The organism is Micromonospora haikouensis (assembly GCF_900091595.1).
GTDB classification, from domain to species: Bacteria; Actinomycetota; Actinomycetes; order Mycobacteriales; family Micromonosporaceae; genus Micromonospora; species Micromonospora haikouensis.
In genome coordinates this window covers 1-114,601 of sequence record NZ_FMCW01000004.1, presented here as the reverse complement: position 1 = coordinate 114,601, position 114,601 = coordinate 1, and the positions used below count along the sequence as shown (strand labels likewise).

Genomic DNA, 114,601 nt, shown 5'->3' with positions numbered 1-114,601 from the left:
CGATGGCGCTGCTCCCGGACGGGGTCTGGGTGCTGACCGCGTTCGACGGCGGCCGGGGGCGCCTGGGCGATCTGGTCACCGCCCGCCAGCCCGCCGACTCGCCGGCGATCTGATCGCCGGGGCCCCTCCGGCCGGCGAGCAGGGGTGACCCCGGTCACTCCCGACTCGGGTCGGGGCGGGAAGTAATCCGGCCGGGTGACCTGACGGGTGGCCGGTTTGGCGGCGGCGTGCAGGCGGGCGTACACTTTCTGATCGGCGCACAGCGTCCACTCCGGCATGCCCACCCTGCGCTTCGGTGGGGCCGGAGCCGCGGCTGGCGCGGGCACCCGACAAGCGTCGGGGCCCGTGTAAGACGTTGTGGGCCGTCCGGAGTAACCGACGTCAGGACAGCGGAGGACATGCCGAAAAAAGACGGAGCCATCGAGATCGAGGGTCGGGTCATCGAGCCCCTGCCGAACGCCATGTTCCGGGTGGAGCTCGCGAACGGTCACAAGGTGCTGGCTCACATCAGTGGCAAGATGCGGCAGCACTACATCCGCATCCTGCCGGAGGACCGCGTCGTCGTCGAACTCTCGCCGTACGACCTGACCCGCGGGCGCATCGTCTACCGCTACAAGTAAGCGACCTGACGACGGCCGGGTAGTCCCCGTGTCCGTCCTCGACGTCCGGCGTCGCGCGTCGTCGCGCCTCCGGGCCAGATGGGAAGTAAGGCAACCGTGAAGGTCAAGCCGAGCGTCAAGAGGATCTGCAACAAGTGCCGGGTCATCCGCCGGCACGGCCGGGTCATGGTCATCTGCAGCGACCCGCGCCACAAGCAGCGCCAGGGCTGATCCAGCCCGACCGACCGTGAATCCACGGCCGGTCGGTCCGGTCCCGGCGTCGCAGATCCAGCCAACACATCATCAGCTCGTCCCAGCCGCGAGCGGTGCGCATCGCGTACCCCTGCGTGGTTGACCCCCGGTCGGAGGCCGGGGCCCGCTCGGGCAGCGGTCGTTCCTCCCGGCGCCACGGCGCCGGTCGGACGACCGGAGCGGGGTGGGGCGGGTGCAGACCTCCGCCAGGAAACCACAAGGAGTACGCCCGCACATGGCTCGTCTAGTCGGCGTGGACCTCCCCCGCGAGAAGCGGATGGAGATCGCGCTCACCTACATCTTCGGGGTCGGCCGCACCCGTGCCCTGGAGACGCTCGCCGCGACCGGTATCTCTCCGGACAAGCGCGCTCGGGACCTCACGGACGAGGAGCTGGTCCAGCTCCGCGACCACATCGAGGGCAACTACAAGGTTGAAGGCGACCTGCGCCGCGAGGTCGCCGCTGACATCCGCCGCAAGGTCGAGATCGGCTGCTACGCCGGTATCCGCCACCGCCGTGGTCTGCCGGTGCGTGGCCAGCGGACGCGGACCAACGCCCGCACCCGCAAGGGCCCGAAGCGGACCGTCGCCGGCAAGAAGAAGCCCGGCAAGAAGTAATTAGGAGCGCACAGACTTATGCCACCGAAGGCTCGTGCCGGAGCCGCCGTCAAGAAGGTCCGGCGCAAGGAACGCAAGAACGTCGCCCACGGGCAGGCGCACATCAAGAGCACCTTCAACAACACCATCGTGTCCATCACGGACCCGACCGGTGCGGTCATCTCCTGGGCCTCGGCCGGCCAGGTGGGCTTCAAGGGCTCCCGCAAGTCGACCCCGTTCGCCGCTCAGCTGGCCGCCGAGGCCGCCGCGCGTCGGGCGATGGAGCACGGCATGCGCAAGGTCGACGTGTTCGTCAAGGGCCCCGGCTCCGGCCGGGAGACCGCCATCCGTTCGCTGCAGGCCGTCGGGCTGGAGGTCGGTCAGATCTCCGACGTGACCCCGCAGCCGCACAACGGGTGCCGTCCGCCGAAGCGTCGCCGGGTCTGAGAGGTTAGAGAGAGATGGCTCGTTACACCGGTGCTGACTGCCGCCGTTGCCGGCGGGAGAAGATGAAGCTGTTCCTCAAGGGCAGCAAGTGCGATGGCCCGAAGTGCCCGTTCGAGTCCCGGCCGTTCCCGCCCGGGCAGCACGGCCGCGGCCGCACGAAGGAGACGGAGTACCTGCTCCAGCTCCGTGAGAAGCAGAAGGCCCGCCGCGTGTACGGCGTGCTGGAGAAGCAGTTCCGCGGTTACTACGAGGAGGCCGTGGCCAAGCAGGCCAAGACCGGTGAGGTCCTCCTGCAGATCCTCGAGTCGCGGCTGGACAACGTGGTCTACCGGGCCGGCTACGCCAAGTCCCGGGACATGGCCCGCCAGCTGGTCAAGCACGGTCACTTCACGGTGAACGGCAAGAAGGTCGACATCCCGTCGTACCGCGTCAAGGAGCACGACATCATCGAGGTCCGGGGCAAGAGCAAGGAGCTCACCCCGTTCATCGTGGCGCAGGCCGAGGCCGGCTCCAAGACGGTTCCGGCGTGGCTGGAGGCCATCCCGAGCCAGATGAAGGTGCTCGTGCACTCGCTCCCGGCCCGCCAGGTGATCGACACCCAGGTCCAGGAGCAGCTGATCGTCGAGCTCTACTCCAAGTAGTCGGGCTCGTTGCGGTGGTCCGCCCTGCGGGGCGGGCCACCGGAACGGTTTGTGTCGCGGACGTCAAATAGCGGGCGTCCCGGAAGAGAAGAGAAGACATGCTCATCAGCCAGCGACCGTCTCTGTCCGAAGAGTCGATCAACGAGACCCGCTCCCGGTTCACCATCGAGCCGCTGGAGCCGGGCTTCGGGTACACCCTGGGCAACTCGCTGCGGCGCACGCTGCTGTCGTCGATCCCGGGTGCGGCGGTCACCTCCATCAAGATCGACGGCGTGCTGCACGAGTTCACCACGATCCCCGGTGTCAAGGAGGACGTGGTCGAGCTCGTCATGAACATCAAGGAGCTGTGCGTCAGCTCCGAGCACGACGAGCCGGTCAGCATGTACCTGCGCAAGCAGGGCCCGGGCGACGTGACGGCGGGCGACATCCAGCCCCCGGCCGGCGTCTCGGTGCACAACCCGGACCTGAAGCTCGCCACCCTCAACGGCAAGGGCCGGCTCGACATGGAGCTGACCGTCGAGCGGGGTCGTGGCTACGTGACGGCGGCGCAGAACAAGCAGGCCGGCGCCGAGATCGGCCGGATCCCGGTCGACTCGATCTACTCGCCGGTGCTGAAGGTGACGTACCGCGTCGAGGCGACCCGGGTCGAGCAGCGGACCGACTTCGACCGGCTGATCATCGACGTCGAGACCAAGCCGTCGATGGGCCCGCGCACCGCGCTGGCCTCCGCCGGTTCGACGCTGGTGGAGCTCTTCGGGCTGGCCCGGGAGCTGGACGAGACCGCCGAGGGCATCGACATCGGGCCGTCCCCGCAGGACGCCCAGCTGGCGGCGGACCTGGCCCTGCCGATCGAGGAGCTGGACCTGACCGTCCGCTCCTACAACTGCCTCAAGCGCGAGGGCATCAACTCCGTCGGTGAGCTGATCGGGCGCACCGAGGCCGACCTCCTCGACATCCGCAACTTCGGCCAGAAGTCGATCGACGAGGTCAAGATGAAGCTGGCCGGGATGGGTCTGGGGCTGAAGGACTCGGCCCCGAACTTCGACCCGGCGCACGTCGTGGACGCCTTCGGTGAGGCCGACTACGACACCGACGACTACCGCGAGACCGAGCAGCTCTAGTCCCCGCTGCCGCCACACCTGAGGAGCACCAAGCATGCCCACGCCCACCAAGGGCCCCCGCCTCGGCGGCAGCCCCGCGCACGAGCGGCTGATGCTGGCCAACCTGGCCACCGCGCTGTTCCAGCACGGCAAGATCAAGACCACCGAGACGAAGGCCCGGCGGCTGCGTCCGCTGGCCGAGCAGCTCATCACCAAGGCCAAGCGGGGCGACCTCGCCTCCCGTCGGCGGGTGCTGGGCGTCGTCAAGGACAAGGACGTGGTCTACTCCCTGTTCGACCAGATCGCGCCCCGGTACGCGAACCGTCCGGGTGGCTACACCCGGATCGTGAAGACCGGTCCGCGCAAGGGCGACAACGCTCCGATGGCGATCATCGAGCTGGTCGAGGAGCTTCAGGTCGCCGAGCCGAAGGCGAACAAGAAGACCGCGACCCGCAAGGCCGCGCAGCAGGACAAGGTCGAGGCGCTCGCCCCGGCCGAGGAGACCCCCGCGTCGGCCGAGGCCGACCAGGACTCCGAGGCGCCGGTGTCGGCGTCCGGTGACACCGCCGCCGCCCGCGAGGACAGCGACGAGGCCGCCGAGGGCACCGAGAACAAGGCCTGAGCAACGGCAGCACCGTCGGGCCCGGCATCCCTTCCTGGGGTGCCGGGCCCGACCCGTGAGGAGGTACGAGGTGGACGATCGGGTCCGGCTGCGGCTGGCGGTCGCGTACGACGGGACCGGTTTCTCCGGTTGGGCGGCCCAGCCGACCCGGCGGACGGTGGCCGGCGTGCTCGCCGAGACCCTGGACCTGGTCCTCGGCGCGGGCGTGGCGACGGGGCTGACCGTGGCCGGGCGGACCGACGCCGGGGTGCACGCGACCGGCCAGGTCTGCCACCTCGACCTGCCGGCCGCCGTGTGGGCCGAGCACGAGGGGCGGCTGCTGCGCCGGCTGGCCCGGCTGCTCCCTACCGACGTGCGGGTGCGGGCGATGACCGAGGTGCCAGCGGACTTCGACGCCCGGTTCTCGGCGACCTTCCGGCGCTACGAGTACCGGGTGACCGACGCGCCCTTCGGCGCCGAGCCGCTGCGCCGGCACGAGGTGCTGGCCTGGCCGAGGCCGCTCGACCTCGACCTGCTCAACGCCGCGGCGGCGGGGCTGGTGGGGGAGCACGACTTCGCCGCGTACTGCCGGCGTAAGGAGCACGCCACCACCCTGCGCGAGGTGACCCGGCTGGACTGGCGGCGCGACCCCGACGGCCTGCTGGTCGCCACCGTCCAGGCCGACGCGTTCTGTCAGGCGATGGTGCGCAGCCTGGTCGGGGCGATGCTGGTGGCGGGGGACGGGCGGCGTCCGGTGCAGTGGCCGGGCGGCCTGTTGACCCGGCGGGAGCGGTCCAGCGAGGTGACGGTGGCCCCGGCGCACGGGCTCACGCTGGTCGCCGTCGGCTATCCCGACGACCCCGCCGAGTACGCCCGCCGCGCCGAGGCGACCCGCCGGCTCCGCGTGCCCACGGGCGGGCTCGCCGTCGAGGGCTGAGAGCCGCCCCGGCCGTTCCCGCCGTCGCCTCAGTCGTTCTCGCTGTCGCTGTCGCTGTCGCTGTCGCTGTCGCTGTCGTCCTCGTCGCTGCCGCTCGGGGTGGTCGTCGGCTGGCCGGCGCTGCCGCCGGTGGCCCGGCGCTCCAGCACCCCCTTGGTGAGGTGCGTCTCGATCAGGTCGAAGAGGATCTCGCGTACCGCCGGGTCGGCGGCCTTGACCGGTTCACCGTCGGCGCGGACCACGAGGCAGTACGCGAGGTAGTGGCCGCGTACCTGCCAGCCGACCCGGGCGGGGGCCTCGGTCAGCGCCTCGGTGTCGTCCCCGGCCGGCAGGCCGCGGAACCGGCCCTCCCGCTCGTCGAGCAGTTGCCGCAGCCGGTCCCGGACGCGCTGGGCGGTGGCCTTGTCGGTCAGGTTGAACAGCCCGGCGGTGAGCAGGTGGTCCCCGTCGGGGGAGCGCAGGCTCGCCCGGACCACCTGGTTGCAGCCGAGCGTGGCGAGCAGGTCCGCCACCTCGCCGCTGGCGGCGACCGCGCAGCTGCCGCTGGACTGGGTCTTGAGCACCTCGTACGGGTCCGCGCCGTCGCCGACCGTGACCTGCCGGCTGGGGAAGACCTCCTTGACCGTGAGGGGAGCGGAGTCGGTGTCCCGCGAGTCGATGTCCTGCCGTTCGGTCTGGGACGGCGACGGGGCGGCGGCGGCCGGCGGGCTCGGCGCGACCTGGGGGTCGGTGGCCCGGTTGGCCAGCAGCGCGGCGCCGCCGAGGCCGCAGAGGGCGAACAGCGCCAGAACCGCCGCCCCGCCGAACACCACCTGCCAGAGCCGGGCGCCGTGGCGGCCGGTGTCCCGGGCGCGCCGGGACCGGGGCAGGTGCAGCGGTTGCGTGGTGGCGTACCCGCCGGCCGGCGGGGCGGGGCGGGGCGCGGCCGGCGGCGGTGCGAAGGCCGACGCCGGGGGCGGGGCGGCCGCGGGCAGCGCGATCCGGCTGGTCCGGGGCAGTGACGGCGTCGGGAAGCGGGACGGCGCGGGCCCGGTACGGGCGGGCGGGCGGTTCCAGGCCACCGACAGGTCCGACCCCGGCCCGGGGTGCCCCTCGAAAGCGTCCTCATCGGACTCGTACCGATACACCATGCGACCCAGAGTAGGGGCTATTGTCCCTTTAGGGGGTAATACCCGGAAACTGCGGCGGGTCCGTCGGGCCGCCCCGGGGGCACGCGGCCGGGCCGCCGCCCCGGACCCCGCCCGGCGGGCGGCGACGCCAGTGCGAGAATGCCGGGCGTGACCGGCGACCACTACTTCTCCGCTGAACCCGGAACCGCCGCCCGCCCCCGGGAGGTCGAGTTCACCGTCGCCGGGCGCGACTACACGCTGACCTCGGCCGGCGGCGTCTTCTCCGCCGACCGCCTCGACGCCGGCACCGCCGTGCTGCTGCGCAAGGCCGACCTGCCGGCCCCCGACGCCGCCGGGAACCTGCTGGACCTGGGCTGCGGCTTCGGCCCGATCGCCTGCGTGCTGGCCGGCAGCGCCCCGGCCGCCACCGTCTGGGCCGTCGACGTCAACGAGCGGGCCCGGGCGCTCACCGCCGCCAACGCCGAGCGGGTCGGCGCGGCCGACCGGGTCCGGGTCGCCGCCCCCGACGCCGTGCCGGACGACGTGACGTTCGCCCAGCTCTGGTCCAACCCGCCCATCCGGATCGGCAAGGAGGGCCTGCACGAGCTGCTGCTGCGCTGGCTGCCCCGGCTCGCCCCCGACGGCGTGGCCTGGCTGGTGGTCGCCCGCCACCTCGGCGGCGACTCGCTGCACCGCTGGCTGACCGAGCAGGGCTGGCAGGTGGGCCGGCACGCCAGCCAGAAGGGCTACCGGGTGCTGCGGGTCACCCGCTGACCTGCGCACCGGTAATCGGCTGTCGCCGGGCCGGCCCGCTCAGGCAGGATGCCCGCGTGGGATACGTGGACGTGGCAGCCGTGGGGCACATCCTCCCCGACGGCCGGGAGCTCTTCACCGACGTGTCGTTCCGGGTCGGCGAGGGCGCCAAGGTGGCCCTGGTCGGGCCGAACGGCGCGGGCAAGACGACGCTGCTGCGGATGGTCGCCGGCGATCTGCCCGTGCGCAGCGGCGGGATCGCCCGCTCCGGCGGGCTCGGCGTGATGCGCCAGTTCATCGGCATGATCGGCGACGACTCCACCCTCGCCGACCTGGCCCTGTCGCTCGCCCCGCCGGCGTTGCGCGACGCCGGCCGCCGGCTCACCGAGACCGAGGCGGCCATGCGGGCGGCCGAGCTGCGCGGCAAGTTCGGCAACGCCGCCGCCAAGGCCCAGCTCGCGTACGCGGACGCGCTCGCCGCCTGGGGCGAGGCCGGCGGGTACGACGCCGAGGTCGTCTTCGACACCGTCGCGACGATCGTCCTCGACATGCCCTGGGACGCGGCCCGGGAGCGTCCGGTGCGTACCCTCTCCGGCGGCCAGCAGAAGCGGTTCGCCCTCGAACTGCTGCTGCGCGGCCCCGACGAGGTGCTGCTGCTCGACGAGCCGGACAACTTCCTCGACGTGCCCGGCAAGCGGTGGCTGGAGGACCGGCTGCGCGAGTCGGCCAAGTCGGTGCTCTACGTCTCGCACGACCGGGAGCTGCTGGCCCGCACCGCAGACCGGGTCGTCGCCGTCGAGGGCGGCAGCGCCTGGGTCCACCCGGGCGGCTTCGCGAGCTGGCACGAGGCGCGGGTGGCCCGGCACGCCCGCCTCGACGAGCTGCGCCGCCGCTGGGACGAGGAGCACCAGAAGCTGCGCGAGCTGATGCTGATGTACAAGCAGAAGGCCGCGTACAACGACGGGTTGGCGTCGCGGTACCAGGCCGCGCAGACCCGGCTGCGCAAGTTCGAGGAGGCCGGGCCGCCGCCCGTACCGCCGAAGGACCAGGACATCCGGATGCGCCTGACCGGCGGGCGGACCGGCAAGCGCGCGGTGATCGCCGAGCAGCTGGAGCTGGACGGCCTGACCTACCCGTTCGACCTGGAGATCTGGTTCGGCGACCGGGTCGCGGTGCTCGGGGCCAACGGCACCGGCAAGTCGCACTTCCTGCGGCTGCTGGCCCGGGGCGGCACCGACCCGGACCCGGCCAACGGCCCGGTCGACGGGGCCGCCGCGCTGGCCCCGGTGGTGCACGACGGGGTGGTCCGGCTCGGCGCGCGGGTCCGGCCCGGCCACTTCTCGCAGACCCACGACCGGCCCGAGCTGATGCAGAAGACCCTGGTCGAGGTGCTGTGGCGCGGCGACGACCACCGGGCCGGGATGGACCGGCACGCGGCGATGGCCGCGCTGAGCCGGTACGAGCTGGCCGGGCAGGGCGACCAACGCTTCGGCACCCTCTCCGGCGGCCAGCAGGCCCGGTTCCTGGTGCTGCTGCTTGAGCTGTCCGGGGCGACGCTGCTGCTGCTCGACGAGCCGACCGACAACCTGGACCTGGCCAGCGCGGAGGCGCTGGAGGCCGGCCTGGCGGCGTTCGCGGGCACGGTGATCGCGGTGACCCACGACCGCTGGTTCACCCGCTCCTTCGACCGCTTCGTGTTGTTCGGCAAGGACGGCGAGGTCACTGAGACCCCCGACCCGGTCTGGGACGTGTGAGGGGTAAGGAAGGGCCCCCTGTTAACGCACAACGGTGTAGAAGGGGCCCTTCCTTGCACCTGGCATAGGGTTGGGCGCGTGACTGAGATGACGTACCGCCGGCTGGGCGACTCCGGGCTCGTGGTGTCCGTGGTCGGCATCGGCTGCAACAACTTCGGCCGCAAACTCGACCTCGACGGCACCCGGGCGGTGGTCGACGCGGCGCTCGACGCCGGCATCACCCTGTTCGACACCGCCGACATCTACGGCGAGCCGCAGGGCGCCTCCGAGGAGCTGCTCGGTCAGGCGCTCAAGGGCCGCCGCGACGAGGTGGTGCTGGCCACCAAGTTCGGCATGGACATGCACGGGGCCAACGGGGCGGACTTCGGCGCCCGGGGCTCCCGGCGCTACATCGCCCGCGCGGTCGAGGCGTCGCTGCGGCGGCTCGGCACCGACCACATCGACCTGTACCAGATGCACGAGCCCGACCCGGGCACCCCGATCGACGAGACGCTTGCCGCCCTCGACGACCTGGTGCGCGCCGGCAAGGTGCGCTACCTGGGCAACTCCAACTTCGCCGGCTGGCAGATCGCCGACGCCGACTGGGTCGCCTCGTCCAACGGGCACACCCGGTTCGTCAGCGCGCAGAACCACTACTCGCTGCTGGAGCGGGGCGTCGAGGCCGAGGTCATCCCCGCCTGCGAGCGCTTCGGCCTCGGCATGCTGCCGTTCTTCCCGCTGGCGAACGGCCTGCTCACCGGCAAGTACCAGCGCGGGGAGGCCGCCCCGGCCGGCAGCCGGCTCTCCGGCGGCGGCCGGTACGCCGAGCGCCTCGCCGCGGCCCGCTGGGACACCATCGAGGCGATCGGGGCGTACGCCGCCGAGCGAGGGCTCACCATGCTGCAGGTGGCCATCGGCGGGCTGGCCGCCCGGCCCGCGGTGACCTCGGTCATCGCCGGGGCCACCACCCCGGAGCAGGTGCGCGCCAACGCCGGCGCCGGCGGGTGGCAGCCCGACGACGACGACCTGGCCGCGCTCGACGCCATCCTCTGAGCCGGTCGACGGGACGGGGCCGGCCGACGAGGGACAGGGCCGACCGGCAGGGCCGAAACGAAAGGGACGCCGGGGCGACTCGCCCCCGGCGTCCCTCGTCCGGCTTCCGGCCCGGTCAGGCAGCCGGCCCCCCGGGCCCGGCCGGCCGACGCCGCCGCACGAGCAGCAGCGGCACCGCCGCCAGCAGCGCGACGGCGACGAGCCCGCCGGCCGCGTACGTCCACCAGCCGCCCCCCGACCGGTCCCGCTCGTCGGGCCCGGCCTGCACGGCGACGGGCCGTGGCGCGGGCGCCGTCTGGGCGGGGCGGGCCTGCACCGTCGCGGTCGCCGACGTCTTGTACGGGGCCGGCGCGGTGACCGTCACCCGCCAGCGACCGGGGGAGAGCAGCGGGCCGCTGGAGTAGAAGCCCTGCCCCTCCCCGGACATTTCGAGCTGCACCGGACCTGCCGTCCGGTCGCCCTCGCCCTTGGCGGTGAGGGTCAACCGCACCGGCTGATCCAGTCGGTGGCCGTCGGAGTAGACGGCCAGCACGGTGACCCCGCCGGCCCCGTCGCCGCCCACCGACAGCTTGAGCTTTCCGCCGTGCGCCGCCGCCGGGCCCGCCGGCAGCGCCACCAGGCACGCCGCGACGAGCGCGGCGGCGAGGATCCTGAGGGTACGCATCACCCGTGCTCCACTCGTTCGGTTCGGGTGGGGCCGCCCCCGCCGTCGTGGTGCACGGCGGGAGCGGCCCCGTCTTCCGTTACAGCGAACCGCCCTCGGCGATCCGGGTGGGGTCGGCGCCGAGCCGGCCCGCCCCGTCGACCGACTTGTTGTCGTTCGCCTTGACGCCGGCCTTGGTGGCCGCGCCACCGAGCCGGACGATCATGGCGTCGGCGTCCCGGACCAGCACGTCCCGGACGTCCGTGTCGGTCACCAGGGCGGCATCGGTGGCCAACGCCTTGAAGGCGGTCAACTGCTGCACCGCCCGCTTGTCGTTGCCCTCCGCCTCGGAGGCCCGCACAGCGTCCAGCTTGTTGGACAGCTTGCGGTGCGCCACGTTGGAGAGTCGTCCGGTCGCCTTGAACCGGTCCAGCAGGTTCTGCATGTCCCGGAACGAGGTGGTGACGTAGAACCGGACCGTCGAGGAGGTGGAGTTACCCGCCTTGTCGGTCGCGGTCACGACCAGCTCGTGCAGGCCGAGCGGCAGCTCGTACATGGGCTGCAGGGTGCCGCTGGCGTACGTCTTGCCGTCCAACTTGCCGGACATCGTCTTGACGCCGGAGGTCGGGTCGACCGCCTGCCACGAGATTCGCACGTCCTGGCTGTCGCCGTAGAGCTGGCCGTCGGCGATGCCGGAGACCAGCAGCGTCGGCTTGTCACCGTCGATCTTCACGACGGCCGACTTCAGCGACTCGGCGTTGCCGGCGGTGTCGGTGGCCCGGTAGAGCAGCTCGTGCGAGCCGTTCCCGGTCACCTCGACCGGCGCGGTGTACGCCGTCCAGGCCCCGCCGTCGAGCGACCACTCCAGCTTCTTGACCCCGGAACCGGCGTCGGTGGAGGTGAGCACCACCGGAACCGTGCCGGCGTGCCAGCCGTCGTCGTTCGCCGGGGCGAACGCCGCCGAGCTGACCGGCGCGGTGGCGTCGATCTTCACGGCGACCTTCTTGGCCTCCTCCACGTTGCCGGCCTTGTCGGTCGACCGGAACCGCACCTCGTGCGCGCCGTCACCGGTGACCTGCACCGGCTCGGTGTACGCGGTCCACGTGGTGGCACCGTCGAGCTGGTACTCGGTGGCGGCCACCCCGCTGCCGCCGGCCTCGTCGGCCGCCGCGAGGGTGACCGTGACCGGCGCGGTGTGCCAGCCCTCGGTCGGGGTGCCGGAGACCGTGGCGGTGGTCACCGGCGCGGCCGTGTCGGCCACCTTGGTGGAGAGCCGGAAGTAGTCGAACGACGCGGTCTTCGACGTGGCCGCGTTGGCCCCGAGGGTGAACAGACCGATCTTCGGGGTGGCCCCGACGGCGGTGTTGCTCACCGTGCCGAGCGTCGTCCACTCCTGCCCGTCAGCCGAGTACGACCCGGTGAAGTCGTTCCCGGTGCGCGCCACCCGCAGGTACCACACGCCCGAGGTCAGGTTGGAGACCTGCGGCTGCGGGTTCTGCACGGTACCGCCGACCTCGCTGCGGAACTCGAGCCGCCGGGAGACCGTCTGACCGGCCTGGTTGTCCACGATGAAGTCGAACTTGACGTAGTTGTCGTCGTCGGCGTGGACGATCAGACCCGCCTGCTGGTACTGCTCGGCCAGCAGGCTGCCGTCGACCTTCGTCTCCAGGGTCCAGTCGCCCGAGGGCGCGGTCTGGAGGATGAAGTTCGTCGGCCCGGTGTTGCCGGTGCCGTAGATGTCACCCTTCGGCACGTCGATCTGCAGCGCGCCACCGGTCACCCGGTAGGTGGCCGCGTCCTCCCGCAGGATCGCGTTCCAGCGGCACTTGTCGAGCGCGGTGCCACCGAACTCGTCCGACGGGTCGACCGGGCCGGCCGGCTCGTCGGGCGTGACCTGGAAGAAGTCGAACTGTGCGTCCACCACCGGGGCGGTGGTGCCGCCGTTGAGGGCGAACAGTCCGATCCGGGGGTTGCTGATCCCGGCGAGCGCGGCGGACCGGCCGACCGGGGTGAACGTGATCCCGTCGCCGGACATCTCCGCCGTCAGGTTGGTGCCGTCGCTGGTCATCCGCAGCCAGATGGTGTCACCGGCCGGCGCGGCGGTGGCGTCCGCCCCCTCGTTGCGGGGCGACCCGGCCGTCTCCCGGATGAACTCCACCCGGCGGGAGCCGGAGTAGAGCAGGTCCAGCTTGGCGTAGTTGTCGTCGTCGCCGTAGATCAGCAGGCCGGCCTGCTGGTAGTTGGCGGTGACGGGCAGCGTGACCTTCGTGGTGGCCTGCCAGGACCCGCTGGGCGCGGGCTGGAGGACCAGGTTGGTGGCGCCGTTGGTCGTGCCGTACAGGTCACCGGAGGCGGTGGGCAGCCGCAGCGACCCGCCGGAGACCGAGTAGAGCTGGTTCTCCCGGACCACGGTCCAGCGGCTCTTGTCGAGGCTGGTGCCGAGGAAGTCGTCCGAACGCGCCCCGAAGCAGGACGTGTTGGCCGCCTCCACCTTCACCGGGACGGTCACGTACGCCTTCGCGCCCCGGGCGTCGGTCACCGTCAGGGTGGCGGTGAAGGTGCCCGGCACGGTGTACGTGTGGGTGGCGTCGAGGGTCGACGCCGTCTTGCCGTCGCCGAAGTCCCAGGCGTACGTCAGCGGGGTGTCGCCCTCGGCGTCGGTGGCCGTGCCGTCGAAGGCGACGGTGACCGGCGCGATGCCGGTGGTCGGCGTCGCCGTGGCGCTGACCTGCGGCGGCGCGTTCTCGGTGACGCCGCGGCCGATGAAGTCCATCCAGTTGACGTTGAACAGCGAACCGGTGCCGCCGGCCGGGTCCTTGGCGAGGAAGTACAGCGTGCCCTCAGCCGGGCCGGTGACCGGGGCGGTCACGTCGACGAACTGTTGCCAGCCGCCGGTGCCCGGCACGTTCGCGGACGCGACCAGCGGGCCGTCGACGGTGCCCGAACGGACCTCGATCCGCCCGCCCTGGACCGACGAGGCCGCCCGGAAGCGGATCGAGTCGATTCCGGTCAGGCTGGCCGGAGCGAGCGACCACCAGTCGCCGTCCTCGATGAAGCCGATGTTCTGGTTGCCGCCGGCGGTGTCGGTGGTGGTCTCCTTCTGCACGCCCGGGTCGCCGCCGCCGGTGCTGCCGGGGGCCCGGCCGGTGGCGGTGAAGTACTCGGCCTGCTTGCGCTTGGGCTGCAGCTGCTCGATCGCCCGGCCGGTCAGCTCGCCGGCGCCGCCGGCACCGCCCTTGTCGGTGTACGTCGCCTCGAAGACGCCGAAGACGTTCGCCTCCGCGCCGTGGCCGGAGGCCAGCGAGGTCTGCACGGTGCCGGTGCAGCCGGTGTGCTGCTCCAGCGGGTGGGCGTGCTCGTCGTGGCCGAGCAGCACCTGGAGCTGGACCCGGTCACAGTCGATGGTGCCGTCCTCCGGGTCGGTCACCTTGATCGTGTACTTGACCTGGTCGCCCCACTCGAAGAACCCGCCGTTCGGCGGGAACTCGATGGTCACCGTCGGGGCGGTGTTGCCGACCGTCACCGGCACGTTCGCCACGGCGGTACGACCCGACGGGTTGGTGACGGTGAGCTGGGCGGTGTAGTCGCCGGCGGTGGCGTAGGTGTGCGTCGGGTTCGCCTGCGTGGAGGTCTGCCCGTCGCCGAACGCCCACGAGTAGGTCAGCGTGCCGCCGTCGGGGTCGCGGGAACCGGCGCTGGAGAAGTTCACGGTCAGCGGCGCGGGCCCGGAGGTGGGGTCGGCGCTGGCCTGGGCGATCGGGGCCCGGGAACCGGCGGTGTAGTCGATCCGGTAGACCCCGGAGTTGTCGTTGTTGCCGCCGAAGCCGCTGCCCCACTCGATCAGGTAGAGCGCGCCGTCCGGCCCGAACTCGAAGTCCATCGGGCGGACCATGGTCATGCCGGTGAGCAGCTGGTTGATGTCGATCAGCGACTTGCCGTCCTGGCTGACCTGCATCGTGTACATCTTCGACTGGTTCCACTCGCCGAGGAGCGCCTTGCCGTCGTAGTACGCCGGCCACTTGCGGTCCGACGTGCTGTCGGCGTCGTACCGGTAGACCGGGCCGCCCATCGGGGCGCCGCCGCCGCCGATCTCGGGGAAGCGCGGGTCACCCGCGTAGCCGTAGTCCACGGTCGCCGGGATGGCCGGCGGCAGGTTGGTCAGGCCGGTGTTGTTCGGCGAGTCGTTCACCGGCGCGGCGCAGTTGAACTTCGCCCCGCTCGGCCCGTTCGGGAAGGTGTAGTCGTTGTACGCCTTGTTGTTGCCGGTGCAGTACGGCCAGCCGTAGTTGCCGGCGGTGGCGACGATGTTCCACTCCACCAGGCCCTCGGGGCCGCGGTCCGGGTTGGCCGAGTTGGCGTCCGGTCCGTAGTCGGCGACGTAGAGGGTGTCGGTCTTCTGGTCGACGCCGATCCGGAACGGGTTACGGAAGCCCATGCCGAAGATCTCGGGGCGGGTCTTCGCGGTGCCCGGCGCGAACAGGTTCCCCGTGGGGATCGTGTAGGTGCCGTCGTCCTCCGGGTGGATCCGGATCACCTTGCCGCGCAGGTCGTTGGTGTTGCCGGCGCTGCGCTGCGCGTCGTAGTCCTGCCGGCCGGCCCGCTCGTCGATCGGCGTGAACGCGTTCGACTCGAACGGGTTGGTGTTGTCGCCGGTGGCCAGGTACAGGTTGCCCTTCGAGTCGAAGGTCATGCTGCCGCCCGCGTGGCAGCAGGTGTTGCGCTGCGTGTCGACCTGGAGGACGACCTTCTCGGTGGCCTTGTCGATGGCGTCACCATTGACGGTGAACCGGGACAGGTAGTTGCGGGGGCCGCCACCGGCCGGCGCGTAGTAGAGGTAGATCCACTTGTTGGTGGCGAAGTCCGGGTCGAGGCGGAGGCCGAGCAGGCCGTCCTCGTTGCCGGTGAAGACGTCCAGCTTGGTCGCGGTGACCGTGTTGCTGGTGTCCGGCTTGATGATCTGCACCCGGCCGTCACGCTCGGCGTAGAACACCCGACCGTCCGGAGCGATGTCCAGCTCCATCGGGTTGTTGGTGTTGCTGTCCAGCGTCACCTTGTCGAAGTTCGAGGTCTTCGAGGCGCCGCAGTCGGCCTTCTCCACGCCCGCGGCGGTGCGGATGCCGCCGAGCAGGTGGGTGAGGAACTCGGGCTCGACGTACGACTGCTGGGTGTGACCGCCACCGGTGTACCAGGACCGGCCGCCGTCGTAGTCCTGGCACCAGGCGGTGGGGTGGTCGGCGCCCATCGCGCCGCTGCCCGGGGTGTAGGACTTCTCGTCCAGGCTCGCCAGGACGTGCACGTTGGCGCGCGGGTTGGTCCGGAAGTTGTACCACTCGTCGAACCGGGACCACTTGTCCGGCAGCGTGGCCGTGGACGGGTGGGCGTGGTCCTCGACCTTGACGGTGGCCTGCTGGTTGGCGGGGTGGTTGTTGAAGTACGCCCCGACCAGCTTGCCGTACCAGGGCCAGTCGTACTCGGTGTCCGAGGCCGCGTGGACGCCGGCGTAGCCGCCGCCGGCCTTGATGTAGCGCTCGAACGCGGCCTGCTGGTCGGCGTTGAGGACGTCACCGGTGGTCGACAGCCAGATCACGGCCTGGTACTTCGCGAGGTTGGCGTCGTTGAACGCGGCGCCGTCCTCGGTCGTGTCGACGGTGAAGCCGTTGTCGACGCCGAGCTTCTGGATCGCGGCGATGCCGGCCGGGATCGCGTCGTGCCGGAAGGCGGCGGTCTTGGAGAAGACGAGCACCGAGAACGGGTCGGTGGCGGCGGCCGCTACGGGGGCCGCCAGGGGCGCCGCCTGCGCGGCGGCCGGTGCGGCCTGCGCGGGGGTGCCGGCGACCAGGCCGGTGGCGACGAGGGACAGGCTGAGAAGTGAGGAACTCAGGATGCCGCGAGGTATGCGGCGGCGGCGGGATGGAGACACTCCATGCTCCTTTTGTCCGAGCTGGACAGTGGTGGGCTCGGGGAGGACTTCGCCGCAGACCGTCCCCGGTCGGTGCGGTGCCTGGGTCAGACCAGGGCCCAGGCACCTGTAACGTCGGTGCGGGCCACGCCGAGGCCACGCGCCGAAATATGTCGATCGGTTGAACAAATTAGCGCCGCTGGACTCGTTTCCGGCAAGGCGTCGGCGTGTAACGATTCGGTATCGGCGATCGACCTATCCGGCGCATGCGGAGGAATGGGGAGAAGCGGCTCGCCGGCCGGCTGACCGTGGTCTGGACCACCGGTCGGATCCCTTGGCGGATCAGCCGATTCGTCGTACGGTGACACGGACGTAACCCACGGGAGCCCGGTGTACCGGGCTGAGAGGGGGGCTGGAGCCCCCGACCGTCGAACCTGATCCGGGTAATGCCGGCGCAGGGAGGAGAGTTGCCGTGCCGTCCCTTGGGCGACTGCATCTGATCACCGACACCCGGCCGGGGCGGGACCCGCTCGCCGTGCTGCGCGCCGCCCTGCCGGTGGCCCGCGCCGAGCTGGTCGTCCAGGTCCGCGTCACCGACGACGCCACCGACCGCGAGGCGTACGACCTGGCCCGGCGGGCAGTCGCCCTGTGCGCCCCGTACGGGGCGATGTGCCTGGTCAACGACCGGCTGCACGTGGCGCTCGCGGTCGGCGCCGCAGGCGGCCACGTCGGCGCGGACGACCTGCCGGTCGCGGCGGCCCGCCGGGTCCTCGGCCCCACCGCCGTGCTCGGCGCGACCGCCCGCGCACCGGGGCCGGCTGCCGAGGCGGTGGCCGGCGGTGCCAGCTACCTCGGCGTCGGCCCCTGCCACGCCACCGACACCAAGGCGGGCCTGCCGGACCCGATCGGCCCCGAGGGGGTACGCGCCGTGACCGGGGCCGTGGCGGTGCCGGTGATCGCCATCGGCGGGGTGACCGCCGCGGCGGTGCCGGCGCTGCGCGCCGCCGGGGCGTACGGGGTGGCGGTGGTCGGGGCGCTCTCCGCCGCCGCCGATCCGGCGCGGGCCACCGCCGAGCTGCTCGGGGCGTTGACGTGCTAGCCGGCGCCGAGGTGCCAGTCCGCGCCGACGGGTTAGGAAGGGACCCTTCCTATGCAGAAAGCGTTAACAGGGGGCCCTTCCTTGCCGACGTGGCGGTGGTGGGGGGCGGGGCCGTCGGGCTGGCGGTGGCGTGGCGGTGCGCGGCGCGCGGGCTGCGCGTCACCGTGCACGACCCGGACCCCGGGTCGGGCGCGTCCCACGTCGCCGCCGGGATGCTGTCGCCGGTCGCCGAGGCCTACTTCGGCGAGCGGGAGCTGACCGGGCTGCTGGTCGCCTCGGCCGCCCGCTGGCCCGCGTTCGCCGCCGAGCTGACCGCCGCCAGCGGCGTCGACCTCGGATACCGCACCGAGGGCACCCTCGTCGTCGGGCTCACCGGCGACGACCTGGCCGAGGCACAGCGGCTCTGGTCGTACCAGCGGGACCTCGGGCTGCCCATCAGCCCACTGCGCCCGTCGGAGCTGCGCGACCGCGAACCGGCGCTCGCCACCCGGGTGCGCGGCGGCGCGGTCGCCCCCGGCGACCACCAGGTCGACCCCCGGCGGCTGGTCACGGCGCTGCGCACCGCCGCCGAGCGGGCCGGCGCGACCCTCGTCACCGGCGCGGTGCGGGCGCTGTCCGACCTGGACGCCGGGGTCACCGTCGTCGCCGCCGGCTGCGGGGCCGCCGCCCTCACCGGGCTGCCGGTCCGGCCCGTCAAGGGCCAGATCCTGCGGCTGCGCGCGCCCGATGGCGGCCCGCCGGGCTTCCGGCACGTCGTCCGGGGGTACGCCGACGGCGAATCCGTCTACCTGGTGCCCCGCGAGGACGGGGAGGTGGTGGTCGGCGCGACCGTCGAGGAACGCGCCGACACCGACGTCACCGCCGGGGCGGTGCTGCGGCTGCTCCGCGCCGCCGTGGATCTCGTCCCCGAGCTGGCCGAGTACGAGCTGGTCGAGGCGACCGCCGGGCTGCGCCCCGGCACCCCCGACAACGCCCCGATCATCGGGCCGCTGCCCGGCCGGCCCGGCGTGCTCGTCGCCACCGGCCACCACCGGCACGGCATCGTGCTCACCCCGGTCACCGCGGACCTCGTCACCGACCTGATCGTCACCGGGCCGACGGCCCGCACGACGGCGGACCCGCTGCTCGCCCCCTGCACCCCCGAGCGGTTCGCCGGCCAGCGCCGGCCCGGCTGACCGCCGTCGCCCCGACCGACCCGACCGATCCGCGACCGATCCGCGACCGATCCGCGTCACCGATCCGCGTCACCGGTCCGACCGGGCCGCCGCCGACCCGGCCGATCGGGTCCGGCCCGGCCCGGCGCATCGCGTCCCGGTGGCGGGCCGCAGGACGCATCCGAGGAGGAACAGGCACATGGAACTGACGGTGAACGGCACCGGGCGTACGCTGCCCGCCGGCGCGACCGTGGCCGACGCGGTCGGCCTGGTCACCGACCAGCGGCGCGGCCTCGCCGTCGCGGTCAACGGCGAGGTCGTGCCGCGCGGCGGCTGGCCGGCGACCCCGCTGCGCGACGGCGACCACGTCGAGGTGCTGAGCGCCGCCCAGGGCGGGTGACGACATGTCCCACGAGGGCTCCGCGTTCGAGCTGGGCGGCGTGACGTTCGGGTCCCGGCTCATCCTCGGCACCGGGGGCGCGGCCAGCCTGCACGCGCTGGAGCAGGCGATCCGGGCGTCCGGCACCGAGCTGGTGACGCTCGCGCTGCGCCGCGTCGACACCGCCCCCGGCATGGGCGGCGGGCTGCTCGACCTGCTGGACCGGTGCGGGGTGCGGCTGCTGCCGAACACGGCCGGCTGCTACACGGCCGGCGAGGCGGTGAAGGTGGCCCACCTGGCCCGCGAGGCGTTCGGCACGGACTGGGTGAAGCTGGAGGTGATCGGCGACGAGCGCACGCTGCTGCCCGACGGGGTGGAGCTGCTGCGCGCCGCCGAGACCCTGGTCGCGGACGGGTTCACCGTGCTGCCGTACACGTCGGACGACCCGATCCTGGCGCGGCGGCTCGCCGACGTCGGCTGCGCGGCGGTGATGCCGGCGGGCGCGCCGATCGGCTCCGGCCTGGGCGTGAACAACCCGCACCACATCCGCCTGATCCGGCAGAGCGTCGACGTGCCGGTGATCCTCGACGCGGGAATCGGCACGGCGTCCGACGCGGCGCTGGCCATGGAGCTGGGCTGCGACGCCGTGCTGCTGGCCAGCGCCGTCACCCGCGCCGCCGACCCGGTCGCCATGGCGAGCGCCATGCGGTACGCGGTCGAGGCGGGCCGCCTGGCGGCCGGGGCGGGCCGCATCCCGCGCCGCTTCCACGCGCTGGCCTCCACCCCCGACGAGGGAAGGCCCGCCCTGTGACCCCACCCCCCACCCAGCCCTCTGCCCCGCCTCCCGCCTCACCCCCCACCCCGCCCCTTGCGGATCTTGGAAGGAAACGGCCCCTCCAGGGGCCGGAATCTTCCAAGATCTTGCCACCGACGCCCTGCGGCGTCGTCCTGCTCGCCGATCGGGGAGGGGACGCCACGGGAGGGTGCGCGCCGGGGGCGCTCGTGCGGGTGGTGGCGGGTGCCGTGGCCGGGGGAGTGCGCTGGGTGGTGCTGCGGGAGAAGGACCTGCCCCGCGCCGAGCGGGCCGCGCTCGCCGCCGACCTGCGCCCGATCCTCGCCGAGGCCGGCGGCACCCTGATCGTGGCGGGCCCCGACCCGCTCGGCGGCGACGCCGTGCACCTCCCGGCCGCCGGCCCGTACCCGCCGCCGCGCCCCGACCACCCCGACCGCGCCCTCGCCGAACCGGTCCATCGCGCCGACCGTGCCGACCGCCCCGGCCCCGCCGGTCGCCCCGGCTATCCCGGCCCCGCTGATCGCCCCGGCCCCGCCGGTCGTCCCCGCCCGTGGCTCGTCGGCCGCTCCTGCCACGACGCGGCCGAGCTGGCGCGACTGACCACCGAGGACTACGCGACCCTCTCCCCGGTGTATCCGAGCAGGTCGAAGCCCGGCTACGGCCCACCCCTCGGGCCGCGGCGGCTCGGCGAGCTGATCCGGTTCAGCCCCGTGCCGGTCCTCGCCCTCGGTGGCATCGAGACCCCGGAGCAGGTGCGCGCCTGCCTGGCGGCAGGCGCGGCGGGGGTGGCGGTGCAGGGCGCGATCATGCGCGCCCCGGACCCGGCCGAGGCAGCCGCCACGCTGACGACCGTCTGGGCCGAGGCGCGAGCCGGCCAATCGTGCGCGGAGACCTCCCACGGTCGGCCCCAGCCCTCAACCGCGACCACCGCCGCAGCCCCGACCGCGACCCCGGTAGACCGAGCGAGCGAGGCGAACAAGTGACCCCGACGACCGTGCTCACCATCGCCGGCTCAGACTCCGGCGGGGGCGCCGGCATCCAGGCCGACCTCAAGGTCTTCGCGGCGCTCGGCGCGTACGGCACCAGCGTCCTCACGGCCGTCACCGCACAGAACACCCGGGGCGTGGACGCCGTCCTGCCGCTGCCGCCGCGCACGGTCACCGAGCAGCTCGACAGCGTGCTCGGCGACTTCCGGGTGCGGGCGGTGAAGAGCGGGATGCTCGGCAACCCGGCCGTCGCCGACGCGGTCGCCGACGCCGCGCGGGCGGGACGCCTGCCACACCTCGTCGTCGACCCGGTGCTCGTCGCCACCAGCGGGCACCGGCTCGGCGTGGTCGAGGCGGTCGAGCGGCTGCTGCCGTACGCCGAGGTGGCGACGCCGAACTGCGCGGAGGCCGCCGCCCTCACCGGACGCCCGGTGACCACGGTCGAGGAGATGGTGGCCGCCGCCGAGGCCCTCGCCGCCCGTGGCCCGGCGCACGTGGTGGTCACCGGCGGCGACCTGGACGCGGCCGGCGAGTCGGTGGACGTGCTGGTCGGCGGCGGGGCGACCACGCTGCTGCGCGCCCGGCGGGTGCGCACCCGGCACAGCCACGGCACCGGCTGCTCGTTCTCGGCGGCGATCGCCGTGCGGCTGGCGGCCGGGGACCCGGTGCCGGCGGCGGTCGCGGCCGCCAAGGAGTACGTCACCCGCGCGCTGACCGGCGCGCGGGACTGGGAACTGGGCGCGGGACGCGGCCCGCTGGACCACTTCGGCTGGTCCTGACCACCACCTGGGAGGCAGTCATGCAGGCACGACGCAAGGTCTACGTCGAGGGGGCCCGGCCGGACGTCCGGGTGCCGTTCGCCGAGGTCGACCTGACCGGCGACAACCCGCCGGTCCGGCTCTACGACACGTCCGGCCCCGGCTCCGACCCCGAGGTGGGGCTGCCGCCGCTGCGCGGGCCGTGGATCGCCGAGCGCGGCGACGTCGCACCGGTGCGGGGGGCGGGCACCCCGCTCGCGGGGGCGGACGGGAAGCGCCCGACGCAGCTCGCGTACGCGCGGGCCGGGGTCGTCACCCCGGAGATGGAGTTCGTGGCGATCCGGGAGGGGATGGCCCCCGAGTTCGTCCGGGACGAGATCGCCGCCGGCCGGGCGGTCCTGCCGCTCAACGTCAACCACCCGGAGTGCGAGCCGGCGATCATCGGCAAGGCGTTCCTGGTGAAGGTCAACGCCAACATCGGCACCTCGGCGGTCACCTCCTCGGTGGCCGAGGAGGTGGAGAAGCTGACCTGGGCCACCCGGTGGGGCGCGGACACCGTGATGGACCTGTCCACGGGCAAGCGGATCCACGAGACCCGCGAGGCGATCGTGCGCAACTCGCCGGTGCCGATCGGGACGGTGCCGATCTACCAGGCCCTGGAGAAGGTGGGCGGCGACCCGGTCAGGCTGAGCTGGGAGGTGTTCCGCGAGACGGTGATCGAGCAGGCCGAGCAGGGCGTCGACTACATGACGGTGCACGCCGGGGTGCTGCTGCCGTACGTGCCGCTGGCCGTGGACCGGGTGACCGGGATCGTCTCCCGGGGCGGGTCGATCATGGCGGCCTGGTGCCTGGCGCACCACGAGGAGAACTTCCTCTACACCAACTTCCGCGAGCTGTGCGCGATCCTCGCCCGCTACGACGTGACGTTCTCCCTCGGCGACGGGCTGCGCCCCGGCTCCATCGCCGACGCCAACGACGAGGCCCAGTTCGCCGAGCTGCGCACCCTCGGCGAGCTGACGAGGATCGCCTGGGAGTACGACGTGCAGGTGATGATCGAGGGCCCCGGCCACGTGCCGATGCACAAGATCAAGGAAAACGTGGACCTCCAGCAGGAGTGGTGCCACGAGGCCCCGTTCTACACCCTCGGCCCGCTGACCACCGACATCGCCCCCGCGTACGACCACATCACGTCGGCGATCGGCGCGGCGATGATCGGCATGTTCGGCACCGCGATGCTCTGCTACGTCACGCCCAAGGAGCACCTCGGCCTGCCCGACCGGGACGACGTGAAGGCCGGCGTGATCGCGTACAAGATCGCGGCGCATGCGGCGGACCTGGCCAAGGGCCACCCCGGCGCGCAGGCGTGGGACGACGCGCTGTCGAAGGCGCGGTTCGAGTTCCGCTGGTCCGACCAGTTCAACCTCTCGCTGGACCCGGAGACGGCGCGGTCGTACCACGACGCGACCCTGCCGGCCGAGCCGGCGAAGACCGCGCACTTCTGCTCGATGTGCGGCCCGAAGTTCTGCTCCATGAAGATCACCCAGGAGCTGAAGGAGTACGCGGCGCGCGGCATGCAGGACAAGTCGGCGGAGTTCGTCTCCTCCGGCGGCCGGGTGTACCTGCCGCTGGCCTGACCCCGGCCCGCCCGCGCCCCGCCGGGCTGGCTTTGCCGGCGCCCGGCGCCCGGCGCCCGTGGCGCCCGGAGCCCGGCGCCATGTCGGCGACGTGGGGGTGTCCCGCCGGGGCTGACCCCGCCACGTCGCCGACATGGCGGCGGGGTCAGTCCCGGTGGTGTCGGCCGGAGGGGCGCAGCGAGCGCCGGTCGGCGTCCGTCGACCCACCGTCCTCGCCCGACACGGGGCGGGCGAGGCCGGTGACCCAGTCGACGTACTCCTCGTCCTGCGCCGGCAGCGGTTCCGGGTCGTGGCGGTCGTCCCGCTCGGCGGCCGGGCCCACGTCGTCTCCCGCCCGCGTCCGGCCGCGCCGGAAGAGGGGCCGCAGGAGCCGGGACCGGCCGGCGGGCGCGTCGTCCGGAGACGTACCGGCATCTGCGGGGAGGGCGGCACCGGGCTCGCCGGCCGGGGCCGGTCCCGCCCCGTCGGCGGGGGCCGCGCCGGTCGTCCTCGCTGCGGCCTGCCAGAGGCCGCCCGGTTCACCCGGTTCGCCCGGTTCACCGCGTGGAAGCTGCGTATCGCCGACCACGTGGCGCTCGGACGCCGGCCTGGCGAACCGCCGGGCGGCGTTGCCGAACGCGTCCCAGCTCGCCGCCTGGTCGAGGTCGGGCAGGGGCAGCCGGGGGCGGGGCCGCAGGGCCGGCTCGGTGGCCTGGCCGGTCAGGGCCGGGTCGATCAGCTCGCCGGTCGGGACGGGGTCGCTCAGTCCGCCGGTAGGGACCGGGTCGCTCAGTCCGCCGGTCAGGGCCGGGCCGGCGGCCTCGCCGGTCCCGCTCACGCTGGTGGCCTCGCCCGCCGACTGGGCGGGGACCTGACCTGCGGCGGCGACCTCACCGGCCTGGGCGGGGCCGGCGGCCTCGCCGGCTTCGGCGAAGGTTGCGGGCCCACCGGCTTGGGTGAAGGTGGCGGGCCCACCGGCTTGGGTCAAGGTGACGGGCTCGCCGGCTTGGGCGGCGGCGGGCTCGCCAGCCGGGGTGGTGTCGACGACCCCGCCGCTCGGGGTCGGATCGGTCGCCCCGCCGGTCCCGGTCGCGTCGGTGGGCCCGGTCGCCTCGCCGGTCCCGGCCGCCTCGCCGGTCCCGTTCCTGGCGGCGTCGGTGGTCCTGGCCGCGTCGGTGGGCCGGGCGGCGGTCGTGCCGGAGGCCATCGGCCACTCCCAGTGGGCGGGGGGAGCGCCCGCCGGACCGTCGACCCCGACCCGGCCCTCGTCGCCCCGACTGCGGGGGCGTCCGCTGCGGGCGGCGTCGCCGGTGCGGTCGTCCGGCAGCGGGTCGCCGATGGTCGCCGGGACCCGGCGGGCCGTGGTCACGCCCGGCGGGGCGGCCAGGTCGGCCGGGCCGTCGGGCCCGTCGGCGTCGCCGGCCACCGGCGGGGTGGGCCCGGTCGGCAGCGGCCGGAGGATGTCCGTCGGCTCGATCGCGCCCTGCTGCCCGCCCGTGCGGGGCGAGCCGGGCAGGCCGACGCCGCGTCCCCTGGTCAGGCCGGCGGCGCGCATCCCGGACAGGGCCGCGCGGAGCGTCCCGGGCGGGCGGGAGCCGAGCGCTCCGGGCAGGGGCGCGCCCCCGGCCCGGGCCAGGTCGGCCGCCGGCACACCGGCTGCGGGATCGACGCCGGCCGGCCCGTCGGCCAGGGGGTCGGCGCTGGTGGAGCGGGCGAAGAGGGGCCAGCGGGCCAGGGCGGCGGCCGTGGCGCCGAGCAGGCCGGTGGCGACCGCGAGCAGGGCACCGTAGTAGGGCGCGAGCTGGTACCGGTCGGCCGAGTCGCCGGGGCCGGCGGTCAGGTAGGCGAAGGCGACCAGCACGGGGCCCGCCGCCCCGGTCGCGCCGGCGATCAGCGGCGGGTGCCCACGTCGGCGGGCCAACGCGCCGGAGGCCGCGCCCGCGAGCAGGGCCACCAACGGCAGGACGATGGTGGCCAGCCCCTGCGCCGCGTCGGCGGCGAGCCAGCCCGGCTCGAACACCCCCAGGCGTACGGTCGGCAGCGGGCCGGTGCCGGCGAGGGCCGGCAGGGCCGAGACCAGGGCGACGAACCAGACCGTGCCGGCGACCGCCGCGACGTTCCAGCCCAGCGGTGGGCGCAGCAGCACGGCGAGCGCCGCGCCGGCGCCGACCACCGCGCCGAGGGTCGCGCAGATGCCCATCGCCCAGACCGGGTCCACGCTGTTGAGCTGGGTGGCCCGGGCCGGCTGCATGCACAGCGGCGCGACGACGGTCGCGCCCAGGGCCGCCGCGCCGGCCAGGGCGAGCCGCCCGGTCGTGGTGCCGGTGACCGGGTCGGCGCTGACGAGCCGCTCGGTGACCACCGCGCCGACCACGGCGGCGAGCGCCGCACACCAGCCCACCCAGACGAGCTGGGCGGGCCACCGGTTGACGGTGGCGTCGGTGAAGTCGCCGGCGATCCGCACGATGCCGAAGCCGTACGCGACGCCGAGCTGGCCGGCCCCGGCCAGCATGCTCACCCCGAGCGCGGTGGACAGCGGCTTGCCCCACGTCCGAAAGGCCATGTCGGGCACGTTACGGCCCGGTGCGCCCGATCGCCACCTTGGCACCGCGCGGCGCGCCCGACGCGCCCGGCCTGGGACTACTTGAGCTCGACCAGCCGCGCCAGGTACGTCGTATCCCCGACATTGGTGAGCATGTGGACGGCACCCGGGTCGCGGTAGACGACGCCGCCGGTCGGCTCGTCCGCGTCGATGGTGGTGCCGTCGATCGTCTGCACCACGTTCTTCGCGCCCTGGACGGCGATCACCAGGTACGGGTGGTCGTGCCGGTGCAGCGGCTGCCGCTCGCCCGGCTCCAGCCGGATGTGCCACACCCGCACCCGGTCGTTCTCGTAGACGATCTCCTGGCCCACCGGGCCCAGCTCGGTCCCGTCGATCACGTCGGTCATGCGGTCAGCCTCCAGTGGCGGGAGCGTCGGCGTGCCCCAGGTGCGGGAGCACCTCGGCGGCGACGAGCTCCAGGTGGTCGAGGTCGGCGAGGTCGGTCAGCCGCAGGTGCACCCGGGTCGCCCCGACGGCGGCGAACTCGCCGATCCGGTCGACGAGCCGGGCGGGCGAGCCGACCACCGCATCCTCCGGCGGCAGGGCGCTCCTGGCGTGCAGCGGCGCGGCCCGCAGCCGCGCCTCGGCGTCGGTGCGCCCGATCGCCACCGCGATGGCGGCGGAGAGGACGAGCGGCCCCCGCCCCGACGTCGGGCGGCCGTGCCGGTCGCACGCCTCGACCACCCGCTCGTACGCGGCGGCGGTCTCGGCGACGCTCTTGAACGGCACGTTGAACTCGTCGGCGTACCGGGCGGCCAGCTCGGGGGTGCGCCTGGGGCCGCTCCCGCCGACGATCACCGGTGGGCCGGGCCGCTGGACCGGCTTGGGCAGGGCGGGCGCGTCGACCAGGCGGTAGTGCTCGCCGGTGAAGCTGTACGTCTCGCCGACGGGGGTGCGCCACAGGCCGGTGACCACTTCGAGCTGCTCGGCGAGCCGGTCGAAGCGCTCGCCGACGGCGGGGAACGGGATGCCGTACGAGGTGTGCTCCCGCTCGTACCAGCCGGCGCCGATGCCCAGCTCGACCCGGCCACCGCTCATCTGGTCGACCTGGGCGACCATGACGGCGAGCGGCCCGGGGAGCCGGAAGGTGGCCGAGGTGACGAGGGTGCCGAGGCGGATCCGGGTGGTCTCCCGGGCCAGCGCGGCGAGGGTGAGCCAGGCGTCGGTGGGGCCGGGCAGGCCGGGATCGTCGCCCAGGAACTGGTAGTGGTCGGCCCGCAGGAACCCCTCGAAGCCGCCCGCCTCGACGGCCCGGGCGAAGCGCAACTGGTCGTCGTAGGTGGCGCCCCGGTGCGGCTCGGTGAAGACGCTGACCCGCATGGTCACCGCCCCTCCGCGCCGGCCCCGGTGGCGGCGGGCGCGGAGGCGGCGGGCGCGGCGGGGGCGTCGCGCTCCATCAGCAGCTCGTGCAGCTCGGCGCTGACCCGGGCGACGTCGGCGAGGTGGGCGTTCCGGCCGAGGGTCCGGGGCCGGGGGATGTCGACCTCGACGATCGCGCGGATCCGGCCCGGCCGGGGGCTGAGCACGACCACCCGGTCGGCGAGCAGCACCGCCTCGTCGATGGAGTGGGTGACGAAGACGACGGTGGCCCTGCTGGTCATGTGCACCCGCTGGAGCTCACCGGAGAGCTCCTCGCGGGTGAGCGCGTCCAGGGCGGAGAACGGCTCGTCCATGAGCATCACCCGGGGGTCGCCGATCAGCGACCGGCACAGCGAGACGCGCTGCTGCATGCCGCCGGACAGCTCGTGCGGCAGCCGCTTCTCGAACCCGGCGAGCCCGGCCAGGTCGAGCAGCTCCCGGGCGCGCTCGCGGTGCCCGGCCCGCTTCCACCCGAAGATCTCCACGGGCAGCAGCACGTTGTCCAGCACCGACCGCCAGGGCAGCAGGGCGGGGCGCTGGAACAGCATGGCGATGTCGCGGCGGGGGCGGGTGATGGGCGTGCCGGCGACGGTGATCTCCCCGGCGGTGGCCGGCAGCAGGCCGGCGATCATCCGCAGCAGGGTGGACTTGCCGCAGCCCGAGCGCCCGAGCACGGCGACGAACTCGCCCTCGGCGACGTCGAGGTCGATGCCCCGCAGCGCCTCGACCCGGCCGGCCCGGCCGTCGAAGGTGCGGGACACGCCGGACAGTCGGATCATCGCCGGTGTCCTCCCTGAGTGGACCATCAGGATCGCAGCTAGAGTAGCCCGCCGCCGTCCGGAGGCAACGGTCCGGGGTGGAGATCAGTTCGTTTCCGTTCCGAAACACGCACTCCTCGCTACACCGGCAGGTCTCTTGCGTAGTCTGTGCCGGCGAAGAGTCCCCTCACGACGATGGCGTCGGCTCCCCCCTCTGTCGACGCCGTTGCTCTCGACGACCCGCCCGGAGGCGCATCGCCCCTGGTCGGAAAGGACATGGTGCACAGATGAACAGGCTGACCCGCACGGTCGCCGCGGCCCTCCTGGCCTCCGCCCTCACCCTGGTGTCCGCGTGCAGCAGCGACTCGGACGCGTCCGACGCCAAGGGCGGCGACGGCAAGTCACTGGAGAAAGTGACGTACCTCACTTCCTTTGGCAACTTCGGCCGGGACTCCTACGCCTGGGTGGCGAAGGAGAAGGGCTTCTTCAAGGAAGCCGGCTTCGACGTCGAGATCAAGCCCGGTCAGGGTACGGGCGCGGTGATCCAGACCATCGTCGGTGGTCAGGCCGACTTCGGCCCCATCGACCTCACCGGTGGTCTGCTCCAGCTCGGCAACGGCCAGGCCAAGGACTTCGTCGCCGTCGCGGCGATCCAGCAGCGCACCATGGCGGCCATCGTGACGGTCGAGGGCAAGAACATCGCCTCGCCGAAGGACCTGGAGGGCAAGAAGCTCGCCGACGCCCCGGCGTCCGTGGTCCGCAACCTCTTCCCGACGTACGCCCGGCTCGCCGGCGTGGACGTCAACAAGGTGACCTGGGTCAACGGCGAGCCGCAGACCCTGATGGGCACCCTCGCCTCCGGCTCCGTCGACGGCATCGGCCAGTTCGTCGTGGGCCAGCCGACGGTCGAGGCGGTCACCAAGAAGAAGGCCGTCCTGCTGCCCTACAGCAACGTGATGCAGGACCTCTACGGCAACGTGCTGATCACCTCCAGCAAGATCGCCAAGGAGAAGCCGGAGATGGTCAAGCGGTTCAGCGCCGCGCTGATCAAGGGCCTGGAGTACTCCCTGGCGAACCCCCAGGAGGCCGCCGAGCTGCTGAAGAAGAACGTCGACGCCACCAACCCGGCGGCGGCCGCCGCCGAGCTCCAGCTGATGGCCGGGTACGTCCGCTCCAACAACTCCGGCACCAAGATCGGCACGCTGGACAGCGGCCGGGTCGCCAAGAGCATCGCGATCCTCCAGGGCGCGGGCTCGCTCAAGCAGAACATCACCCCCGACCAGATCATCGACTTCAACCTCGTGCCGCAGTCCTGACCGGCCCGACAAGTCAGCAGGGGTACGTCCCGCCGGCCTCCGGCGGGACGTACCCCCGTTCCGTTCCCGGCCGCCGCGCCGGATGGATGAGGAGAAGAAGATGACCGATCTCCGGTCACCGGAACCGGCGCTCGCGGGCCCGCCCGCCGTCCAGCGCCGCACCGCCGTGGGGCGCGGCGCCCTCGGCACCGGCGCGCGGGCCGGCGCGAACGGCCTGCTGCTGCCCGGCGCGGGCCTGCTGGTCGCGTTCGCGGTGTGGTGGCTCACCGCCCGGCTGGAACTGGTGCACCCCGCCGCGCTGCCCACCCCCGGCTCGGTGCTGTCGGCGTTCACCGACAAGCCCGACCGGATGCTGGAGCACACGCTCGACACCATGCTGGAGATCCTGATCGGCTTCGCGCTCTCCGCCGTGGCCGGCGTCCTGCTCGGGCTGTCGCTGGCCGCCTCGCGCACCGTCGAGCGGATGTTCACCCCGCTGCTCGTCGCGGTCAACGCGGTCCCGAAGATCACCCTGGGGCCGCTGCTCGTGGTGGCGCTCGGCTGGGGTCAGAAGCCGATCCTGACCATGGTCTTCCTGCTCTGCTTCTTCCCGATCGTGCTCTCCACCGCGACCGGGCTGACCACCACGCCGTCCGACCTGGCCGAGCTGGTCCGCTCCCTGAACGCCTCCTGGTGGCAGGCGTTCCGCAAGGTGCGCTTCCCGGCCGCGCTGCCGCAGATCTTCGTCGGCCTGAAGGTGGCGATGCCGCTGGCCGCCATCGGCGCGGTGATCGGGGAGTTCCAGGCCGGCGAGAGCGGCCTCGGTTACGTCATCACCCAGTACGCCGGCATCGGCGACACCGCGACCGCCTGGGCGGCGATCATGCTGGTGGCGCTGGTCAGCATCCTGCTCTACTCGGCGCTGGTGTTCGTGGAGCGCCTGGCCCTGCCCTGGGTGCGGGCGACCACCTCGTCGAGGTGAGACGCCGATGGGCCCGCCGGTCGACCGGCGGGCCCATCGGCGTCGTGCGTGCCGTCAGCCGGCGAGCCGCCAGCGGCCGCCCCGGGCGACCAGCGTCGTGAGGGCCTGCGGCATCAGCCCCGAGTGGTTGTCCGGCGTCATCCGGATCGGGCCGGAGAGGCCGTCCATCTGGGACGTCTCCAACACGTTGCGCAGCCCGTCGCGGCCGGCCTTGCCGGGCGCGCCGCCGGCCCGCAGCTCGGCGTCGGCGATGAGCTGCACGGCGTCCGCGGCGAACGAGGAGAAGCCGTTGTAGCCGCCGAAGCGGGCCGTGTAGTCCTGGAACCACTGGCGGCGGGCCGCCTTGGCCGGGGTGGTGGCGATGACATCGTCGATGACCATCGTCTGGGTGAAGATCAGGGTGGCCCGCTCCGCCGACCGGGACGCCGCGCCCAGGAACAGCTCCCCGGCGGCCGAGGCGTCGAAGAACAGCGAGCCGGTGAACCCGGCCGTCTGGGCCGCGCCCGCGGCGAGCATCGCCTGCTCCGGCGGGGTCCAGACCACCATCGCCTCCGGCTCCCGCGCGGCCAGCGTGGCGACCTGCTGGCTGACGTCGGTGTCGGTGGTCTTCACCGACTGGTCGCTGAGCAGCTTGATGTTGGTCTTGTCGAACTCGCGGCGCAGCACGTCCAGCCCTTCCCGGCCGTAGCTGTCGTCGCTGTTGAGCACGGTCACCTTGCGGATCCCACGGCGGCGCAGCTCGGTGGTGAGGGCGGCGGCGCTGTCGGCCGCGTTCGGGGCCAGCTTGAACAGGTACCGCCGGTCGGCGACCGGGGTGGCCACGGCGCTGGACGAGGCGAGCGCGATCGTCGGGATCTTCTTCTCGTTGATCGTACGTGCCGCGCCGACGGCGCACTCGTTGCAGCCGCCCATGATGATCGCGCTCACCTGGGAGTCGTTGCTGAAGTCACCGATGTTGCGCAGCGATTCGCTCGCGTCCGACCGGTTGTCCTTCACCTTGAGCTCGATCCTGCGGGCGCCGAGCGCGCCCGAGGCGTTCATCTGGTCGACCTTCAGTTCCAGCGCGCGCTGGTAAGCCTTGCCCACCGGGGCCGCGGAGCCGGACAGCTCCAGGTCCACGGCGATCACGATCGGGCTCGTATCCTGCTCCGCCGCGCCGAACTGGCAGCCGGTGAGCGTGGTGGCCAGGACGGCCGAGGCGAGCGCCGCGATGGTCGCGGAGCGGATGGGAGTCAACTCTGTCCTCCAGGTGCGGCGCGGGCAGATGCCCGGTCACCGCCGCTTGTTCCGTCCTCAGTGGAGAAACGGGATTGGTCTGCCGTACGGTGTGCGCGAAGCCTGCAAAACCTTGCCAATGCCGGGCCCTGTGGTCAAGCGCGGATGCTCCGAAGCTTTTCGGGACGGGCGTCCCACATGTTGGGGTAACCCGATGTTTGCAAACGCTTACTTTGCATAAGCGCGCGACCACTCTGGAGTCACATCCCCTGATCAGGGGCTTGGGGAAATGAAGGTATTAGTTGACCGGATCACGCGATGAGTGCCGTGCGACCGTTTCCTACCTCACCGCGGCTTCCCAAACACGATCTTCTCTGATGAAATCGCGGCCGTGCCGCGCGCGGCGCTGTCCGCTGCACCGGGCACGGGTCGGCGGTTCAGGCGTGGAAGAAACGACGGAGGCGATGTCGTGAGCACCGGACCTACGACCCTGCCCGAGAGCGGCGAGTCGAACGAGCGGGGCCGGCGACGGCTGCCCCGCCTCCGGGATGCCCGGATCCGCTCGAAGCTGGCGCTGATTCTGGTGGTGCCCGTCGCGGCGGTGATCCTGCTCGCCACCATCCGACTCATCTCCACCGGTGAGGGCGCGCTGGAGGCGACCCAGCTGCGGTCGCTGACCGCCCTGTCGATCGACGTCTCGGCGCTGACCCAGGACCTGCACAAGGAGCGGATGGCCGCGGCCACCCTGCTGGCCCGTCCCGGGGAGAAGGGCCGGGTCGACGAGTTCAACCTGCGGGTCCGCAGCACCGACGCGCGCATCGAGGCGTACAACGCCGAGCGGGCCGGCATCGGCGAGGTCCCGGCCGACGTGCGGGACCGGCTCAAGGTCATCGACGACCACCTGAAGACGCTGAACAGCACCCGCCAGGAGGTGCTGGACCGCAAGCAGATGCCGGTGGCCGAGGCGTCGCTGCGCTATGGCGTCATCGTCACCGACCTGGTCTCCTACAACGACACGCTCGCCCAGCTGCCCGGCCAGGAGGCCCTGGCCGACAACCGCCGGGCGGTGGCCGCGTTCGCCCACGCCAAGGCCGCGGTCGCCGAGGAGCAGGCCGTCGCCTACACGGCGCTGTCCTCCGGCCGGCTCGACGAGGAGCAGTTCTCCTCCTTCGTGGCCACTCTCACCAGCCAGCAGGAGGCCCTGGTCTCCTTCTCGCTGTCGGCCGACCCGGCCCAGCGGGCCCTGGTCGACGGCACCGTCTCCGGCGACGCCGTCGTGCTCGCCGACCGGGTGGCCGCCGACCTGACCCGGTCGGTCGGGCAGACCCCGCTGGTCACCGCCGCCGACGTGTCCGCCTCCGTCGGCTCGGTCAACGACCTGATGCGGTGGGCGGAGATCCAGCTCCAGCGGCGGCTGCTCGACCAGACCGAGCAGGCCCGCGCGGACGTCATCCAGCAGGCCGTCATCGAGTCGGTGCTGGTGCTGCTGACCCTGATCATCGCCGTCACGCTGGCCGTGGTGCTGGCCCGCTCGCTCAACCACTCGCTGCGCCGGCTGCGCGAGGGCGCGCTGTCGGTGGCCAACCACGACCTGCCCGACGCGGTGCAGCGGCTGCAGTCCATCGGCAACGTCGGCGACGGCGGCGTGGAGGAGATCGTCCGGCAGGTCCGGGACCCGATCAAGCTCACCAACCGCGACGAGGTCGGCCAGGTGGCCCTGGCGTTCAACGTCGTCCACCGGGAGGCGGTCCGGGTCGCCGCCGAGCAGGCCGCGCTGCGCACCAGCGTCTCCGCGATGTTCCTCAACCTGGCCCGGCGCAGTCAGACGCTGGTCGACCGGATGATCGGCGAGCTGGACGCGATCGAGCGCGGCGAGGAGGACCCGAAGCGGCTCGCCCAGCTCTTCGAGCTGGACCACCTGGCCACCCGGATGCGCCGCAACGACGAGAACCTGCTGGTCCTCGCCGGTGCCGACTCCGCCGTGCCGCGCCGCGACGACGCCCTCCTGATCGACGTGCTGCGGGCGTCCCAGTCCGAGGTCGAGCAGTACAACCGCATCGAGTTCGGCACCGTAGACACCGACATCTCGGTCGCCGCGCACGCGGTGAACGACGTCGTCCGCCTGGTCGCCGAGCTGCTCGACAACGCCACCCGCTTCTCGCCGCCGAACACGGTGGTGGTCGCCGACGGCCGGCGGATCCGCGACTACGTGCTCATCCAGGTCGAGGACCGGGGCCTCGGCCTCACCGACGAGCAGCTCGACTCGCTCAACCGCCGGCTCTCCGCGCCGTCGACGGTGGACGTGGCCGCGTTCCGGCTGATGGGTCTGGCCGTGGTGAGCCGCCTCGCCTCCCGGTACAGCATCCGGGTGGAGTTGCGGCGCAACGTGGAGGGCGGCACCGTCGCCCAGGTGACCCTGCCCGCCTCGACCGTCGTGCTGCCGTCGCTGCGGGGACGCGAGCCGGCCCCGGCCCCGCTCACCCCGGCACGCCAGCCGGCCGCGGTGGAGCAGGCCCCGCCGAGCCCGGCCAGCTTCGGTGAGCCGGCGACCGCCGGCCGCACCGCCACCCTGACCGACCAGTGGCGCACCTCCGCGCCGACGCCGGCCCGGTGGCAGGTGCCCGGCGACGCCCGGGACGCGGCGCCGGCCGCGCCGTTCGGCAACCCGACCGTGTCCCAGCCGACGATCCCGACCGTGACACCCGTGTCGCAGCCGCCCGCCTCGCAGCCGGCCGGGCCGGCCCAGCCGGCGTACGCGCCCGGCGGTGGCGCGATCGGTAGCCCGACCGTGGCTTTCCCGGCGATCGATCCGCTGCCCCGACGGTCGCCGAACGGGGAGTCCGCCCAGCCGGCCACCCCGCTCGCCCCGGCCACCCCGACGGCGTCGTTCGCGCCGGCCGCTCCGCTCGCGCCGGCGACCCCGGCGTCGTTCGCGCCGGCGGCCCCGGCGCTGCCGGGTGGGCCGGTCGCCGGGATGGCACCCTCCGCCCCTTCCGCCCCGCCCGTGCCGGCAGCCCCGGCCACCCCGGTGGTCGCCCGTCCGGCCCAGCAGGCGGAGGCGCCGATCTTCCGCGAGATGGAGGCGGTATGGTTCCGCTCGCACGGTGATGACGTGACCGCGATCTTCCAGCGCCCCAACTTCGACGACGCGCCCGCCCCGGCACAGGCCACCGCCCTGCCGCAGGCCACCGCGCCGGCGCAGGCCACCGCCCCGCCGCGGGCTCCGCTGCCCACCCGTACCCCGGGGGCCACCGCCACGGACGGCCCGAGCGCGACGACCGCGCCGCCGGCCAGCACCATGCCGGTGGCACCGCCCCCGCAGCCGGCCGCCTCCGCGACCGGCGGGCCGGCGGCACCCACCCCGCCGCCGGCGGTGGACCCGGAGGCGTGGCGGACCGCTGCCGACGAGGGCTGGTCCCGGGCCAGCCGGGCAGCCGAACCGCCGGCCGCCGGCACCACCCGCTCCGGCCTGCCCAAGCGGGTGCCCCAGGCCCAGCTCGTCCCCGGGGGGATCGAACAGAAGAGCGGCCGGGACCGCAGCCGGCGCACCCCCGACGAGGTACGCGGCCTGCTGTCGGCCTATCACCGCGGTGTGCAGCGGGGGCGGACGGCCGGCGGGGCGGACCAGACCAGCAATTCGACCAAGGAGACGAGCCGATGAACAGGCCAGCGGCCATGCAGGACATGGGTTGGCTGCTCACCAACTTCGCCGACAGCGTGGCGGGCATCGCCCACGTGGTGGCGGTGTCCGCGGACGGGCTGCTGCTCGCCTCGTCCCGGGACCTCCCCGCGGACCGGGCCGACCAGCTCGCCGCCATCACCTCCGGCGTGGTGAGCCTGACCGAGGGCGCGGCCCGCATGTTCAGCGCCGGCGGGGTGCTCCAGACGGTCATCGAGATGGACAGCGGATACCTGTTCCTCATGTCGATCAGCGACGGCTCGTCGATGGCGGTGCTCGCCGCCCGCAGCTGCGACGTGGGGCAGGTCGGCTACGAGATGGCGCTGCTGGTCGAGCGGGTGGGCGCCGCGCTGGTGCCGCTGCCCCGCGACGCGGTGCGCGCGTAGCGCGGCCGGGCTGCACGGACAGATGACCAGACGTCGAGCGACGACGTCGACCGGGAGGAGGTGATCGCGGATGGACCAACGACGGGAGGACCCGCGCGGCGCGCTGGTGCGTCCGTACGCGGTCACCCGGGGCCGTACCGAGCCACGCCAGGACATCGCGCTGGAGGCAGTGCTGACGGCCAGCCCGACAGCCGTCGCCGAGTCCAGGTTCGCCGGTCACGACAAGCACCGGATCGCCACGATCTGCGAGGGTCGGCCCCAGTCGCTGGCCGAGGTTGCCGCGTACACCCGGATGCCCCTGGGTGTCGCCCGGGTCATCGTCGCCGACATGGTGGCCGAGGGCCTGCTGACCCTGCATACTGCCGCTCCCGCCGAGGGATACGAGGAGCGGATGGAAATTCTTGGAAGGGTGCTAAGTGGACTTCGCAGGCTATGACCCCGCCGGGGCGCGCCGCAACCGCGGGATCACCTCCGCGAAGATCGTGGTTGCGGGCGGCTTCGGCGTGGGCAAGACGACCCTGGTCGGCGCGGTCTCGGAGATCACTCCGCTGACCACCGAGGCGGTGATGACCTCGGCCGGCGTCGGCATCGACGACCCGTCGAAGGTGCCGGGGAAGCAGACGACGACGGTCGCCATGGACTTCGGCCGGATCACCATGGCCGAGGACCTGATCCTGTACCTCTTCGGCACGCCCGGCCAGACCCGGTTCTGGTTCATGTGGGACGAGATCATCAAGGGCGCGGTGGGCGCGGCGGTGCTGGTCGACACCCGCCGGATCACCGACGCGTTCGCCCCGCTGGACTACTTCGAGAACCGCCGCCTGCCGTACGTGGTGGCGCTCAACCGGTTCGACGGGGCCCCGCAGTACGAGCTGGAGGAGGTCCGCGAGGCCCTCGCCATCTCGCCCCAGGTGCCCCTGATCATGACCGACGCCCGGCATCGCGAGCCCGTCAAGCAGGTGCTGGTGACGGTCGTCGAGCACGCGATGATGCGTCTGCAGGCCGAGCACGGCCGGGGCTTCCCGACCCCGGTCGGCTGACGTCGGAAAGGCTGGCGGCGGTCCGGGTCGTCCGGACCGCCGCCAGCGCCGTCTGGCGGCCCCCTGCCTCGCAGGGCCGGTCGGGCGTGGCGCTGCCGCGCGGGTCCGGTTTGTCGTTACGGGCGCGACCCTCCGCGTTCACGTTCGCGGGCCCACGCGTGGGCCAGCGCGCCCCACACCGCCTTTGACCTGCGGCAACATACGCTTCTCCAAGATATTGACGCAGCGTGACCAGTGCGCCACGGCGCGCTCGACACAGGAGGAGCACATGCGCAGAGCCACAGTGGTGTCCGCCGTCGTGGCGGGCGCGGTGATCGGCCTCGCCGGCCCGGCCCAGGCCGCCGGCCTGGACCCGCAGACCCGCCGCAACGCCCTGACCGCGATGGAGGGCGAGGCGTACGCCCACGCCAGTTACCTCGCGTACGCGCAGGAGGCGGAGCGGACCGACCAGGAGGGCATCGCCAGCCTGTTCCGCGCCACGGCGGAGACCGAACGGTACGACCACTTCGCGGCCGAGGCCGAGCTGATCAACTTCGTGCACGGCAACGCCGACAACCTGCGCGAGTCGATCGCCGGGGAAGAGCGCGAGGCGACCGTCGTCTACCCGTCGTACGCCGAGCAGGCCCGCCTGGACGACTGCCCCGAGGCGGCCGACCTGTTCACCGAGCTGGCCGGCGACGAGGCCACGCACGCCGCCCGGTTCCGGGTCGCGCTCGAAGCGGTGCTGAACCCCGGGTCCGGCATCGTCGTCCCCGTCGGTGAGGTGGTGCCGCCGGTGCCGATCGTCCGCAGCACGCCGGCCTGCTCGGGGCGGACCCAGGACAACCTGGAGACCACGCTGCGCGGCGAGGCGTTCGCCAACGCCAAGTACACCCTGTACGCCGAGCACGCCCGCGCCACCGGGCAGCGCCGGCTGGCCCGGCTCTGGGACAACACCGCCGGGCAGGAACTCGGCGAGCACTTCGCCCAGACCGCCATCCTGGCCGGGCTGGTCGGCAGCGACGCCGACAACCTGCGCAAAGCGATCGCGGGCGAGGAGTACGAGGCGACCACCATGTACCCGACCTTCTCCCGGCAGGCGGCGGCGGCCGGCGACGACCGGGCGGCGGCGCTGTTCGCCGAGATCGCCCACGACGAGGCCGACCATGCGTCGGCGTTCCTGCGGGCCCTGGTCGACCTGTCGCTCGGCGGGTCGGGCGGCGAAGAGGCGAAGAAGGGCGGCCGGCAGCCGACGAGTCCCAAGGCCTGACCGGGCCGGGCGCGGCGCCCCCGAAGGCGGTGCGGGTCGCCTGGGTGCTGCGGGATGCACGATCGATGGCTGGTTGCGGTGGAATCGCGTCAGCGTGTCGTGTCCCGGAGGCAGCCACCGTTCCCGGCCCGTGGTCGGCGCACTTCGCCGCCGGCAGCCCCACCGGCCAGCCGGCCCCAGCGCAGGCCGGTCAGTCGATCCGGAGGCGGTAGCCGCGCTTCACCACCGTCTGCACCACCCGGGGGGCCTTCAGCCCGGCCCGCAGCCGGGCCACCGCCATCTCCACCGCGTGCTCGTCCGCGCCGCGCGGCAGCGTCCGCAGCAGGGCGGTGCGGGACAGCACCCGACCCGGTGAGGTGGCCAGGGCCCGCAGCACCGCCATCGGCGCCGGGGCCAGGGGGCGCAGCTCCCCGTCGACCACGGCCGCGTGCCCGCGCAGGGTCAGCAGGTGCCCGGCGGCCTTGATGCTGACCGTACGCCGGGGCAGCTCGTCCACGATGGTCCGGACCAGCGCGCCCAGCCGGGCCCGGCTCGGCGCGCTCACCGGCACCCCCCGCCGCACCAGCGGCTCGGCGGTGACCGCGCCCACGCAACTGGCCAGCACGTCGCCGCGCAGCGCCTCCAGCACCGTTTCGGTGCGGTCCCCGGCGGCGCGCAGCAGCGCCTCGGCCGCCGGGGCGGAGGTGAACGTGACCGCGTCCACCAGCCGACCCGCGACCAGGTCGATGAGCCGGTGCAGCGGCGCGGGGTCGGTCGGCGGGGCCCACCGGTACACCGGGACCTCGATCACGGTCGCCCCGGCGTCCTCCAGCGCGCTCGTGCACTCGGGCTGCCGGTCGCCGTGCAACTGCATGGCGATCACCTGCCCGGCCACCCCGCGCCGCACCAGGTGCTCGACGACCTCCTCGCAGCTCTCCGAGTCCGGCGACCACTGATCGTGCAGGCCGGCGGCGCGGATCGCCCCCCGCGCCTTGGGACCCCGGGCCACCACGTACGCCTGCGACAGCACGCCGCGCAGCGGCTCCGCCAGCCCCCAGCCCTCGGCCGCCTCCAGCCAGCCGCGCATCCCGATGCCGGTGTTGGCCATCAGCACGTCCGGCGGGCGGGCCAGGCACTCCCGGGTCGCCTCGCGCAGGTCCGTGTCGTCGGTCAGCGGCACGATCCGCAGGGCCGGCGCGATGACCACCCGCGCGCCGCGCCGTTGCAGCAGGGCGGCCAGCTCGTCGCGCCGGCGGTCAGCGGTGACCCCGATGGTGAAGCCGGCCAGCTCGTCGGCCATTCACCCCTCCCGTCTCAACCGCACCTCGACCAGGCCGTCCCGGCAGCGCACGTCGTGCCGAGGCACCGCCACGCCGGGCAGGTCCAGGCAGGCGCCGGTGCGCAGGTCGTACACCTGCTTGTGCAGCGGGGAGGCGACCGTCGGCGTGCCGCCCCGGCTGCCCACGATGCCCCGCGACAGCACGTACGCGCCGCCGACCGGGTCGAGGTTGTCCAGGGCGAACAGCTCGTCGCCGGCGCGGAACAGGGCGACCTGCGCCCCGTCGACCAGGGCCGCCACGCCCCGCTCCGGCTCCAGCTTCTCCAGCGGGCAGACCGGGCTCCAGCCCTGCGTGTCCGCCGCCGGGCGGCGCGTGTACGTGTCCGTCGCGATGCTCATCGCCGTACCTCCGGAAGGCCGAGGGTGACCGGTTGCCGGCGGCGGGCGGGCGCCTCGCCGTCGGGTGCCGCTGCCGCCGCGACCGGCCGGGCCCGGCCGGCGGGCACGGGCTGGCCGCGTTCGACGGCGAAGGTGATCGACGGGTCCGGCACGTCGGGCGCGTTGACGAACGACGAGAAGCGGCGCAGCCGCTCCGGGTCGTCGAGCACGTCGCGCCACTCGTCCGAGTACCCCGCCACGTGCCGGGCCATCTCCGCCTCCAGCTCGGCGCAGAGGCCCAGCGAGTCGTCCACGATGACCGCGCGCAGGTGGTCGAGCCCGCCCTCCATCGCCTCGATCCAGGCGGCGGTGCGCTGCAACCGATCCGCCGTGCGGATGTAGTACATGAGGAACCGGTCGATCAGCGGGATCAGCTCCGCCGTGGACAGGTCGGTGGCGAACAGGTCGGCGTGCCGGGGCCGGAAGCCGCCGTTGCCGCCGACGTAGAGGTTCCAGCCGGTGTCGGTGGCGATGATGCCGAAGTCCTTGCTGCGGGCCTCGGCGCACTCCCGGGCGCAGCCCGACACCGCCGACTTGAGCTTGTGCGGGGCGCGCAGCCCCCGGTAGCGCAGCTCCAGGGCCACGGCCAGCCCGACGGAGTCCTGCACCCCGTACCGGCACCAGGTCTCGCCGACGCACGACTTCACCGTGCGCAGCGCCTTGCCGTACGCGTGGCCGGACTCGAAGCCCGCGTCCACCAGCCGCCGCCAGATCTGCGGGAGCTGGTCGACCCGCGCCCCGAACAGGTCGATGCGCTGCCCGCCGGTGATCTTCGTGTAGAGCTTGAACTCCTGCGCCACCTGACCGATCACGATCAGCTTCTCCGGGGTGATCTCGCCGCCGGGGATCCGGGGCACCACCGAGTAGCTGCCGTCGCGTTGCAGGTTCGCCAGGTACGCGTCGTTGGTGTCCTGCAACGACGCCCGCTCGCCGTCGAGCACGTGCCCGGTGCCCAGCGACGCGAGGATCGAGGCGACCACCGGCTTGCAGATGTCGCAGCCCCGGCCCCGCCCGTGCTCGGCGACGAGCCGCGAGAAGGTGCGGATGCCGCGTACCCGCACCACGTCGAACAGCTCCTGCCGGCTCAGGTCGAAGTGCTCGCACAGCGCGGTGGACTGCTTCACCCCCGCCGCGTCGAGCAGCTGCTTGAGCATCGGCACGCACGACCCGCAGCTCGTGCCGGCCCGGGTGCACGCCTTCAGCGCCGGCACGTCCGCGCAGCCGCCGGCGATCGCCGCGTCGATGTCGTCGCGGGTCACCGCGTTGCACGAGCAGACCTGCGCGCTGCCGGGCAGCGCCCCGGCCCCGGCCGCCGCCCCGCCGGCCGGGGCCAGCAGCGCCAGCGGCGCGGCCGGCAGCGGCCCGCCGACGCTGGCCCGCAGCGTCGGGTAGGCGCTCGCGTCCCCGACCAGCACGCCGCCGAGCAGCGTCTTCGCGTCGTCGGAGAGGACCAGCTTCGCGTACGACCGGGTCGCCGGGTCGGTGAACGTCACGTCCAGGCTGCCCTCGGTGGTGCCGTGGGCGTCGCCGAACGACGCCACGTCCACCCCGAGCAGCTTCAGCTTCGTCGCGGTGTCCGCGCCGGGGAACGTCGCCGCGCCGCCCAGCAGCCGGTCGGCCACCACCTCCGCCGTGGCGTACCCGGGGGCGACCAGGCCGTGGCAGACCCCGTCGACGGCGGCGCACTCGCCGACCGCCCAGATCCGCTCGTCGCCGGTGCGGCACGTCGCGTCGACCAGCACCCCGCCGCGCGGGCCCAGCTCCAGGCCGGCCGCGCGGGCCAGGTCGTCGCGGGGCCGGATGCCGGCCGCCACCACCACCAGCTCGGCGTCGACCGTGCGGCCGTCGGACAGCTCCAGCGCGGTCACCGCCCCGTCCGCGCCGGGCCGCAGCGCGGTGGTCGCCACCCCAAGGTGGGTGGTGACCCCCAGCTCCTCGACGTAGCGGCGCAGCATCGCCCCGCCGGCCTCGTCGACCTGCACCGGCATCAGCCGGGGCGCGAACTCGATCACGTGGGTGGCCAGGCCGAGCAGGCGCAGCGCGTTCGCCGCCTCCAGGCCGAGCAGGCCGCCGCCGATCACCGCGCCGACGCGCCGGCCCCGGGCGTGCTCCCGGATCGCCTCCAGGTCGTCGAGCGTGCGGTAGACGAACACCCCGGGCAGGTCCCGGCCCGCCACCGGCGGCACGAACGGGTACGAGCCGGTCGCCAGCACCACCGCGTCGTACGGATGCTCGCCGGCCGCCGTGACCACCACCCGCCGCTCGCGGTCGATGGCGGTGGCCGGCTCGCCGAGGCGCAGCTCCACCCCGTCGTCGGGGGTGTGCAGGTTCAGCTCCTCGGCGGACACCCCGTCGAAGAACGCCGACAGCCGCACCCGGTCGTACGCGGGCCGGCGCTCCTCGGCGAGCACCGTGACCTGCCAGCGGCGGTCGGTGTCCCGGGCGCGCAGCGCCTCGGTGAACCGCTGCCCCACCATGCCGTTGCCGATGACGACCACCCTGCCGCCGGTGGCGGCGTCGCCTCCGGCGGTGCCCGGCCCTGTCGTGTCGCCGTTCATCACGCCACCTCCACGCGGTCGTGTCGCGCCCTCGGGCTGTCGTCGTCGGTCGGGTCCGCAGGTTCGTCGGCCGCCGGGTCGACCTCGGCGAGCCAGCCGACGATGCCGGCGAGGGCGTCGCGGCACCCGCCGCAGCCGGTGCCGGCCCGGGTCGCCACCGACATCGCCGCGACCGTCCGGGCCCCGGCCCGCCAGCAGGCCACCAGCGCGCCCTTGCTGACGTCGTTGCACTGGCACACGGTGGCCGCGTCCGGCATCAGCGCCGGTGACGCGGCCGGGGCGGCCGACGCGCCGCCGAGCGCCCGGCCCAGCAGCAGCGCCCGCCGGTCGGACGGCACCGGCGCGCCCCGGTCGAACAGCTGCACCACCGTGCCGACGGCCGGGTTGTCGCCGAGCAGGATCGCCCCGGTCAGCCGCTCGTCGCGGATGCGCAGCCGGGCGTACGTGCCCCGGGCCGGGTCGGCAAAGGTCAGCTCCTCGACCGGCCCGTCGCCGGCCCGGTCGCCCCCGGCGGCGGTGTCGCCCATCGCGGCGAGGTCGATCCCGGCCGCCTTGAGCCGGGTCACCGCCGGCCGGGGCCGGTACGCCGCGTGCGCGTCCGCGCCGCTGAGCAGCTGCGCCACCACCCGGGCCTGCGCCCAGGCCGGCGCGACCAGCCCGCTGGGCGTGCCGTCGTGCTGGGCGCAGTCGCCGATCGCCGAGACGTGCGGGTCGCTGGTGCGCAGCCGGTCGTCGACCACGACGCCCCGCTGCACCGCCAGCCCCGCCGCGGCGGCGAGGGCGGTGTCGGGGCGCACCCCGCAGGAGAGCACCAGCAGGTCGGCGGCGAGCGACGAGCCGTCGGACAGGTCGAGCCGGACGCCGTCGGCGTCGGCGGCGAGCCCCGTCGCGGACGCGCCGAGGTGGGCGCGCACGCCGAGGTCGGCGAGCGTGCCGGCGAGCACCGCGCCGGCCGTCGGATCGAGCTGCCGTTCCATCAGGTGCCCGTTCGGGTGGACCACCGTCACGTCCAGCCCCCGGGCGGCGAGCCCCCGGGCCGCCTCCAGCCCGAGCAGGCCGCCGCCGAGCACCAGCGCGCGGCGCGCGCCCCGGGACAGGGCGAGGATGCGTCGGCAGTCGTCGAGGGTGCGGAACACGGCCACCCGGTCCGGCAGGCGCGCCGGGTCCAGCCCCGGCAGCGGTGGCACCACGGCCCGGCTGCCGGTGGCGAGCACGAGGTGGTCGTACCCGATGCGCTCGCCGTCGCCGGTGCGCACCTCGCGGGCGGCCCGGTCGATCGCGGTCACCGCGACCCCGGTGCGCACGTCCACGCCGTGCCCGGCGGCCTCGGTCAGCTCCACGTCCGGCTCGTCGACCTTCCCGGCCAGCAGGGTGGAGAGCATGATCCGGTTGTACGCCCGGTGCGGCTCCGCGCCGAGCACGGTCACCTTGCGGTCCCCGGGGCGGGCGTGCAGCTCGGCGGCGAGCCGCGCGCCGGCCATCCCGTAGCCCACGATCACGACGGCGGTCATTGCTGAGCCCTCTCCACCCGGACGGCGCAGATCTTGAACTCCGGCATCCCGGAGACCGGGTCGACGGCGTCGTTGGTGACCGAGTTCGCCCGCGCCGCACCGCCCCAGTGGAACGGCGCGAAGACCGTGTCGGGGCGGATCGTCGGGGTGAGCCGGGCCGGGGCGCGCAGCTCGCCGCGCCGCGAGGTGACGCGTACGTCTTCGCCGTCGCCGACGCCGAGCCGGGCGGCCAGGTCCGGGTGCAGCTCGACGAACGCACCCGGCGCGGCCCGGCGCAGCGCCGCCACCCGGCGGGTCTGCGCGCCGGACTGGTACTGGGCGAGCACCCGGCCGGTGGTCAGCCGCAGCGGATACTCGGCGCACACCTCCTCGGCGGCCGGCCGGTGGTCGACGGCACGGAACCGGGCCCGCCCGTCGGGGGTGGGGAACGCGTCGGCGAACAGCCGCGGGGTGTCCGGCGCGTCCGCATCCGGGCAGGGCCAGAACACCCCGCCGGTGGCGTCGATCCGGTCGTAGCTGACCCCGGCGTAGTCGGCGACCCCGCCGGCCGAGGCCCGGCGCAGCTCGCCGAAGACCTCCGCCGGGTCGTCGCCGAAGCCCGCCTTCGCGCCGAGCCGGTCGGCCAGGTCGGCGATGATCGCCAGGTCGGTCCGTACGCCCGCCGGCGGCGTACGCACCGCGCGGCGGCGCAGCACCCGACCCTCCAGGTTGGTCATCGTGCCGTCCTCCTCGGCCCACTGGGCGGTGGGCAGCACCACGTCGGCCAGCTCGGCGGTCTCGGAGCGCACCAGGTCGGCGACGACCAGCAGGTCCAGGTCGCGCAGCCGGCCCTCGACCCGGGTCGCGCGGGGCGCGGACACCACCGGGTTGGAGCCGAACACCAGCAGCGCCTTCGGGCCCGCCGGGGTGCCGAGGGAATCCAGGAGCTGGTACGCGGGCACGCCCGGCCCGGGCAGCTCGTCGGCGTTCACCCCCCACACCCCGGCGACGTGCGCGCGGGCCGCCGGGTCGGTGATGCTGCGGTAGCCGGGAAGCTGGTCGGCCTTCTGGCCGTGCTCCCGCCCGCCCTGGCCGTTGCCCTGGCCGGTGAGGCAGCCGTAGCCGGAGCCGGGCCGGCCGGGCAGGCCCAGCGCGAGGGCCAGGTTGATGAACGCCGTGACCGTGTCGACGCCCTTGGCGTGCTGCTCGGCCCCCCGGGCGGTGAGGATGATCGCGCCGCCCGCCGTGGCCAGGGCCCGCGCGGTGGCCTCCAGGTCGGCCACCGGCACGCCGGTCAGCCGCTCCACCTCGGCCGGCCAGTAGCCGGCCACCGTCCGCCGCACCTCGTCGAAGCCGGTGGTGCGCTCGGCGACGTACGCCCGGTCGACGTAACCCTCGGTGAGCGCGATGTGCAGCAGCGCGTTGGCCAGCGCGAGGTCGGTGCCGGGCACCGGTTGCAGGTGCAGGTCGGCCTGCCGGGCGGTGGCGGTGGCCCGGGGGTCCACCACGATCAGCGTCCCGCCGGCGGCCTGCTGGTCGGCGACGTGGCGCATCAGCGGCGGCATCGTCTCGGCCGGGTTCGCGCCCACCATCAGCAGGGTCCGCGCCCGGCCCAGGTCGGCCAGCGGGAACGGCAGCCCCCGGTCGACGCCGAACGCGCGGTTGCCGGCCGCCGCCGCGGACGACATGCACCAGCGCCCGTTGTAGTCGACGTGCCGGGTCCGCAACGCCACCCGCGCGAACTTGCCCAGCGCGTACGCCTTCTCGTTGGTCAGCCCGCCGCCGCCGAAGACGGCGACCGCGTCGCGGCCGTGCCGGTCCTGGACGGCGCGCACGCCTCCCGCGACCCGCTCCATCGCCTCGGCCCAGGACGCCGGGCGCAGCTGCCCGGTGCCGACGTCGCGCACCAGCGGGGTGGTCAGGCGGTCGGGGTGGTCGAGCAGCTCGGCGGCCGTCCAGCCCTTCTGGCAGAGGCCGCCACGGTTGGTGGGGAAGTCCCGGGGAAGGACCTCGACCCGCCCGCCGGTCTCGCGCAGCGTCATGCCGCACTGGAGGGCGCAGTACGGGCAGTGCGTCGCCGCCTCCCGGGGGGAGCCCCCCGGGGCAGTCGCCGGTCGCGCACCGTCTGTCATGTCGGCAAAGCGTGCCGCCGGGCGGTTTCGGGTCAGCGTCCCGTTTGTTTCGGTCCTGTCAAGAGCACCTCACACCGCACAGGAGAAACCCGCCGGACCTCCTGCTGAGCGCAGGCTCGCTGGCGTAACGGTCGATGTCATCAGGTCGCCAGGCGCTCCAGCCGCTCCGCGAAGCGGGCGGCACCGGCCTTGCGCAGGAAGGCGACCAGTTCCGCCTCGTCCTAGTCACCGGTGCCCCGCGTGCGCCGGTAGTAGTCGAGCTGCCTCGCCAGGACCCGCCACACCAGGTCCATCGAGGCCTCCGCCACGTGGTCCAGGAACTCGTCCGCGGTCTGCACCTCAAGGTGATCACGCACGCACTCCGGGGGGAACGCCTCGCGTCCCTGCCGGTCGTTCGTCACCAGCACGTCGACGCCGCCGTGGAGCGCGGCGGCGAGCACGTGGCGGTCGTCAGGGTCGGGCGGGCAGGGCACCGACCCGGGGGAGCAGCCGGTGACCATGCCGTTGGGGAAAGCGGCGACGAACTTGCGCCGCTGCCCGCCGATCGCGTGCTCGGACAGCTCGGGCCGCTTGCGGCGCAGGCGGTACATCCACTCTGCCAGGACGTCCTCGCTGTAGCGCAGGTCGTAGGCGCTCTCCAGGGCCAGCAGGCAGATCCAGTCGCGGAGCGTCCGTGAATACAGGACGTTGGCATCCAGGAACACCAGGGGGAGCTGGGGATCACCGGGTCACCTTACCGAAGGTGACCGATCGAGCACGCCCTACTCGTCGTCGAGTCCGAGCGTGTCCGACTCCCGCATCAGCGCCTCGTACGACCGGCGGCGCTCCTCCAGTTGGCGCTGCCTGAAGTCCAGGACGTCGCGGAGGAACACCCGGCGGTGGCTGCCGACCCGGTGTGCCGGGATGGCGGCGTCGTCGAGCAGGCGGACGAGCGAGGGGCGGGAGATGCCCAGGAGCTTCGCCGCCTCGGTGGTCGACAGCTCCCGGGAGATGGCGTTGACGGCCACGCCGTCGCCGCGCGCGAGCATGGCGGCAATCTCGCGCAGCAGGTCGAACAGTTGGGCGGGAACCCGCACCTCCTCGCCGTCGGCCGAGACGAGTCGCGCCGGGCCGTCGCCGTGGTGGCGTGGGTGGCGGCGGAGGAAGTCGTCGATCTCGGCCACCCGCTGCCGCTCGGGGCCCTCGGTGGGCAGGACGGACGTCGTGGCGGTGACGCTCATGGCCGATCCCCCTGTTTCCTCGTGGGTTGGCCAGCGATGTGGACAACCCCCACCCGGAGTCATGGTCGCCCGTATCTGAAGCAACCGCAAGGGATTGCGAATATTGCATTTGGCCTCGAGCCCCCTTCGGTAGCGCGGGTGCAGGGGATGACCTGCGGTCATACCGGGAGTAGGCTGGGCGGCATGACTGCGAAGGTGACACTCTCGTTCTCCGACGACACGATCGAGGAGGCGCGCCGGTTCGCCAAGCGCGAGGGGCTGTCGCTCTCCGCCTGGATGGACCAGGCCGCCCGGGAGAAGGCGCTGCGCGAGGTCTTCACGGCGCACGCCGACGCCGTCAACCGGGCCGGGCTCGACCTGGAGACCGCCGCCGTCGCCGACGCACGCGAGGTGGCGATGGTCGACGACGTGCTCTTCGGCGGGCGGCCGCGTGCTGCGTAGGGGAGAGGTCTGGCGCATCTCCGGCGCCCGGGAGCGGCTCGGGCTGGTGATCAGCTCCGACGTCTACAACTCCACCGACGTGCCCATCGTGATGGTCGCCGAGGTGGTCGAGGCGGCGCTGCTGCGCGACTCGCCGCTGGCCGTGCCGATGGGCGGGCACGTGGTGATGCCCGACCGGCTCTCCTCGCCCATGAAGCAGTGGTTCACCGAGTGCGTGGACGTGGCCGACGCGGACACCATGCAGCGGGTCGCCCGCGCGTTGCGTATCCTGCAACAGCTCTGACCGCACCCCGCGCCGCTGGCCCCGCCCTGACCGGGATCTCACCATTGTCCCGACCCGCCCTGTGCGGCGGCTGTTGCGTCGGCGACTCCCGCGACGAATCTTCCGGTAATCCCGGCCTCCTAACTTGCTGGCGGAACCGCCCGTCGCCCGTCCCCTCGGCGTCGGGTGACGTGGACGCAGCGCCCGGCCGGGAGGAGACAGCGGATGACCAGCACGGTGGTCGAGACCGAACCCACAGGTGAGATCGACCTGCAACGCCGGCCGGGCCGGTGGATCGGGCACTGGGACCCCGAGGACCAGGGCTTCTGGCGGACCGTGGGCCGGTCGATCGCCCGCCGGAACCTCGTCTACTCGATCTTCGCCGAGCACATCGGCTTCTCGGTCTGGCTGCTCTGGAGCATCGTCGTCGTCCGGCTCGACGACGTCGGCTGGCAGCTCAGCACCAGCCAGGCGCTGTGGCTCACCGCCGTGCCCAGCGGGGTCGGCGCGCTGCTGCGGCTGCCGTACACCTTCGCGGTGCCGATCTTCGGCGGCCGCAACTGGACCATCGTCTCCGCGCTGCTGCTGGTCCTGCCCTGCCTCGGCCTGGCGTGGGCGGTCGAGAACCCGGAGATCGGGTACGTCCCGCTGCTGCTGATCGCCGCCACCGCCGGCCTCGGCGGCGGCAACTTCGCCTCCAGCATGGCCAACATCTCCTTCTTCTACCCGGAGCGGGAGAAGGGCTGGGCGCTGGGCCTCAACGCCGCCGGCGGCAACATCGGCGTCGCGGTCGTGCAGTTCCTGGTGCCCCAGGTGGTCGTGCTGGGCGGCGGGCTCGCGCTCTCCCGGGCCGGCCTGATGTACGTCCCGCTCGCCGTCGCCGCGGCCGTCTGCGCGTACCTGTTCATGAACAACCTGGCCGAGGCGAAGGCGGACGTGAAGCCGGTCCTGTCCTCGCTGCGGCACGCCGACACCTGGATCATGTCGCTGCTGTACATCGGCACCTTCGGCTCGTTCATCGGCTACTCGGCCGCCTTCCCCACCCTGCTCAACTCGGTGTTCGGCCGGCCCGACATCGCGCTGAGCTGGGCGTTCATCGGCGCCGGGATCGGCTCGTTCTTCCGCCCGCTGGGCGGGCGGCTGGCCGACCGCATGGGCGGGGCCCGGGTCACCATCGGCAGCTTCGTGCTGATGGCCGTCGGGGCGTACGGCGCGCTCTGGTCGGTGCAGGAGCGCAGCCTGGGCGTGTTCTTCGCCGCGTTCATGCTGCTGTTCGTGGCGACCGGGATCGGCAACGGGTCGACGTACCGGATGATCTCCAAGATCTTCCGGGTCAAGGGGGAGGACCTGGGCGGCTCCCCGGAGACCATGCTGTCCATGCGCCGGCAGGCGGCCGGGGCGCTGGGCATCATCTCCTCCGTCGGCGCGTTCGGTGGCTTCCTCGTCCCGATCTGCTACGCCTGGGCCAAGTCCACCTACGGCGGCATCCAGCCGGCGCTGCGCTTCTACGTCGGCTTCTTCCTGGTGCTGCTGGTGGTCACCTGGGTCGCGTACGTGCGGCCCGGCTCCCGGATGGCCCGCGCCGGAGTGTGACCCTGGTCATGATCGAAACGGGGGGCCGCGCCGGGCGGCCCCCCGTTTTGACCTGCCGACCCGGCCCCGGGTATCGTTGCCTGCTGTTGTACGACATCTAGAGGCGTGCCGCATCAGGTACGCTTGGTCGTTCGTGCGCGCTGGTCCGGCCGGGTTGTCCTGGTCACCTCGGCGCGCGACCCCAGACCGACGACGAGACAAGGTAGACCTGTGCGTACGTACAGCCCGAAGCCGGGTGAGATCGAGCGTCAGTGGCACGTCATCGACGCCTCTGATGTCGTGCTGGGCCGCCTCGCGACCCACGCCGCCACGCTGCTGCGTGGCAAGCACAAGCCGACTTTCGCGCCGCACGTCGACACGGGCGACTTCGTCGTCGTCGTGAACGCGGGCAAGGTCGCGCTGACCGGCAACAAGCGCCAGCAGAAGGTCGCCTACCGCCACTCCGGTTACCCGGGCGGCCTCAAGCAGGTCGGCTACGAGGAGCTGCTCAGCAAGCGCCCCGAGCGGGCCATCGAGCTGGCCGTGAAGGGGATGCTCCCGCACAACAAGCTCGGCCGTCAGCTCATCAAGAAGCTGAAGGTCTACGCCGGTGCCGAGCACCCGCACGGCGCGCAGCAGCCGACGCCGTTCGAGATCAAGCAGATCGCGCAGTGAGCGCGGGCGAAGGAAACAGCATGACCGACATCACCGAGACCGAGGTTGCCCCCGAGGCCACCGAGGCGCCGGCGCCCGTCGTCCGCGCGCCCCGCGGCGACCGCCCGATCCAGACCGTTGGCCGCCGCAAGGAGGCCATCGTCCGGGTGCGCATCGTCCCCGGCAGCGGCAAGATCACCTGCAACGGCCGCGACCTCGAGGCCTACTTCCCGAGCAAGGTGCACCAGCAGCTCATCAAGGACCCGCTGGTGACCGCCGAGAAGCCCGAGGCCTTCGACGTCATCGCCAACCTGCGGGGCGGCGGCACCACCGGCCAGGCCGGTGCGCTGCGGCTCGCGATCGCGCGGGCGCTGATCGTCAGCGAGCCCGACGACCGCCCGGCCCTGAAGAAGGCCGGCTTCCTGACCCGTGACGCCCGGGTCAAGGAGAGCAAGAAGTACGGCCTCAAGAAGGCCCGTAAGGCTCCCCAGTACTCGAAGCGCTGACCAACAGCGGCACGTTGTACTTCTGACGAAACGGCCGGGTCCACCTCTCCTCGCCGGGAGGTGGCCCGGCCGTTTCGCTTTCTCTCTTGCACCATTTCATCGGAGGTTGGCGGGTATGGGCCGGTTGTTCGGCACGGACGGCGTACGCGGGCGCGCGAACGCGGATCTCACCCCGGAGCTCGCGCTCGCGGTGGCGGTGGCCGCCGCCCACACACTGGCCGAGACGGACCGCAGCCATCCGCCGCTGGCCGTGGTCGGCCGGGACACCCGGGCCAGCGGCGAGATGCTGGAGGCCGCCGTGGTCGCCGGCCTCACCAGCGCGGGCGCCAACGTCGTGCGCGTCGGCGTGCTGCCCACCCCCGCCGTGGCGTTCCTCACCGCCGAGGCCAAGGCCGACCTGGGCGTGATGCTCTCCGCCTCGCACAACCCCATGCCCGACAACGGGATCAAGCTCTTCGCGGCCGGCGGCCACAAGCTGCCCGACGAGATCGAGACCCGGATCGAGGCGGCCGTCGAGGCGAACGCCGTCACCGCGTGGGACCGGCCGACCGGCGCCGGGGTGGGGCGCGTGCACGACCTGCTCGACGGCGCGGACCACTACGTGCAGCACCTCGTCGGCACCGTGCCGCACCGCCTCGACGGCATCAAGGTCGTGGTCGACTGCGCCAACGGCGCGGCGGCCGAGGTCGCGCCGGTGGCGTACCGGGAGGCGGGGGCCGAGGTCGTCGCCATCCACGCCGAGCCGGACGGCCTCAACATCAACGACGACTGCGGCTCCAACCACATCGACGCGCTGCGCGAGGCCGTGGTCGAGCACGGGGCGCACCTGGGCATCGCCCACGACGGCGACGCCGACCGGTGCGTGGCGGTCACCGCCGACGGGGTCGAGGTCGACGGCGACCAGGTGATGGCGATCCTCGCCGTGGCCATGCGGGAGGCCGGCGCGCTCACCGACGACACGCTCGTCGCCACCGTGATGAGCAACCTCGGCCTGCGGCTGGCCATGTCCGCGCAGGGCATCCGGCTGATCGAGACGAAGGTCGGCGACCGGTACGTCCTGGAGGAGCTGCGCGGCTCCGGCCTCGCCCTCGGCGGCGAGCAGAGCGGGCACATCGTCATGCCGGCCTACGCGACCACCGGCGACGGGGTGCTCACCGGGCTGCACCTGATGGCCCGGATGGCCGCCACCGGCCGCACCCTCGCCGACCTGGCCGCCGTGGTGACCAAGCTGCCCCAGGTGCTGATCAACGTGCCGGTCGGGGACCGCTCGGTGGGCGCCGCCGCGCCGGCCGTCCGGGCCGAGGTCGAGCGGGCCGAGGCGGAACTGGGCGAGACCGGCCGGGTGCTGCTGCGCCCCTCGGGCACCGAGCCCCTCGTCCGAGTGATGGTCGAGGCGGCCACCGAGCAGGCCGCCCGCGAGGTCGCCGAGCGCATCGCCGAGCAGGTCCGCGCCGCCAGCCCCGCCCAGTAGGGGTAAGGAAGGGCCCCTTGTTAACGCTTTCTGCATAGAAGGGGCCCCTTCTCACACCCGCCCGGCGGGAACGCCGGCGTCGTGGTGGCGGGTTCGGGTGCGAGCGGGGCAGGGAGCCCGGGTCAGGTCAGGTCGCGCAGCCGGGTGACGGCCTCCGCGAGCACCTCCGGTCGCTTGCAGAACGCGAACCGGACCAGCCGCCGGCCCGCCTCGGCGTCGTCGTAGAACACCTGCGTCGGCACGGCCACCACCCCGCACCGCGCCGGCAGCGACCGGCAGAACTCGACCCCGTCCCGCCCGCCGAGCGGGCCGATGTCGGCCGTGACGAAGTACGTCCCCTCGGGCGGGAGAACGCCGAAGCCCGCGTCGGTCAGCCCGGCGACCAACTGGTCCCGGCGGGCCTGCATCCCGGCCGCGAACTCCGCGAAGTAGGCGTCCGGCAGGGCCAGCGCCACCGCCACCGCCGGCTGCAGTGGCGCGCCGTTGACGTAGGTGAGGAACTGCTTGACCCGCAGCGCCGCCGAGACCAGCGGCGCCGGCCCGCTGATCCAGCCCACCTTCCACCCCGTGCAGGAGAACGTCTTGCCGGCCGACGAGATCCGCAGGGTGCGCTCGCGCATGCCGGGCAGGGTGGCCAGCGGCACGTGCGGCGTGGCGGCGTCGGCGAAGACCAGGTGCTCGTACACCTCGTCGGTCACCGCGTACGCGTCGTGCTCGCGGCACAGCTCGGCGACCAGGGTCAGCTCCTCGCGGGTGAAGACCTTGCCCGTCGGGTTGTGCGGGGAGTTCAGCAGGACCAGCCGCGTACGCGGCCCGAACGCGGCGCGCAGCGCCGCCGGGTCGAAGGCGTACCGGCCGTCTGCCTCGGGCCGCAGCGTCACCGGCCGCCGCACCGCGCCGGCGAGGGCGATCGAGGCCGCGTACGAGTCGTAGTACGGCTCGAAGCAGACCACCTCGTCGCCCGGCTCGCAGAGGGCGAGGATGCTCGCGGCGATCGCCTCGGTGGCCCCGGCGGTGATCACGACCTCGCCGTCCGGGTCGTACTCCAGGCCCCAGAACCGGCGCTGGTGGGCGGCGACGGCGGCCCGCAGCGCGGGAATGCCCGGACCGGGCGGGTACTGGTTCTGGCCGCCGCGCAGCGCCTCGGCGGCGGCGGCGAGCATCTCGGGCGGCCCGTCGGTGTCGGGGAAGCCCTGCCCCAGGTTGACCGCGCCGGTGCGGACGGCCAGGGCGGACATCTCGGCGAAAATGGTCGTCCCGAACGGCCGCATCCGGGCCACCAGCGGATCGACATCGGCGGGCGTCGTCGTCACCCGCGTCAGCCTACGGGCTCGCCCCGACCGCGCCCACCCTCGGCCGGCCGGCGGAGGGTGCCCGGTGGGCCCGCCGAGGGGGTACGGCCGGGTGGCCGCCAGCGGGCACGCGTCGGCACGGTGCCTGGGCGGGCCGGGAGATTCGTCCCCGGAGCGGCCCGCCCCACCAATTCGCTCAAGCTCGATGCTTGTTTACCCGGCTTCTGCGCACGCGTGGTGAGCGAAACTGGGTTAGGCTGCGGACCATGTGTGGAATCGTGGGTTACGCCGGCGCGCGCCCGGCGCTCGGCATCGTGCTCGACGGCTTGCGCCGCCTGGAGTACCGGGGCTACGACTCGGCCGGGGTGGCCGTCGTGTGCGCCGACGAGCTGCTGATGGAGAAGAAGGCGGGCAAGCTGGCCAACCTCGAGAAGGTGCTCGCCGAGCGGGCCGCCACCGACCCGGAGGCCTGCGCCGCCAGCCCGATCGGCATCGGGGACGGCACCACCGGCATCGGGCACACCCGGTGGGCCACCCACGGCGGCCCCACCGACCGCAACGCCCACCCGCACCTCGCCCCGGACGGGCGGGTCGCCGTGATCCACAACGGCATCATCGAGAACTTCGCGAAGCTCCGCGCCGAGCTGGAGGACGACGGCGTCCAGTTCAGCAGCGACACCGACACCGAGTGCGCCGCCCACCTGCTCTCCGCCGCGCTGGCCGACCTGCGCGCCGCCGGCGAGCCCGACGGCCCGCAGCTGCTCGCCGCCGCGATGCGGGTGGTCTGCCAGCGCCTCGAAGGCGCGTTCACGCTGCTCGCCGTCGACGCGGCGGTGCCCGGCGCGGTGGTCGGGGCCCGCCGCAACTCGCCACTGGTGGTCGGCCGGGGCGACGGGGAGAACTATCTCGCCAGCGACGTCGCGGCGTTCATCGAGCACACCCGCGACGCGGTCGAGCTGGGCCAGGACCAGATCGTCCTGATCACCGCCGACTCGATCGAGATCACCGACTTCGCCGGCCTGCCGGCCACCGGCAAGGACTTCCACATCGACTGGGACTCCTCGGCCGCCGAGAAGGGCGGCTACGACTGGTTCATGCTCAAGGAGATCGAGGAGCAGCCGCAGGCCGTCGCCGACACCCTGCTCGGCCGGCTCACCGACAGCGGCGAGATCATGCTCGACGAGGTCCGCCTCAGCGACCAGGACCTGCGCGACGTCGACAAGATCTTCATCGTCGCGTGCGGCACCGCCTACCACTCGGGTCTGGTCGCGAAGTATGCCATCGAGCACTGGACCCGGATCCCGTGCGAGGTGGAGCTGGCCAGCGAGTTCCGCTACCGCGACCCCGTCCTCGACCGGTCCACGCTGATCATCGTGATCTCCCAGTCGGGCGAGACCATGGACACGCTCATGGCGCTGCGGCACGCCAAGGAGCAGAAGGCCCGGGTGCTCGCCATCTGCAACACCAACGGCTCGACCATTCCGCGCGAGTCCGACGCCGTCCTCTACACCCACGGCGGGCCCGAGATCGCCGTCGCCTCCACCAAGGCGTTCCTCACCCAGCTCGTCGCCTGCTATCTCATCGGCCTGCACCTCGCCCAGGTGCGCGGGATCAAGTTCGCCGACGAGGTGGCCGCCGTCGTGGACCAGCTCCACCAGATGCCCGGCAAGCTGCGCGAGCTGCTGGGCCGGATCGAGCCCGTGCGGGAGCTGGCCCGGGAGATCAGGTCCGAGCCGACCGTGCTGTTCATCGGCCGGCACGTCGGCTACCCCGTCGCCCTGGAGGGCGCGCTCAAGCTCAAGGAGCTGGCGTACATGCACGCCGAGGGCTTCGCCGCCGGCGAGCTCAAGCACGGCCCGATCGCGCTCATCGACCAGGGCACCCCGGTGATCTGCATCGTGCCGTCGCCCGTCGGCCGGGGCATGCTGCACGACAAGGTCGTCTCCAACATCCAGGAGGTACGCGCCCGGGGGGCCCGCACCATCGTGATCGCCGAGGAGGGCGACGAGGCGGTCGTCCGCTACGCCGACCACCTGATCCGGGTGCCGCGTACGCCGACGCTGCTCGCGCCCCTGGTGACCACCGTGCCGTTGCAGGTGCTCGCGGCGGAGATCGCGGCGGCCCGGGGCCACGACGTCGACCAGCCCCGCAACCTCGCCAAGTCCGTCACCGTCGAGTAGCGGCCCGGGGCCGGCCCTCCCGGAGCGTCGCGCGCCACCGGCCTGCCCGCCAGGGCGACGGGCCGGCGGCTCGCCGCCTGCGGGAGGGGCCGGTCACCGGCCCAGGACGACGCGGGCCATGCCGTCCAGGGCCGGGTTGGCCGGGTCCCAGTAGCCGGTGTGGCCGTATCGGCCGCTGGGGAAGGTGCGCCCGCCGAAGCCCGGGTCGGCTGGGTCGTGGCCGAACCACAGCGCGTGGTCGTCCCGGCCGGTCAGCACGGCCGCCAGCGGACTGAGCCCGCGCAGGACGCGGCGGGGCAGCTCGTCGGGGGCGGGGGCCAGCCGGATCCCGTCGTCGGGCGCCGTGCTCGCCCAGACCTCGCCGCTGGGCAGCCGCAGCCCGTCGGCCCGGTCCACGCCGACGCCCGGCGAGCCGACGAAGACCAGCGCGTCGGCGGCGAGCCCGTGGTCGCGGGCGGCGGTGCCCACGACCAGCGAGCCGTAGCTGTGCCCCAGCACCGTCTGCCGGGCCGGCGGGCCCTCGTGCGTCGCCCGCAGCCCCTCCTGGAACCGGTGCAGCGCCGGGCCGGCGTCCCGGGCCTGGTGGGGCAGCACGGCCTCGTGTAGGAAGTCCGGCGCGTCGTAGTCCAGCCAGAGCACCGCCGCGGTGGACGCCGTCGGGTCCAGCGCCGCGCAGCGGGCCTGCACCTGGGCGGCCCGGCCCAGCTCACCCGTGGCGTCGGCGAGGCCGGCGGTCATCCCCGGCACGTAGGTCAGCACCCGGTCGGCCCGGTCCGGGTCGCCCAGCGCCACGACCGTCCGCCCCTCGCCGCCCGTGTCCAGCCCCAGCAGGTACGCCCGGGGCTGCCCGCCGCCGTTCAGCCGGGCCGCCAACGCGTCCAGCCCCGTCAAGGCCCCCTCCACCCGGGCCAGCCCGGCCAGCTCCACCGGCCCGCGCGGCAGCCGGTCGAGCAGCCGGCGGCGCTCGGCCAGCAGCACCGCCCGCCGCCGGTCGACCAGCAGCCGGTTCGCCTGGTCCCGGGCCGCCACGGGCACCCCGTCGAGGCGGCCGACCAGCTCGGGCTCCCGGGCCACCAGCCAGCGGCGCTGCGCGGGCGTGAGCCCGGCCCACCAGGACCGGACGGTCGCCGGACTGGCACCCGGCGGCGGACGCCAGGGTGGGGGCGGGGCCACCCAGCCCGCGCCGGCCGCCCGGGTCAGCTCGTCGAGCCGGCCGGCGGCCTCCCGGTCGGCCGCGTCGGCCAGTTCCAGGGCCGCTGCCACGGCGGCGGCGACCCGCGCCACGGGGGCGGGCCCGCCGGGCTGTGCCCGCGCCGGGTCGGCGCTCGCCCGGCCCCGCCGGTCCAGCCGCACCCCGCCGTCGTCGGCGAGGGCGACCGCCTCGGTCAGCCGGGCCTTGGCCCGCTGCAACCGCCCGGCCAGCTCGGCGAGCACCTGGTCGGTCTCGATCACCGCCGGCGCGAGGGCCGCCAGCTCGGACCGGAGCGCGCCGATCCGCCCGCCCGCCGCCCCGGCCGCAGCGCCCGCCCAGCCGCCCCGCAGCGCCCGGGCCGCCCCGTCCAGCTCGGCCGCCCGCCGGTCGACCAGCCCGGTCAGCCCCCGCCAGGCCGCGCCGGCCGCCGCCCACCGGCCCGGGTCGGCCGCCCACAGCCGGGCGTAGGCGTCGCCCCCGGCGTCGGGGGACGCCCGCCCGCCGGCCGCGTCGGTGCCGCCGGCACGGCCAGCCCCACCGGCACCGGCCCTGGCCGGGCCGCCATCCCCGCCGGCCGCCGCCGGGCTCCCGCCGCCCGCGCGCCCGCGCGCCGCCGTGCTCACCGGGGCAGCGTCGTGAGCCGGTGGGCGGCCCGCTCGTCGGCCGCCTGGTAGCCCTCGGCGGCGACGGTGAGCGCCCCCTGGGCGGCGGCGACCCGTGCGCCGAGCGCGCCACACCAGGCGTGCGCGGCCGACTCCAGGCCGGCCAGGGCGCCCGCCGACCGCCAGCCGGGCGCCGGCACCGCAAGCCCGGGCACGCCGGACAGCCCGTGCCCGAGCTGGTACGCGAGGTCGCCCAGCGCGCCGGCGACCTCCCGCAGCAGCTCCGGGCGGACGGTGAACGGCTCCTCGGTCATCGGCGGACTCCTCCGGCTCGGTGCCCCGTCACGAGATGACGGGCGGCGCGGCGGCCCGGGTGGGCCGGCGACCCCGCCGTCGACGGGTGGACAGCGACGCCGTCGACGCTAGGCAGCCGCCCCGCCGACCGGAACGCCCTGTGGACAACGGGCGACGGTCGTACCCTCGGGTTGTCCACAGGCATTGCCCACAGTCGACCCGACGGGTAACCTGCGGCCGCCCCCGCCGGTAGGGTGAGGCCATGATCCTCGACGGGCCGGGGCGGACCCGGCACGCGGACGATGCCGGCGACGGCGGCCCCGGCGCGACCGCCGGACGGGGCGTGGCGGCATGAAACCGGTGTGGCGGGTCGCGGACGTCCGGGCGGCGGAGGCCGGGCTGATGGCCACCCTCCCCGCCGGCACGCTGATGCACCGGGCGGCGGCCGGGCTGGCCCGCCGCTGCGCGCTGCTGCTCGCCGACCGGGGCGGGGTGTACGGGGCCCGGGTGCTGCTGCTGGTCGGCACGGGAGACAACGGCGGCGACGCCCTGTACGCGGGCCAGCGGCTGGCCCGCCGGGGCGCCGCGGTCTCGGTCCTGCTGCTCACCCCGGGCCGGGCGCACGCGGCGGGGCTGGCCGCGCTGCGTGCCGCCGGGGGCTGCCTGGTGGACCGGCCGCCCGCCGTGGTCGACCTGGTGGTGGACGGGATCGTCGGGATCGGCGGCGCCGGCGGGCTGCGCGAGGCGGCCGACCGGCTGGCCGGCGAGCTGCCCGGCCTGCGCGGCCGCGACGGCGGGCGGGCCGCGGTGGTCGCCGTGGACGTGCCCAGCGGCGTGGCCGTGGACACCGGCCACGTGCCGCCGGCCGCCTCCGGGCGGCTGACCGCGATCCGGGCCGACGTGACGGTGGCGTTCGGCGCGCTGAAGCCCGCCCTGGTGGTGGGCCCGGCGGCGGCGCTGGCCGGCCAGGTCGAGCTGGTCGACATCGGCCTGGGGCCGTGGCTGCGCGGCACGCCCGCGCTGCGGGTCACCGAGCGTTCCGACGTCGTCGACTGGTGGCCCGAGCTGGGCCCGGCCGCCGAGAAGTACACCCGGGGCGTGGTGGGCCTGGCGACAGGCTCGGCGGCGTACCCGGGTGCGGCCGTGCTCTCCGTCGGCGGCGCGCTCGCCGGCCCGACGGGCCTGGTCCGCTACGCCGGCAGCGCCCGCGCCGACGTGCTGCTCCAGCACCCCTCCGTGATCGCGAGCGGCCGGGTCGCCGACGCCGGCCGCGTCCAGGCGTGGGTCTGCGGCTCGGGGCTGGGCACCGGCGAGGAGGCCGCCGCCGAGCTGCGGGCGGTGCTCGCCGCCCCGGTGCCGGTGGTGCTCGACGCCGACGCGCTGACCCTGCTCGTGGACGGGTCGATGGCGGACCGGCTGCGCCAGCGGGACGCGCCGATCGTGGTCACCCCGCACGACCGGGAGTTCGCCCGGCTCTGCGGGGAGGAGCCGGGCGCGGACCGGGCCGCCGCCGCGCTGCGGCTGGCCGCCTGGATGAACGCGGTGGTCCTGCTCAAGGGGGACCGCACGATCGTCGCCACCCCCGACGGCCGGGCGTACGTCAACCCGACCGGCACCCCCGCGCTGGCCACCGGGGGCACCGGCGACGTGCTCGCCGGGCTGCTCGGTTCGCTGCTCGCCGCCGGGCTGGCCCCGGAGCGGGCGGCCGCCGCGGCGGCGTACCTGCACGGGCTGGCCGGGCGGGAGGCGGCCCGGTCGGGCCCGGTGACCGCGCCCGACGTGGCCGCCGCGCTCCGCCCGGTCGTGGCCGGCCTGCTCCACGGGCGGCCGGGCTCGGGCTGATCGACACCATGCCGGCGACGTGGCGGGGTCCTTCGCCCCCGGATACCGCCATCCGCCCGACATGGCAAAGCCTCCGGCACCCCGGTCAGTAGGCTGGGCACATGTGGCAGTCCGAGGTGCGGGTCGATCTTGACGCGATCCGGGAGAACGTGACGCGGCTGCGGGCCGGCACCGGCGCCGAGCTGATGGCGGTGGTCAAGGCCGACGGCTACGGCCACGGCATGGTGCCGTCGGCCCGCGCCGCGCTCGACGCCGGCGCGGACTGGCTCGGCGTCTGCACCCTCGACGAGGCGCTGACGCTGCGCCGGGCCGGCCTCGACGCGCCCGTGCTGGCCTGGCTGCTCGCCCCCGGGTTGCCGCTGCACGAGGGCGTCGCGGCCGGGGTGGACCTGGCCGCCGCGAGCCTCACCCAGCTCGACGAGATGGTCGAGGCCAGCCGGCTCGCCGACCGCCCGGCCCGGCTGCACCTCAAGATCGACACGGGGCTGGCCCGGGGCGGGGCCACCGTCGCCGACTGGCCGGCGCTGCTGGAGGCCGCCGCGAAGGCCCAGGCCGACGGCCTGGTCGAGGTGGTCGGCGTGTGGAGCCACTTCGTCTACGCGGACCTGCCCGGCCACCCGACGACCGACCGTCAGCTCGCGGTCTTCCACGAGGGGCTGGCCATGGTCGAGCGGGCGGGGCTGCGCCCGCGCTACCGGCACCTGGCCAACTCCGCCGCGACCCTGACCCGCCCCGACACCCACTTCGACCTGGTCCGGCCCGGGCTCGCGACCTACGGGCTGTCCCCGGTGGCCGGCGAGCGGTTCGGGCTGCGCCCGGCGATGACCGCCCGGGCCCGGGTCATGCTCACCAAGCGGGTGCCCGCCGGCAGCGGCGTGTCCTACGGGCACACCTACCTCACCGACGCCGACGCCAACCTGGCCGTGGTGCCGCTCGGCTACGCCGACGGGGTGCCCCGGCACGCCTCCAACACCGGCCCGGTGCAGCTCGCCGGCCGGCGGCGGACGGTCTCGGGCCGGGTCTGCATGGACCAGTTCGTGGTCGACTGCGGCGACGACCCGGTGGTGGCCGGCGACGTGGCGACCCTGTTCGGCCCCGGGGCCGACGGCGAGCCCACCGCCGACGACTGGGCCGAGGCGGTCGGCACGATCAACTACGAGATCGTCACCCGTTTCGGCGGGGTCCGGGTGCCCCGCGTCTACGACGGCGAGCGGCCGTGAGCGAGCGCAGGGGCTTCCGCATCCCCCGGCCCCGCACCGCCGCCGGCCGGGTGGCCGGGGTCGTCGGAGCGGCCGTCGGGGTGGCCGCCGCCGGGCTCGCGGCGGGCGTGGTGAGCGAGCGCGCCCTGGTCCGTCGGCTCAAGGCGGATCCCGCCGACCCGTACGCCGACGAGGTCTTCGGCCAGCAGCGCTACGACGAGGCGTTCCGGCTGGAGCTGCCCGACGGCACCGACATCCACGTCGAAGTGGTGGAGCCGACCCGGCCCGTCCCCGGGCACCCGACGGTGGTGCTGGTGCACGGCTTCTGCCTGGACATGGGCACGTTCCACTTCCAGCGCAAGATGCTCGCCGAGCGGGGCGAGCACCGCATCGTCGCGTACGACCAGCCGGGGCACGGCCGGTCGGGGCGGCTGGAGACCGGCGAATACGATCTCGCCGCGCTCGGCCGCACGCTGCGTCGGGTCATCGACCGGACCGCCCCGGAGGGCCCGCTCGTGCTCGTCGGCCACTCGATGGGCGGCATGACCATCATGGCGTTCGCCGAGCTCTACCCGGAGCTGTTCGGCGACCGGGTGGTCGGCACGGTGCTGATGGCCACCTCGGGCGGGCTGCTGGCCGAGACGAAGCTCGTCGCCCCGGCACTGCTCGGCCGGGTCGGCGCGCCGGTGCTCTACATGGTGAGCAACGCCACCCGCTACGGCGGGCCGGCGATCGACGCCGCGCGCAAGTCGACGTCCAACGTGGCGTGGCTGCTCACCCGCAAGTACGGCTTCGGCACCCCGAAGCCCAGCCCGGCCCTCGTGTCGTACGTCGAGCTGATGAACTCCCGCACGTCGGCCGACACGGTCACCCGCTACCTGCGCACGCTGGCCACCCACTCCCGATATCCGGCGCTGGCCGCGTTGGCCGGCACCCCGGTGCTGGTGGTGGTCGGCGACAAGGACATGATCACCCCCGTGACCCACTCGGAGGAGATCGTCCGGCGGCTGCCGCACGCCGAATACCTCAAGATCCACGACAGCGGGCACGTGGTGATGCTGGAGCACGCCGACGAGGTCAACGGAGCCCTGGCCCGCTTCCTGGAGGGGCTGTGAGCCGAGCCGACGCGGCCGGTGCCGGTGTGCGCGTGACGCTGCCGACGGTGGCGGACACCCACGCGTTCGGCCGCCGGCTCGCCGGGGTGCTGCACGCCGGTGACCTGCTGCTGCTCACCGGTCCACTCGGTGCCGGCAAGACCGCGTTGACCCAGGGCATCGGCGCGGGCCTCGGCGTGCTCGGCGACATCACCTCGCCGACCTTCGTGATCGCCCGGGTGCACCGGCCCGATCCGGTACGGGGCCGGGGCGTCGCGCTGGTGCACGCCGACGCGTACCGGCTCGGGGACGCGGCCGACCCGCGCGCCGAGATCGACGACCTCGACCTGGACGCGTCGGTCGACGACTCGGTCACCGTCGTCGAGTGGGGCGAGGGGCTGGTCGAGCAGTTGGTCGACGCACACCTGCGGGTCCGGATCGACAGGCGCGACGACGACACCCGGCTGGTCGAGCTGGAGCCGGTCGGCGGCGACTGGGCGGCGAGGCTGGCCGCCCTCGCCTGACCGGACGCCGTCGGCCCGAGGCATTCCGTGGGCTTTCGTCGGCCCGAGGCTTCCGTGCCCGCCGTCGGCCCGCCCCGCGCGGGGGTGTCGGACCGGGCTGGTAGGAAGGGGGCCGACCGACTGCGAAAGGTTGCCGATGCCCCACGACGCCCCCACCCTCGACCTGCTCTCCCTGCTGCCCGAGGAGTGGCGCGCCCTGCTCACCCCGCACCTCGACCCGGCCCGCACGGCCGCGCTGGCCGAGTTCGTCGCCGGGGAGTACGCCACCCAGACCGTCTTCCCGCCGGTCGAGGATCTGTTCTCCGCGTACCGGTTGTGCGGGCCGGGTCAGACCCGGGTGCTGATCCTCGGGCAGGACCCGTACCACAAGGCGGGGCAGGCGCACGGGCTGAGCTTCAGCGTCCACGAGGGAGTCTCCGTCCCGCCGTCGCTGCGCAACGTCTTCAAGGAGCTGACCGAGGACCTGGGGGTGGCGAAGCCGCGCAGCGGCAACCTCGACGGCTGGGCCGCGCAGGGGGTGCTGCTGCTCAACTCGGTGCTGACGGTCCGGCAGGCCACCCCCGGCTCGCACGCCAACAAGGGGTGGGAGGAGTTCACCGACGCGACGATCCGCGCCCTCGACGCCCTCGACCAGCGGGTCGTCTTCCTGCTCTGGGGCGGGTACGCCCGCAAGAAGGCGGCGCTGGTCACCAACCCGCAGCACGTGGTGCTGGAGGCCGGTCACCCGAGCCCGATGAACCCGCGCGGGTTCCTCGGCAGCCGCCCGTTCAGCGCGACCAACAAGGCCCTCGCCGACGCGGGCCTGCCGACCATCGACTGGGAGCGTTCGGCGGGCTGAGCGGGCTCCACCGCCGGCCGGGCGGGCCGCCGGGCAGGCCGCAGATGGACCGCCCGGCCCGGCGGATCGCCGGGTGGACCGCCGGGTGGACCGCCCGGCGGGGAGGGCTGCCCGGCGCGTGGGTCGCGTCGCCCGGTCACACCGCACTTTCGGAGTGACCGGGCGATCACCGTCTGATTTAGACTGTCGGCATCCCGGTATCCCGGCGGCTCCACGGATCGGAGGCGGCACGTGGCGGCTACGGCGACGGTCAACCCGCAGCAGTGGCGCGCGGCCCAGGAGGCGCTGGCGGCGGCCACCGACCGGTTCGCCCGGCTCGTCGAGTCGGTCGACCGGCCGCAGACCATGGTGACCGCGCACTGGTCGGTCGCCGACACCGTCGTCCACCTGGTCTCGGTCGCCTGGTGGTATGCGACGAAGCTCGACCCGGAGCACCCGCCGCTGCCGATCCCGGGTCTCGACGCCCGGCTGCCGACGGTCACCGTGGACACCATCGAGGGCGTCAACGACCTGGTCCTGGCCCACCTGACGGAGCGCGATCCCGCGCCGCTGCTGGCGCAGTTCCGCGCCGACGTGGCGAAGATCCTCTCGATCGCCGCCGACCGCGGCCCCGACGAGTTGCTGCCCTGGTTCGGCGACGCCCGCGCCCCGCTCGCCGGCCTCTTCGGCCACCTCGTCAACGAGCTGCTCGTGCACGGGTGGGACATCGCCCGCGCCACCGGCCGGCCGTGGGAGATGCCCGGCCGGGAGGCCGTGCTGTTCTTCGAGGTGTTCCTCCTCGGGGTGGTCCGTGCCGGCTACGGGCGGCTGCTCGACAACGACGAGCCGCCCCGGGAACGCCCGATCACGGTGGAGTTCCGTTCGGCGTACTGCGCCGACGTCACCCTCGTCCTGCACCGGGGGCTGGTGTCGATCGCCGCGCCGGGCGCCCGCCCGGACGTGCGGGTGCGGTTCGACCCGGCGGCGCTCAACCTGATGCTGTTCGGCCGCGTGAGCCGCGTCCGCACCGCCCTCACCGGCGGCGTCTCGATCCGGGGCCGCCGCCCCTGGCTCCTGTTCCCCTTCCTCCGGGTCCTGCGCACCCCCAGCTGACTCCGCCCCGCCTGTCGATCAGGAGGTTCGCGCCATCGTCGAGATCGGCCCTGCCAGGACGGGGCGCGGCGTGGGGGTGCGGGAGGGGCGGTGGGCGGGCGGTTAGGGTTGCGTTCGTGCTCGTACTGGTGGTGGACTCCTCGACCCCTGCGGTGACCGCGGCGCTGGTGGAGGTCACGGCGGACGGCGTGACGCCGCGCGCCCAGCGGCGCACCGTCGACGCCCGCGCGCACGGCGAGCTGCTCGCCCCACAGGTGCACGCCGTCCTCGCCCAGGTCGACGCCCGCCCGACCGACCTGACCGCGATCGTCGCCGGCCTCGGCCCCGGCCCGTTCACCGGGCTGCGGGTGGGGCTGGTCACCGCCGCCACCATGGCCCAGGTGCTCGGCGTCGCGGCGTACGGCGTCTGCTCGCTGGACGGGATCGGCCACCCGGTGGCGGCCGGCGAGCCGGTCCTGGCGGCCAGCGACGCCCGCCGCCGCGAGGTCTACTGGGCGGTGTACGACGGCGCGGGCCAGCGGATCGCCGGCCCCGACGTCGACGCCCCGGCGGTCGCCGCGCAGCGCGCCCGCGATCTGGGGGTCACCGCTGCCGTCGGCGACGGCGCACACCGGTACGCCGACGTGCTCGGCCTGCCGCTGCGCGACGAACCCCGCTACCCGGACCCGACCGCGCTGGTCCTGCTGGCGGCCGAGCGGATCCGGGCCGGCGCGCCCGGCGAGCCGCTCACCCCGCTGTACCTGCGCCGCCCCGACGCCGTGGCCGCCACCGCCCGCAAGTCGGTCCTGCCGTGAGCGGGCGGGAGGCCGGGCGGACAGGAGCGCCTGCTGTGAGCCGGCGGGAGCGCCTGCCGTGAGCGGGCCCGAGCGGCCCGGCCCGGACGGGATCCGGCTGGGCCGGTTCCGCTGGTGGCACGTCGACGAGGTGCTGCCGATCGAGGCGGACCTGTTCGGGGCCGAGCGGTGGTCGCCGGCGATGTTCTGGAACGAGTTGGCCAACGGCCACTTCTATCTGGTCGCCACCCCGGCCGACGGGGAGCGGGTGCTCGGCTACGCCGGGCTCGCCGTCGCCGCCCCGGACGAGGCATGGGTGCAGAACATCGCCGTCGCCCGGGACGCCCAGCGGCGCGGGGTGGGCCGGGCGCTGCTGGAGGCGCTGCTCGCCGAGGCGGCCCGCCGGGGCGTACGCAGCACGCTGCTGGAGGTGGCGGCGGACAACGGCCCCGCCCAGCGGCTCTACGCGACGTACGGCTTCGAGCCGATCGGCGTCCGCCGCGGCTACTACCAACCCAGCAACACCGACGCGCTGGTCATGCGGCGCGACCAGGACTGAGGAGCCATGGCCGACGCACCGCTCATCCTCGGCATCGAGACCTCCTGCGACGAGACCGGCATCGGCATCGTGCGCGGGCACACCCTGCTCGCGGACGCGCTGGCCTCCAGCGTCGCCGAGCACGCCCGGTTCGGCGGGGTGGTGCCCGAGGTGGCCAGCCGCGCCCACCTGGAGGCCATCGTGCCCACCATGGACCGGGCGCTGGCCGAGGCGGGGGTGACCATCGCCGACATCGACGCCATCGCGGTGACGGCCGGCCCGGGGCTGGCCGGCGCGCTGCTGGTCGGCGTGGCCGCCGCGAAGGGCTACGCGCTGGCCGCCGAGAAGCCGGTGTACGGGGTGAACCACCTCGCCGCGCACGTCGCCGTGGACACTCTGGAGCACGGGCCGCTGCCCGAGCCGGCGATCGCCCTGCTGGTCTCCGGCGGGCACTCGTCCCTGCTGCTCGTCGACGACCTGGCCCGGGGCGTGACCCCGCTCGGCGCGACGATCGACGACGCCGCCGGTGAGGCGTTCGACAAGGTGGCCCGGCTGCTCGGCCTGCCGTTCCCCGGCGGCCCGTACGTCGACCGGGAGGCCGCCGCCGGTGACCCGGCCGCGATCGGCTTCCCGCGCGGCCTCACCGCCGCGAAGGACCTCGCCGCCCACCGCTACGACTTCTCGTTCTCCGGCCTGAAGACGGCCGTGGCCCGCTGGGTGGAGGCCCGCCAGCGGGCCGGCGAGCCGGTGCCGGTGGCCGACGTGGCCGCGTCCTTCCAGGAGGCGGTGTGCGACGTGCTCACCGCGAAGGCGCTGGCCGCGTGCCAGGCCCACGGGGTGGACACGCTGGTGATCGGCGGGGGAGTGGCGGCGAACTCGCGGCTGCGGGTGCTGGCCGAGCAGCGGGCGGCGAAGCTCGGCATCCGGGTGCGGGTGCCCCGGCCGAAGCTGTGCACCGACAACGGGGCGATGGTGGCCGCGCTGGGCTCGCACCTGGTCGCGGCGGGGGTCGCGCCCAGCCGGCTGGACCTGCCGGCCGACTCGGCCCTGCCGCTGACCACGGTCAGCGTGTGACGGCCCGACCCGGCCGGGGAGCGCCGCCAACGGCCCGATCCGGCCGGGGAACGCCGCCGACGGCCCGATCTGGCCGGGGAGCGCCGCCGGCGGCCCGGCCCGACCCGGGAGCGCCGCCGGCGGCCCGACAGGAGCGAGGGGAGTGACGACGTGATCGTACGGATGTGGGAGGCGCGGGCGGAGCCCTACGGCTTCGCCGACCTGATCACCTGGGTCTGCGACACGGCGCTGCCGGAGGTCGAGCACGACCCGCTGCACGTGTCCAGCGAGGTGTTCAGCTCCACCGACCACCGGGTGGTGGTGATCTCGAAGTGGCGCAGCAGCCCCCGGCCGCTGCCCGACCCGCCCGCGACGCTGCTGGCCCGCCCCCCGCACGCGTGGGACTTCACCGAGGTCGACCGCTGACGGCGCAAGGGCGCAAGGAAGGGCCCCCTGTTAACGCTTTCTGTTGCACAGGGGGCCCTTCCTAACCAGGCAGCAGTCAACTCCGGCGCAGGATGCGGTACGTGGCGATGCCACCGGTGCCGAGCGCGGCGATGAAGACCAGCCACACCACCGTCGTGCTGACGCCGAGCCGACCGCCGCTGCCGACGTTCGCGGCTGCCGCCGCGACCAGCGAGTCGCTCTGCGCCGGCGGCAGGGCGGCGGGCGGGAGCTGCTCCCAGCGGACCAGGCCGGTGCTCTCCAGCATCGCCATGTGGTCTCCGACGAAACTGTTCGCCTCGTCGGCGAGCTTGCGGACGGTCGCGTCCCGGGTGCTGGCGCGCACCGCGCCGATGACCGGGAAGATCTTGCCGTGCGCCACCCGGAGCCGGGTCACGAAGATCTGGTCGAACCGGGCGCCGGTGGACTCCTGCATCTCCTTGAGCCACCCCTTCTGCTCGGCGGTGGCGTCCGTCGGGAGGGTCGCGCCGAGCTTGTTGGCGGCGTCCACGACGAGCTGGTCCAGCACCCCGTGCTGCCGGGAGATCTCCGCGCCGATCTCGCGTACCCGGGCCGACTGGCCCTTCTCGGCGGCCATCTCGCCGGCCGGCATCTCCCACAGGCCGGCCAGCCGTACGCCGGCGAGCAGCGTCATGTCGGCGGCGTTGAGCTGGGCGTTGGCGGGTGCGGCGACGGCCACGCCGGGTAGCACCCCGAGCGCGGCGACGAAGGTGACCACCAGCGCCGCCATCCGGTGGGTCCGGTGCCCTGGCCGGCGACGTGCGGATCTGAGCGGTGCCATGGGTGCGGTGCCTCCTCGGTCCGGGCCGAACGCGTCCGTCCGGGCGGCCGGGTCTCCCGGGCCGCCCCTCCGGTCACTGGTACGGATCGCCGCCGCGATCAGTTCATCCGAATCCCGGAAGAGCGTCTCGCGAAATCAGGCGGGGGGAATCGGGCGGAGTGAATCCGGCGGCGGGCGCGCGGCGGCGGGGGCGGGCGCGGGCGCGGCGGGTCAGGTGCGGCGGGAGCGGGTCAACGGGTGGCGGCCATCAGCAGGCCGAGCAGGATCAGGGTGGCGACGGCGACCGCGAAGACGACCAGCAGGTCCCGCCGGCCGTGCGCGGGCGAGGCGGACAGGACCGGGTCGGCCGGCAGGTCCCGGGTCACCGCGGCCAGGTCGCCGAGGGTGCGGGCGGACCAGGCGTCGGCGGCCCGCTCGGAGAACTCGTCCAGGGTGAGCCGGCCCGCCGAGGCGTGTCGTTGCAGGTCGGCGACCACCCGCTGCCGGTCGTCGTCGGAGGCGCGCAGCTCGACGTCCACGCCGGACAGCGTACGCAGCCGCGCCCGCCCGGGGCACCCCGCGCGGAACGGGGCGGTCAGGCCGCGTCGAGGGGGTCGGCGAGGAGCCGTTCGAACGCCAGCTCGGCCGCGCCGATCAGCGCCGCGTCGTCGCCGAGTTTCGGGGTACGCAGCCGCACGTGCTCCAGGCAGGCCGGGAGCCCCATCGAGTTGAGCCGGCTGCGCACCTGGGCCGCCGCGGCCAGGTAGAGGTCCCGCATCGTGCCGCCGAAGATGACCATCTCGGGGTTGAAGATGTTGACCAGGTTGGCCACGCCGAAGCCGAGCCAGTCCCCGGCCTGCCGTACCGCCGTCTGGGCCCGTGCGTCGCCCCGGTCGGCGGCCTCGAAGACGGCCAGCACCGCGTCGGGCCCCCGGGCGTCGGACCGGCCGGCGGCCCGCAGCAGACCGTGCTCGCCGATCTCGGTCTCCCAGCAGCCCCGGGAGCCGCACTCGCAGGGCTCCCCGCCGCGCACCACCACCATGTGGCCGACCTCGCCGCCGTACCCGCCGTGCCCGGTCAGCCGCCGGCCGCCGGCGATGATGCCCGCGCCGACGCCGACGTCCCCGTACAGGTAGATGACGTTGTCGCAGCCGGCGGCGACGCCCCGGGCGTGCTCGGCGAACGCCGCCACGTCGGCCACGTTGCCGACGGTGATCGGCACGTCGATGCCCAGCTCGGCGGCGAGCGCCGCGCCGATCGGCTCGTCCACCCAGCCGGTGGTCGGGCTGAGCCGGACCAGGCCGTCGTCGCGGCGGACCATGCCGCAGACCGCGACCCCGGCGCCGACGCAGACCGCGCCCGCGGGCACCGACTGGTGCATCTCCTTGACCGCGCCGGCCAGCAGGGGCGCGGCCTCCCCGGCCACCAGGTTGCGGGGCCGGTCCAGTTCCCGGCGATCGAGCACCGCGCCGCCCAGGCCGACCCGTGCGGCCCGCAGCCGGTCCACCTCCACGCTGTACGCGTACGCGTAGACCCGTTCCGACTCGGGCCGGACGACCAGCGACGGTCGTCCGGCCCGGCCGGTCTCCTTCGGTGCGCCCTCGCTGACCAGCCCGGCGCCGGCCAGGTCGGCGGTCAGCGCGCCGATGGTGCTGCGGTTGAGCCCGAGCGTGGTGGTCAACTCGGCGCGGGTCGTCGCGCCGTGGACGTGCACGTAGCGCAGCAGGGCACCGAGGTTCTGCCGACGGATCTCGTCCTGACTCGGTCCCACGCGCATCGTTACCGGTACTTCCGTGCGGGCGTCAACGGTTGCCGGTGGCGGCCGACCGGCGGCGGGACAGGGCGTCCACGCTCGCGGCGAGCAGCAGCACGACGCCGGTGACCACGTACTTGACCCCCGAGCTGTAGCCCATCAGACCCATGCCATTGTCGATCACGGCGACCACCGCGCCGCCGAGCACGGCGTCGAGCACCCGGCCCTTGCCGCCGAAGAGGCTGGTGCCGCCGATCACCGCCGCGCCCACGGCGTAGAGCAGCACATTACTGCCACCCGTGTTGGGGTCGACAGAGTTGGCCCTGCTCGCCGCCACGATGCCGCCGATCGCGGCCATCGAGGAGCAGATGACGAAGACCGAGATGCGGATCCGGTCGACGTTGATGCCGGCGCGGCGGGCCGCCTCCTTGTTGCCGCCGACCGCGTAGACGTGTCGGCCGTAGCTGGTGCGCTGGAGCACGAACGTCCAGACGATCAGCAGCACCGCGATGATCGGCACCACGATCGGCACGCCCTTGAGCGAGGTGATCAGGACGTTGCGGCTGCGCTCCAGGTTGAGCACGTACACGGCGACGCCGAGGATGACCGCCAGCACGCCCACCCGGGCGGCCACGACGGCCAGCGGGTCGGTGACGAGTCCCCGGGCGGACCGGTTGCGGTGCCGCATGAGCTGCACCGCCGCGTAGCCGGCGACGGCGACGGCGGCCAGCGCCCAGCCGATCGCGGGCGGCAGGTTGCGGTTGGAGATCGCCACCAGCGTCTCGTCGCGTACGGAGATGTTGGCGCCCTCCTTCATCAGCATCAGCACGATGCCCTGGAAGGCGAGGAAGCCGGCGAGGGTGACCACGAACGACGGGATGCCGACCTTCGCCACCAGGAAGCCCAGCGCCGTGCCGATGAGCACGCCGGTGACGAGCGCGGCGAGTACCGCGACCCACCAGGGGTAGCCGAGCACGGTGACGACGTTGGCGAGGACGGCCGCGCAGACGCCGCTGGCGAAGCCGGCGGAGAGGTCGATCTCGCCGAGCAGCAGGACGAAGACCAGCCCCATCGCGATCAGCGTGACCGCCGCGCCCTGGGTGAACAGGTTGGCGAAGTTGCCGGCGGACAGGAACGACGGGCGCATGATCGCGAAGACCGTGCAGAGCACGATCAGGCCCAGCACGGCCGGCAGGGAGCCGATGTCGCCGCCGCGTACCCGGCTGAGGTAGCCGCGCACGTGGCCGCCGACGGTGACGGGCGGGGTGACCGCCGCCGGCCCTACCTTCTTCACGACGGTGGTGGTCATCGGAGGGCTCCCGGGGTCGTGCCGACGGCCGCGCCGCCGGTGCCGTTGCCACCCGTCAGCTCGGCGGCGAGCCCGAGGGCGCCGGAGCGCCCGGCGGTGATCAGCTCGACGACCTGCGAGTGGGTGATGTCGGTGGTCTTCACCTGGGCCACCATCTGGCCGAGGTAGAGGGCGGCGATCCGGTCGGAGACCGCGAAGACGTCGTTCATGTTGTGCGAGATGAGCACGACGGCGAGGCCGTTGTCGGCCAGCCGGCGGACCAGCTCCAGCACCTGGGCGGTCTGCGCGACGCCCAGCGCGGCGGTCGGCTCGTCGAGGATGACCAGCCGGCTGTTCCAGAGCACCGCCTTGGCGATGGCGACGGTCTGCCGCTGGCCGCCGGAGAGGCTGGAGACGTGCTGGCGCAGCGACTTCACCGTGCGGACGCTCAGCCCGGCGAGGGTCTCGGCGGCCATCTGCTCCATGGTCGGCTCGTCGAGGACGATGCCGGTGTGCTTCTCCCGGCCGAGGAACATGTTCTGCACGATGTCGAGGTTGTCGCAGAGCGCGAGGTCCTGGTAGACGACCTCGATGCCCAGGGCGGCGGCGTCGCGGGGGCTGTTGATGCTGACCGGGCGGCCCTCGAAGAGGAACTCGCCGGAGTCGGTCGGGTAGATGCCGCTGATGCACTTCACCAGGGTCGACTTGCCGGCGCCGTTGTCGCCGACCAGCGCGGTGACCTCGCCGGGGTGGGCGGTGAGGGCGACGTTGCGCAGCACCTGGACGGGACCGAAGCTCTTGTCGATCCCTCGTAGTTCCAGCAGGGGGGTTGCGGACACAAGGGTCTCCTAACGCGCGGAGGGGAGATCGCGGAGCCCGTCCGGCGCGGGCCGCCGCCCGGCACGGGGTCACCGTGCCGGGCGGCGTCGCCTGGCGGGTACGACGGTCGGCGTACGGGTCAGCTGATGCCGGCTTCGGTGCAGAGCTTGGTGTAGGCGGCGGTGCAGAGCTCTTCCTTGGTGACGAAGCCGTCGGCGACGACGTCCTTGACGTTGTCCTTGTAGATGGCCTTCGGCTCCAGCAGGACGGCCGGGACGTCCCGGTTGCCCTCGACGTCCTTGACGGTCTGCCCGGTGTCCTTCCTCTCGCCCTTGGCGACCGCGATGGCCAGCTCGGCGGCGGCGTCCGCCTCCTTCTTGACCGCCTTGTAGACGGTCATGCACTGGTCACCGGAGAGGATGTTCTGCAGGCCCTGCACGGTGGCGTCCTGCCCGGTCACCGGGACCTTGCCGTTGAGCTTGTTCTTCTTCAGCACGGAGATGGCCGCGTTGCCGAGGCCGTCGTTCGCGGCCAGCACGCCGTCGATCTTGCCGCTGGCCTTGGTGTACTGCTGCTCGAAGATCGTGGCGGCCTGCGTGTTGTCCCAGTCCGGCACCGAGTCGTCGGCGACCTTGGTGTACTCCTTCGAGTCGAACTTCGGCTTGAGCACCGAGTCGTACCCGTTCTTGAACAGGGTCGCGTTGTTGTCGGTCGGCGAGCCGTTGAGGTAGGCGATCGCCGGGTTCTTGACGCCCTTGTCGGTCAGGCACTTGGCGAGGCCCTCGCCCTGGAGCTTGCCGACGGCCTCGTTGTCGAAGCTGACGTAGTACTGCGCGGAGCCGCCCAGCGTGAGCCGGTCGTAGTCGATCGTGGCGACGCCCTGCGACTTGGCCTTGTCGAGCACGGCCTTGCCGGTGCCCGAGTCCAGGTTGACGATCATCAGGGTGGTCACCCCGTTGGTGATCATCTGGTCCGCGATGGTCTGGAACGCGGTCTTGTCGCCCTGCGCGTTCTGGATGTCGTACTCGACGTTGGCGGCCTTGAACGCGGCCTCCAGGAACTTGCGGTCGGCACCCTCCCAACGGGCGGAGGACTTGCTGTCCGGCAGGATCACGCCGATCTTCGGCTTCTTCTCGGAGGATCCGGCCTGGTTGCCGCCGTCGGAGTTCTCGCCGCAGGCGGCCATGCTGCCGGCGGCCAGCAGGCCCACGGCGGCGAAGGTGAGGAAGCCCTTGCGCATCTGCACGGGTCCTTTCGGGGGTGGGGGAGTGGGAGTGGAGCGGTGTTTTGTTGTGTCCGGCAACGTATTGCGCGCCGCGCTGCCGGCACAAGGCCGCCGAGGTCAGAAGTTTGTTGGCGGCGGTAACAATTCAGCAACGTGATCGACACTCTGCCCTAACCGCCCCGAAAGCGGGCAGGCCGAAGGGCCGCGCCTCGACGCGGCGATCATGAGAGTTACCGATGCCGCAGGCCGCCAAACCTGCCGCAGGCCGACGCCTCGGCTCGGGGGTGCCGGCCCGGGACGCCGGGCGCGGGGTGTCGGCCTGGGGTGCCGCTCGGCCGGGGTGCTCTCGGCCCTTGGTGCCGCTCGGCTCGCGGCGTCGCGTCAGCCGGCGGCGATGGGGGCGGTGGTGGCGTCGGTGAGCGCGACCAGGTCGGCCGGGGCGAGCTGGAGCTGGAGGCCGCGCCGGCCCGCCGAGACGTACACGGTGTCGTGGGCCAGCGCGGAGGCGTCCAGCACCGTGGGCAGCCGCTTGCGCTGGCCGAGCGGGCTGATCCCGCCGCGCACGTACCCGGTGGCCCGCTCCGCCACCGCCCGGTCGGCCATCGTCGCCCGCTTGCCGCCCAGCGCGGCGGCGAGCGCCTTGAGGTCCAGCTCGCCGGTCACCGGCACCACCGCCACCGCGAGCGCGCCGTCGACCTCGGTGACGAGGGACTTGAACACCCGCTCCGGCGGCACACCCAGGGCCGCCGCGACGAGCGCGCCGTAGTTCGGCGCGTCCGGCGACACGTCGTACGGGTGGGTGCTGTGCCGGATCTTCCGCTTCGTCAACAGCGCCGTCGCCGGAGTCCCCTGTCCCGCCATGCCGACAAGCTAGCCGGCCGCCGCCTCCTGATCCAGCGGATACGTCACCGGGCGGCAGACCAGCACGGTCGGCGCGCCGGCCACCCGGGTCAGCACCAGGCTCGCCGCCTCCGGGCCGGCCAGCCGCAGGTCGCGCCGCAGCCGCTCCGGCTCGAGCGCCGAGCCGCGCTTGAGGATCTCGACCCGGCCCACCCTGCGCTCGCGCAGCAGGGCGCGCAGCCGCTTCAGCGAGAACGGCAGCACGTCGGTCACCTCCAGGCAGCGGGCGAACGGCGTCGCGCCGGGAGTGTCGGCGTACAGGTAGGCGATGGTCGGGTCGGCGAGCGTGGCGTCCAGCTCGCCGGCCAGCTCCGCCACGAGGTGCGCGCGGACGACGGCCGGGTCGGGGTCGTGGACGTACCGCCGGACGGGCCCGACGGCGGCCTCCTCCGTGCCGGAACCGGTGAGCTGGTGGTGGCAGGCGGGCTGGGGGTGATTGCAGGGGGCCCTTCCTATACAGAAAGCGTTAACAGGGGGCCCTTCCTTCAGCACGGTCGCGCGGCGGGGGACCTCGGCGAGGCGGCCGCACCACAGGGCGGCCTCGACCAGGTCGCCGCCCACGCTGACCCACTCCGCCTCCGCGCCTGGCGGGATCAGCGCGTGGTCGAGTCCGGGGGCCACCTTCACCACCGTGTGCGGCACCCGCTCGGCCAGCGCGGTGACGAAGTCCCACGGCGGCGAGTAGGCGTTCGGGTCGAAGATCCGCCGGCCCGTGCCGGCCCTGCGCCGAGCCGGGTCGCAGAACGCCGCGTCGACGGCGGACACGTCGAACGCCGTGGCGTCGCCGCACTCCACCGTGAAAACGTCGGCCAGCCCGGCGGCCTCGGCGTTCGCGGCGGCCATCGCGGCGGTGACCGGGTCGGCCTCCACCCCGTACACCCGGATGCCGGCGCGGGCGGCGGCGAGCGCGTCGGCGCCGAGGCCGCAGCCCAGGTCGGCCAGGGTGCGCACCCCGGCGGCGCGCAGCCGGTCGGCCCGCCGGGCCGCGACGACCCCCCGGGTCGCCTGCTCCAGCCCCGCGCGGGTGAGGAACATGCCGGCCGCCGCCGGCCCGAACTTGGCGACGGCCCGGCGGCGCAGCTCGGCCTGGGTCAGCGCGGCGGCGGCCAGCCCGGCGGGCACCCCGGCCGAGCGGAGCGCGGCCGCCGCCGCCAGCGGGTCGCCGCCGGCCACCTCGGTCGCCGCGGCGAGCGCGGCCGACCCCTCGGGGGTACGCAGGGCGGCGAGCTGGTCGAGATCCACGCGCCCATTGTCGGGCCCGGGCGGCGGCGGACCGACGGCGGTGGTGGTGTCGGAGGTCGACGAGGTCCGGGGGGGCGTGTCGCGGTGACGAGTGGCGGAACAGTGGCGACACGACGGGCGACGCGTTGGCACTCTCCTTGACGGAGTGCTAGCCACGGCCTAACCTGCGATTAGCACTCTCCCATCGAGGGTGCCAGCTTCCGGGCCCCGTGCCCGGGGGTTGACGCCAGGCGGACCGGCACCCGCGACGACGGCCCCGCCCGGTGGCATGTGGCAGATTGACGCTGGTCGGCCCCGCCGTCCGGCAACGAAACCAGTACCCCAGGAGGGTATGCCCGTGACTACCGCGACCAAGGTTGCGATCAAGCCGCTCGAGGACCGCATCGTGGTCCAGGCGAACGAGGCTGAGACCACCACGGCGTCGGGCATCGTGATCCCCGACACCGCCAAGGAGAAGCCGCAGGAGGGCACCGTCCTCGCTGTCGGCCCGGGCCGGATCGACGACAAGGGCAACCGCGTGCCGATCGACGTGAAGGTCGGCGACACCGTCCTCTACTCGAAGTACGGCGGCACCGAGGTCAAGTACGCCGGCGAGGAGTACCTGGTGCTCTCCGCCCGCGACGTCCTCGCGGTCATCGAGAAGTAAGCAACCGATCCGTGTCACTGCCCCGGTCCGGCTCGCCGGGCCGGGGCAGTGACGCTTCGAAGGGATACAGATGGCGAAGATCCTGAGCTTCTCGGACGACGCCCGGCACCTGCTGGAGCACGGTGTCAACGCCCTCGCGGACGCGGTCAAGGTCACTCTCGGCCCGCGCGGGCGCAACGTCGTCCTGGACAAGAAGTTCGGTGTGCCCACGATCACCAACGACGGCGTGACCATCGCCAAGGAGATCGAGCTCACCAACCCGTACGAGAACCTCGGCGCGCAGCTGGTCAAGGAGGTGGCGACCAAGACCAACGACGTCGCCGGCGACGGGACCACCACCGCGACCGTGCTGGCCCAGGCCATGGTCCGCGAGGGCCTGCGCAACGTGACCGCCGGCGCCAACCCGTCCGGCCTCAAGCGCGGCATCGACGCGGCGGCCACGAAGGTCTCCGAGGCCCTGCTCGACCGGGCCGTCGAGGTCGCCGGCAAGGAGTCGATCGCGCACGTCGCGACGATCTCCGCGCAGGACGCGACCATCGGCGACCTGATCGCCGAGGCGATGGAGCGGGTCGGCCGCGACGGCGTCATCACCGTCGAGGAGGGCTCGGCGCTCACCACCGAGCTCAACGTGACCGAGGGCCTCCAGTTCGACAAGGGCTTCATCTCCCCCAACTTCGTCACCGACGCGGAGGGTCAGGAGTCGGTCCTGGAGGACCCGTACATCCTGATCACCACGCAGAAGATCTCGGGGATCGAGGAGCTGCTGCCGCTGCTGGAGAAGGTCCTCCAGAACAACAAGCCGCTGCTGATCGTCGCCGAGGACGTCGAGGGTCAGGCCCTGTCGACGCTCATGGTCAACTCGGTCCGCAAGACCCTCAAGGTCTGCGCGGTCAAGGCCCCCGGCTTCGGCGACCGCCGCAAGGCGATGCTCCAGGACATGGCGATCCTCACCGGCTCCGAGCTGGTCGCCCCTGAGCTGGGCTACAAGCTTGACCAGGTCGGCCTGGAGGTGCTCGGCACCGCCCGGCGCGTCGTGGTCGACAAGGAGACCACCACCATCGTCGACGGCGGTGGCCAGGCCAGCGAGGTCGCCGACCGGGTCGCCCAGATCCGCAAGGAGATCGAGGCCTCGGACTCCGACTGGGACCGGGAGAAGCTGGCCGAGCGGCTGGCGAAGCTCTCCGGCGGCATCGCGGTCATCAAGGTGGGCGCGGCGACCGAGGTCGAGATGAAGGAGCGCAAGCACCGCATCGAGGACGCCATCGCCGCGACCAAGGCCGCCGTCGAGGAGGGCACGGTCCCGGGTGGCGGCGCCGCCCTGGCGCAGATCCTGCCGGTGCTCGACGACGACCTCGGCTTCACCGGTGACGAGAAGACCGGCGTCTCGATCGTGCGCAAGTCGCTGGTCGAGCCGCTGCGCTGGATCGCCCAGAACGCCGGCCACGACGGCTACGTGGTGGTGCAGAAGGTCGTCGGCAGCGAGTGGGGCCACGGCCTCGACGCCGCCATCGGCGACTACGTGGACCTGGTCAAGTCCGGCGTCATCGACCCGGTGAAGGTGACCCGCAACGCAGTCACCAACGCCGCCTCGATCGCCGGCCTGCTGCTCACCACCGAGAGCCTGGTGGTGGAGAAGCCGGAGAAGGCCGAGCCGGCCGCCGCCGGTGGCCACGGCCACTCGCACGGCCACGGCCACCAGCACGGCCCGGGTTTCTGACCCGCGACGGCTGACCCAGCCACACCACACGGTCAAGGCACGCCGGCTCCCCACGGCGTGCCTTGACGCGTCTCCGCCCCGCGTTCGCCCGGGGCTGGTTGCTTACGGAACGCTGACGTGCCTGTCGCTTCCCGGCCCCGTCGGAAACACTGGGCGGATGGGCACCATCTCGCGCGGGTACGCCGCGCTGGCCGGGATCACCGCCGCCGCCGTGGCGATCGGCACCGCCGAACCGGTGGCGGTGCTGACCGGCCCCCGGTCGGCACCACTGGTCGCGGTCGGCGGGCTGGTCGTCGACACCGTCCCCGAACCGGTCAAGCAGTTCGGCATCGCCGTCTTCGGCACGTACGACAAGATCGCCCTGCTGGTCGGGACGGCGCTGCTGCTGGCCGGCTTCGCGGCGCTGCTCGGCGTCCTCGCCGCCCGCCGGCTGTGGCTCGGCCTGGCGGGCATCGGGGCGTTCGCGGCCCTCGGGGTGGCCGCCGCGCTGACCCGGGCCGGCGCGGACGCCACCGACGCGCTGCCGGCGCTGGCCGGGGCGGCCCTCGGCGCGCTGACGCTCTGGCTCCTGCTGGCCGGCCCCCTGCACCCCGACCCCTGGCCGTGGACCCCGCCCGGTGAGAAGGAAGGGCCCCTTGTTAACACCCCCCTGTTAACAAGGGGCCCTTCCTTGCACCCTGAGCGCCCGGAGGGGCGGCGGCGGTTCCTCACCGGCGTGGGCGCGCTGGCCGGCGCGGCGGTGGTGACCGGGCTGGGCGGGCACTGGCTGGCCGGGCGGCGCGGGGTGTCGCAGGCCCGGCAGGCGGTCGCCCTGCCCGCGCCGGCCTCGCCCGCGCCGGCGGTGCCGGCCGGGGCGGACCTCTCCCTCACCCAGCTCGCCCCCTACGTCAGCCCGACGTCCGGGTTCTACCGGATCGACACCGCCCTGGTGGTGCCGCAGGTCGACCCGGACACCTGGCGGCTGCGCATCCACGGCCGGGTGCGCAACCCGATCGAGCTGAGCTTCGCCGACCTGCTGGCCCGCCCCATGGTCGAGCGGTACGTCACCCTGGCCTGCGTGTCGAACGAGGTCGGCGGGGACCTGATCGGCAACGCCCGCTGGCTGGGCGTGCCCATCCGGGAACTGCTCGACGAGGCGCAGCCGGAGGAAGGCGCGGACCAGGTCGTCGGGCGCTCCGTCGACGGCTGGACCTGCGGCACCCCGACGGCGGCGCTGCGCGACGGCCGGGACGCCCTGCTCGCGGTGGGGATGAACGGCGAGCCGCTGCCGGTGGAGCACGGCTTTCCCGTACGCATGGTGGTGCCCGGCCTCTACGGCTACGTCTCCGCCTGCAAGTGGGTGACCGAGCTGGAGCTGACCAGCTTCGCCGACTTCGACGCGTACTGGGTGCCCCGGGGCTGGTCGGCGCAGGGGCCGATCAAGACCCAGTCGCGGATCGACACGCCCCGCCCCCGCAACCGGCTCACCGCCGGCCCGGTCATGGTCGCCGGGGTGGCCTGGGCGCAGCGCCGGGGCATCCGCCGGGTCGAGGTACGCGTCGACGACGGCCCGTGGCGGGAAGCGACGCTCGCCCCGACGGTGTCGGTGGACACCTGGGTGCAGTGGTCCTGGCAGTGGGCGGCCACCTCCGGCGAGCACACCCTCCAGGTGCGGGCCACCGACGCCGACGGCGAGACGCAGACCGAGCGCCGGCAGCGCGTCGACCCGGACGGCGCGACCGGCTGGCACACCGTCCGGGTCACCGTGGGCTGACCGCCGGGCTGCCCCGCGCCGGCAAACGGGTCACCCGGCCGTGGGCGTGGCGGGCGACACGCCGGTGTCCCGGTCGCCCGACGGTGGGCGTGGCGGCGGTCGTCAGGCGACGCTGCGCTGCGCCGGCACGGTGGACTTGTGCGGACGGCCCAGGCGGGCCTCCAGGCGGGCCACGTCGACGCGGGAGTGCCGGCGGTCGGCCAGGTCCTCCCAGCCCACCGCGAGCAGCCGCAGCCGCTCCGCCTCGCTGAAGCCGCCCCACACCCCGTAGGGCTCACGGACGGCGAGGGCGTGCGCGGCGCACTCGGCGCGTACCGGGCAGGCCCGGCAGACCGTCTTGGCGCCGGACTCCCGGCGCAGCCGGGAGGAGCCGCGTTCGCCGTCGGGGTGGAAGAACTGGGCGCTGTCGCGGCCCCGGCAGGCACCGAGCCGCTGCCAGTCCCAGAGGTCGACGATGGGTCCGGGCAGCCTGCGTACGTTCGACATCAGCACCCCTCCTCCCGCGCGGCACCGCGGAGATCCTCAGTTGACCGGTGTCCGGGCGGCGGCCGCGCTGGCGCACCGTTTCCGGCTCGGGCTCCCCGTTACCCCGCCTCGCTTCCGCTCACACGTCTGTGATCGAAAAGGTCGGACAACCTGACTGATATGCCCTAACTGTCGGAAAAGTTCGAAGGATTGCCGGGAACGCCCACCCGACGCCGCCTCCCCATGGTCTGCTCGGGGTCGGAGAGGAGACCACAGTGCGTACTGTCCTCGTGTGCGTTCGGACACCGCTCGCCGCGCAGCAACTGAACTCCGCGGCGGCGCGGCTAGGGCTGTCCGCCGCCGTTCGTACGGCCGTCTCCGATCCCGAGGTGATGCTGCGCCTGGCGGAGGTCCCGGCGGACGTCGTGCTCGCCGACACCGCCCTCACCCGGCCGGACAGCGCCGGCTTCGTCCGGCGGGTGCTGGCCCGCGCCCCGCAGGCCGCGGTGCTGCTGCTCGGCGCGGAGGAGTCCGAGGCCGCCGCCGCGACCATCGGCGCCGGCGCCCGGGGGCTGATCCAGGGCACCGACCACGACCTGACCAGCGCGGTGGCGAAGGCGCTGCTGCTGCTCTCGGCGCCCGGCCGCGCCACCCGCAGCCGGGTGACCGACCCGGCCCGCGACGCCGCCTCCGTCGGCGGACCCGCCCGCCCCGCCCCGGCCGGACGCCCCCCGGCCAAGCCCGGCCCGGCCTGGCCGGCGGGCCCCGAGGAGCCGCCCGGTGGTACACCGCCGGTGGTGCCGGTGCAGCGCGGCGACGACGAGGTGGAGGCGGGCGGCGAGGGCGAGACCCCGGCCGCGGCGGGGCAGCGTCCCGCCCCGGCCAGGGGCGGCCGGAGCGCGATCGGCCTGACGGAGCGGGAACTCCAGGTGCTGCTCGGCATGGCCGAGGGCAAGAGCAACGCCGAGATCGGCCGTGAGCTGTTCGTCTCGGAGGACACCGTCAAGACGCACGCCCGCCGGCTGTTCCGCAAGCTCGGCGCCCGGGACCGCGCGCACGCGGTGGCCGCCGGCTTCCGCGCCGGGCTGGTCACCTGACCCACCCAGCTGTCCGCCCACCCGCGCGCCTTCCCGCCCACCCCGCAGGAGGTACGGCCTGGGCAGAAGCCGCGAGACCGGCCCGTCGGGCCGCGAGTGCACGATCGCCGTGGCGCTGTCCGCTGCCGTCCGTCTCGCCCCGCTGGTGACACAACGTGGTCTCCCTGTCCGGCAACACCAACCCCACCGCTCCCTTTGCTCTGCACCCGGATACGCAACGTCCCACGCTGGGTATGCGGCCGTGGCGGGTGCGTGCCGTGCGCGATTGGCGTATTGCCAGCTCAGTGCCGGTGATGCGTGGGTGGGTGCAGAGCAAAGGGAGGGGGCGATGTGTGGGGGAGTCCGGCGACCCTTACCCAGAGTCAAGTGGCGGGCTGCGGTGGCCCGCCCCGGCGATCGTGACGGAAAGTCTTCGACGGGGGTTCGGGTGTCGGGTCCGGGTGCCGCGTAGGTGCCGCGCGGGAGCCGGGTGGCGCGCAGACGTGGCGACGCAGCGGACGGCCGCGCGGTGGGGGTGTGGTGACGGGGACCCTAGGGGGTCGGGTCGTCGTCGGTGCCCTCGGTGAGGGTGTCGTGCACACCGTCGGCGTAGCCCCGGGCGTAGTCCCACGTGACGTAGTGGTCCGGATCCGGGTCGTAGGCCGGTTCGTGCACGCGGGGGCGGCCGGAGCTGAGCAGGTGGCGCAGGTTGCCCCGCAGCAGGTCCCAGTCGAAGTAGTGCGGCTCGCGGCAGTCCTCGCACTCGATGACCAGCCCGCGCACGCCGACGGGGGCCAGCAGGGCCTGGTAGATCTCCAGGTCGGCCAGGTCCTCCAGCACGTCCTGCCGCTCGACCTCGGTCAGCGGGTCGAGCGTGTCGTCGTCCGCCGGGTCGTGCAGCTCCGCCGCCGGATCGGCCGGGTCGCCGTTGAACGGGTCGATGGGCTCGTCGTGCACCCCCTCACCGTAGACCCCGCGCCGGCCGGACGCCCGCCCCCGTCCGGCCGGTCACCCCGCGTCGGCCCCGGCGGGGGTGAACGTCACGCAGCGTCGTCCACCGGCCCGGCACCGGCGGGGCCGGCCTGGGCCGATGGGTACGATGACACTGACGCGTCCTCACCCGGCGCGCGCCGGACGTCCGCGCGCGCCTCCTCGCCGAAGCCCGCCCGACCCAGCTCAGGAGAGCAATCGTGGACAATTCGCCCAGCATCGATCTTCCGGCCGGCGCCGACACCGGCGAGCTGGGCGGCCACCTGCCGGAGCTGCCCGCCGGCTCGGCCCGGGTGGTCCCGCTCGGCCTCACCTTCGACGACGTGCTCCTCCAGCCCGGCGAGTCGGACGTGGTGCCCAGCCGGGTCAACACCCGCACGCGGCTCACCCGCAACGTCGAGCTGACCGTCCCGCTGCTGTCCAGCGCGATGGACACGGTCACCGAGGCGCGGATGGCGATCGCCATGGCCCGCCAGGGCGGCATCGGCGTGCTGCACCGCAACCTCTCCCTGGAGGACCAGGCGCTCCAGGTCGACCTGGTCAAGCGCTCCGAGTCCGGCATGATCACCAACCCGGTGACCGCCAGCCCCGACGACACCCTGCGCGACGTCGACGCGCTCTGCGGGCGCTACCGGATCTCCGGCGTCCCCGTGGTCGACGGCGAGGGTCAGCTCGTCGGCATCGTCACCAACCGGGACATGCGCTTCGTCTCCGAGCCGGCCACCCCGGTCCGCGAGATCATGACCCGCACGCCGCTGGTCACCGCCCCGGTCGGGGTCAGCAAGGACGAGGCGCTGGCCCTGCTGCGTCAGCACAAGGTCGAGAAGCTGCCGATCGTCGACGGCTCGGGCCGGCTGCGCGGGCTGATCACCGTGAAGGACTTCACCAAGAGCGAGCAGTACCCGAACGCCACCAAGGACGACGCCGGCCGGCTCCGGGTGGCCGCCGCCGTCGGCGTGGGCGAGGACGCGTACAAGCGGGCGCGTGCACTGGTCGACGCGGGCGTCGACGTGATCATCGTGGACACCGCGCACGGCCACCAGCGGGCGGTGCTGGACATGGTCCGCCAGCTCAAGAAGGACGTGACGATCGACATCGTCGGCGGCAACGTGGCCACGTACGCCGGGGCGAAGGCCCTGGTCGAGGCCGGCGCGGACGGCGTGAAGGTCGGGGTGGGTCCGGGCGCGATCTGCACCACCCGGATCGTCGCCGGGGTCGGCGTGCCGCAGATCACCGCGATCATGGAGGCGGCGCGGGCCGCCCGCCCGGCCGGCGTGCCGGTCATCGGCGACGGCGGCATCCAATACTCGGGCGACATCGCCAAGGCCCTCGTGGCCGGCGCCGACACCGTGATGCTCGGCAGCCTGCTGGCCGGCTGCGAGGAGAGCCCCGGCGAGCTGATCTTCATCAACGGCAAGCAGTACAAGGCGTACCGGGGGATGGGCTCGCTCGGCGCGATGCAGTCGCGGGGGCAGGCCAAGTCGTACTCGAAGGACCGCTACTTCCAGCAGGACGTGCTCGCCGAGGACAAGCTGGTCCCGGAGGGCGTGGAGGGCCAGGTTCCCTACCGGGGCCCGCTGGCCGCCGTCGCCCACCAGCTCACCGGCGGGCTGCGGGCCGCGATGGGGTACGTCGGCGCGGAGAGCATCCCCGAGCTGCACCGGCGCGGCCAGCTCATCCGGATCACCGCGGCCGGGCTCAAGGAGAGCCACCCGCACGACATCCAGATGACCGTCGAGGCGCCGAACTACCACTCCCGCTGACCCCACCACCACCCCGACACCACCTGGAGCCACCATGCGTGACGTGGTCGAGATCGGCCTGGGCAAGACCGCGCAGCGCGGTTACCACCTGGACGACATCGCCATCGTGCCGAGCCGCCGCACCCGGGACGTCGACGACGTCTCCACCGCCTGGCAGCTTGACGCGTACCAGTTCGGCATCCCCTGCGTGGGGCACCCCTCGGACGCGACGATGAGCCCGGCGTCCGCCGTGCGGCTCGGCCAGCTCGGCGGGCTGGGCGTGCTCAACGTCGAGGGCCTGTGGACCCGGTACGAGAACCCGACCAAGATCCTGGAGGAGCTGTCGGGCCTCGGCGAGGACGCCCGCGCCACCAAGCGGCTCCAGGAGGTGTACGCCGAGCCGATCCGCCCGGACCTCATCGCCGAGCGGGTCCGCGAGCTGCGGGCCGGCGGCGGCACGGTGGCCGTGCGGGTCTCCCCGCAGCACACCCTGGCGCTGGCGCCGGTGATCCTCGACGCGGGCGTGGACATCCTGGTCATCCAGGGCACCATCGTCTCGGCGGAGCACGTCTCCACCACCGACGAGCCGCTCAACCTCAAGGAGTTCATCGCCGACCTCGACCTGCCGGTCATCGTCGGCGGCTGCACCGACTACAAGACGGCGCTGCACCTGATGCGCACCGGCGCGGCCGGCGTGATCGTCGGCATCGGTGGCGACGGCTGGTCGACCACCGAGTCGGTGCTGGGCATCCGGGTGCCGATGGCCACCGCGATCGCCGACGCCGCCGCGGCCCGCCGCGACTACCTCGACGAGACCGGCGGCCGGTACGTGCACCTGATCGCCGACGGCGACATCCAGACCTCCGGCGACATCGCCAAGGCGCTGGGCTGCGGCGCGGACGCGGTGATGCTCGGCGAGCCGCTGTCGCTGTGCGCGGAGGCCCCGGCCGGCGGCGCGTGGTGGCACTCGGCGGCCAGCCACCCGTCGCTGCCGCGCGGCGCGTTCGAGGTGGCCGGCGAGCCGCTCGGGGAGATGGAGCGGCTGCTGTTCGGCCCGGCCGACGAGCCGGACGGCCAGCTCAACCTGTTCGGTGGGCTGCGCCGGGCGATGGCCAAGTGCGGTTACCGCGACCTCAAGGAGTTCCAGAAGGTCGGCCTGGTCCTCGACCGCTGACCCTGGCTCCGGGGCGACCCGGAAGAGCACGGGGAACGGCCCCGCCGCGGGAGAGCGGCGGGGCCGTTCGCGTCGGGCGGGGTCGATTGTGGGCCTATTGCCGGTTATAGACGCTTCTGTCGGCCGGCGTGGGCTAGGCTCGCCCCCGACAGGCGAGGGAGAGCGATGGTCCGCACAGGAAGACGACCGGTCGGCCGCGCCGCCCTGGCCGCCTGCCTCGTCGTGGGCGCCCTCGCCGCCTGCACGGGGACGCCGCCCGACGCCGACCGCGCCCGCCGTGGGGCGGCCGACGCGGGCGACCCGTACGTCCCCGGGCGCGGCAACGGCGGCTACGACGTGGCCGCGTACCGGCTGCGGGTCCGCTACGACCCCGCCGACGACCGGCTCACCGGGCACGCCACGATCACGGCCACCGCGACGGCCGGGCTGTCCCGGTTCAACCTGGACCTGTCCGGCCTGACCGTCGGCGCGGTCCGCGTCGACGGCGCGAAGGCCGGGCACGCCCGCGAGGGCGAGGAACTGGTGGTTACCCCGGCGCGCGGCCTGGCCCGGGGCGCCCGGTTCACCGTCGACGTGGAGTACGCGGGGGTGCCGCAGCCGGTCGAGAGCAGCACGCTGGGCCTCGGCGGCTTCCTCGCCACCGCCGACGGCGCGGTCGCGCTCGGCCAGCCCGACTCGGCGAGCACCTGGTACCCGGTCAACGACCACCCGTCCGACAAGGCCACCTACGACGTCGAGGTGACCGTCCCCGACGGGCTGGCCGCGCTCGGCAACGGCGTGCCGGTGGGGCGCACCAGCGCCGGCGGCTGGACCACCTGGCGCTGGGCCGAGCGGTCCCCGATGGCCAGCTACCTGAGCACGCTGGTGATCGGCGACTACCGGGTCACGACCGGCACCCACCAGGGCAAGCCGATGGTCACGGCCGTCGCGGCGAGCCTGCCCGCCGACGGGCCGGCCGCCGCCTCGCTGGCCCGCACCGGCGAGGTCGTCGACTTCCTCGCCGACCGCTTCGGGCCGTACCCGTTCGAGTCGTACGGCGGGATCGCGCTCGCCGAGGGCCGCATCTCGTACGCCCTGGAGACCCAGTCCCGCCCGGTCTACGGGCCGGGCTTCTTCCGCTCCGGCCGCCCCGACACCGGGGTCGTCGCCCATGAGCTGGCCCACCAGTGGTTCGGCGACAGCGTCTCGCTGGCCCGGTGGAGCGACATCTGGCTCAACGAGGGCTTCGCCACGTACGCCGAATGGCTCTGGCTGGAGCACGACGGCGGCCGGACCGTCGAGCAGACCGTCGCGGCCCGCTACGCCGCGACGGACTGGTCGCAGCCGTCGGTCGACCCGGGCCGGGCGAACATGTTCGGCGACGCCGTCTACCAGCGGGGCGCCCTCGCGGTGCACGCGCTGCGGCGGACCCTCGGCGACGACGTCTTCTTCCGGGTCCTGCGCGCCTGGACCACCGAGCGGCGCGGCGGCAACGCCACCACGGCGGACTTCGTCGCCCTCGCCGAGCGGGTCGCCGGCCGGCGGCTGGGCGCGCTGCTCGACGCCTGGCTCGTCGGCGGCACCGCGCCCGCGCTGCCCTGAGCGGCGCCGGCACCCGGGGCCGCCGGCCCGGTGGCCCGCCGCGCCCGCGCCACCCCGAGTCGCGCCCGCGCTCGGTAGGCTGCCGCGGGTGGAGCGGCCCGGACGAGCCGGGCCGGCCGGGCGGGCCGAGGGCCGCCGCCGGGCCGGGGGCCTCCGCCGGGAGGGACGACGCGATGACGCTGCGCCTGTGGGGCCTGCGCCTGCGCACCGGGCTGCTGTTGGCCGGCGCGCTCGGGCTGGCCGCCTGCTCCTCGACGCCCGAGCCGGCCGCCCGGGAGGCCACCCCGTCGCCGACGGGGTCGCGGCAGTTCACGCCCGGCGCGGCCGGGCTGGGCGACGAGTACTTCCCCCGGTACGGCAACGGCGGGTACGACGTGACCCGGTACGTGGTGAAGGTCCGCTACGACCCGGCGACGGACCGCCTCACCGGCACCACCACCGTGCAGGCCACGGCCACCGCGAGCCTGTCCGCGTTCAACCTGGACCTGGCCGGGCTCACCGTGCGCGGGGTGACGGTCGACGGCGTCCCGGCCCGGCACGCCCGCGACGGCGACGAGCTGGTCGTCACCCCCGCCGCCGGCCTGACCTCCGGCAACGGCTTCACCGCCGAGATCCGGTACGAGGGCTCGCCGAAGCCGCTGACCAACGAGGCGCTCGGCGAGGGCGGCTTCCGGCACACCTCCGACGGCGCGGTGGCCCTCGGCCAGCCCGAGTCGGCGAGCACCTGGTTCCCGGTCAACGACCACCCCGCCGACAAGGCCGCCTACGACTTCGAGATCACCGTCCCGGAGGGGCTGACCGCCGTCAGCAACGGGGTGCCGGTGGGCAAGACCACCCGCGCCGGCTGGACCACCTGGAAGTGGGCCGAGCGGTCCCCGATGGCCAGCTACCTGAGCATGGTGGCCATCGGCAACTTCCGGGTGACCCGCGCCGAACACAAGGGACGGCCGGTGTTCAGCGCGGTCACCACCGGGCTGCCCGAGGGCGCGGCGGACGCCTCGATCGCCCGCACCGTCGAGGTGGCCGACTACCTCGAAGGCGTGTTCGGGCCGTACCCGTTCGGGTCGTACGGCGGGGTGGTCGTCGACGATCCGGGCATCAGGTTCGCCCTGGAGACGCAGAGCCGCCCGGTCTACTCGGCCAACTTCTTCCGCCGCGGCGAGAACAGCGGGGTGGTCGCCCACGAGCTGGCCCACCAGTGGTTCGGCGACAGCGTCTCGCTGGCCCGGTGGAGCGACATCTGGCTCAACGAGGGCTTCGCCACGTACGCCGAATGGCTCTGGCTGGAGCACGACGGCGGCCGGACGGTGCAGCAGTCGTTCGACGGGGAGTACGTCGGCGCGTCGGCGTCGGTGTGGCGGACGCCGCCCGGCCGGCCGGGGGCGGCGAACCTGTTCGGCGACTCCGTCTACCAGCGGGGCGCGATGACCGTGCACGCGCTGCGCACCACCGTCGGCGACGAGGCGTTCTTCCGGATCGTCCGGGGCTGGGCGGCCGACCGGCGCGACGGCAACGTCACCACCGCCGACTTCGTCGCCCACGCCGAGCAGGTCTCCGGCAGGCAGCTCGACGCGCTCTTCGACGCCTGGCTCTACGGCACCGAGCAGCCGGAACGCCCCACGGCCCGCTGACCCCCGGCGCGTCGCCCGCCGCTACCCGGACGGCGCTCGGCCTCTCGCCGGGCCTAGTTCTTCACCACCAGCTCCGGGTGGTCGGCCAGGTACTGCTCGGCCCGGCCCTCCTTGAGCGCGGTGAGGAACTGCCGGCCGACCGGCTTGAGCTGTTCGCCGCGGTAGCCGCTGCCCTTGCCCACCCCCTCGCCGGGCAGGCCGACGAGGACGAGCCGGTCGGCGGGCAGCCCGCCGAGGGCGTACGCGAGGTCGACGATGCGTGGCCCGCCGGCGTAGCGGAGGGTGTCGCCGAGCGCCCCGACGACCTGCTCGACCCGGTCGGGCTGCCGGGGCAGGCTCTCGGACTGCATCTTCGCCACGATGGCCCGGATGAGCTGCTGCTGGTGGCGCTGCCGGTCGTAGTCCCCGTTCTTCAGGCCGTAGCGCTGCCGGGCGTAGTCCAGCGCCTGCCAGCCGTTGAGGTGCCGCTCGCCCTTCTCGTAGACCATCTGCGGGCCGACGTAGCCGCCGCCGCCCGGCGCGGCCTCGCGGTGCCGGCCGTCCGGCCGCCGGTGCAGCGAGACGGTCCGCTGGTCGACGTAGAGGTCGACCCCGCCGACGGCGTCCACCAGCTTCTCGAAGCCGGTGAAGGTGACCACGGCGCCGGCGTCGAAGCGCAGCCCGGTGTAGCCGCTGACGGTGCTGCGCAGCAGCTCGTACCCCTGGGCGGTGCTCGGCTTCTTGGGCTTGCTAGGCACCCGGCTGCCGTAGCTCATCGCGTGGGTGAGCTTGGTCTTCCCGCCGGAGTAGCCGGCCTTCGGGTAGGCCGGGATGTCGACCAGCAGGTCCCGCGGCAGCGAGAAGAGGTACGCCCGGTCCAGCCCCGCCGGCACGTGCGCCACCAGCACGGCGTCGCCGTGCGGCTCCCAGCCGGGCACGCTGACCCGGGTGTCCACGCCGACGAGCAGCAGGTTCAGCGGCCCGGTGACGTCGGCCCCCGGCGGCGGGGTCGGGCTCGGTGTCGGCGACGGCGTGGGGGTGGGCGCGGCGGTGACCCGCCCCGCCCCGCGTTCGGTCTGCCGGTCGGCGACCAGCCGGGCCGCCACCGTGCCGCCGACCGCCAGCACGACGGCCGCCGCGACGACGGCCAGCCCCACCCGCCACCGCCGCCGTCCGGTACCCGTCTGTCCGGCCATGTCCGCACCCCCGCCCCTACAACGCTCCGAGGGCCACGCCGGGTTGCGGCCGCTGAGCCGCGGATCACCGGCGGCGGGGTGCATGGTCCCGCGAAAACCGGCTATGGCGCGAGAGCTACCCGTCGGTAATGATGCGTTCATGCGGTACGACGTGCTCGTCATCGGGTCCGGCTTCGGCGGCAGCGTCACCGCGCTCCGGCTGGCCGAGAAGGGCTACTCGGTCGGCGTCCTGGAGGCCGGGCGGCGCTTCGCCGACGACGAGTTCCCCGAGACCTCGTGGCGGCTGCGGCGGTTCCTGTGGGCACCGAAGCTCGGCTGCTACGGCCTGCAACGGATCACCCTGCTCCGCTCCGCCGACCGGAAGGCCGGCGGCGGGGTGCTGGTGCTCTCCGGCGCGGGGGTCGGCGGCGGCTCCCTGGTCTACGCGAACACCCTTTACGAGCCCCTCGACGCGTTCTACGCCGACCCGCAGTGGCGGGACGTCACCGACTGGCGGGCCGAGCTGGCCCCGCACTACGACCAGGCGAAGCGGATGCTCGGCGTCACCACGTACCCGCTGCACACCCGCGCGGACACCGCGATGCGGGCGGTCGCCGACCGGATGGGGGTCGGGCACACCTTCCACCCCACCCCCGTCGGCGTGCACATCGGCCGGCCGGGGGAGCGGGCCGCCGACCCGTACTTCGGCGGCGCCGGCCCGGAACGCACCGGCTGCACGCACTGCGGGGCGTGCATGACGGGCTGCCGGCAGGGGGCGAAGAACACGCTGGTCAAGAACTACCTGTGGCTGGCCGAGCGGCTCGGCGTGCAGGTGCACCCGCTGACCACCGTCACCGCCGTGCGCCCCGCCGACGGGGGCGGCTACCGGGTCGAGACCGTGCGCACCGGGGCCTGGCTGCGCAGGCGCCGCCGGGTGTGGCACGCCGACCAGGTGGTCCTCGCCGCCGGGGCGCTCGGCACCCAGCGGCTGCTGCACGAGATGAAGGCCACCGGGGCGCTGCCCCACCTGTCCGACCGCCTCGGCGAGCTGACCCGGACGAACTCCGAGGCGATCCTCGGCGCGTCCGTGCCACCCGGGCCGGCCCGCGCGCAGGGGCTGGACTTCACCGAGGGGGTGGCGATCACCAGCTCGTTCCACCCCGACCCGCAGACCCACATCGAGCCGGTCCGCTACGGGCGGGGCTCCAACGCGATGGGACTGCTCCAGTCGCTGCTGGTCGACGGCGGGCCGCACCGGGTCCGCCGCTGGCTGGTCGGGCTGCTCACCCAGCCCCGCCTCGCGGCGCGGATGCTCACCGTCCGCGACTGGTCGCGGCGCACCGTCATCGCGCTGGTCATGCAGTCGGCCGACAACTCGCTGACCACCCGCTGGCGGCGCGGCCCGCTCGGGCGGCGGCTGGTCGCCGGCCCCGGTCACGGCGAGCCCAACCCGACGTGGATCCCCGCCGGCAACGCCGCCGCGCGGCTGCTCGCCGAGGAGATCGGCGGCACGCCGGGCGGGTCGCTCACCGAGCCGTTCGACATCCCGATCACCGCGCACATCCTCGGTGGGGCGGTGATCGGGGCCACCCCGGCCGACGGGGTGATCGACCCGTACCACCGGGTGCACGGGCACCCGGGGCTGCACGTGGTGGACGGGGCGGCCGTGTCGGCGAACCTGGGGGTGAACCCGTCGCTGACCATCACCGCCCAGGCGGAACGGGCGATGTCGTGCTGGCCCAACCGGGGCGAGGCGGATCCCCGGCCGCCGCTGGGGGAGGCGTACCGGCGGGTGGCGGCGGTGCCGCCGGTGCGTCCGGCGGTGCCGGCGCACGCCCCGGGCGCGCTGCGCGCGTAAGGAAGGGCCCCTTGTTAACGCCTACGGTAGAGAAGGGTCCCCTTCTCACCACTTCACCCGCAGGCGCGCGGGGCCGCGCGGGCCGCGCCGGGCGCGCCGGGCGCGCGGCGGGGTCCGTGCCGGGGCGGGGGTGACTGTCGGTAGGCTTCCTGCCCATGAGCACGCCTCGCCCCGTCCTCGTGGTGGACTTCGGAGCCCAGTACGCCCAGCTCATCGCGCGCCGGGTGCGTGAGGCGCGGGTCTACTCGGAGATCGTGCCGCACTCGATGCCGGTGGCGGAGATGCTGGCGAAGGACCCGGCTGCGATCATCCTGTCCGGTGGCCCGGCCAGCGTCTACGCGCCCGACGCCCCCCAGGTGGACGCGGGGATGTTCGACGCGGGCGTGCCGGTCTTCGGCATCTGCTACGGCTTCCAGGCGATGGCCCAGGCCCTCGGCGGCACGGTCGCGCGCACCGGCAACCGCGAGTACGGCGGCACCCCGCTGCGCCCCCGCCTCACCGAGCCCGGGGTGCTGCTGCGCGACCTGCCGGCCGACCTGCCGGTCTGGATGAGCCACGGCGACTGCGTGACCGAGGCCCCGGCGGGCTTCGCGGTGACGGCCGAGTCGGCCGGTGCCCCGGTCGCCGCGTTCGAGGACCTGGCCGGGCGGCGCGCGGGCGTGCAGTTCCACCCGGAGGTGGGGCACACCGCGCACGGCCAGGAGATGCTCACCCGGTTCCTCTACGACATCGCCGGCATCGAGCCGACCTGGACGCCCGAGAACATCATCGACGAGCAGGTGGCCCGCATCCGCGCCCAGGTGGGCGACAAGGAGGTCATCTGCGGCCTGTCCGGCGGGGTCGACTCGGCCGTCGCCGCCGCGCTGGTGCACAAGGCCGTCGGCGACCAGCTCACCTGCGTCTTCGTCGACCACGGCCTGCTGCGGGCGGGCGAGGCCGAGCAGGTGGAGAAGGACTACGTCGCCGCCACCGGGATCAAGCTGAAGGTGGTCGACGCGGCCGACCGGTTCCTCGGCGCGCTGGCCGGGGTGACCGACCCGGAGCAGAAGCGCAAGATCATCGGCCGGGAGTTCATCCGGGTCTTCGAGGCCGCCGCCCGGGAGATCGCCGCGCACGGCGACGTCGAGTTCCTGGTGCAGGGCACCCTCTACCCCGACGTGGTGGAGTCCGGGGGCGGCACCGGCACCGCCAACATCAAGAGCCACCACAACGTCGGCGGCCTGCCGGAGGACCTGAAGTTCGCCCTGGTCGAGCCGCTGCGCACGCTGTTCAAGGACGAGGTGCGCACGCTGGGCCTCCAGCTGGGCCTGCCCGAGGCGATGGTCTGGCGGCACCCGTTCCCGGGGCCGGGCCTGGCCATCCGGATCATCGGGGCGGTCGACCGGGAGCGGCTGGACCTGCTGCGCCAGGCCGACCTGATCGCCCGCGAGGAGCTGACCGCCGCGGGCCTGGACCGGGGCGTGTGGCAGTTCCCGGTGGTGCTCCTGGCCGACGTGCGCAGCGTCGGGGTGCAGGGCGACGGGCGCAGCTACGGCCATCCCGTGGTGCTGCGCCCGGTCTCCAGCGAGGATGCGATGACCGCCGACTGGTCCCGCCTGCCCTACGAGGTGGTGGCCAGGATCTCCACCCGGATCACCAACGAGGTGGCCGAGGTGAACCGGGTGGTCCTGGACGTCACGAGCAAGCCGCCGGGCACCATCGAGTGGGAGTGACCCCACCCGCCCGCCGGCTCAGCCGCCGGTGGGCGACGCGGGGTCCGTCGGGTGCGGCCACGCCGGGGCGTCGGCCGGCTCCTCCGGCATGAGGAACCACATGATCGGGTACGCGAGCGCGGCCACCCCGGCGGTGGCGAGCGTCGCGACGGCGAAGAGCACCCGGACGAGGGTGGGGTCGACGGCGAAGTAGCGGCCGAGGCCGCTGGCCACCCCGGCGACCATCCGGTCGGTGGTGGGTCGGCGGAGTTGCTTGTACGGGGCCTGGTGCGGTGTCGAGGTCATGCCTCCACGTTCCGCGCCGGGCGGCGGGGCGACCTCGGTGACGGCCCGGATCATTACCCTGACCGATCCCTGATGATCCAGTATTCAGTCAGGAATCTGACACTTTTCGATGCCGGTAACGAGGTGCGGGGAGAATTTGGCCCCGTGACCACCATGCTGGAGCCGCTCCGCAGGATCGCGGCATACGCAGTCTGTGCTGACTCAGTCGGCCGAGTGTTGCTGGTCCGCGCATCGGAGCGCTCCGGCACCCCCGGCACGTGGTCCCTCCCCGGCGGGGCGGTCGACCACGGCGAGGACCCCAACCACACCGTCGTCCGGGAGACCGCCGCCGAGACCGGGCTCTCGGTCGCCGTCTCCGGCCTCGACGACGTGCTGGCCGACATGCGGGCCCTGCCCGAGCGCGGCATCACCATCCACACCGACCGGCTCATCTACCGGGTGTCGGTGCGGGGTGGCACGCTCACCGACCGGGTCGACCGCCCCACCGACCTGGCCCGCTGGGTCACCCCCACCGAGGCGCGCGAGCTGCCGCTGCGCGCGTTCACCGCGCGGGCCCTCGGGCTGCCCGCCTCCTCGGCCGACGTGGTGCCCGACGAGCCCCCGGAGTTCCCCTCCTTCTACGCGGTGCCCGGCCCCGACGGGCTGCACCGCGCCCAGCGCTTCGCCGCGTACGCGGTGGCCACCGACCCCGACGGCCGGGTGCTGCTCACCCGGGTCTCCGACGGCTACCCGGGGGCCGGCTGCTGGCACCTGCCCGGGGGCGGCACCGACTACGGCGAGCAGCCGGGCGCGGCGCTGATCCGGGAGCTGGTCGAGGAGACCGGTCAGCGGGGCCGCCTCGTCGAGCTGCTCGGGGTGGCCAGCCACCGCGACGCCGCCTCCCTCGGCCCGGAGGGCTACCCGATCGACTGGCACGGCGTGCGCGCCTTCTACCGGGTGATGGTCGACCAGCCCGCCCCGCCCACGGTGACCGACGTCGGCGGCTCCACCTGCGAGGCCCGCTGGTTCGCCCGGGAGGAGCTGGGCGCGCTGCCCGCCGACCGGCTCACCGAGGTCACGGCCGAGGCCGTCCAGGCCGCCCGCCTCGCCTGACCGCCGCCCGAGCCGGGCCCGACCGGTCGCCCGACCCGGGGCGCGGCCCTACGGCCCCACGTCGTCGCCCGCGCGGCCGTCGTCCGCGATAGCTTCTTGATCGACCGGGCGTCCCGCCCGGGGACCGGGAGGCGCGGGGTGCGGGAACAGCGACGGCGGGTGGGGGTCTACGGGGTGTGCCGGGGCCGCGACGGGCGGGTGCTGCTCGTGCGCGGCTCCGCGTCGGCCGACCACCCCGGCGTGTGGCAGCTGCCCGGGGGCGGGCTGGAGCACGGGGAGCACCCCGAGGCCGGCGTGGTCCGGGAGTTCGCCGAGGAGACCGGCCTCGACGTCCGGGTGACGGGCCTGCTCGCCGCCGTCTCGGACGTCACCGGGCTGCCGGGCGTGGCGCTGCACACCGACCGGATCGTCTTCGCCGTCGAGGCGACCGGCGGCACGCTGCGCGACGAGCCCGACGGCACCACCGACCTGGCGCGCTGGTCGACCCTCGACGAGGCCGCCGGGCTGCCGCTGCTGCCGTTCACCGCCGAGGCGCTCGGCCTGCCGGTCACCCCGCTTCGGCGGCCCGATCCCGGGGCGTCCCCCGACACGCCGTACCCGCCGGTCCCGGCCGACCGGCGGCAGCGTTTCGCGGCGTACGGGCTGGTCACCGACCCGGGCGGGCGGGTGCTGCTCACCCTGATCGCCGACGGCTACCCGGGGGCCGGGCTGTGGCACCTGCCCGGCGGCGGCACCGACCACGGCGAGCAGCCGGCCGCCGGCCTGCTCCGCGAGCTGGTCGAGGAGGCCGGGCATCTCGGCCGGGTCGTCGAGCTGCTCACCGTCCACCACCGCTACGATCCCGGCGCGCTGGGGCCGGAGGGCCGGCCGATGGACTGGCACGGGGTGCGGGTGGTCTACCGGGTGGTGGTCGACGACCCCACCGAGGCCCGGGTCACGGAGCTGGCCGGGGGGTCGACGGCCGCCGCCGCCTGGTTCCCGCCGGACGCGCTCGGCGACCTGCCGCTGACCGAGGTGGCGGCCCTGGTAACCGGACATGGGGTCGCATAGCGCCCGCCCGCCGAGCCGGTATCGACGACCTCCGGTAGGCTGAAGGCGGGGTTGATGGAGGATCGGGCGATCAGGCCCGAGATGGGAATAGAAGAGGCGATTCGCGCGGTTTAACGGAGATATAAGGTCCGCCGGCAGCTATCGCCAAGCCCCCTACCCCTGTGCAATGGTGTACTCCGCTTTGACGGCTGCCGGGCCCGAAGCGGTCCGGCACGAGACAGCCGGACACCCGCCCTCGTGGCGGCCAGCCCGATCCGGTGATGGAGGAAACGTGCCGAGAGCCCCATGGCGCCGGCGTCGTACGACTGACAGTCCGCGCCCCGCAGGGCGTCGCTGGGCGGGCCCGCTGCGCCGCAGCAGCACGTTCGCCCGCCAGGTGCTGCTCGTCCGGGTGGGACGCCGTGACGGCGTCGCCGCCGCGGGCACCGACCTGACCTCGCCCGAGCACCGCTACCTCGACCGGCAGCGCCGCCGCTACGGCCTCGACCGCTACCAGCGCACCGAGGTCGAGGCGGTCGTGCCGGTGAGCCCGGCCGTGGGCCCCGCCGCTCCGGTCGACGACGCGGCGTCGATGTCGATCCCGCTGCTGCCCGGCGCGCGGACGACGGCCCGCCGGGTCAAGTTCGCCTTGGTCAACGCCTGCACCCTGGCCAGCCTCGTGCTGGGCATCAACGCCATCTTCGTGGCCATGCAGGGCCAGGTGCGCCTCGCCGCGCTCCTGCTGATCGCCTGCGTGGCGTTCGACGGGCTCGACGGCGCGCTGGCCCGCCGGTTCGGGGTGGCCAGCCCGTTCGGCGCCCAGATGGACTCGCTGGCCGACATGTGCTCGTTCGGCCTGGCCGCCCCCGTGGTGGTCTACGCCTCGCTCGCCGGCGAGGCGCCGCGCGCCGCCGCCGCGGTCGCCGCCGCGCTCGTCGCCGCCTGCGCGGCGATCCGGCTCGCCCGGTTCAACGTCTCGCCGAAGGACGGCCGCTTCTTCTGCGGCGTGCCGACCACGATGGCCGCGGCCGTGCTGGCCCTGACCGTCGCCCTGGGCCTGCCGCTGCCCGGCCTCGTGCAGATCGCCGGGGTGGCGCTGCTGGCGTTCGCGATGGTCTCCAGCTTCCCGTACGCGAAGCTGGCCCGGCTGGTGAAGCTGCCGCCGTGGCTCTGGCTGGCCCCGGTGGTCGGCGCGCTGGTCGACATCCGGCTCACCTTCGCCCTGATCGTGGTGGGCTACCTGGTCAGCGGCCCCGTGCTCTGGCTGCACCAGCGCCGCACCGCCTGATCCGACGCTCGACGACGAAGGGGGCGCCGCAGTCGCGGCGCCCCCTTCGTCGTGCCCGGCTCAGCGCCAGCGGGCGATGACCGTGGACCCGCCGACCACCCGGTCGCCCGGCCCGACCAGCGGGTCGGCGGCGTCGGCCGGCAGGTAGACGTCGGTGCGCGAGCCGAACCGGATCAGGCCGAACCGCTCGCCCCGGGCCAGCAGCGACCCGATCGGGGCCCGCTGCACGATGCGCCGGGCGATCAGCCCGGTGCGCTGCGCCACGACGACCGTCCCGTGGTCGGTGTCGAGCACCGTGTACGCCGCCACGTTGTGCTCGGCGTCCGGCTTCATGGCGTTGACGAACCCGCCGTCGGCGACGAAGTAGTCGACCACCTTGCCGGCCACCGGGGAGCGGTTGACGTGCACGTCCAGCACCGACAGGAACACCGCGACCCGCAGCCACTCGCCGTCGCCGAACCGCTCGTCGTGCAGCCGCTGCACCGACAGCACCTGACCGTCGGCGGCGGCCACGACGGCCGACGGGTCCTCGGGGACGTCCCGCTGCGGGTCCCGGAAGAACGCGGCCACCGGGACGGCGGCGAGGGCCGGCACCAGCCACAGCTTCGACTTGGGCCGGGCGACCCGGGTCAGCGCGGCCAAACCGAGGGTGATGCCGGCCGCCGCGACCCCGTTGGAGTCGATGTGCATGCCCCGCGTCAGCGGGACGCTCGACGGCCGGTGGGCCGGGGCGAGGCGGGCGGCGACCGCCGCGTCGGCCGGGGTGAACCGGAGCCGGTGCACCCGCACCGGCGGGGAGTTGCGCAGCACCAGGTCGCTCCCGGCGCCGTGCAGGGCGGCCTGCCGCTCCAGCTCGGCCGCCGCGCCGGCCGTCCGGGCCGGTGTCGCCGGCACCGCCACGGCGAGCACCGCACCGTCGGCCAGGTATTTCGCCAGGCCGTCGACGGTCGTGCGGGTCTCGTCGGCGGTGCCGGTGAGCGGCTCGGCGGCGATCACCACCTCGACGGCGTCGGCCTCGGCGAGGGAGTCCACCACGCGTACCCGGTCGGCGACCCAAGGGCCCTGGGCCGTCACGTGCTCGCGCAGCGCGGCCGGCGTCGCCGACCCGGCCGGCACGACGGTGAGGGCGTCGCCGGGCAGCAGGGCGTCGATCGCCGCGGCGAGGACCGCGGAGTCCGGGGTCGCGCCGACCAGCAGGGCGGCCTTCGGGTCGTTGCGCCGGGCGAGCTCGGTGACGAGGGTACGGGCGGCACGCTCGCCGATGCGGACCGGACCGGGCCGGCCGGAGGTGCGCACGGCGGGGGACTGGGTCATGTCGGACGGGCTCCTGACGGGGTAGAGACGGCAATCGCGGCGGGATCGCCACGGCGAACCGGTCGGGGTCGACCGCGGACGGGCCCGACGACCGGGCGGCGGGCCGGGGCGAGGCCCCGCGACGCGGCCCGGTCGTCGACGGCCCGGCGGCTCGTCGCGGGCGAGGCCCGCGGCGTGGGCCGGCCGGCGGAGGCGAGATCTCCACGGCCAGCATATGCGCCCTCCGCCGGGGCCCGCACCGCAGCGGTCAACCGCCCGCCCGCTCGTCCCCGCGGGGCGCCCCGCCGTCGGTGACCGGCCGGTCCTCGACCGCCTCGGGCAGGTCGTCGGAGACGGCGGCGGCCGGCCACTCGTCGGTCCGCGCGGCACCCGGCTCCTCGGCCTCCGTCGCGACACCGGCTCCGGCACCGGGCTCGGCGGCCGGTGCCGTCCCGGGGGTGGCCCCCTGCGGGCCGGCCGTCCGGTTGCCCCGGCCGGAGCGCAACGCGCCGACCAGCCCCAGCACGCCGATCAGGAGCAGCCCGCCGGCCAGGAACCAGCCGACCGGGGGGAGGGCCAGGCCGAGCAGCTGGGCGAGCAGCCACCAGGCGGCCAGCGCGACGAAGAACAGGCCGAAGCCGAGCGATACGACGTCGGTGCGGTGCGCCTTCACCGGGCCACCTCCAGGTCTCCGGCGTTGACGTGGACGTAGAGGCGCAGCTTCCCGCCGCCGGGACCGTCCGCGCCGAGGTCGGTGATCTCCCGGAGCCGACCGTCCAGGGCGCCCGAGCGGTTGCCGAAGATGGTCGAGTCCCCGGCGTTGACGTCGGCGATCGTGGTGACGTCGACGTTCGGCGGCACCACCACGGTCGCCTTGCCGAAGTTGATCGCGACGGTGATCTGGGTCTCCTGCTTGTCGAAGTCGATGGCGCGCAGGTCCAGCACGGCGTCGCCGAAGTTGTTCTCGTACCGGTCGGCCAGGTCGCGGCGGTCCGTGGGTGCCCAGGTGACGTCCCCGTCCACGCCCCGGACCCGGTCGTAGGACTCGGCGACCGTGGCGACGCCGAGCGCCGCCGCAGTGACCAGCCCGAGCGCGATCAGCCACCGCGCCCGGCCGAACCAGGCGCCGACGAGCAGGCCGAGCCCGATGGTCGCCAGGGCCGCCGCGAAGTACGCCGCCGCCCCCACCTCGACCACGTCCAGCAGGTCGAGCACGGCCACCACGCCGAGCGCCAGGAAGATCAGCGAGAAGGTCACGGCACCCAGCGGGGACCGCTCCCGGGGCCGCTTCGGCGGCCGGGCCGGCGGGTGCGGCGCCGCCGGGGCCGGTTGCGGCCCCTGGGCGTACGGGCCGTGCGGGGCGAACGGCGGCCGGTAGCCGGGCGGCGCGGGCGGGGTGACCGGCGGGTAGGCGACCGGGGCGGGTGGACCGGTCGACGGGGCCGGCGCGGGCGGCCAGGCCGGCAGCCCGGCGGTCGCCCCGCCCGGGGGCCGGGCGGGTGCGGCCCACCCGGTGGCGGGCTGCCCGGGGACGGGCGCCCCGAACGACTGCCTCGGCAGGGCCCCGGCGGGCTGTCCCGCGAGCGGTGCTCCGGACGGCTGACCGGGGACGCCGGGGCCGGCCGGCGGCGTCGGAGGCACGGCCCCGTGGCCGGCGGGCGGGGTGAACAGCCCCGGCGCGGGCGGGACGACGGTGCCCCGCGTGGGCCACGCGGCCGGCGGCACCGGCCCCGGCGGGGCGGCGGCGGGCGTGCCGGTGGCCGCGCCCCGGCCTGCCGCGGCGTGGTCCCGGTTGAGCAGCAGCGCGCCGCCGACCAGGATGGCCGCGCCGAGCAGCACCGCCCGGAACGCGTCGGTGACGATGTAACCGAAGCTCACCGCGACCAGGATGCTCAGCACGATCACGGTGACCGGGGACATGCTGGACCGGCCCCGGCCGAGCATCGACTCGACGGGGGAGGCGGTGTCGCCCTCGCCGGGGATGATCAGCCAGGCCGTGACGTACACCAGGATGCCGATGCCGCCGAAGAAGCCCAGCACCGCCAGCAGCACCCGCCAGAGCACCGGGTCGGTGTTGGTGGCCCGGCCGATCGCCGCGCAGACGCCGGCCAGGTAGCGACCCTCGCGCGGCCGGACCAGCCCGTACCGGGAGGTGAAGCTGGCTCCCTCGGGCGGCGGGGGCGGCGGGGCCGCGTACCCCCCGGGTGGTGGGGCGCCCGCCCCCGGACCGTCACCCCCGGGCGGCGGCGGTGGCGCGCCCGGGCCCGGCGTCCGCGGCGGCGGCCAGCCCCCGGGGGCCTGGCCGGTCTGCCCGGGCGGGCCCGGCACGGCGGTCGCCTCCGGGTCACCGGGCGCGGCCGCCGCCGGGCCGAAGTCGGTCGGCGCGGTCCAGGCGGCGGGGGTGGTGGGGGCCGCCGGAGCCGGCGGCGGGGACGGTGGTGGCCCGCCCGGCGGTGCCGTCCCGGGGCGGGGCGGCGGGGCAGCTTCCTCGGTCATGCCTCGATCCTGCTGCGCGGGCCGGCGAGAGACCTCCGGAACCGACCCTGACCCCACCCTGAGATCGGGCGGGCCCGGATGTCCGGGCGTTCCCCGTGGTCTGCGGCCCTCGCGGCGTGTGACGATCGGATCGGCGTCGCCGGCCCCGGCGCGCCCGCGCCCGCGCCGCACGGCGGCCCGGCGTGCGCCCCGCCCGAGCAGGGAGCCTCCGATCAGCGCCGTGACCCAGCCGCCCCGCCTCTACCGGGCGCCCGAGCACCGGATGGCCGCCGGCGTCGCCGCCGGCATCGCCGAGCACCTCGGCATCTCGGTGGTCCGGGTGCGGATCGCGTTCATGGTGCTGCTGGGCCTCAGCGGGCTCGGGCTGCTGCTCTACGCCGCCTTCTGGGCGGTGGTCCCGCTGCGGCCCGGTGACGCCGCCGTCCCGGCCCGCCGGGATCTCGGCCAGCTCCTGCCGTTCGTGGCGATCGGGCTGGTGGTGCTGGTGCTCCAGACGGTGCTCTTCGACTCCGTCGGCGCGGCGGGGACCGCCGGCTGGCTGGTCGCGATCATCGCCGTCGGGGCCGGGGTGATCTGGCACCAGTCCGCGCCGGAGCGCCGCCGGCAGTGGGACGAGCGGATGCCGGTGCCCTGGCTCGGCGCGGTGATCGAGGAGAACGACCGGCGCGCGTTCGTGCTGCGGTTCATCGGCGGCGGGGTGCTGGTCGCGGTCGGCATCATCGGCGTGGCGGCGGTCTACTCGCCCGCGCAGAACTTCGACGCGGTGGTCAACGGCGTCATCTTCGCGCTGGTGGGGCTGGCCGGGGTGGGGGTGGTGGCGGCCCCGGTGCTCTGGCGGACCTACAACCAGCTCCGCTCGGAGCGGGAGGGGCGCATCCGCGAGCAGGAGCGGGCGGAGCTGGCCGCCATGGTGCACGACCAGGTGCTGCACACCCTCGCGTTGATCCAGCGCAACGCCGCCGACACCACGACCGTGCAGCGGCTCGCGCGCGGGCAGGAGCGGTCGCTGCGCAACTGGCTCTACAAGCCGACCGCCTCGCCGACGGAGCGGTTCGCCGCGGCCCTGGAGCAGGCGGCGGCCGAGGTCGAGGACACCTACGCCATCACCGTGGAGACGGTGGTGGTGGGCGACCGGGGCACCGACGAGCGGGTCGGCGCGCTGGTCGCGGCGGCCCGCGAGGCGCTGGTGAACGCGGCCCGGCACGCCGGGGTGCGGACGGTCTCGCTGTACGCCGAGGTCGAACCGGAGCAGGTGAGCGTCTTCGTCCGGGACCGGGGCAAGGGCTTCGATCCCGATACGGTGGAGGACCACCGGCACGGGGTCCGGGGGTCGATCGTCGGGCGGATGAGGCGGCACGGCGGCCGGGCGGAGATCCGCTCCGAGCCGGGTGAGGGGACGGAGGTCCGGTTGATCCTGCCGATCTCCCGCGACCAGTCCACGGCGGAAAGGGACAGATGACCATGGCCGAGCAGCCGACCGGACCGGTCGAGGGCGGGGCGGGCGCGCCTGCGCGCCTGCGCGTCTTCCTCGTCGACGACCACGCCATGTTCCGCGCGGGGGTCCGCGCCGAGCTGGGCGTGCACGTCGACGTGGTGGGCGAGGCCGGCACGGTGGCCGAGGCGGTCGCCCGGATCGCCGCCAGCGTCCCCGACGTGGTGCTGCTGGACGTGCACATGCCCGACGGCGGCGGCCGGGCGGTGCTGGAGGCGATGCGGCGCAGCCACCCGCAGGTGCGCTTCCTGGCGCTGAGCGTGTCCGACGCCGCCGAGGACGTGATCGGCCTGATCCGGGCCGGTGCCCGGGGCTACGTCACCAAGACGATCTCCCCGGACGAGCTGGCCGCGGCGATCCGCCGGGTGGCCGACGGGGACGCCGTGTTCAGCCCCCGGCTGGCCGGGTTCGTGCTGGACGCGTTCGCCGCCCGGCCGGACGCCCCGGTGGCCGATCCGGAGCTGGACCAGCTCACCAACCGGGAGCGCGAGGTGCTCCGCCTGCTCGCCCGGGGGTACGCGTACAAGGAGATCGCCAAGGAGCTCTACATCTCGATCAAGACGGTCGAGACGCACGTGTCGAACGTCCTACGCAAGCTCCAGATGTCCAACAGGTATGAATTGTCGCGCTGGGCTGCGGACCGCCGCCTGGTGTGATCGACTCCTGGTTCCGGCCGGGCCCCGGCGATGATCCTCGGTGTCGGCCGGTGTGACGCAGCGTAACTGTGAGCCTGGTCATTCGGCTCGCATCCCCCGCTCGGTCGGTGCTGCTCCCCGGGCGGCCGAAGGCCGCCTCGCCCGGACGGGCAGACCGTGTCGGTGTCCGTCCCGCTCCACCCTGCCCGCAGCACGGGGGCGGGGAAGCTCGCAGGCTGGTCGTGGGCGTTGGGCGGAACGCGAAAGTCGGTTGTATCTTGGCTGTTCAGCGGGGCGCGGCCGGCTTGTTTCAAGATCATTTCCCAAGTATCGGCCGCACTGCGGGCAACTAACGGCTTGATAACGGCACCTTCACGTAACGGGCCGGCAGGTGTCACAGTTGCAGCACCTCACCCCCGGTGTGAGGCGCCCATGCACGGTCGCGCGACCACGGATGTGTCGAGAAGTCACGGTTCGTGGTCGTCGATTCCTGCGCGGGGGTCGAATCCGGTACGGTGCGGCAGCCCGGCGGATCGGTACATCAGGGGTGTCCCGATTTCCTGCGGTAACCGGCGGTCGGTGGTTGCGACCGCCGGCGGTGTCACCCCCCATGCGTGCGTGAAACCCACGACGGAACAGGTTAGAAAGAGGAGGCCCCTCGGAATGAGAGTCTCGAAGCGGGCGAGTGGCGCGATCGCGCTGGGCGCGGCTTTCGCGCTCGTCGCGTCCGGCTGCTCCAGCAGCGACGGAGAGGGTGGCGAAGCCACCAGCGCGGACGGCGCGATCACGGTCGACGGCACCGAGCCGGAGAACCCGCTGGTTCCGTCGAACACCACCGAGACCGGTGGCGGCAAGATCATCGACTGGATGTGGACCGGTCTGGTCGAGTACCCCAACAACGGTGGTGCCCCGCAGAACGCCCTGGCCGAGTCGATCGAGACGGCCGACTCCAAGGTCTACAAGATCAAGATCAAGCAGGACACGAAGTTCCACGACGGCACCGTCGTCAAGGCCAAGAACTTCGTGGACGCCTGGAACTGGGGCGCCTACTCGCCGAACGGCGCGCAGAACTCCAGCTTCTTCGCCGACATCGAGGGCTTCGCCGACGTCAACACGGCGGACCCGGACGGCCCCGAGGGCCCGCAGAAGGCCCCGGAGCCGAAGGCCAAGGAGATGTCCGGCCTCAAGGTCGTCGATGACTGGAACTTCGAGGTCACGCTCGCCGCGCCGACCGCCGTGTTCCCGACCAAGCTCGGCTACAGCACCTTCATGCCGCTGCCGGACGCCTTCTTCTCGGGCAGCGCCGAGGAGTTCGGCAAGAAGCCGATCGGCAACGGGCCGGTCAAGTTCGTGTCCTGGGAGAACAACGTCCAGATCAAGCTGACGCGGTTCGACGACTACCAGCTGCGCGACAAGATGAAGATCAAGGACGTCACCGTCAAGATGTACCAGGACGACACGGCCGCGTACAGCGACCTGGTCTCCGGGAACCTCGACTTCATGCAGCAGGTGCCGGTCTCCGCCCTCGCGGGCGACAAGTGGAAGTCGGACCTGGCCGACCGCGCCATCGCATCGACCACCCCGTCGACCGGCATCATCGCCTTCCCGATCTACGACAAGCGCTTCCAGGACCCGAAGCTGCGTCGCGCCATCTCCCTGTCGATCAACCGGCAGGAGATCACCGACAAGATCTTCTTCGGTAACCGGAAGCCGGCCGACAGCTGGGCCAACCCGCTGACCCCGGGCGCGGCGCCGGGCAACTGCACCGCGTGCCAGTTCAACGTGGACGAGGCCAAGAAGCTGCTCGCCGAGGCCGGTGGCTTCTCGGGCGAGCTGGTCATGTACTACAACGCCGACGCCAGCCACAAGGAGTGGATGGAGGCCGTCGCGCAGCAGGTCAAGACCAACCTCGGCATCAACGCCCGCGCCGAGGGCGTGCCGACCTTCGCGGTGTTCCGCCAGAACATCAACGCCCACAAGATGAAGGGCGCCTACCGCGCCGGCTGGCAGCAGGACTACCCGGACGTGGAGAACTGGGTCAACCCGCTCTACGTGACCGGCGGCTCCTCCAACGACGGTCTGTACAGCAACAAGCAGGTCGACGCCCTGGCCAAGGAGGCCAGCTCCGCGCCGAGCCTCGACGCCTCGCACGCCAAGTTCGCCGAGGCCGTCAAGCTCATCGACCAGGACGTTCCGTCGATGCCGATCTACTTCGGTGGCCAGCAGTCCGGCCACTCGGAGAAGGTCAAGAAGATGGAGCTGAGCAACGTCGGCGAACTCGACATCACCTCGGTCGAGCTCTGATCCGTTCGGTCTGACCCCGGGTCGGGCTCACCTACCGGTGGGTCCGGCCCGGGGCCGTTCCGCGAGGAGTGCACAACACTCCCCGCCACGTTGACGTCACCCCGTGTCGGCGGTCGTCCGACGCGCCCCCTGTCAGGAGGACCCCCCCCATGGGCCGTTATCTGTTGAGACGGCTACTGCAACTCGTCCCGGTCTTCATCGGTACGACGTTCCTGATCTACTGGCTCGTCTGGTCCGTGCCGGGCGACCCGTTCGCCGGCAAGTGCGGCGACCGCCGGTGCCCGGACTCGTACATCAACTTCATGACCGAGAAGTACCAGCTCGACCAGTCGATCTGGGTGCAGTACGCCACCTACATGAAGAACCTGTTCCAGGGGGACTTCGGCATCACGTTCAACAACCGCGAGGTGGCCGACATCATCGCCACCGCGTACCCGAACACCCTGAAGCTCGCCGTGGTGGCCCTGGCGATCGAGGCGGTCATCGGCCTGACGGCCGGCGTCCTGACGGGCCTGCGGCGCAACGGCTTCCTCGACAACCTGGTCCTCATCTCGACGCTCTTCCTGATCGCGCTGCCGGTCTTCGTCGTCGGCTTCATCCTCCAGTGGCTGCTCGGCGTCAAGTGGGGCATCGTCCACCCGACGGTCTCCAGCGAGATGCGGCTGACCGAGCTGCTCCTGCCGGGCTTCGTCCTGGGCAGCGCGTCCATGGCGTACGTCGCCCGCGTGGCGCGCACCAGCATCGCGGAGAACCGCCGCGCCGACTACGTCCGCACCGCCATCGCCAAGGGCCTGCCGATGCGCCGCGTCGTCGGCGTGCACCTGCTGCGCAACTCGCTGATCCCGGTCGTCACCCTGCTCGGCACCGACCTCGGCGCGCTCATGGGCGGCGCCATCGTCACCGAGGGCATCTTCGGCATCAACGGCATCGGCCGGGCCGTGCTCCGGGCGATCGTCACGAAGGAGAGCGCTACCGTTGTCTCCATCGTGGTGGTCCTGGTGCTCGTCTACCTCCTGATGAACCTCCTGGTGGACCTGCTCTACGCCGCTCTCGACCCGAGGATCCGCTATGAGTGAGCAGCGTCGCGAACGAGTCATGAACGCAGCGTGCCGGGGCCACCGCCCCGACACCGAGCGCAGCGAGGTGGCGGCATGAGTGACCCCAGCACCGCATCGATCGTCTCGACCCCGCCGGCGACCATGCCCACCGAGGCGGGCTCCGGCGCGCCCGTCGACGCCGGCCTGCCCGGGAACGCCCGCAAGGAGAAGCCGCGCGGCCTGCTCGGCGACGCCTGGCGCGACCTGCGCCGCAAGCCGCTGTTCTGGGTCTCCGCGGTCCTCATCCTGATCTTCGTGCTGATGGCGGCCTTCCCGTCGCTGTTCACCTCCGGCGACCCGGTCAACGGCACCCTGGCCAACAGCCAGGTCAAGCCGTCCGCCGACGCCTGGTTCGGCTACGACGTGCAGGGCCGCGACGTGTACGCCCGGACGATCTACGGCGCCCGCGCCTCGATCGTGGTGGCCCTGATCTCCACCATCGGCACGCTGCTGATCGGCGGCGCCATCGGCATGATCGCCGGCTACGCCGGCGGCTGGGTCGACGCCCTGCTCTCCCGCTTCGCCGACATCTTCTTCGGCCTGCCGTTCGTGCTCGGCGCGATCGTCATCCTGACCACCTTCAACGGCGCCGGGTCGAGCAACGGTGAGTGGTACATCATGGGGCTGGTCATCATGTCCCTGGTCGTGCTGAGCTGGCCGGTCGTGATGCGGCTGATGCGCTCCTCGGTGCTGGCCACCAAGGAGGCCGACTACATCGTCGCGGCCCGGGCGCTGGGCGCCGGCCACGGCCGGATCATCCTCAAGCACCTGCTGCCGAACTGCCTCGCCCCGCTTCTGGTCTACGGCACGATCATGGTCGGGTCGTTCATCGGCGCGGAGGCGACGCTCTCGTTCCTAGGCATCGGCCTGAAGAGCCCGGTGGTCTCCTGGGGCATCTCGATCAGCGAGGCGCAGAACTACATCCGGGTCTCGCCCTTCCTGCTCTTCTTCCCCTCCGCGTTCCTCGTCACCGCCGTGCTCAGCTTCGTGATGCTCGGCGAGGCGGTCCGCGAGGCCCTCGATCCGAAACTGCGCTAGGGGAGATTGAGTTGTCCGACATTCTCGTGTCCGAGCAGTCCAAGCCGGGTGCCGCCGGATCCGGCCGCCCCTCGGGTCGCCTCCTGGAGGTCGAGGACCTGCGGGTCGAGTTCCGCACCCGCGACGGCGTCGCCAAGGTCATCAACGGCGTCACCTACCACGTCGACGCGGGGGAGACCCTCGCCGTGCTCGGCGAGTCCGGCTCCGGCAAGAGCGTCACGGCGCAGACCATCATGGGCATCCTCGACACGCCGCCCGGCTTCGTCACCGGCGGCCAGGTGCGCTTCCACGGCAAGGACATGCTCACCATGTCCGCCGAGGAGCGCCGCCGCATCCGCGGCGAGGGCATCGCGATGATCTTCCAGGACGCGCTCTCCGCCCTGAACCCCGTCTTCACCGTCGGGTTCCAGATCGCCGAGCAGTTCCGCATCCGACGCGGCCTCAGCCGCTCCGACGCCAAGAAGCGCGCGATCGAGATGCTCGACCAGGTCAAGATCCCGAACGCCAAGGGCCGGTTCAGTAACTACCCGCACCAGTTCTCCGGCGGCATGCGGCAGCGCGCGATGATCGCGATGTCGCTGGCGCTCGACCCGGAGGTGCTGATCGCCGACGAGCCCACCACCGCGCTCGACGTGACCGTGCAGGCCCAGATCATGGACCTGCTCGCCGAGCTCCAGCGCGAACGGCAGATGGGCATGATCCTGATCACCCACGACCTCGGCGTGGTCGCCGACGTCGCGGACCGGATCGCGGTCATGTACGCGGGCCGGATCGTCGAGGAAGCCAACGTCTACGACCTGTACGCCAAGCCGGCGCACCCGTACACGATGGGCCTGATCGACTCGATCCCGCGGATGGACGAGCGGGGCCAGCAGCTCCGCACCATCAAGGGCCTGCCGCCGAACCTGATGAACATCCCGCCGGGCTGCCCGTTCAACCCGCGCTGCCCCATGGCGCAGCCGGTCTGCCGGGAGAAGCTGCCACCGTTGCTGCAGATCGGCACCGACCGGGCGAGCGCCTGCCACTTCGCTGAGGATCTGGTGAACCGTGACTGAGAACATCCTCGAAGTCCGTGACCTGGTCAAGCACTACCCCGTCACCCGCGGCGTGGTGTTCAAGAAGACCATCGGGCACGTCAAGGCCGTCGACGGGGTGTCGCTGGAGCTCAAGGCCGGCGAGACGCTCGGCGTGGTCGGCGAGTCCGGCTGCGGCAAGTCCACGCTGGCCCGGGTGCTGATGAACCTGGAACGGCCGACCGCCGGCAGCGTCAACTACAAGGGCCAGGACATCTCCAAGCTCTCCGGCGGCGCCCTGCGCCGGCTGCGCCGCCAGATCCAGCTGGTCATGCAGGACCCGTACACCTCGCTGAACCCGCGGATGACGGTCGGCGACCTGATCGGCGAGCCGTTCGAGATCCACCCCGAGGTGGCCCCGAAGGGCAGCCGGCGGGACAAGGTCAAGGAACTGCTCGACCTCGTCGGCCTGAACCCGGAGCACATCAACCGGTACCCGCACCAGTTCTCCGGCGGCCAGCGGCAGCGCATCGGCATCGCCCGGGCCCTCGCCCTGCGGCCGGAGATCATCATCTGCGACGAGCCGGTGTCGGCCCTGGACGTGTCCATCCAGGCCCAGGTGATGAACCTGCTGGAGAAGCTCCAGGCCGAGCTCGGCCTGTCGTACGTCTTCATCGCCCACGACCTGTCGGTGGTCCGGCACCTGTCGGACCGCGTCGCGGTCATGTACCTCGGCAAGATCGTCGAGATCGGCACCGAGGACGAGATCTACGAGCGCCCCACCCACCCGTACACGCAGGCGCTGCTGTCGGCGGTGCCGGTGCCGGACCCGACGCTGCGAGACCAGAAGGCGATCATCCGGCTCACCGGCGACGTGCCGTCGCCGGTCAGCCCGCCCTCGGGCTGCCGGTTCCGCACCCGGTGCTGGAAGGCGCAGGACGTCTGCGCCGAGCAGGTCCCGCTGCTGGAGATCCGCTCCGGCTCGGACCACCCGAGCGCCTGCCACTTCGCGGAGAAGCGCGAGATCGTCGCCAGCCACGAGGTGTGAGCCTCCCCAGCTGACCGACCGAATCCCGGCTGGCCTGCCGAAGCTTCGGCAGGCCTGCGACATCCGACCGCCTGCCGGCGTCCTGAAGACGCCGGCAGGCGGTTTTCCACTGGTCCCGCCTGCGCCCCTACAGCGGGCCCCGGCCGGCGCGGAGCAGCAGCAGGGCCAGTTGGGTGCCGTCAGCCCCGAGGACCTGCCGGAACCGCTCCAGGATCTCCCGCTCCCGCGACAGCACCAGCCGGGTGCCCCCGGAGGCCATCCGGGTCGCGCCCACCTCCTGCGACAGGGCGGCCCGCTCCTGCCACAGGGCGATCAGCGTGCGGTCGATCTCGTCGATCCGCTCCCGGATGGCGACGATCCGCTCCGCCGCCGCCGAGTCGTCGGTGCCGGTCCGGGTCGAACCGGCGACCGGAGGCGTCGCCTCGCCCCGCCCGACGCCCGTGTTGCCCGCCTTGCCGGCGGAAACCGGGCCGCCGCTGCCGCCACCCACGTTGCCGGCCTTGCCGGCGGCACCCGCGTTGCCACCGCCGGCGGCACCCGTGTTCCCGTTGCCGGCGGCACCCGCGCCCGCGTTCCCGTTGGCGGGCAGGCCAGCGCCCGCGTTCGCGCCGCCGACAGCGCCCGCGTTCCCGCTGCCCGTGCCACCGTTGCCGGCGTTGGCCTGGACGCCGCCGCTCTGGTCACCCTGCGACCGCGACCGCGCCAAGCTGCCGTTCTGCTCCATCACGTCTGTCATCATCGCCGTACCCCTCGGACGTCGGGCCCGGTGCCCGGATCCCGGGACGGAAAAGCCCCGGGCTCTCCAGAGCCCGGGGCTTTCGTAGGTCTGATCTGATCAGGCGCGACCCACGGCTGCCGGACTCCCGGAGCCGTAGTAAAAGTAGAAGCGCTGACCGAACACGTCGTCGAGTATGCCGACCTCCCGACCCCCCGCGCAAGCACTCGCGCCGACTCCCCGGGCGGGAGGTGTGAGAAGGGGCCCCTTCTCGACCGTATGCGTTAACAAGGGGCCCCTCCTTACACAGCTCAGCCGAGGCGGGTGATGCGGTTCGCCGGGCCCGGGGCGACCGGGTCGCCCGCGCCCACGTACGCCACCAGCGCGTCGACGTCGAAGCCGGGGGCGGTGGTGCGGCCGGTGCCGCCCTTCAGCTCGGTGAAGCCGTCGCCGCCGTTGGCCAGGAAGTCGTTCGTGGTGACCTGGTAGCTGGCCGCCGGGTCGATCGGGGTCCCGTTCAGCGCCAGGGCGCTCACCCGGGAGCCCGCCGGGGCGGTGCTGTCGTACGAGTAGGTCAGCCCGGCCGAGACCTGGAGGATCCGCTGGGCGGTCTGCCCGTTGAAGCCCACGAACTGCTGCTCCAGTACGTTCTTGAGCTGCGCCCCGGTGAAGGTCTGGGTGACCACGAGGTTGTTGAACGGCTGCACGGCGAACGCCTCGCCGTACGTCACCTCGCCCGGCGCCTCGCCACCGGCCGACGCCCCGTACGACATGGAGGCCCGCACACCGCCCGGGTTCATGAGCGCGATCTGCGCCCCGTTGCTCTTCGTGTACGCAAGCTGCGCGTCGGCGATCACGTCGCCGAGCGGGCTCTCGCCGTTGGGCAGGGCGTCGCGGACGATGTCGGCGCTGATCTTGCCGACCACCTTGTTGGCGATCGGGGCGACCGCCGTGCGGTACTTGTCGGCCAGCGCCTTCGCGCCCGCGTCCACCAGGTCGGGGTTGCGGGCGTACACGCCGGGGCTGGTCTGCTGCCAGGTGCCGTCGGCGTTGCGGACGCCGTTCTCGACGATGACGTTGCGGGCCGAGATCCCGGTGAACCGGCCGGTGCGCCGGTTGAGGGAGTAGTCGACGTCGGTGATCAGCTGGCCGTTGTTGCCGGCGCTGGTGACCACGCTGGGCTGGCCGGACGAGTTCGGCAGCGAGCACGAGTAGAACCGGTGGGTGTGGCCGGAGACGACGAGGCCGAACTCGGGCCGCAGGCCCTTGACGATGTCGACGATCGGGCCCGAGAAGTTGGCGCAGTCGGAGACGCCGGGGGTGCTCGGCGGCGGGGACTGCGCGCCGCCCTCGTGCACCAGCAGCACCATCGCCTTGACGCCGAACAGCTTGAGCAGGCCGCCCCACTTGTTGGCGGTCTCCACCTCGTCGGCGAAGGTGACGCTGGTGATGCCGGCCGGGTTGACGATGCCGGGGGTGCCCTCCAGGGTGACCCCGACGAAGCCGACGGGCACGCCGCCGACGAACTTGACGTCGACCGGGGGCAGGATCGGCAGCTTGGTCTTCTTGCTGATGGTGTTGGCGGCGAGGTAGGTGAACTTCGCGCCCTTGAAGCCGTCGCCGTCCTGGCAGCCGTCGACCGGGTGGCAGCCGCCCTTGTTGAGCCGGATCAGCTCGTCGACGCCCTCGTCGAACTCGTGGTTGCCGACGGAGCTGATCTCCAGGCCGATCTGGTCCATCAGCTCGATGGTCGGCTCGTCGTGGAACGCGGCGCTGACCAGCGGCGTCGCGCCGATCAGGTCGCCCGCGCCGACGGTGGTGGTGACCCGCCCCTCGGCCTTGGCCTCGGCGCGCAGCTTCTTGAGCCAGGTGGCGAGGTATTCCACGCCGCCGGCCGGGGTGCCGTTGACCACGGCACCGCTGCCCGCCGGCGGGTCGATCGCGCCGTGGAAGTCGTTGTAGCTGAGGAAGTTGCCCTTGACCTCGCCGCCGGTGGGCTTGGCGTAGGAGACCGAGACCGGGGCGAGGGCCGCCCAGGGGTCGGCGGCCGGGGCCGGCGCGGGCCGCGTGGCGGCCGGCAGCGTGGCGACGACAGCCAGTGCGAGGGCCGGCGCGGCGAGGTGACGCAGCACCGCCCGACCGCGCGAGCGCGGTTGACTCATGGTTTTTCTCCCAAAATCGTGTACGGGGGAGGAAGTGGGGGTTCATCAGCCATCGTTGTGGATCGGGGACGGCCGCGCCAGAGCCGGACGGGTGACGGGTTGGTCTCTTCCTGGTGTCCCCCGGTCTCCCCGCTCGCCCCGACCGGTCGCGTCGGGGGCCGCGCTGTCGGGAAGTGTCCGGCCGGCGGCATAGACTCGCCGTGCGATGCAGCCTCTCTTCGACATCCCCGCGTCCCCGTCCGAGCCCGAGCCCGCGCCGGCCCCGCCGCGCCGGTCCGGCCCGGCCGTCCGCCTCGACCCGCAGGCCCTGGTGGAGGGCCTGAACGGGCCCCAGCGCGACGCCGTCGTGCACGCCGGCTCGCCGCTGCTCATCGTGGCCGGCGCCGGCTCCGGCAAGACCCGGGTGCTCACCCATCGGATCGCCTACCTGCTGGCGGCCCGGGACGTCCACCCCGGCGAGATCATCGCGATCACCTTCACCAACAAGGCCGCCGGCGAGATGAAGGAGCGGGTGACCCACCTCGTCGGCCCGCGCGCCCGGCTGATGTGGGTGTCGACGTTCCACTCGGCGTGCGTGCGCATCCTGCGGGCCGAGCACGAGCACGCCGGCCTGAAGTCGAGCTTCTCGATCTACGACGCCGACGACTCCCGCCGCCTGATGCAGCTCGTCGCCCGCGAGCTGGACCTGGATCCGAAGCGCTACCCGGCGCGCGGGCTGGCCGCCCAGGTGTCCAACCTGAAGAACGAGCTGGTCGACCCGGAGGAGTTCGCCGGCCGGGCCAAGGGGCCCAACGAACGGGCCCTCGCCGAGGCGTACACGCTCTACCAGCGGCGGCTGCGCGAGGCGCACGCGCTGGACTTCGACGACCTGATCATGACGACGGTGCACCTGTTCCAGTCGCACCCGCACGTCGCGGAGGGCTACCGCCGCCGGTTCCGGCACGTGCTGGTCGACGAATACCAGGACACCAACCACGCGCAGTACACCTTGATCAAGGAGCTGGTCTCCGGCACCGAGGGCATCGAGCCGGCGGAGCTGTGCGTGGTCGGCGACGCCGACCAGTCGATCTACGCGTTCCGGGGCGCGACGATCCGCAACATCCTGGAGTTCGAGCGGGACTTCACCGACGCCCGCACGATCCTGCTGGAGCAGAACTACCGCTCCACCCAGACCATCCTCAACGCCGCCAACGCGGTGATCGACCGCAACACCTCCCGCAAGCCCAAGCGCCTGTGGAGCGACGCCGGTGCCGGCGAGCAGATCGTCGGCTACGTCGCCGACACCGAGCACGCCGAGGCCGACTGGGTGGGCCGGGAGGTCGACCGGCTGGTCGACGACGACGAGGCCCGCCCCGGCGACGTGGCGGTGTTCTACCGCACCAACGCCCAGTCCCGGGTGTTCGAGGAGGTGTTCATCCGGATCGGCCTGCCCTACAAGGTGGTCGGCGGGGTGCGCTTCTACGAGCGCAAGGAGGTCCGCGACGCTCTGGCTTACCTGCGGGCGGTGGTCAACGACGACGACACGGTCAGCCTGCGCCGCATCCTCAACACCCCCCGCCGGGGCATCGGCGAGCGCGCGGAGGCGTGCGTGGAGGCCCTGTCCAGCCGGGACCGCATCTCCTTCGGGGCGGCCCTGCGCCGGGCGGGCGACGCGCCGGGCATCTCCACCCGGGCGGCCAACGGCATCGGCGACTTCGTGGCGCTGCTCGACGGGGCCCGGGAGCTGGCCGAGACCGGCACCCCGGAGGAGGTGCTGGAGGCGCTGCTGACCCGCTCGGGCTACCTGACCGAGCTGGAGGAGAGCCTCGACCCGCAGGACGCCGGCCGCGTCGACAACCTCCAGGAGCTGGTGAGCGTCGCCCGGGAGTACACGGAGCGGGTCGAGGCGCTGGGGGAGGAGGGGGAGCGGGCCACCCTCGCCGGCTTCCTGGAGCAGGTGGCGCTGGTCGCCGACGCCGACCAGATCCCCTCCGACGACCCCGACCACCAGGGCGTGGTCACCCTGATGACCCTGCACACCGCCAAGGGGCTGGAGTTCCCGGTGGTGTTCCTGACCGGGCTGGAGGACGGCGTCTTCCCCCACCTGCGCGCGCTGGGTGACACCCGGGAGCTGGAGGAGGAGCGGCGGCTGGCGTACGTGGGGATCACCCGCGCCCGGCAGCGCCTCTACCTGTCCCGGGCGGTGACCCGTTCGGCGTGGGGGCAGCCGGCCTACAACCCGCCGTCGCGGTTCCTGGAGGAGCTGCCGCCGGAGCTGGTCCGCTGGGAGCGCACCGAGGGGACGTACACCTCGTGGGGCGGCGGTGGCGGCGGCGTCGGCGGGCGCGCGGACCGCACGCCGCGCGGCGGCGGCTTCACCGGGGGCACCCCGAAGGCCGCGCAGCTCGCCAAGCGGCTCGGCGTCGACGGCAGCCGGCTGGCCACGGCCAGCGAGCTGCCCCAGGGCCCGAAGGTCGCGGCCGGGGACCGGGTCAACCACCAGCGGTACGGCCTTGGCCGGGTGCTCGCCGTGGAGGGCCACGGCCCGGGGGCGCGGGCGCAGATCGACTTCGGTGACCAGACGATGTGGCTGGTGCTGCGGCACGCCCCGATCGACAAGCTCTGAGCCGGCCGACGACCATGGACGAGACGCTCACCCGGATCAACGAGGGTGTGCAGTTGCACCACCAGCAGGGCCGGCGCGAGGAGCTGCTCTGGGACCAGCGTGCCCTGGCGGCGGCCGACCTGCTCACCGACGACCGGGTGGCGCAGGCCGGGGTGCCGATGTCGGTGGCCGCTCTCTATCCGTCGCTGCACCTCAACCTCGGTGAGTGCTACCGCCGGCTCGGCGACCTCGACCGGGCCCGCGAGTGCCTCCGGCAGGCCCGGGCGGGCATCGGCGCGCTCGGCGACGACGCCTACGGGCAGCTGATCAGGGGCGGCCTCGACAGGCTGGCGCAGCAACTGGGCTGACCGGTGGGCGCCGGCCGCCGGTGGTGCCTCGGCGGCCGGCGCGTCGCCGGGCGGTCAGCAGGCCACGTCGATGCCCCGGGCGCGCAGGAACGGCGCGGGGTCGATCTGGTTCCACATCTGGCCCTGGTGCACCTCGAAGTGCAGGTGCTGTCGGCGTACGAGTTTGTGTCCCCAGGTAGGTACGGATGAGCGTGGCCAGGCTGTCCTGGGAGGTCAATCGGGCTGGGGCAGCGTCGGCGGGGACGACCGGGGGCGGCTTGTGGCGTAGCTTGGTTCGGTGTCGTTGGCCTACCCCGCTGTCGATCTTGTTGATGAGGCTGTTCGTCTTCGTTGTTGGCGGGAGGATGATCTGGACTGTGTTCGAGCCGCGGCCCAGGATCTGCGGATTGTCGAGGCCACCACGGTTCCGGGAGTGTTCTCGGTCGATGCGGGACGGGCGTTCATCGCTCGGCAGTGGAGTCGAGTCGACAGCGGTGAGGGGATCTCG

99 protein-coding genes, 3 pseudogenes and 1 riboswitch (1 of these 103 cut by a window edge) are annotated in these 114,601 nt (G+C 73.9%); of the genes and pseudogenes, 66 read left to right on the top strand and 36 right to left on the bottom strand.

Features of this window, described 5'->3' with window-relative positions:
* From map to truA, 9 genes are all read left to right on the top strand, one after another.
* Positions 1–113: the 3' end of a type I methionyl aminopeptidase gene (gene map / locus GA0070558_RS05410; RefSeq protein ID WP_043965536.1), read on the top strand. Its footprint begins 739 nt before the window's first position; 113 of the gene's 852 nt are visible here — the last part of the coding sequence; the start codon falls outside the window, past its left edge; the stop codon is at positions 111–113.
* A gap of 285 nt (positions 114–398) precedes the next feature.
* Positions 399–620 (top strand): translation initiation factor IF-1, encoded by a 222-nt coding sequence (gene infA, locus GA0070558_RS05405; RefSeq protein ID WP_007073013.1) that lies wholly within the window; start codon positions 399–401, stop codon positions 618–620.
* Positions 621–716: 96 nt separating this feature from the next.
* Positions 717–830, top strand: coding sequence for a 50S ribosomal protein L36 (gene rpmJ, locus GA0070558_RS05400; protein WP_043965539.1), 114 nt, complete (start codon positions 717–719; stop codon positions 828–830).
* Positions 831–1,086: 256 nt separating this feature from the next.
* On the top strand, positions 1,087–1,467 hold the full coding sequence (gene rpsM / locus GA0070558_RS05395; protein ID WP_043965541.1) for a 30S ribosomal protein S13: 381 nt from the start codon (positions 1,087–1,089) through the stop codon (positions 1,465–1,467).
* Positions 1,468–1,485: 18 nt separating this feature from the next.
* Positions 1,486–1,893, top strand: coding sequence for a 30S ribosomal protein S11 (gene rpsK, locus GA0070558_RS05390; protein WP_007073011.1), 408 nt, complete (start codon positions 1,486–1,488; stop codon positions 1,891–1,893).
* Between the two features lie 14 nt (positions 1,894–1,907).
* Complete coding sequence (rpsD, locus tag GA0070558_RS05385; RefSeq protein WP_043965544.1) at positions 1,908–2,534, top strand: 30S ribosomal protein S4; 627 nt, start codon at positions 1,908–1,910, stop codon at positions 2,532–2,534.
* 98 nt (positions 2,535–2,632) lie between these two features.
* Positions 2,633–3,655, top strand: coding sequence for a DNA-directed RNA polymerase subunit alpha (locus GA0070558_RS05380; RefSeq protein WP_007073009.1), 1,023 nt, complete (start codon positions 2,633–2,635; stop codon positions 3,653–3,655).
* Between the two features lie 34 nt (positions 3,656–3,689).
* Positions 3,690–4,256, top strand: coding sequence for a 50S ribosomal protein L17 (gene rplQ / locus GA0070558_RS05375; RefSeq protein ID WP_077938302.1), 567 nt, complete (start codon positions 3,690–3,692; stop codon positions 4,254–4,256).
* Positions 4,257–4,326: 70 nt separating this feature from the next.
* Positions 4,327–5,172 (top strand): tRNA pseudouridine(38-40) synthase TruA, encoded by an 846-nt coding sequence (gene truA / locus GA0070558_RS05370; RefSeq protein WP_091276473.1) that lies wholly within the window; start codon positions 4,327–4,329, stop codon positions 5,170–5,172.
* A gap of 29 nt (positions 5,173–5,201) precedes the next feature.
* Here the strand turns inward: truA and GA0070558_RS05365 are convergent, their stop codons facing one another.
* Positions 5,202–6,302, bottom strand: a complete 1,101-nt coding sequence (locus tag GA0070558_RS05365; protein WP_091276469.1) for a hypothetical protein — start codon at positions 6,300–6,302, stop codon at positions 5,202–5,204.
* A gap of 147 nt (positions 6,303–6,449) precedes the next feature.
* Here GA0070558_RS05365 and GA0070558_RS05360 point away from each other — a divergent pair, with 147 nt between their 5' ends.
* The 3 genes from GA0070558_RS05360 (at position 6,450) to GA0070558_RS05350 (ending at position 9,820) form a co-directional block, all read left to right on the top strand.
* Complete coding sequence (locus GA0070558_RS05360) at positions 6,450–7,055, top strand: class I SAM-dependent methyltransferase (protein WP_091276738.1); 606 nt, start codon at positions 6,450–6,452, stop codon at positions 7,053–7,055.
* Between the two features lie 56 nt (positions 7,056–7,111).
* The gene (locus GA0070558_RS05355; RefSeq protein WP_091276466.1) at positions 7,112–8,788 is read left to right on the top strand and encodes an ABC-F family ATP-binding cassette domain-containing protein; all 1,677 of its coding nucleotides are present in this window, start codon (positions 7,112–7,114) and stop codon (positions 8,786–8,788) included.
* A gap of 87 nt (positions 8,789–8,875) precedes the next feature.
* Positions 8,876–9,820 carry an aldo/keto reductase gene (locus tag GA0070558_RS05350; protein WP_091276463.1) on the top strand — a complete coding sequence of 315 codons (945 nt, stop codon included), beginning with the start codon at positions 8,876–8,878 and terminating at the stop codon, positions 9,818–9,820.
* Between the two features lie 115 nt (positions 9,821–9,935).
* On the opposite strand, the gene GA0070558_RS05345 is transcribed toward GA0070558_RS05350, so the two are convergent.
* The gene (locus GA0070558_RS05345) at positions 9,936–10,484 is read right to left on the bottom strand and encodes a hypothetical protein (RefSeq protein WP_091276459.1); all 549 of its coding nucleotides are present in this window, start codon (positions 10,482–10,484) and stop codon (positions 9,936–9,938) included.
* Positions 10,485–10,563: 79 nt separating this feature from the next.
* Entirely contained in the window at positions 10,564–16,383 is a 5,820-nt protein-coding gene (locus tag GA0070558_RS05340; protein WP_091276455.1) for a ThuA domain-containing protein, read from the bottom strand.
* A 348-nt stretch (positions 16,384–16,731) separates the two neighbouring features.
* A riboswitch (TPP riboswitch) is annotated at positions 16,732–16,840 on the top strand.
* Between GA0070558_RS05340 and GA0070558_RS05335 the strand changes: the two genes are divergently transcribed.
* The 7 genes from GA0070558_RS05335 to thiC all read left to right on the top strand — a co-directional run bounded on the left by GA0070558_RS05335 (position 16,835) and on the right by thiC (position 23,165).
* Entirely contained in the window at positions 16,835–17,461 is a 627-nt protein-coding gene (locus GA0070558_RS05335; protein ID WP_091276452.1) for a thiamine phosphate synthase, read from the top strand. (Overlaps the previous riboswitch by 6 nt.)
* 89 nt (positions 17,462–17,550) lie before the next feature.
* Positions 17,551–18,636, top strand: a complete 1,086-nt coding sequence (gene thiO / locus GA0070558_RS05330; RefSeq protein WP_091276449.1) for a glycine oxidase ThiO — start codon at positions 17,551–17,553, stop codon at positions 18,634–18,636.
* A gap of 178 nt (positions 18,637–18,814) precedes the next feature.
* A complete protein-coding gene (gene thiS / locus GA0070558_RS05325) occupies positions 18,815–19,015 on the top strand; it encodes a sulfur carrier protein ThiS (protein WP_077938310.1) in 201 nt (66 codons plus the stop codon).
* A gap of 4 nt (positions 19,016–19,019) precedes the next feature.
* Positions 19,020–19,805, top strand: a complete 786-nt coding sequence (locus GA0070558_RS05320; protein ID WP_091276446.1) for a thiazole synthase — start codon at positions 19,020–19,022, stop codon at positions 19,803–19,805.
* 212 nt (positions 19,806–20,017) lie between these two features.
* Positions 20,018–20,770, top strand: coding sequence for a thiamine phosphate synthase (locus tag GA0070558_RS05315; protein ID WP_439709566.1), 753 nt, complete (start codon positions 20,018–20,020; stop codon positions 20,768–20,770).
* Complete coding sequence (thiD, locus tag GA0070558_RS05310) at positions 20,767–21,552, top strand: bifunctional hydroxymethylpyrimidine kinase/phosphomethylpyrimidine kinase (protein ID WP_091276443.1); 786 nt, start codon at positions 20,767–20,769, stop codon at positions 21,550–21,552. The genes GA0070558_RS05315 and thiD overlap by 4 nt, the downstream gene beginning before the upstream one ends.
* A 20-nt stretch (positions 21,553–21,572) precedes the next feature.
* Entirely contained in the window at positions 21,573–23,165 is a 1,593-nt protein-coding gene (gene thiC / locus GA0070558_RS05305; RefSeq protein ID WP_091276440.1) for a phosphomethylpyrimidine synthase ThiC, read from the top strand.
* 145 nt (positions 23,166–23,310) lie between these two features.
* Here thiC and GA0070558_RS05300 read toward each other — a convergent pair whose 3' ends face one another.
* From GA0070558_RS05300 to GA0070558_RS05285, 4 genes are all read right to left on the bottom strand, one after another.
* Complete coding sequence (locus GA0070558_RS05300; RefSeq protein WP_091276437.1) at positions 23,311–25,707, bottom strand: hypothetical protein; 2,397 nt, start codon at positions 25,705–25,707, stop codon at positions 23,311–23,313.
* 77 nt (positions 25,708–25,784) lie between these two features.
* Positions 25,785–26,093, bottom strand: coding sequence for a cupin domain-containing protein (locus GA0070558_RS05295; RefSeq protein WP_043965575.1), 309 nt, complete (start codon positions 26,091–26,093; stop codon positions 25,785–25,787).
* 4 nt (positions 26,094–26,097) lie between these two features.
* Entirely contained in the window at positions 26,098–27,066 is a 969-nt protein-coding gene (locus GA0070558_RS05290) for an LLM class F420-dependent oxidoreductase (RefSeq protein WP_091276434.1), read from the bottom strand.
* Between the two features lie 2 nt (positions 27,067–27,068).
* On the bottom strand, positions 27,069–27,884 hold the full coding sequence (locus GA0070558_RS05285) for an ABC transporter ATP-binding protein (protein WP_091276430.1): 816 nt from the start codon (positions 27,882–27,884) through the stop codon (positions 27,069–27,071).
* Positions 27,885–28,150: 266 nt separating this feature from the next.
* On the opposite strand from GA0070558_RS05285, the gene GA0070558_RS05280 reads away from it, so the two are divergent.
* Positions 28,151–29,179 (top strand): ABC transporter substrate-binding protein, encoded by a 1,029-nt coding sequence (locus GA0070558_RS05280; protein ID WP_077938317.1) that lies wholly within the window; start codon positions 28,151–28,153, stop codon positions 29,177–29,179.
* 100 nt (positions 29,180–29,279) lie between these two features.
* A complete protein-coding gene (locus GA0070558_RS05275; RefSeq protein ID WP_077938321.1) occupies positions 29,280–30,140 on the top strand; it encodes an ABC transporter permease in 861 nt (286 codons plus the stop codon).
* A gap of 54 nt (positions 30,141–30,194) precedes the next feature.
* Here the strand turns inward: GA0070558_RS05275 and GA0070558_RS05270 are convergent, their stop codons facing one another.
* A complete protein-coding gene (locus tag GA0070558_RS05270) occupies positions 30,195–31,376 on the bottom strand; it encodes an ABC transporter substrate-binding protein (protein WP_091276428.1) in 1,182 nt (393 codons plus the stop codon).
* 448 nt (positions 31,377–31,824) lie between these two features.
* Between GA0070558_RS05270 and GA0070558_RS05265 the strand changes: the two genes are divergently transcribed.
* From GA0070558_RS05265 to GA0070558_RS05245, 5 genes are all read left to right on the top strand, one after another.
* Positions 31,825–35,016 (top strand): sensor histidine kinase, encoded by a 3,192-nt coding sequence (locus tag GA0070558_RS05265; RefSeq protein ID WP_091276425.1) that lies wholly within the window; start codon positions 31,825–31,827, stop codon positions 35,014–35,016.
* Positions 35,013–35,420 (top strand): roadblock/LC7 domain-containing protein, encoded by a 408-nt coding sequence (locus GA0070558_RS05260; protein ID WP_007072984.1) that lies wholly within the window; start codon positions 35,013–35,015, stop codon positions 35,418–35,420. Before GA0070558_RS05265 ends, GA0070558_RS05260 begins: the two co-directional genes overlap by 4 nt.
* 70 nt (positions 35,421–35,490) lie before the next feature.
* A complete protein-coding gene (locus tag GA0070558_RS05255) occupies positions 35,491–35,856 on the top strand; it encodes a DUF742 domain-containing protein (RefSeq protein ID WP_007072983.1) in 366 nt (121 codons plus the stop codon).
* Positions 35,837–36,460, top strand: coding sequence for a GTP-binding protein (locus GA0070558_RS05250; RefSeq protein ID WP_043965589.1), 624 nt, complete (start codon positions 35,837–35,839; stop codon positions 36,458–36,460). Before GA0070558_RS05255 ends, GA0070558_RS05250 begins: the two co-directional genes overlap by 20 nt.
* A gap of 268 nt (positions 36,461–36,728) precedes the next feature.
* Positions 36,729–37,709, top strand: a complete 981-nt coding sequence (locus GA0070558_RS05245; protein WP_091276422.1) for a ferritin family protein — start codon at positions 36,729–36,731, stop codon at positions 37,707–37,709.
* Positions 37,710–37,899: 190 nt separating this feature from the next.
* Here GA0070558_RS05245 and GA0070558_RS05240 read toward each other — a convergent pair whose 3' ends face one another.
* From GA0070558_RS05240 to GA0070558_RS05210, 7 genes are all read right to left on the bottom strand, one after another.
* Positions 37,900–38,988, bottom strand: coding sequence for a uroporphyrinogen-III synthase (locus GA0070558_RS05240; protein WP_043965592.1), 1,089 nt, complete (start codon positions 38,986–38,988; stop codon positions 37,900–37,902).
* Positions 38,989–39,366, bottom strand: a complete 378-nt coding sequence (gene nirD / locus GA0070558_RS05235; RefSeq protein ID WP_077938324.1) for a nitrite reductase small subunit NirD — start codon at positions 39,364–39,366, stop codon at positions 38,989–38,991.
* Positions 39,363–41,963, bottom strand: a complete 2,601-nt coding sequence (nirB, locus tag GA0070558_RS05230) for a nitrite reductase large subunit NirB (RefSeq protein WP_091276419.1) — start codon at positions 41,961–41,963, stop codon at positions 39,363–39,365. The genes nirD and nirB overlap by 4 nt, the downstream gene beginning before the upstream one ends.
* The gene (locus GA0070558_RS05225; protein ID WP_091276414.1) at positions 41,963–43,474 is read right to left on the bottom strand and encodes an FAD-dependent oxidoreductase; all 1,512 of its coding nucleotides are present in this window, start codon (positions 43,472–43,474) and stop codon (positions 41,963–41,965) included. The genes nirB and GA0070558_RS05225 overlap by 1 nt, the downstream gene beginning before the upstream one ends.
* On the bottom strand, positions 43,471–45,585 hold the full coding sequence (locus tag GA0070558_RS05220) for a molybdopterin oxidoreductase family protein (protein ID WP_091276412.1): 2,115 nt from the start codon (positions 45,583–45,585) through the stop codon (positions 43,471–43,473). The genes GA0070558_RS05225 and GA0070558_RS05220 overlap by 4 nt, the downstream gene beginning before the upstream one ends.
* A gap of 221 nt (positions 45,586–45,806) precedes the next feature.
* A complete protein-coding gene (locus GA0070558_RS05215) occupies positions 45,807–46,289 on the bottom strand; it encodes a PIN domain-containing protein (protein WP_256091770.1) in 483 nt (160 codons plus the stop codon).
* Positions 46,290–46,346: 57 nt separating this feature from the next.
* Positions 46,347–46,805 (bottom strand): excisionase family DNA-binding protein, encoded by a 459-nt coding sequence (locus GA0070558_RS05210; protein WP_091276408.1) that lies wholly within the window; start codon positions 46,803–46,805, stop codon positions 46,347–46,349.
* A gap of 183 nt (positions 46,806–46,988) precedes the next feature.
* Between GA0070558_RS05210 and GA0070558_RS05205 the strand changes: the two genes are divergently transcribed.
* From GA0070558_RS05205 to glmM, 6 genes are all read left to right on the top strand, one after another.
* Positions 46,989–47,246: a DUF6364 family protein gene (locus GA0070558_RS05205; RefSeq protein ID WP_043965603.1), complete on the top strand. Its 258-nt coding sequence runs from the start codon at positions 46,989–46,991 to the stop codon at positions 47,244–47,246.
* A complete protein-coding gene (locus GA0070558_RS05200; RefSeq protein ID WP_043966519.1) occupies positions 47,236–47,529 on the top strand; it encodes a type II toxin-antitoxin system PemK/MazF family toxin in 294 nt (97 codons plus the stop codon). Before GA0070558_RS05205 ends, GA0070558_RS05200 begins: the two co-directional genes overlap by 11 nt.
* Before the next feature lie 204 nt (positions 47,530–47,733).
* Positions 47,734–49,101 (top strand): NarK family nitrate/nitrite MFS transporter, encoded by a 1,368-nt coding sequence (locus tag GA0070558_RS05195; RefSeq protein WP_091276405.1) that lies wholly within the window; start codon positions 47,734–47,736, stop codon positions 49,099–49,101.
* A gap of 210 nt (positions 49,102–49,311) precedes the next feature.
* Positions 49,312–49,755: a 50S ribosomal protein L13 gene (gene rplM / locus GA0070558_RS05190; RefSeq protein WP_043965607.1), complete on the top strand. Its 444-nt coding sequence runs from the start codon at positions 49,312–49,314 to the stop codon at positions 49,753–49,755.
* Positions 49,756–49,775: 20 nt separating this feature from the next.
* A complete protein-coding gene (rpsI, locus tag GA0070558_RS05185) occupies positions 49,776–50,240 on the top strand; it encodes a 30S ribosomal protein S9 (RefSeq protein ID WP_043965609.1) in 465 nt (154 codons plus the stop codon).
* Between the two features lie 115 nt (positions 50,241–50,355).
* Positions 50,356–51,711, top strand: coding sequence for a phosphoglucosamine mutase (gene glmM, locus GA0070558_RS05180; protein WP_077938329.1), 1,356 nt, complete (start codon positions 50,356–50,358; stop codon positions 51,709–51,711).
* A gap of 122 nt (positions 51,712–51,833) precedes the next feature.
* On the opposite strand, the gene GA0070558_RS05175 is transcribed toward glmM, so the two are convergent.
* Entirely contained in the window at positions 51,834–53,024 is a 1,191-nt protein-coding gene (locus GA0070558_RS05175) for a pyridoxal phosphate-dependent aminotransferase (protein WP_091276400.1), read from the bottom strand.
* 245 nt (positions 53,025–53,269) lie between these two features.
* Between GA0070558_RS05175 and glmS the strand changes: the two genes are divergently transcribed.
* Positions 53,270–55,183, top strand: a complete 1,914-nt coding sequence (gene glmS / locus GA0070558_RS05170) for a glutamine--fructose-6-phosphate transaminase (isomerizing) (protein WP_077938331.1) — start codon at positions 53,270–53,272, stop codon at positions 55,181–55,183.
* 93 nt (positions 55,184–55,276) lie between these two features.
* Here glmS and GA0070558_RS05165 read toward each other — a convergent pair whose 3' ends face one another.
* Positions 55,277–56,998: an alpha/beta hydrolase gene (locus GA0070558_RS05165; protein ID WP_369523368.1), complete on the bottom strand. Its 1,722-nt coding sequence runs from the start codon at positions 56,996–56,998 to the stop codon at positions 55,277–55,279.
* The gene (locus tag GA0070558_RS05160) at positions 56,995–57,291 is read right to left on the bottom strand and encodes a hypothetical protein (RefSeq protein WP_077938333.1); all 297 of its coding nucleotides are present in this window, start codon (positions 57,289–57,291) and stop codon (positions 56,995–56,997) included. Before GA0070558_RS05160 ends, GA0070558_RS05165 begins: the two co-directional genes overlap by 4 nt.
* A 331-nt stretch (positions 57,292–57,622) precedes the next feature.
* Here GA0070558_RS05160 and GA0070558_RS05155 point away from each other — a divergent pair, with 331 nt between their 5' ends.
* The 10 genes from GA0070558_RS05155 to GA0070558_RS05110 all read left to right on the top strand — a co-directional run bounded on the left by GA0070558_RS05155 (position 57,623) and on the right by GA0070558_RS05110 (position 66,650).
* On the top strand, positions 57,623–59,113 hold the full coding sequence (locus GA0070558_RS05155; RefSeq protein ID WP_091276397.1) for an NAD(P)H-hydrate dehydratase: 1,491 nt from the start codon (positions 57,623–57,625) through the stop codon (positions 59,111–59,113).
* A gap of 101 nt (positions 59,114–59,214) precedes the next feature.
* Complete coding sequence (gene alr, locus GA0070558_RS05150; protein WP_091276393.1) at positions 59,215–60,333, top strand: alanine racemase; 1,119 nt, start codon at positions 59,215–59,217, stop codon at positions 60,331–60,333.
* Complete coding sequence (locus GA0070558_RS05145) at positions 60,330–61,427, top strand: alpha/beta fold hydrolase (RefSeq protein WP_091276391.1); 1,098 nt, start codon at positions 60,330–60,332, stop codon at positions 61,425–61,427. Before alr ends, GA0070558_RS05145 begins: the two co-directional genes overlap by 4 nt.
* A complete protein-coding gene (gene tsaE, locus GA0070558_RS05140; RefSeq protein ID WP_229404695.1) occupies positions 61,424–61,930 on the top strand; it encodes a tRNA (adenosine(37)-N6)-threonylcarbamoyltransferase complex ATPase subunit type 1 TsaE in 507 nt (168 codons plus the stop codon). The genes GA0070558_RS05145 and tsaE overlap by 4 nt, the downstream gene beginning before the upstream one ends.
* Positions 61,931–62,066: 136 nt before the next feature.
* Complete coding sequence (locus tag GA0070558_RS05135) at positions 62,067–62,768, top strand: uracil-DNA glycosylase (RefSeq protein WP_091276388.1); 702 nt, start codon at positions 62,067–62,069, stop codon at positions 62,766–62,768.
* Between the two features lie 231 nt (positions 62,769–62,999).
* Positions 63,000–63,860 (top strand): maleylpyruvate isomerase family mycothiol-dependent enzyme, encoded by an 861-nt coding sequence (locus GA0070558_RS05130; RefSeq protein WP_091276385.1) that lies wholly within the window; start codon positions 63,000–63,002, stop codon positions 63,858–63,860.
* 116 nt (positions 63,861–63,976) lie between these two features.
* Positions 63,977–64,654 (top strand): tRNA (adenosine(37)-N6)-threonylcarbamoyltransferase complex dimerization subunit type 1 TsaB, encoded by a 678-nt coding sequence (gene tsaB, locus GA0070558_RS05125; protein ID WP_091276382.1) that lies wholly within the window; start codon positions 63,977–63,979, stop codon positions 64,652–64,654.
* Positions 64,655–64,712: 58 nt separating this feature from the next.
* On the top strand, positions 64,713–65,192 hold the full coding sequence (rimI, locus tag GA0070558_RS05120; RefSeq protein ID WP_377536959.1) for a ribosomal protein S18-alanine N-acetyltransferase: 480 nt from the start codon (positions 64,713–64,715) through the stop codon (positions 65,190–65,192).
* A 6-nt stretch (positions 65,193–65,198) separates the two neighbouring features.
* Entirely contained in the window at positions 65,199–66,245 is a 1,047-nt protein-coding gene (tsaD, locus tag GA0070558_RS05115; protein WP_077938340.1) for a tRNA (adenosine(37)-N6)-threonylcarbamoyltransferase complex transferase subunit TsaD, read from the top strand.
* A gap of 150 nt (positions 66,246–66,395) precedes the next feature.
* Positions 66,396–66,650, top strand: a complete 255-nt coding sequence (locus tag GA0070558_RS05110) for a hypothetical protein (RefSeq protein ID WP_043965635.1) — start codon at positions 66,396–66,398, stop codon at positions 66,648–66,650.
* 76 nt (positions 66,651–66,726) lie between these two features.
* Here the strand turns inward: GA0070558_RS05110 and GA0070558_RS05105 are convergent, their stop codons facing one another.
* The 8 genes from GA0070558_RS05105 to GA0070558_RS05070 all read right to left on the bottom strand — a co-directional run bounded on the left by GA0070558_RS05105 (position 66,727) and on the right by GA0070558_RS05070 (position 74,676).
* On the bottom strand, positions 66,727–67,470 hold the full coding sequence (locus GA0070558_RS05105) for a DUF4142 domain-containing protein (protein ID WP_077938341.1): 744 nt from the start codon (positions 67,468–67,470) through the stop codon (positions 66,727–66,729).
* A gap of 230 nt (positions 67,471–67,700) precedes the next feature.
* Positions 67,701–67,988 carry a DUF1707 SHOCT-like domain-containing protein gene (locus tag GA0070558_RS05100; protein ID WP_091276380.1) on the bottom strand — a complete coding sequence of 96 codons (288 nt, stop codon included), beginning with the start codon at positions 67,986–67,988 and terminating at the stop codon, positions 67,701–67,703.
* Between the two features lie 56 nt (positions 67,989–68,044).
* Positions 68,045–69,226 (bottom strand): ROK family protein, encoded by a 1,182-nt coding sequence (locus GA0070558_RS05095; protein WP_091276377.1) that lies wholly within the window; start codon positions 69,224–69,226, stop codon positions 68,045–68,047.
* Positions 69,227–69,251: 25 nt separating this feature from the next.
* Positions 69,252–70,511, bottom strand: coding sequence for a sugar ABC transporter permease (locus GA0070558_RS05090; RefSeq protein WP_091276374.1), 1,260 nt, complete (start codon positions 70,509–70,511; stop codon positions 69,252–69,254).
* Positions 70,508–71,329, bottom strand: a complete 822-nt coding sequence (locus tag GA0070558_RS05085; protein WP_091276370.1) for an ATP-binding cassette domain-containing protein — start codon at positions 71,327–71,329, stop codon at positions 70,508–70,510. The genes GA0070558_RS05090 and GA0070558_RS05085 overlap by 4 nt, the downstream gene beginning before the upstream one ends.
* A gap of 119 nt (positions 71,330–71,448) precedes the next feature.
* Positions 71,449–72,549 carry a sugar ABC transporter substrate-binding protein gene (locus GA0070558_RS05080; protein ID WP_091276732.1) on the bottom strand — a complete coding sequence of 367 codons (1,101 nt, stop codon included), beginning with the start codon at positions 72,547–72,549 and terminating at the stop codon, positions 71,449–71,451.
* A gap of 366 nt (positions 72,550–72,915) precedes the next feature.
* Entirely contained in the window at positions 72,916–73,395 is a 480-nt protein-coding gene (ybaK, locus tag GA0070558_RS05075; RefSeq protein ID WP_077938347.1) for a Cys-tRNA(Pro) deacylase, read from the bottom strand.
* Between the two features lie 9 nt (positions 73,396–73,404).
* The gene (locus GA0070558_RS05070; RefSeq protein WP_091276367.1) at positions 73,405–74,676 is read right to left on the bottom strand and encodes a THUMP-like domain-containing protein; all 1,272 of its coding nucleotides are present in this window, start codon (positions 74,674–74,676) and stop codon (positions 73,405–73,407) included.
* A 337-nt stretch (positions 74,677–75,013) separates the two neighbouring features.
* Between GA0070558_RS05070 and groES the strand changes: the two genes are divergently transcribed.
* From groES to GA0070558_RS05055, 3 genes are all read left to right on the top strand, one after another.
* Positions 75,014–75,322 (top strand): co-chaperone GroES, encoded by a 309-nt coding sequence (groES, locus tag GA0070558_RS05065; RefSeq protein WP_012015047.1) that lies wholly within the window; start codon positions 75,014–75,016, stop codon positions 75,320–75,322.
* 70 nt (positions 75,323–75,392) lie between these two features.
* Positions 75,393–77,039 (top strand): chaperonin GroEL, encoded by a 1,647-nt coding sequence (groL, locus tag GA0070558_RS05060; RefSeq protein ID WP_091276364.1) that lies wholly within the window; start codon positions 75,393–75,395, stop codon positions 77,037–77,039.
* Between the two features lie 157 nt (positions 77,040–77,196).
* Complete coding sequence (locus tag GA0070558_RS05055; RefSeq protein ID WP_091276361.1) at positions 77,197–78,792, top strand: molybdopterin-dependent oxidoreductase; 1,596 nt, start codon at positions 77,197–77,199, stop codon at positions 78,790–78,792.
* Positions 78,793–78,894: 102 nt separating this feature from the next.
* Here GA0070558_RS05055 and GA0070558_RS05050 read toward each other — a convergent pair whose 3' ends face one another.
* Complete coding sequence (locus tag GA0070558_RS05050; RefSeq protein ID WP_043966530.1) at positions 78,895–79,278, bottom strand: WhiB family transcriptional regulator; 384 nt, start codon at positions 79,276–79,278, stop codon at positions 78,895–78,897.
* A 254-nt stretch (positions 79,279–79,532) separates the two neighbouring features.
* On the opposite strand from GA0070558_RS05050, the gene GA0070558_RS05045 reads away from it, so the two are divergent.
* Positions 79,533–80,354 (top strand): helix-turn-helix transcriptional regulator, encoded by an 822-nt coding sequence (locus GA0070558_RS05045; RefSeq protein WP_091276357.1) that lies wholly within the window; start codon positions 79,533–79,535, stop codon positions 80,352–80,354.
* Positions 80,355–80,885: 531 nt separating this feature from the next.
* Here the strand turns inward: GA0070558_RS05045 and GA0070558_RS05040 are convergent.
* Positions 80,886–81,290, bottom strand: a complete 405-nt coding sequence (locus tag GA0070558_RS05040; RefSeq protein ID WP_043965658.1) for a DUF5319 domain-containing protein — start codon at positions 81,288–81,290, stop codon at positions 80,886–80,888.
* A gap of 233 nt (positions 81,291–81,523) precedes the next feature.
* Between GA0070558_RS05040 and guaB the strand changes: the two genes are divergently transcribed.
* The 4 genes from guaB to GA0070558_RS05020 all read left to right on the top strand — a co-directional run bounded on the left by guaB (position 81,524) and on the right by GA0070558_RS05020 (position 87,451).
* Positions 81,524–83,086 carry an IMP dehydrogenase gene (guaB, locus tag GA0070558_RS05035; RefSeq protein WP_077940130.1) on the top strand — a complete coding sequence of 521 codons (1,563 nt, stop codon included), beginning with the start codon at positions 81,524–81,526 and terminating at the stop codon, positions 83,084–83,086.
* A 34-nt stretch (positions 83,087–83,120) separates the two neighbouring features.
* Positions 83,121–84,239, top strand: a complete 1,119-nt coding sequence (locus GA0070558_RS05030) for a GuaB3 family IMP dehydrogenase-related protein (protein WP_091276355.1) — start codon at positions 83,121–83,123, stop codon at positions 84,237–84,239.
* 165 nt (positions 84,240–84,404) lie between these two features.
* Positions 84,405–85,820: a M1 family metallopeptidase gene (locus GA0070558_RS05025; RefSeq protein WP_091276352.1), complete on the top strand. Its 1,416-nt coding sequence runs from the start codon at positions 84,405–84,407 to the stop codon at positions 85,818–85,820.
* A gap of 179 nt (positions 85,821–85,999) precedes the next feature.
* Positions 86,000–87,451, top strand: coding sequence for a M1 family metallopeptidase (locus GA0070558_RS05020; protein ID WP_439709568.1), 1,452 nt, complete (start codon positions 86,000–86,002; stop codon positions 87,449–87,451).
* A 53-nt stretch (positions 87,452–87,504) separates the two neighbouring features.
* Here the strand turns inward: GA0070558_RS05020 and GA0070558_RS05015 are convergent, their stop codons facing one another.
* Positions 87,505–88,626, bottom strand: coding sequence for an LCP family protein (locus GA0070558_RS05015; protein WP_091276343.1), 1,122 nt, complete (start codon positions 88,624–88,626; stop codon positions 87,505–87,507).
* A 139-nt stretch (positions 88,627–88,765) separates the two neighbouring features.
* On the opposite strand from GA0070558_RS05015, the gene GA0070558_RS05010 reads away from it, so the two are divergent.
* Positions 88,766–90,463: an FAD-dependent oxidoreductase gene (locus tag GA0070558_RS05010; RefSeq protein ID WP_091276340.1), complete on the top strand. Its 1,698-nt coding sequence runs from the start codon at positions 88,766–88,768 to the stop codon at positions 90,461–90,463.
* 155 nt (positions 90,464–90,618) lie between these two features.
* Positions 90,619–92,175, top strand: coding sequence for a glutamine-hydrolyzing GMP synthase (gene guaA / locus GA0070558_RS05005; RefSeq protein WP_043965670.1), 1,557 nt, complete (start codon positions 90,619–90,621; stop codon positions 92,173–92,175).
* An 18-nt stretch (positions 92,176–92,193) separates the two neighbouring features.
* Here the strand turns inward: guaA and GA0070558_RS05000 are convergent, their stop codons facing one another.
* Positions 92,194–92,460: a PspC domain-containing protein gene (locus GA0070558_RS05000; RefSeq protein WP_043965673.1), complete on the bottom strand. Its 267-nt coding sequence runs from the start codon at positions 92,458–92,460 to the stop codon at positions 92,194–92,196.
* 144 nt (positions 92,461–92,604) lie between these two features.
* Between GA0070558_RS05000 and GA0070558_RS04995 the strand changes: the two genes are divergently transcribed.
* The 3 genes from GA0070558_RS04995 (at position 92,605) to GA0070558_RS04985 (ending at position 95,869) form a co-directional block, all read left to right on the top strand.
* Positions 92,605–93,552: an NUDIX hydrolase gene (locus GA0070558_RS04995; protein ID WP_043965675.1), complete on the top strand. Its 948-nt coding sequence runs from the start codon at positions 92,605–92,607 to the stop codon at positions 93,550–93,552.
* 138 nt (positions 93,553–93,690) lie between these two features.
* Positions 93,691–94,602 (top strand): NUDIX hydrolase, encoded by a 912-nt coding sequence (locus tag GA0070558_RS04990; protein WP_091276336.1) that lies wholly within the window; start codon positions 93,691–93,693, stop codon positions 94,600–94,602.
* Between the two features lie 346 nt (positions 94,603–94,948).
* Positions 94,949–95,869 (top strand): CDP-alcohol phosphatidyltransferase family protein, encoded by a 921-nt coding sequence (locus GA0070558_RS04985; protein ID WP_043965676.1) that lies wholly within the window; start codon positions 94,949–94,951, stop codon positions 95,867–95,869.
* Positions 95,870–95,929: 60 nt separating this feature from the next.
* On the opposite strand, the gene GA0070558_RS04980 is transcribed toward GA0070558_RS04985, so the two are convergent.
* The 3 genes and pseudogenes from GA0070558_RS04980 to GA0070558_RS04970 all read right to left on the bottom strand — a co-directional run bounded on the left by GA0070558_RS04980 (position 95,930) and on the right by GA0070558_RS04970 (position 99,658).
* Positions 95,930–97,183, bottom strand: coding sequence for a phosphatidylserine decarboxylase (locus GA0070558_RS04980; RefSeq protein WP_077938353.1), 1,254 nt, complete (start codon positions 97,181–97,183; stop codon positions 95,930–95,932).
* Positions 97,184–97,651: 468 nt separating this feature from the next.
* A pseudogene (locus tag GA0070558_RS04975) lies at positions 97,652–97,835 on the bottom strand (hypothetical protein); the annotation flags it as partial.
* Positions 97,832–99,658, bottom strand: a complete 1,827-nt coding sequence (locus GA0070558_RS04970) for a PspC domain-containing protein (protein WP_256091769.1) — start codon at positions 99,656–99,658, stop codon at positions 97,832–97,834. The gene GA0070558_RS04970 and the pseudogene GA0070558_RS04975, both read right to left, overlap by 4 nt.
* A gap of 262 nt (positions 99,659–99,920) precedes the next feature.
* Between GA0070558_RS04970 and GA0070558_RS04965 the strand changes: the two genes are divergently transcribed.
* From GA0070558_RS04965 to GA0070558_RS04935, 7 genes are all read left to right on the top strand, one after another.
* Positions 99,921–101,117, top strand: coding sequence for a PspC domain-containing protein (locus GA0070558_RS04965; RefSeq protein ID WP_228986552.1), 1,197 nt, complete (start codon positions 99,921–99,923; stop codon positions 101,115–101,117).
* Positions 101,118–101,119: 2 nt separating this feature from the next.
* Positions 101,120–101,806 carry a response regulator gene (locus GA0070558_RS04960; protein WP_043965680.1) on the top strand — a complete coding sequence of 229 codons (687 nt, stop codon included), beginning with the start codon at positions 101,120–101,122 and terminating at the stop codon, positions 101,804–101,806.
* A gap of 642 nt (positions 101,807–102,448) precedes the next feature.
* Complete coding sequence (locus tag GA0070558_RS04955) at positions 102,449–104,089, top strand: peptide ABC transporter substrate-binding protein (protein ID WP_091276334.1); 1,641 nt, start codon at positions 102,449–102,451, stop codon at positions 104,087–104,089.
* A gap of 149 nt (positions 104,090–104,238) precedes the next feature.
* Positions 104,239–105,165: an ABC transporter permease gene (locus GA0070558_RS04950; protein WP_091276331.1), complete on the top strand. Its 927-nt coding sequence runs from the start codon at positions 104,239–104,241 to the stop codon at positions 105,163–105,165.
* 75 nt (positions 105,166–105,240) lie between these two features.
* Entirely contained in the window at positions 105,241–106,224 is a 984-nt protein-coding gene (locus GA0070558_RS04945) for an ABC transporter permease (RefSeq protein WP_091276328.1), read from the top strand.
* Positions 106,225–106,250: 26 nt separating this feature from the next.
* Positions 106,251–107,279 (top strand): ABC transporter ATP-binding protein, encoded by a 1,029-nt coding sequence (locus tag GA0070558_RS04940; protein ID WP_091276324.1) that lies wholly within the window; start codon positions 106,251–106,253, stop codon positions 107,277–107,279.
* On the top strand, positions 107,272–108,285 hold the full coding sequence (locus tag GA0070558_RS04935; protein WP_091276321.1) for an ABC transporter ATP-binding protein: 1,014 nt from the start codon (positions 107,272–107,274) through the stop codon (positions 108,283–108,285). Before GA0070558_RS04940 ends, GA0070558_RS04935 begins: the two co-directional genes overlap by 8 nt.
* Positions 108,286–108,412: 127 nt before the next feature.
* Here GA0070558_RS04935 and GA0070558_RS04930 read toward each other — a convergent pair whose 3' ends face one another.
* A complete protein-coding gene (locus tag GA0070558_RS04930) occupies positions 108,413–108,775 on the bottom strand; it encodes a chorismate mutase (RefSeq protein ID WP_091276727.1) in 363 nt (120 codons plus the stop codon).
* Between the two features lie 536 nt (positions 108,776–109,311).
* On the bottom strand, positions 109,312–111,162 hold the full coding sequence (locus tag GA0070558_RS04925) for a bifunctional metallophosphatase/5'-nucleotidase (protein ID WP_091276318.1): 1,851 nt from the start codon (positions 111,160–111,162) through the stop codon (positions 109,312–109,314).
* 205 nt (positions 111,163–111,367) lie between these two features.
* Here GA0070558_RS04925 and pcrA point away from each other — a divergent pair, with 205 nt between their 5' ends.
* Together pcrA and GA0070558_RS04915 are read left to right on the top strand one after the other, a co-directional pair.
* Positions 111,368–113,767, top strand: coding sequence for a DNA helicase PcrA (pcrA, locus tag GA0070558_RS04920; protein WP_091276315.1), 2,400 nt, complete (start codon positions 111,368–111,370; stop codon positions 113,765–113,767).
* Between the two features lie 14 nt (positions 113,768–113,781).
* Positions 113,782–114,114 carry a tetratricopeptide repeat protein gene (locus GA0070558_RS04915; protein WP_091276312.1) on the top strand — a complete coding sequence of 111 codons (333 nt, stop codon included), beginning with the start codon at positions 113,782–113,784 and terminating at the stop codon, positions 114,112–114,114.
* Positions 114,115–114,168: 54 nt separating this feature from the next.
* Here GA0070558_RS04915 and GA0070558_RS32725 read toward each other — a convergent pair.
* Positions 114,169–114,261, bottom strand: a pseudogene (locus GA0070558_RS32725) (M23 family metallopeptidase); the annotation flags it as partial.
* A gap of 130 nt (positions 114,262–114,391) precedes the next feature.
* Here GA0070558_RS32725 and GA0070558_RS33810 point away from each other — a divergent pair.
* Positions 114,392–114,601, top strand: a pseudogene (locus GA0070558_RS33810) (hypothetical protein); the annotation flags it as partial.

Coding starts and splice junctions, on each gene's coding strand:
- infA (WP_007073013.1), top strand. CDS start 399: ATGCCGAAAAAAGACGGAGCCATCGAGATCGAGGGTCGGGTCATCGAG.
- rpsM (WP_043965541.1), top strand. CDS start 1,087: ATGGCTCGTCTAGTCGGCGTGGACCTCCCCCGCGAGAAGCGGATGGAG.
- rpsK (WP_007073011.1), top strand. CDS start 1,486: ATGCCACCGAAGGCTCGTGCCGGAGCCGCCGTCAAGAAGGTCCGGCGC.
- rpsD (WP_043965544.1), top strand. CDS start 1,908: ATGGCTCGTTACACCGGTGCTGACTGCCGCCGTTGCCGGCGGGAGAAG.
- GA0070558_RS05380 (WP_007073009.1), top strand. CDS start 2,633: ATGCTCATCAGCCAGCGACCGTCTCTGTCCGAAGAGTCGATCAACGAG.
- rplQ (WP_077938302.1), top strand. CDS start 3,690: ATGCCCACGCCCACCAAGGGCCCCCGCCTCGGCGGCAGCCCCGCGCAC.
- GA0070558_RS05365 (WP_091276469.1), bottom strand. CDS start 6,302: ATGGTGTATCGGTACGAGTCCGATGAGGACGCTTTCGAGGGGCACCCC.
- GA0070558_RS05350 (WP_091276463.1), top strand. CDS start 8,876: ATGACGTACCGCCGGCTGGGCGACTCCGGGCTCGTGGTGTCCGTGGTC.
- GA0070558_RS05345 (WP_091276459.1), bottom strand. CDS start 10,484: ATGCGTACCCTCAGGATCCTCGCCGCCGCGCTCGTCGCGGCGTGCCTG.
- thiS (WP_077938310.1), top strand. CDS start 18,815: ATGGAACTGACGGTGAACGGCACCGGGCGTACGCTGCCCGCCGGCGCG.
- GA0070558_RS05320 (WP_091276446.1), top strand. CDS start 19,020: ATGTCCCACGAGGGCTCCGCGTTCGAGCTGGGCGGCGTGACGTTCGGG.
- thiC (WP_091276440.1), top strand. CDS start 21,573: ATGCAGGCACGACGCAAGGTCTACGTCGAGGGGGCCCGGCCGGACGTC.
- GA0070558_RS05300 (WP_091276437.1), bottom strand. CDS start 25,707: ATGGCCTTTCGGACGTGGGGCAAGCCGCTGTCCACCGCGCTCGGGGTG.
- GA0070558_RS05295 (WP_043965575.1), bottom strand. CDS start 26,093: ATGACCGACGTGATCGACGGGACCGAGCTGGGCCCGGTGGGCCAGGAG.
- GA0070558_RS05290 (WP_091276434.1), bottom strand. CDS start 27,066: ATGCGGGTCAGCGTCTTCACCGAGCCGCACCGGGGCGCCACCTACGAC.
- GA0070558_RS05285 (WP_091276430.1), bottom strand. CDS start 27,884: ATGATCCGACTGTCCGGCGTGTCCCGCACCTTCGACGGCCGGGCCGGC.
- GA0070558_RS05280 (WP_077938317.1), top strand. CDS start 28,151: ATGAACAGGCTGACCCGCACGGTCGCCGCGGCCCTCCTGGCCTCCGCC.
- GA0070558_RS05275 (WP_077938321.1), top strand. CDS start 29,280: ATGACCGATCTCCGGTCACCGGAACCGGCGCTCGCGGGCCCGCCCGCC.
- GA0070558_RS05260 (WP_007072984.1), top strand. CDS start 35,013: ATGAACAGGCCAGCGGCCATGCAGGACATGGGTTGGCTGCTCACCAAC.
- GA0070558_RS05255 (WP_007072983.1), top strand. CDS start 35,491: ATGGACCAACGACGGGAGGACCCGCGCGGCGCGCTGGTGCGTCCGTAC.
- GA0070558_RS05245 (WP_091276422.1), top strand. CDS start 36,729: ATGCGCAGAGCCACAGTGGTGTCCGCCGTCGTGGCGGGCGCGGTGATC.
- GA0070558_RS05240 (WP_043965592.1), bottom strand. CDS start 38,988: ATGGCCGACGAGCTGGCCGGCTTCACCATCGGGGTCACCGCTGACCGC.
- nirD (WP_077938324.1), bottom strand. CDS start 39,366: ATGAGCATCGCGACGGACACGTACACGCGCCGCCCGGCGGCGGACACG.
- nirB (WP_091276419.1), bottom strand. CDS start 41,963: ATGAACGGCGACACGACAGGGCCGGGCACCGCCGGAGGCGACGCCGCC.
- GA0070558_RS05225 (WP_091276414.1), bottom strand. CDS start 43,474: ATGACCGCCGTCGTGATCGTGGGCTACGGGATGGCCGGCGCGCGGCTC.
- GA0070558_RS05220 (WP_091276412.1), bottom strand. CDS start 45,585: ATGACAGACGGTGCGCGACCGGCGACTGCCCCGGGGGGCTCCCCCCGG.
- GA0070558_RS05210 (WP_091276408.1), bottom strand. CDS start 46,805: ATGAGCGTCACCGCCACGACGTCCGTCCTGCCCACCGAGGGCCCCGAG.
- GA0070558_RS05205 (WP_043965603.1), top strand. CDS start 46,989: ATGACTGCGAAGGTGACACTCTCGTTCTCCGACGACACGATCGAGGAG.
- GA0070558_RS05195 (WP_091276405.1), top strand. CDS start 47,734: ATGACCAGCACGGTGGTCGAGACCGAACCCACAGGTGAGATCGACCTG.
- rpsI (WP_043965609.1), top strand. CDS start 49,776: ATGACCGACATCACCGAGACCGAGGTTGCCCCCGAGGCCACCGAGGCG.
- glmM (WP_077938329.1), top strand. CDS start 50,356: ATGGGCCGGTTGTTCGGCACGGACGGCGTACGCGGGCGCGCGAACGCG.
- glmS (WP_077938331.1), top strand. CDS start 53,270: ATGTGTGGAATCGTGGGTTACGCCGGCGCGCGCCCGGCGCTCGGCATC.
- GA0070558_RS05160 (WP_077938333.1), bottom strand. CDS start 57,291: ATGACCGAGGAGCCGTTCACCGTCCGCCCGGAGCTGCTGCGGGAGGTC.
- GA0070558_RS05155 (WP_091276397.1), top strand. CDS start 57,623: ATGAAACCGGTGTGGCGGGTCGCGGACGTCCGGGCGGCGGAGGCCGGG.
- alr (WP_091276393.1), top strand. CDS start 59,215: ATGTGGCAGTCCGAGGTGCGGGTCGATCTTGACGCGATCCGGGAGAAC.
- GA0070558_RS05135 (WP_091276388.1), top strand. CDS start 62,067: ATGCCCCACGACGCCCCCACCCTCGACCTGCTCTCCCTGCTGCCCGAG.
- tsaD (WP_077938340.1), top strand. CDS start 65,199: ATGGCCGACGCACCGCTCATCCTCGGCATCGAGACCTCCTGCGACGAG.
- GA0070558_RS05105 (WP_077938341.1), bottom strand. CDS start 67,470: ATGGCACCGCTCAGATCCGCACGTCGCCGGCCAGGGCACCGGACCCAC.
- GA0070558_RS05095 (WP_091276377.1), bottom strand. CDS start 69,226: ATGCGCGTGGGACCGAGTCAGGACGAGATCCGTCGGCAGAACCTCGGT.
- GA0070558_RS05090 (WP_091276374.1), bottom strand. CDS start 70,511: ATGACCACCACCGTCGTGAAGAAGGTAGGGCCGGCGGCGGTCACCCCG.
- GA0070558_RS05080 (WP_091276732.1), bottom strand. CDS start 72,549: ATGCGCAAGGGCTTCCTCACCTTCGCCGCCGTGGGCCTGCTGGCCGCC.
- ybaK (WP_077938347.1), bottom strand. CDS start 73,395: ATGGCGGGACAGGGGACTCCGGCGACGGCGCTGTTGACGAAGCGGAAG.
- groL (WP_091276364.1), top strand. CDS start 75,393: ATGGCGAAGATCCTGAGCTTCTCGGACGACGCCCGGCACCTGCTGGAG.
- GA0070558_RS05055 (WP_091276361.1), top strand. CDS start 77,197: ATGGGCACCATCTCGCGCGGGTACGCCGCGCTGGCCGGGATCACCGCC.
- GA0070558_RS05050 (WP_043966530.1), bottom strand. CDS start 79,278: ATGTCGAACGTACGCAGGCTGCCCGGACCCATCGTCGACCTCTGGGAC.
- GA0070558_RS05030 (WP_091276355.1), top strand. CDS start 83,121: ATGCGTGACGTGGTCGAGATCGGCCTGGGCAAGACCGCGCAGCGCGGT.
- GA0070558_RS05025 (WP_091276352.1), top strand. CDS start 84,405: ATGGTCCGCACAGGAAGACGACCGGTCGGCCGCGCCGCCCTGGCCGCC.
- GA0070558_RS05015 (WP_091276343.1), bottom strand. CDS start 88,626: ATGGCCGGACAGACGGGTACCGGACGGCGGCGGTGGCGGGTGGGGCTG.
- GA0070558_RS05010 (WP_091276340.1), top strand. CDS start 88,766: ATGCGGTACGACGTGCTCGTCATCGGGTCCGGCTTCGGCGGCAGCGTC.
- guaA (WP_043965670.1), top strand. CDS start 90,619: ATGAGCACGCCTCGCCCCGTCCTCGTGGTGGACTTCGGAGCCCAGTAC.
- GA0070558_RS05000 (WP_043965673.1), bottom strand. CDS start 92,460: ATGACCTCGACACCGCACCAGGCCCCGTACAAGCAACTCCGCCGACCC.
- GA0070558_RS04980 (WP_077938353.1), bottom strand. CDS start 97,183: ATGACCCAGTCCCCCGCCGTGCGCACCTCCGGCCGGCCCGGTCCGGTC.
- GA0070558_RS04970 (WP_256091769.1), bottom strand. CDS start 99,658: ATGACCGAGGAAGCTGCCCCGCCGCCCCGCCCCGGGACGGCACCGCCG.
- GA0070558_RS04965 (WP_228986552.1), top strand. CDS start 99,921: ATGGCCGCCGGCGTCGCCGCCGGCATCGCCGAGCACCTCGGCATCTCG.
- GA0070558_RS04960 (WP_043965680.1), top strand. CDS start 101,120: ATGGCCGAGCAGCCGACCGGACCGGTCGAGGGCGGGGCGGGCGCGCCT.
- GA0070558_RS04955 (WP_091276334.1), top strand. CDS start 102,449: ATGAGAGTCTCGAAGCGGGCGAGTGGCGCGATCGCGCTGGGCGCGGCT.
- GA0070558_RS04950 (WP_091276331.1), top strand. CDS start 104,239: ATGGGCCGTTATCTGTTGAGACGGCTACTGCAACTCGTCCCGGTCTTC.
- GA0070558_RS04945 (WP_091276328.1), top strand. CDS start 105,241: ATGAGTGACCCCAGCACCGCATCGATCGTCTCGACCCCGCCGGCGACC.
- GA0070558_RS04925 (WP_091276318.1), bottom strand. CDS start 111,162: ATGAGTCAACCGCGCTCGCGCGGTCGGGCGGTGCTGCGTCACCTCGCC.
- pcrA (WP_091276315.1), top strand. CDS start 111,368: ATGCAGCCTCTCTTCGACATCCCCGCGTCCCCGTCCGAGCCCGAGCCC.
- GA0070558_RS04915 (WP_091276312.1), top strand. CDS start 113,782: ATGGACGAGACGCTCACCCGGATCAACGAGGGTGTGCAGTTGCACCAC.